The organism is Salinimicrobium tongyeongense (assembly GCF_026109735.1).
In the GTDB taxonomy this organism is placed as follows: domain Bacteria; phylum Bacteroidota; class Bacteroidia; order Flavobacteriales; family Flavobacteriaceae; genus Salinimicrobium; species Salinimicrobium tongyeongense.
Genome location: NZ_CP069620.1, coordinates 229,246 through 344,588, shown reverse-complemented (window position 1 = coordinate 344,588; position 115,343 = coordinate 229,246). Strand labels below are relative to the sequence as shown.

99 protein-coding genes and 1 pseudogene (2 of these 100 only partly in view) are annotated in these 115,343 nt (G+C 40.0%); 77 read left to right on the top strand and 23 right to left on the bottom strand.

Annotation, left to right across the window (positions count from 1 at the left end):
* The 8 genes from argB to ilvA form a co-directional block, all read left to right on the top strand.
* Window positions 1–302, top strand: the final stretch of a protein-coding gene (gene argB, locus JRG66_RS01490) for an acetylglutamate kinase (protein ID WP_265163977.1). 478 nt of this gene lie to the left of the window's left edge; only the last 302 of its 780 coding nucleotides appear in the window; its start codon lies beyond the left edge, outside the window; it ends in the stop codon at window positions 300–302.
* Window positions 299–1,369 carry a M20 family metallo-hydrolase gene (locus JRG66_RS01485; protein WP_265163976.1) on the top strand — a complete coding sequence of 357 codons (1,071 nt, stop codon included), beginning with the start codon at window positions 299–301 and terminating at the stop codon, window positions 1,367–1,369. The genes argB and JRG66_RS01485 overlap by 4 nt, the downstream gene beginning before the upstream one ends.
* A 55-nt stretch (window positions 1,370–1,424) precedes the next feature.
* Window positions 1,425–2,705, top strand: a complete 1,281-nt coding sequence (argH, locus tag JRG66_RS01480; protein WP_265163975.1) for an argininosuccinate lyase — start codon at window positions 1,425–1,427, stop codon at window positions 2,703–2,705.
* A gap of 237 nt (window positions 2,706–2,942) precedes the next feature.
* Window positions 2,943–4,616 carry a dihydroxy-acid dehydratase gene (gene ilvD / locus JRG66_RS01475; protein ID WP_265163974.1) on the top strand — a complete coding sequence of 558 codons (1,674 nt, stop codon included), beginning with the start codon at window positions 2,943–2,945 and terminating at the stop codon, window positions 4,614–4,616.
* Window positions 4,617–4,627: 11 nt separating this feature from the next.
* The gene (gene ilvB / locus JRG66_RS01470; RefSeq protein WP_265163973.1) at window positions 4,628–6,361 is read left to right on the top strand and encodes a biosynthetic-type acetolactate synthase large subunit; all 1,734 of its coding nucleotides are present in this window, start codon (window positions 4,628–4,630) and stop codon (window positions 6,359–6,361) included.
* On the top strand, window positions 6,361–6,900 hold the full coding sequence (gene ilvN, locus JRG66_RS01465) for an acetolactate synthase small subunit (protein WP_265163972.1): 540 nt from the start codon (window positions 6,361–6,363) through the stop codon (window positions 6,898–6,900). The genes ilvB and ilvN overlap by 1 nt, the downstream gene beginning before the upstream one ends.
* Entirely contained in the window at window positions 6,897–8,366 is a 1,470-nt protein-coding gene (ilvC, locus tag JRG66_RS01460) for a ketol-acid reductoisomerase (protein WP_265163971.1), read from the top strand. Before ilvN ends, ilvC begins: the two co-directional genes overlap by 4 nt.
* Window positions 8,366–9,640 (top strand): threonine ammonia-lyase IlvA, encoded by a 1,275-nt coding sequence (ilvA, locus tag JRG66_RS01455; protein WP_265163970.1) that lies wholly within the window; start codon window positions 8,366–8,368, stop codon window positions 9,638–9,640. The genes ilvC and ilvA overlap by 1 nt, the downstream gene beginning before the upstream one ends.
* Window positions 9,641–9,800: 160 nt before the next feature.
* On the opposite strand, the gene leuB is transcribed toward ilvA, so the two are convergent.
* Genes leuB through JRG66_RS01435 form a run of 4 tightly spaced genes read right to left on the bottom strand, consistent with a single transcriptional unit; the run spans window position 9,801 to window position 14,061 of the window.
* Window positions 9,801–10,916, bottom strand: coding sequence for a 3-isopropylmalate dehydrogenase (leuB, locus tag JRG66_RS01450; RefSeq protein ID WP_265163969.1), 1,116 nt, complete (start codon window positions 10,914–10,916; stop codon window positions 9,801–9,803).
* Window positions 10,913–11,509, bottom strand: coding sequence for a 3-isopropylmalate dehydratase small subunit (leuD, locus tag JRG66_RS01445; protein WP_265163968.1), 597 nt, complete (start codon window positions 11,507–11,509; stop codon window positions 10,913–10,915). Before leuD ends, leuB begins: the two co-directional genes overlap by 4 nt.
* A complete protein-coding gene (gene leuC, locus JRG66_RS01440) occupies window positions 11,510–12,892 on the bottom strand; it encodes a 3-isopropylmalate dehydratase large subunit (RefSeq protein ID WP_265163967.1) in 1,383 nt (460 codons plus the stop codon).
* Window positions 12,892–14,061: a 2-isopropylmalate synthase gene (locus JRG66_RS01435; protein ID WP_265163966.1), complete on the bottom strand. Its 1,170-nt coding sequence runs from the start codon at window positions 14,059–14,061 to the stop codon at window positions 12,892–12,894. Before JRG66_RS01435 ends, leuC begins: the two co-directional genes overlap by 1 nt.
* A 151-nt stretch (window positions 14,062–14,212) precedes the next feature.
* On the opposite strand from JRG66_RS01435, the gene JRG66_RS01430 reads away from it, so the two are divergent.
* A complete protein-coding gene (locus JRG66_RS01430; RefSeq protein WP_265163965.1) occupies window positions 14,213–15,757 on the top strand; it encodes a hypothetical protein in 1,545 nt (514 codons plus the stop codon).
* On the opposite strand, the gene JRG66_RS01425 is transcribed toward JRG66_RS01430, so the two are convergent.
* The 3 genes from JRG66_RS01425 to panB are packed head-to-tail and all read right to left on the bottom strand — an operon-like array spanning window position 15,754 to window position 17,750.
* Window positions 15,754–16,455, bottom strand: coding sequence for an RluA family pseudouridine synthase (locus JRG66_RS01425; protein ID WP_265163964.1), 702 nt, complete (start codon window positions 16,453–16,455; stop codon window positions 15,754–15,756). The genes JRG66_RS01430 and JRG66_RS01425 overlap by 4 nt on opposite strands.
* A 12-nt stretch (window positions 16,456–16,467) precedes the next feature.
* The gene (locus JRG66_RS01420; RefSeq protein WP_265163963.1) at window positions 16,468–16,884 is read right to left on the bottom strand and encodes a hypothetical protein; all 417 of its coding nucleotides are present in this window, start codon (window positions 16,882–16,884) and stop codon (window positions 16,468–16,470) included.
* A 47-nt stretch (window positions 16,885–16,931) separates the two neighbouring features.
* Entirely contained in the window at window positions 16,932–17,750 is an 819-nt protein-coding gene (gene panB / locus JRG66_RS01415) for a 3-methyl-2-oxobutanoate hydroxymethyltransferase (protein WP_265163962.1), read from the bottom strand.
* 55 nt (window positions 17,751–17,805) lie between these two features.
* Between panB and JRG66_RS01410 the strand changes: the two genes are divergently transcribed.
* Window positions 17,806–18,177 carry a nuclear transport factor 2 family protein gene (locus JRG66_RS01410; protein ID WP_265163961.1) on the top strand — a complete coding sequence of 124 codons (372 nt, stop codon included), beginning with the start codon at window positions 17,806–17,808 and terminating at the stop codon, window positions 18,175–18,177.
* A 359-nt stretch (window positions 18,178–18,536) separates the two neighbouring features.
* On the opposite strand, the gene JRG66_RS01405 is transcribed toward JRG66_RS01410, so the two are convergent.
* A complete protein-coding gene (locus tag JRG66_RS01405; RefSeq protein ID WP_265163960.1) occupies window positions 18,537–19,970 on the bottom strand; it encodes an L-serine ammonia-lyase in 1,434 nt (477 codons plus the stop codon).
* 107 nt (window positions 19,971–20,077) lie between these two features.
* Between JRG66_RS01405 and JRG66_RS01400 the strand changes: the two genes are divergently transcribed.
* The 3 genes from JRG66_RS01400 (at window position 20,078) to dnaK (ending at window position 23,785) form a co-directional block, all read left to right on the top strand.
* Window positions 20,078–20,446, top strand: a complete 369-nt coding sequence (locus JRG66_RS01400) for a S24 family peptidase (RefSeq protein WP_265163959.1) — start codon at window positions 20,078–20,080, stop codon at window positions 20,444–20,446.
* Complete coding sequence (locus JRG66_RS01395; protein WP_265163958.1) at window positions 20,443–21,720, top strand: Y-family DNA polymerase; 1,278 nt, start codon at window positions 20,443–20,445, stop codon at window positions 21,718–21,720. Before JRG66_RS01400 ends, JRG66_RS01395 begins: the two co-directional genes overlap by 4 nt.
* 127 nt (window positions 21,721–21,847) lie before the next feature.
* A complete protein-coding gene (gene dnaK, locus JRG66_RS01390; RefSeq protein WP_265163957.1) occupies window positions 21,848–23,785 on the top strand; it encodes a molecular chaperone DnaK in 1,938 nt (645 codons plus the stop codon).
* 675 nt (window positions 23,786–24,460) lie between these two features.
* Here the strand turns inward: dnaK and JRG66_RS01385 are convergent.
* Entirely contained in the window at window positions 24,461–25,099 is a 639-nt protein-coding gene (locus tag JRG66_RS01385; RefSeq protein ID WP_265163956.1) for an alpha/beta hydrolase, read from the bottom strand.
* Window positions 25,100–25,147: 48 nt separating this feature from the next.
* On the opposite strand from JRG66_RS01385, the gene JRG66_RS01380 reads away from it, so the two are divergent.
* Genes JRG66_RS01380 through JRG66_RS01365 form a run of 4 tightly spaced genes read left to right on the top strand, consistent with a single transcriptional unit; the run spans window position 25,148 to window position 29,394 of the window.
* A complete protein-coding gene (locus JRG66_RS01380) occupies window positions 25,148–25,576 on the top strand; it encodes a PaaI family thioesterase (RefSeq protein ID WP_265163955.1) in 429 nt (142 codons plus the stop codon).
* Window positions 25,569–26,732 (top strand): chorismate-binding protein, encoded by a 1,164-nt coding sequence (locus JRG66_RS01375; RefSeq protein WP_265163954.1) that lies wholly within the window; start codon window positions 25,569–25,571, stop codon window positions 26,730–26,732. Before JRG66_RS01380 ends, JRG66_RS01375 begins: the two co-directional genes overlap by 8 nt.
* A gap of 55 nt (window positions 26,733–26,787) precedes the next feature.
* Complete coding sequence (gene menD / locus JRG66_RS01370) at window positions 26,788–28,518, top strand: 2-succinyl-5-enolpyruvyl-6-hydroxy-3-cyclohexene-1-carboxylic-acid synthase (RefSeq protein ID WP_265163953.1); 1,731 nt, start codon at window positions 26,788–26,790, stop codon at window positions 28,516–28,518.
* A 36-nt stretch (window positions 28,519–28,554) separates the two neighbouring features.
* Window positions 28,555–29,394, top strand: a complete 840-nt coding sequence (locus JRG66_RS01365; RefSeq protein WP_265163952.1) for a CvfB family protein — start codon at window positions 28,555–28,557, stop codon at window positions 29,392–29,394.
* On the opposite strand, the gene JRG66_RS01360 is transcribed toward JRG66_RS01365, so the two are convergent.
* Window positions 29,373–29,906, bottom strand: a complete 534-nt coding sequence (locus JRG66_RS01360; protein WP_265163951.1) for a hypothetical protein — start codon at window positions 29,904–29,906, stop codon at window positions 29,373–29,375. The two genes, JRG66_RS01365 and JRG66_RS01360, sit on opposite strands and share 22 nt — an antisense overlap.
* A gap of 136 nt (window positions 29,907–30,042) precedes the next feature.
* Here JRG66_RS01360 and JRG66_RS01355 point away from each other — a divergent pair, with 136 nt between their 5' ends.
* From JRG66_RS01355 to JRG66_RS01345, 3 genes are read left to right on the top strand one after another with little or no spacing between them, the layout of a single operon-like run.
* On the top strand, window positions 30,043–30,882 hold the full coding sequence (locus JRG66_RS01355) for a 1,4-dihydroxy-2-naphthoyl-CoA synthase (protein ID WP_265163950.1): 840 nt from the start codon (window positions 30,043–30,045) through the stop codon (window positions 30,880–30,882).
* Window positions 30,870–31,403 (top strand): PH domain-containing protein, encoded by a 534-nt coding sequence (locus JRG66_RS01350; protein WP_265163949.1) that lies wholly within the window; start codon window positions 30,870–30,872, stop codon window positions 31,401–31,403. The genes JRG66_RS01355 and JRG66_RS01350 overlap by 13 nt, the downstream gene beginning before the upstream one ends.
* Window positions 31,396–32,910, top strand: coding sequence for a PH domain-containing protein (locus JRG66_RS01345; RefSeq protein WP_265163948.1), 1,515 nt, complete (start codon window positions 31,396–31,398; stop codon window positions 32,908–32,910). The genes JRG66_RS01350 and JRG66_RS01345 overlap by 8 nt, the downstream gene beginning before the upstream one ends.
* Before the next feature lie 130 nt (window positions 32,911–33,040).
* Here JRG66_RS01345 and JRG66_RS01340 read toward each other — a convergent pair whose 3' ends face one another.
* From JRG66_RS01340 to uvrA, 4 genes are all read right to left on the bottom strand, one after another.
* Window positions 33,041–35,455: an alpha-ketoacid dehydrogenase subunit alpha/beta gene (locus JRG66_RS01340; RefSeq protein WP_265163947.1), complete on the bottom strand. Its 2,415-nt coding sequence runs from the start codon at window positions 35,453–35,455 to the stop codon at window positions 33,041–33,043.
* 162 nt (window positions 35,456–35,617) lie between these two features.
* Window positions 35,618–38,428: a gluzincin family metallopeptidase gene (locus JRG66_RS01335; protein WP_265163946.1), complete on the bottom strand. Its 2,811-nt coding sequence runs from the start codon at window positions 38,426–38,428 to the stop codon at window positions 35,618–35,620.
* A 193-nt stretch (window positions 38,429–38,621) separates the two neighbouring features.
* Window positions 38,622–39,311: an LOG family protein gene (locus tag JRG66_RS01330; RefSeq protein WP_265163945.1), complete on the bottom strand. Its 690-nt coding sequence runs from the start codon at window positions 39,309–39,311 to the stop codon at window positions 38,622–38,624.
* A gap of 17 nt (window positions 39,312–39,328) precedes the next feature.
* Complete coding sequence (uvrA, locus tag JRG66_RS01325; protein ID WP_265163944.1) at window positions 39,329–42,160, bottom strand: excinuclease ABC subunit UvrA; 2,832 nt, start codon at window positions 42,158–42,160, stop codon at window positions 39,329–39,331.
* 732 nt (window positions 42,161–42,892) lie between these two features.
* Here uvrA and JRG66_RS01320 point away from each other — a divergent pair.
* From JRG66_RS01320 to JRG66_RS01295, 6 genes are all read left to right on the top strand, one after another.
* Entirely contained in the window at window positions 42,893–43,891 is a 999-nt protein-coding gene (locus JRG66_RS01320; RefSeq protein ID WP_265163943.1) for a response regulator transcription factor, read from the top strand.
* Window positions 43,892–44,081: 190 nt separating this feature from the next.
* Window positions 44,082–45,647, top strand: a complete 1,566-nt coding sequence (locus JRG66_RS01315; protein WP_265163942.1) for a hypothetical protein — start codon at window positions 44,082–44,084, stop codon at window positions 45,645–45,647.
* 95 nt (window positions 45,648–45,742) lie between these two features.
* Complete coding sequence (locus JRG66_RS01310; protein WP_265163941.1) at window positions 45,743–47,137, top strand: hypothetical protein; 1,395 nt, start codon at window positions 45,743–45,745, stop codon at window positions 47,135–47,137.
* A 150-nt stretch (window positions 47,138–47,287) separates the two neighbouring features.
* Window positions 47,288–48,679 carry a hypothetical protein gene (locus JRG66_RS01305; RefSeq protein ID WP_265163940.1) on the top strand — a complete coding sequence of 464 codons (1,392 nt, stop codon included), beginning with the start codon at window positions 47,288–47,290 and terminating at the stop codon, window positions 48,677–48,679.
* 820 nt (window positions 48,680–49,499) lie between these two features.
* Window positions 49,500–50,564 (top strand): M12 family metallopeptidase, encoded by a 1,065-nt coding sequence (locus JRG66_RS01300; RefSeq protein WP_265163939.1) that lies wholly within the window; start codon window positions 49,500–49,502, stop codon window positions 50,562–50,564.
* A gap of 480 nt (window positions 50,565–51,044) precedes the next feature.
* On the top strand, window positions 51,045–52,568 hold the full coding sequence (locus JRG66_RS01295; protein WP_265163938.1) for a hypothetical protein: 1,524 nt from the start codon (window positions 51,045–51,047) through the stop codon (window positions 52,566–52,568).
* Window positions 52,569–52,764: 196 nt separating this feature from the next.
* Here JRG66_RS01295 and JRG66_RS01290 read toward each other — a convergent pair whose 3' ends face one another.
* Window positions 52,765–53,349 carry an acyl carrier protein phosphodiesterase gene (locus JRG66_RS01290; protein ID WP_265163937.1) on the bottom strand — a complete coding sequence of 195 codons (585 nt, stop codon included), beginning with the start codon at window positions 53,347–53,349 and terminating at the stop codon, window positions 52,765–52,767.
* 152 nt (window positions 53,350–53,501) lie between these two features.
* On the opposite strand from JRG66_RS01290, the gene glmM reads away from it, so the two are divergent.
* Window positions 53,502–54,890 carry a phosphoglucosamine mutase gene (gene glmM, locus JRG66_RS01285; protein WP_265163936.1) on the top strand — a complete coding sequence of 463 codons (1,389 nt, stop codon included), beginning with the start codon at window positions 53,502–53,504 and terminating at the stop codon, window positions 54,888–54,890.
* Here glmM and JRG66_RS01280 read toward each other — a convergent pair.
* Window positions 54,880–55,788 carry a lysophospholipid acyltransferase family protein gene (locus JRG66_RS01280; RefSeq protein WP_265163935.1) on the bottom strand — a complete coding sequence of 303 codons (909 nt, stop codon included), beginning with the start codon at window positions 55,786–55,788 and terminating at the stop codon, window positions 54,880–54,882. The genes glmM and JRG66_RS01280 overlap by 11 nt on opposite strands.
* A gap of 54 nt (window positions 55,789–55,842) precedes the next feature.
* On the opposite strand from JRG66_RS01280, the gene JRG66_RS01275 reads away from it, so the two are divergent.
* Together JRG66_RS01275 and JRG66_RS01270 are read left to right on the top strand one after the other, a co-directional pair.
* Complete coding sequence (locus JRG66_RS01275; protein ID WP_265163934.1) at window positions 55,843–56,493, top strand: rhomboid family intramembrane serine protease; 651 nt, start codon at window positions 55,843–55,845, stop codon at window positions 56,491–56,493.
* Between the two features lie 44 nt (window positions 56,494–56,537).
* Complete coding sequence (locus tag JRG66_RS01270) at window positions 56,538–57,212, top strand: SIMPL domain-containing protein (RefSeq protein WP_265163933.1); 675 nt, start codon at window positions 56,538–56,540, stop codon at window positions 57,210–57,212.
* A 68-nt stretch (window positions 57,213–57,280) separates the two neighbouring features.
* On the opposite strand, the gene JRG66_RS01265 is transcribed toward JRG66_RS01270, so the two are convergent.
* Window positions 57,281–58,414 (bottom strand): TlpA disulfide reductase family protein, encoded by a 1,134-nt coding sequence (locus JRG66_RS01265; protein ID WP_265163932.1) that lies wholly within the window; start codon window positions 58,412–58,414, stop codon window positions 57,281–57,283.
* A gap of 122 nt (window positions 58,415–58,536) precedes the next feature.
* Between JRG66_RS01265 and JRG66_RS01260 the strand changes: the two genes are divergently transcribed.
* Window positions 58,537–60,987: a GAF domain-containing protein gene (locus JRG66_RS01260; protein ID WP_265163931.1), complete on the top strand. Its 2,451-nt coding sequence runs from the start codon at window positions 58,537–58,539 to the stop codon at window positions 60,985–60,987.
* On the opposite strand, the gene JRG66_RS01255 is transcribed toward JRG66_RS01260, so the two are convergent.
* Window positions 60,904–62,094: a Pycsar system effector family protein gene (locus JRG66_RS01255; RefSeq protein WP_265163930.1), complete on the bottom strand. Its 1,191-nt coding sequence runs from the start codon at window positions 62,092–62,094 to the stop codon at window positions 60,904–60,906. The genes JRG66_RS01260 and JRG66_RS01255 overlap by 84 nt on opposite strands.
* Before the next feature lie 55 nt (window positions 62,095–62,149).
* On the opposite strand from JRG66_RS01255, the gene JRG66_RS01250 reads away from it, so the two are divergent.
* Window positions 62,150–65,872, top strand: a complete 3,723-nt coding sequence (locus JRG66_RS01250) for a ShlB/FhaC/HecB family hemolysin secretion/activation protein (protein ID WP_265163929.1) — start codon at window positions 62,150–62,152, stop codon at window positions 65,870–65,872.
* Between the two features lie 532 nt (window positions 65,873–66,404).
* Here JRG66_RS01250 and JRG66_RS01245 read toward each other — a convergent pair.
* The 3 genes from JRG66_RS01245 to JRG66_RS01235 form a co-directional block, all read right to left on the bottom strand.
* Window positions 66,405–67,304 carry a mechanosensitive ion channel family protein gene (locus JRG66_RS01245; protein WP_265163928.1) on the bottom strand — a complete coding sequence of 300 codons (900 nt, stop codon included), beginning with the start codon at window positions 67,302–67,304 and terminating at the stop codon, window positions 66,405–66,407.
* Between the two features lie 6 nt (window positions 67,305–67,310).
* Complete coding sequence (locus JRG66_RS01240; RefSeq protein WP_265163927.1) at window positions 67,311–67,802, bottom strand: Dps family protein; 492 nt, start codon at window positions 67,800–67,802, stop codon at window positions 67,311–67,313.
* A gap of 65 nt (window positions 67,803–67,867) precedes the next feature.
* Window positions 67,868–68,191: a phosphoribosylpyrophosphate synthetase gene (locus tag JRG66_RS01235; RefSeq protein WP_265163926.1), complete on the bottom strand. Its 324-nt coding sequence runs from the start codon at window positions 68,189–68,191 to the stop codon at window positions 67,868–67,870.
* Between the two features lie 344 nt (window positions 68,192–68,535).
* On the opposite strand from JRG66_RS01235, the gene JRG66_RS01230 reads away from it, so the two are divergent.
* The 11 genes from JRG66_RS01230 to JRG66_RS01180 all read left to right on the top strand — a co-directional run bounded on the left by JRG66_RS01230 (window position 68,536) and on the right by JRG66_RS01180 (window position 78,485).
* Complete coding sequence (locus tag JRG66_RS01230) at window positions 68,536–69,570, top strand: LacI family DNA-binding transcriptional regulator (protein WP_265163925.1); 1,035 nt, start codon at window positions 68,536–68,538, stop codon at window positions 69,568–69,570.
* A gap of 65 nt (window positions 69,571–69,635) precedes the next feature.
* A complete protein-coding gene (locus tag JRG66_RS01225) occupies window positions 69,636–70,631 on the top strand; it encodes an SDR family oxidoreductase (RefSeq protein ID WP_265163924.1) in 996 nt (331 codons plus the stop codon).
* 8 nt (window positions 70,632–70,639) lie between these two features.
* Window positions 70,640–71,920, top strand: a complete 1,281-nt coding sequence (locus tag JRG66_RS01220; RefSeq protein WP_301334923.1) for a nucleotide sugar dehydrogenase — start codon at window positions 70,640–70,642, stop codon at window positions 71,918–71,920.
* A 138-nt stretch (window positions 71,921–72,058) separates the two neighbouring features.
* The gene (locus JRG66_RS01215) at window positions 72,059–72,430 is read left to right on the top strand and encodes a four helix bundle protein (protein ID WP_265163923.1); all 372 of its coding nucleotides are present in this window, start codon (window positions 72,059–72,061) and stop codon (window positions 72,428–72,430) included.
* A 62-nt stretch (window positions 72,431–72,492) separates the two neighbouring features.
* A complete protein-coding gene (locus JRG66_RS01210; RefSeq protein ID WP_265163922.1) occupies window positions 72,493–73,887 on the top strand; it encodes a UDP-glucose 6-dehydrogenase in 1,395 nt (464 codons plus the stop codon).
* Window positions 73,888–73,992: 105 nt separating this feature from the next.
* Window positions 73,993–74,793 (top strand): 3'(2'),5'-bisphosphate nucleotidase CysQ, encoded by an 801-nt coding sequence (gene cysQ, locus JRG66_RS01205; protein WP_265163921.1) that lies wholly within the window; start codon window positions 73,993–73,995, stop codon window positions 74,791–74,793.
* On the top strand, window positions 74,783–75,247 hold the full coding sequence (locus JRG66_RS01200) for a DUF2061 domain-containing protein (RefSeq protein WP_265163920.1): 465 nt from the start codon (window positions 74,783–74,785) through the stop codon (window positions 75,245–75,247). Before cysQ ends, JRG66_RS01200 begins: the two co-directional genes overlap by 11 nt.
* 15 nt (window positions 75,248–75,262) lie before the next feature.
* Window positions 75,263–75,856: an adenylyl-sulfate kinase gene (cysC, locus tag JRG66_RS01195; RefSeq protein ID WP_265163919.1), complete on the top strand. Its 594-nt coding sequence runs from the start codon at window positions 75,263–75,265 to the stop codon at window positions 75,854–75,856.
* Window positions 75,856–76,761 (top strand): sulfate adenylyltransferase subunit CysD, encoded by a 906-nt coding sequence (cysD, locus tag JRG66_RS01190; protein ID WP_265163918.1) that lies wholly within the window; start codon window positions 75,856–75,858, stop codon window positions 76,759–76,761. The genes cysC and cysD overlap by 1 nt, the downstream gene beginning before the upstream one ends.
* A 41-nt stretch (window positions 76,762–76,802) precedes the next feature.
* Window positions 76,803–77,195: a GxxExxY protein gene (locus tag JRG66_RS01185; protein ID WP_265163917.1), complete on the top strand. Its 393-nt coding sequence runs from the start codon at window positions 76,803–76,805 to the stop codon at window positions 77,193–77,195.
* A 33-nt stretch (window positions 77,196–77,228) separates the two neighbouring features.
* On the top strand, window positions 77,229–78,485 hold the full coding sequence (locus JRG66_RS01180) for a sulfate adenylyltransferase subunit 1 (RefSeq protein WP_265163916.1): 1,257 nt from the start codon (window positions 77,229–77,231) through the stop codon (window positions 78,483–78,485).
* Window positions 78,486–78,526: 41 nt separating this feature from the next.
* Here the strand turns inward: JRG66_RS01180 and JRG66_RS01175 are convergent, their stop codons facing one another.
* Both JRG66_RS01175 and JRG66_RS01170 read right to left on the bottom strand, forming a co-directional pair.
* Window positions 78,527–79,549: a glycosyltransferase family 10 domain-containing protein gene (locus JRG66_RS01175; RefSeq protein ID WP_265163915.1), complete on the bottom strand. Its 1,023-nt coding sequence runs from the start codon at window positions 79,547–79,549 to the stop codon at window positions 78,527–78,529.
* Window positions 79,543–80,487, bottom strand: a complete 945-nt coding sequence (locus JRG66_RS01170) for an O-fucosyltransferase family protein (protein WP_265163914.1) — start codon at window positions 80,485–80,487, stop codon at window positions 79,543–79,545. Before JRG66_RS01170 ends, JRG66_RS01175 begins: the two co-directional genes overlap by 7 nt.
* Window positions 80,488–80,618: 131 nt before the next feature.
* On the opposite strand from JRG66_RS01170, the gene JRG66_RS01165 reads away from it, so the two are divergent.
* The 35 genes and pseudogenes from JRG66_RS01165 to JRG66_RS00995 form a co-directional block, all read left to right on the top strand.
* On the top strand, window positions 80,619–82,064 hold the full coding sequence (locus tag JRG66_RS01165; protein WP_265163913.1) for a lipopolysaccharide biosynthesis protein: 1,446 nt from the start codon (window positions 80,619–80,621) through the stop codon (window positions 82,062–82,064).
* Window positions 82,065–82,145: 81 nt separating this feature from the next.
* Window positions 82,146–83,228 (top strand): DegT/DnrJ/EryC1/StrS family aminotransferase, encoded by a 1,083-nt coding sequence (locus JRG66_RS01160; RefSeq protein ID WP_265163911.1) that lies wholly within the window; start codon window positions 82,146–82,148, stop codon window positions 83,226–83,228.
* A gap of 413 nt (window positions 83,229–83,641) precedes the next feature.
* Window positions 83,642–84,814, top strand: a complete 1,173-nt coding sequence (locus JRG66_RS01155; RefSeq protein ID WP_265163910.1) for an ATP-binding cassette domain-containing protein — start codon at window positions 83,642–83,644, stop codon at window positions 84,812–84,814.
* The gene (locus tag JRG66_RS01150) at window positions 84,796–85,332 is read left to right on the top strand and encodes an ATP-binding cassette domain-containing protein (protein ID WP_265163909.1); all 537 of its coding nucleotides are present in this window, start codon (window positions 84,796–84,798) and stop codon (window positions 85,330–85,332) included. The genes JRG66_RS01155 and JRG66_RS01150 overlap by 19 nt, the downstream gene beginning before the upstream one ends.
* Window positions 85,333–85,361: 29 nt before the next feature.
* Entirely contained in the window at window positions 85,362–86,549 is a 1,188-nt protein-coding gene (locus tag JRG66_RS01145) for a UDP-N-acetylglucosamine 4,6-dehydratase (RefSeq protein WP_265163907.1), read from the top strand.
* On the top strand, window positions 86,549–87,691 hold the full coding sequence (locus tag JRG66_RS01140) for a LegC family aminotransferase (protein WP_265163906.1): 1,143 nt from the start codon (window positions 86,549–86,551) through the stop codon (window positions 87,689–87,691). The genes JRG66_RS01145 and JRG66_RS01140 overlap by 1 nt, the downstream gene beginning before the upstream one ends.
* Window positions 87,681–88,301 carry an acetyltransferase gene (locus JRG66_RS01135; RefSeq protein ID WP_265163905.1) on the top strand — a complete coding sequence of 207 codons (621 nt, stop codon included), beginning with the start codon at window positions 87,681–87,683 and terminating at the stop codon, window positions 88,299–88,301. The genes JRG66_RS01140 and JRG66_RS01135 overlap by 11 nt, the downstream gene beginning before the upstream one ends.
* Window positions 88,298–88,939 carry a NeuD/PglB/VioB family sugar acetyltransferase gene (locus tag JRG66_RS01130; RefSeq protein WP_265163904.1) on the top strand — a complete coding sequence of 214 codons (642 nt, stop codon included), beginning with the start codon at window positions 88,298–88,300 and terminating at the stop codon, window positions 88,937–88,939. The genes JRG66_RS01135 and JRG66_RS01130 overlap by 4 nt, the downstream gene beginning before the upstream one ends.
* A gap of 1 nt (window position 88,940) precedes the next feature.
* Complete coding sequence (gene neuB / locus JRG66_RS01125; protein ID WP_265163903.1) at window positions 88,941–89,942, top strand: N-acetylneuraminate synthase; 1,002 nt, start codon at window positions 88,941–88,943, stop codon at window positions 89,940–89,942.
* Window positions 89,939–91,099 (top strand): UDP-N-acetylglucosamine 2-epimerase, encoded by a 1,161-nt coding sequence (neuC, locus tag JRG66_RS01120; protein ID WP_265163902.1) that lies wholly within the window; start codon window positions 89,939–89,941, stop codon window positions 91,097–91,099. The genes neuB and neuC overlap by 4 nt, the downstream gene beginning before the upstream one ends.
* Entirely contained in the window at window positions 91,083–91,985 is a 903-nt protein-coding gene (locus JRG66_RS01115) for a formyltransferase family protein (RefSeq protein ID WP_265163901.1), read from the top strand. Before neuC ends, JRG66_RS01115 begins: the two co-directional genes overlap by 17 nt.
* Entirely contained in the window at window positions 91,982–92,653 is a 672-nt protein-coding gene (locus JRG66_RS01110) for a PIG-L deacetylase family protein (RefSeq protein ID WP_265163900.1), read from the top strand. Before JRG66_RS01115 ends, JRG66_RS01110 begins: the two co-directional genes overlap by 4 nt.
* An 11-nt stretch (window positions 92,654–92,664) precedes the next feature.
* Window positions 92,665–93,726 (top strand): nucleotidyltransferase family protein, encoded by a 1,062-nt coding sequence (locus JRG66_RS01105; protein WP_265163899.1) that lies wholly within the window; start codon window positions 92,665–92,667, stop codon window positions 93,724–93,726.
* Window positions 93,727–93,739: 13 nt separating this feature from the next.
* On the top strand, window positions 93,740–94,474 hold the full coding sequence (locus tag JRG66_RS01100; protein WP_265163898.1) for an acylneuraminate cytidylyltransferase family protein: 735 nt from the start codon (window positions 93,740–93,742) through the stop codon (window positions 94,472–94,474).
* Window positions 94,471–95,379, top strand: a complete 909-nt coding sequence (locus JRG66_RS01095; protein ID WP_265163897.1) for a Gfo/Idh/MocA family protein — start codon at window positions 94,471–94,473, stop codon at window positions 95,377–95,379. Before JRG66_RS01100 ends, JRG66_RS01095 begins: the two co-directional genes overlap by 4 nt.
* Window positions 95,376–96,119, top strand: a complete 744-nt coding sequence (locus JRG66_RS01090) for an SDR family oxidoreductase (protein ID WP_265163896.1) — start codon at window positions 95,376–95,378, stop codon at window positions 96,117–96,119. The genes JRG66_RS01095 and JRG66_RS01090 overlap by 4 nt, the downstream gene beginning before the upstream one ends.
* Before the next feature lie 51 nt (window positions 96,120–96,170).
* Window positions 96,171–97,328 carry a hypothetical protein gene (locus tag JRG66_RS01085; protein ID WP_265163895.1) on the top strand — a complete coding sequence of 386 codons (1,158 nt, stop codon included), beginning with the start codon at window positions 96,171–96,173 and terminating at the stop codon, window positions 97,326–97,328.
* Between the two features lie 10 nt (window positions 97,329–97,338).
* The gene (locus JRG66_RS01080; RefSeq protein WP_265163894.1) at window positions 97,339–98,337 is read left to right on the top strand and encodes an alpha-2,8-polysialyltransferase family protein; all 999 of its coding nucleotides are present in this window, start codon (window positions 97,339–97,341) and stop codon (window positions 98,335–98,337) included.
* A 278-nt stretch (window positions 98,338–98,615) separates the two neighbouring features.
* On the top strand, window positions 98,616–99,629 hold the full coding sequence (gene pseB / locus JRG66_RS01075) for a UDP-N-acetylglucosamine 4,6-dehydratase (inverting) (RefSeq protein WP_443096477.1): 1,014 nt from the start codon (window positions 98,616–98,618) through the stop codon (window positions 99,627–99,629).
* A 4-nt stretch (window positions 99,630–99,633) separates the two neighbouring features.
* The gene (gene pseC, locus JRG66_RS01070; RefSeq protein WP_265163892.1) at window positions 99,634–100,818 is read left to right on the top strand and encodes a UDP-4-amino-4,6-dideoxy-N-acetyl-beta-L-altrosamine transaminase; all 1,185 of its coding nucleotides are present in this window, start codon (window positions 99,634–99,636) and stop codon (window positions 100,816–100,818) included.
* A complete protein-coding gene (locus tag JRG66_RS01065; protein ID WP_265163891.1) occupies window positions 100,808–101,647 on the top strand; it encodes an aldo/keto reductase in 840 nt (279 codons plus the stop codon). The genes pseC and JRG66_RS01065 overlap by 11 nt, the downstream gene beginning before the upstream one ends.
* Window positions 101,629–102,528, top strand: coding sequence for a Gfo/Idh/MocA family oxidoreductase (locus tag JRG66_RS01060; protein ID WP_265163890.1), 900 nt, complete (start codon window positions 101,629–101,631; stop codon window positions 102,526–102,528). Before JRG66_RS01065 ends, JRG66_RS01060 begins: the two co-directional genes overlap by 19 nt.
* Window positions 102,525–103,280, top strand: a complete 756-nt coding sequence (locus tag JRG66_RS01055; RefSeq protein WP_265163889.1) for an SDR family oxidoreductase — start codon at window positions 102,525–102,527, stop codon at window positions 103,278–103,280. The genes JRG66_RS01060 and JRG66_RS01055 overlap by 4 nt, the downstream gene beginning before the upstream one ends.
* Window positions 103,265–103,971 (top strand): annotated as a pseudogene (locus JRG66_RS01050) (acylneuraminate cytidylyltransferase family protein). Before JRG66_RS01055 ends, JRG66_RS01050 begins: the two are co-directional and overlap by 16 nt.
* On the top strand, window positions 103,972–104,979 hold the full coding sequence (gene pseG, locus JRG66_RS01045; protein ID WP_265163887.1) for a UDP-2,4-diacetamido-2,4,6-trideoxy-beta-L-altropyranose hydrolase: 1,008 nt from the start codon (window positions 103,972–103,974) through the stop codon (window positions 104,977–104,979).
* Between the two features lie 9 nt (window positions 104,980–104,988).
* The gene (locus tag JRG66_RS01040) at window positions 104,989–105,954 is read left to right on the top strand and encodes a GNAT family N-acetyltransferase (protein ID WP_265163886.1); all 966 of its coding nucleotides are present in this window, start codon (window positions 104,989–104,991) and stop codon (window positions 105,952–105,954) included.
* A gap of 9 nt (window positions 105,955–105,963) precedes the next feature.
* Window positions 105,964–107,010 carry a pseudaminic acid synthase gene (gene pseI / locus JRG66_RS01035; protein ID WP_265163885.1) on the top strand — a complete coding sequence of 349 codons (1,047 nt, stop codon included), beginning with the start codon at window positions 105,964–105,966 and terminating at the stop codon, window positions 107,008–107,010.
* A 138-nt stretch (window positions 107,011–107,148) separates the two neighbouring features.
* On the top strand, window positions 107,149–108,264 hold the full coding sequence (locus tag JRG66_RS01030; RefSeq protein ID WP_265163883.1) for a glycosyltransferase family 4 protein: 1,116 nt from the start codon (window positions 107,149–107,151) through the stop codon (window positions 108,262–108,264).
* Between the two features lie 63 nt (window positions 108,265–108,327).
* A complete protein-coding gene (locus JRG66_RS01025) occupies window positions 108,328–109,407 on the top strand; it encodes a glycosyltransferase (protein ID WP_265163882.1) in 1,080 nt (359 codons plus the stop codon).
* A 52-nt stretch (window positions 109,408–109,459) separates the two neighbouring features.
* Window positions 109,460–110,575, top strand: a complete 1,116-nt coding sequence (locus JRG66_RS01020) for a glycosyltransferase (protein WP_265163881.1) — start codon at window positions 109,460–109,462, stop codon at window positions 110,573–110,575.
* A gap of 71 nt (window positions 110,576–110,646) precedes the next feature.
* Window positions 110,647–111,591 carry a GNAT family N-acetyltransferase gene (locus tag JRG66_RS01015; protein WP_265163879.1) on the top strand — a complete coding sequence of 315 codons (945 nt, stop codon included), beginning with the start codon at window positions 110,647–110,649 and terminating at the stop codon, window positions 111,589–111,591.
* A gap of 103 nt (window positions 111,592–111,694) precedes the next feature.
* Complete coding sequence (locus tag JRG66_RS01010) at window positions 111,695–112,798, top strand: hypothetical protein (RefSeq protein WP_265163878.1); 1,104 nt, start codon at window positions 111,695–111,697, stop codon at window positions 112,796–112,798.
* A gap of 149 nt (window positions 112,799–112,947) precedes the next feature.
* Window positions 112,948–113,949 (top strand): polysaccharide deacetylase family protein, encoded by a 1,002-nt coding sequence (locus tag JRG66_RS01005; RefSeq protein ID WP_265163877.1) that lies wholly within the window; start codon window positions 112,948–112,950, stop codon window positions 113,947–113,949.
* An 8-nt stretch (window positions 113,950–113,957) separates the two neighbouring features.
* Entirely contained in the window at window positions 113,958–114,806 is an 849-nt protein-coding gene (locus JRG66_RS01000; RefSeq protein WP_265163876.1) for a glycosyltransferase family 2 protein, read from the top strand.
* An 11-nt stretch (window positions 114,807–114,817) separates the two neighbouring features.
* Window positions 114,818–115,343, top strand: the start of a protein-coding gene (locus JRG66_RS00995) for a glycosyltransferase family 4 protein (RefSeq protein WP_265163875.1). It continues 611 nt past the right edge of the window; only the first 526 of its 1,137 coding nucleotides appear in the window; its start codon is at window positions 114,818–114,820; its stop codon lies off the right edge, out of view.

Sequence of the window (115,343 nt, the reverse complement as noted above, 5' to 3'; positions counted from 1 at the left end):
CCAACGGAGATTCTGTTGCTGCGGAAATCTCCAAAGCCATGAGCAGTGTTTATAACACGCGGCTGTATTTTTGCTTTGAAAAAGCGGGTGTTCTAGCCAATCCGCAGGATGAAAACTCGGTTATTGCTGAAATTGATAAAGATAAGTATAAGCAGCTCCTGGAAAATAAAGTTATAAGCGAAGGCATGCTGCCAAAGCTGCACAATTGTTTTGAAGCTCTTGAGCACGGCGTTAACGAGATCTTCCTCGGAAATGCCGATATTTTTAAACCCGACAATTCCTGTACAAAAATCACAAGATGAAAGACATAGCTAATTTACAGAAAGAAGCCCTGGAACTTCTCAAAAAGTTGATTTCCACACAATCTTTTTCAGGAGAAGAAGAAGGTACAGCCGCATTGCTTGAGCAGTGGTTCAAAGATCATGAGATTCCTTTTCAGCGCCACCTGAACAACGTGTGGGCAGTGAATAAGAACTTTGAAGATACAAAACCCACTTTATTGCTTAATTCTCATCATGATACAGTTAAACCGAATTTAGCTTATACAAAAGATCCTTTTAATGCTGAGATTACTGAAGGAAAACTGTTCGGCCTTGGAAGTAACGATGCAGGCGGGTGTTTGGTATCCCTGCTGGCCACTTTCACCTACTTTTACAAAGCTGAAGGCTTGTCTCATAACCTTGTTTTTGCCGGTACTGCCGAAGAGGAGATCAACGGGAAGAATGGCATTGCCTGTGTGTTGCCATTGCTGCCAAAGGTGGATGTCGCCATTGTTGGGGAACCTACTCTAATGAACCTGGCTATTGCCGAAAAAGGGCTGGTGGTTTTTGATGCTATTGTAAAAGGTACTCCTTCACACGCTGCACATCCCAACGATGATAATGCTATCTATAAATCGGCAAAAGCCTTACAGTGGTTTGAAGCCTGTAAATTTGAAAAAGTTTCAGAAGCTTTAGGGGAAGTGAAGCTCACTGTCACCCAGATTAAAGCCGGAAGCCAGCACAATGTAGTGCCGGCACAGGTAGAACTTGTGGTAGATGTGCGGGTGAATGACCGTTACACTAATGCCGAAATTGCAGCTGTTTTGGCAGAACAAGCTCCCGTAGACGAGATAAAACCCCGATCTTTACGACTGAATTCTTCTTCCATTCCCAAAGAGCATCCGCTGGTAAAAGCCGGAACTTCTTTAGGTATGAAAACCTATGGCTCACCCACGCTTAGCGACCAGGCCATGCTCACTTGCCCTTCCTTAAAATTAGGTCCGGGAGATTCCACCAGGTCACATTCGGCCGATGAGTTTATCTTTGTGAACGAAGTAGAAGAGGGTATAGAGAAATATATTAAGTTGCTGGAAAAGGCATTGAAATAAACAATAACAGGCCTAACAGGTCTTGGAGACCTGTTAGGCCTATAAAGGTATAGACATGAAACTTTGGGATAAAGGAATATCAATAGACAAAAAGATCGAAAACTTTACTGTGGGAAACGACAGGGAACTGGATATGTTTCTTGCAAAATACGACCTGCAGGCTTCGGCGGCACATGCAAAGATGCTGGGAAAAGTGGGGCTGATCAGTGAAGCTGAGGTAAAGGAGTTGGTTGAAGGGCTGCGGCAGCTTCAGCAGCAGGTAAAAGATGGGATTTTTGTGATTGAAGAAGATTTTGAAGATGTGCACTCCAAAATAGAATTTGAACTCACCAAAAAGCTGGGAGACACCGGAAAGAAAATCCATACTGCCCGCTCCCGGAATGACCAGGTTTTGGTGGCATTGCAGCTTTATTTCAAAGAAAACCTGCAGGAGATCATCAGTCGGGTGAACCAGCTGATAAACGTACTTCTAAAACTCGCTGAAGAGCATAAAAACAGCCTCCTGCCCGGCTACACCCATTTGCAGGTGGCCATGCCTTCTTCTTTTGGCCTCTGGTTTTCGGCTTATGCAGAAATTTTAGTAGATGACCTGTACCAGCTCAAAGGAGCTCTAAAAGTAGTAGACCAAAACCCATTAGGTTCTGCCGCAGGCTATGGCTCCTCATTTCCCATAGATAGGGAATTCACAACCAAAGAGCTCGGTTTTTCCACCTTGAAATACAACGTGGTTGCAGCCCAGATGAGCCGGGGGAAAAGTGAAAGGGTGGTGACTTCGGCAATAGCTTCGGTGGCCAATACGCTTTCCCGTTTTTCTATGGACATCTGCCTTTATATGAGCCAGAATTTTTCCTTTATCAGCTTTCCGGAGGCGCTTACTACCGGCTCCAGCATAATGCCCCACAAAAAGAACCCCGATGTTTTTGAGCTGGTAAGGGGAAAAAGCAATAAACTTCAGGCGATAGCCGGTGAAATGGTTTTGGTGACCAATAACCTGCCAAGCGGGTACCACAGGGATTTCCAGGTCATCAAGGAGAACAGCATTTTTTCCGTAGAAAGTTTAAAAGAGATCCTCGATGTGTTCACCCATTCCATCTCCCAAATCATTGTTAAGGAGGTAAACCTGCAGGATGAAAAATATAAATACCTGTTTACGGTAGACAGCATTAACGACCTGGTGATGGAAGGAAAATCCTTTAGGGAGGCTTACCAGATCATTGGGGAGCAGGTACAAAAAGGTACTTATGAACCTGTGGGCAATAAAGATCACACCCACAGCGGCAGTAAAGACAATCTTGCCCTTGACGGGATAAGAAAGAAGCAGGATGCTGTGAATTAAGAAAATTGACATCCTTACCTCTCAAAAAGCCGTTTTTTAAACGGCTTTTTTTATGCATTTTTTTCTTCTGAAAAGATCTTTTGGGATTTAGCTGTCGTAAATCAATTACATGTAAGTATATGTTAATCAGTTAGTTGTACTTGTTTTATTGCTTCTGAAAATAATTTCACATCCGTTTCTTGGTGTTTGTGCAAATATTATGGCCCTAATTTTAGAAAAAAATGATCAAAGCCCGGAATGAACAATAAGTACAGCAAAATTTTAACACAAAGTGAATCTCAACCGGCCTCTCAGGCCATGTTACATGCCATAGGCCTTACAAAAGAGGATTTTAAAAAGCCGTTTGTAGGTATAGCAAGCACAGGTTACGAAGGAAACCCCTGTAATATGCACCTCAACGACCTCGCCAGCCTGGTAAAGGAATCCTGCAACCAAAATGAACTCGTAGGCCTCATTTTTAACACCATTGGGGTAAGTGATGGCATTTCTATGGGTACTCCCGGTATGCGCTATTCGCTGCCTTCGCGGGATATTATTGCAGATTCTGTTGAGACGGTTATTCATGCCATGTCTTATGATGCACTTATTACCGTGGTGGGTTGCGATAAGAATATGCCCGGTGCCTTAATGGCCATGTTAAGGATCAACAGGCCTGCGATCCTGGTTTATGGCGGTACTATATCTTCTGGCTGCCACAATGGGAAAAAGCTGGATGTGGTTTCGGTGTTTGAGGCCTGGGGCTCTAAGGTATCGGGCGATATTTCTGATGAAGATTACAACAGCGTCATCGAAAAAGCCTGTCCCGGTGCAGGTGCTTGTGGCGGAATGTACACCGCAAATACCATGGCCTCGGCTATTGAAGCTTTGGGAATGGCACTTCCGTATAATTCTTCCAATCCGGCTGTGGGAGCTGAGAAAAGGGCCGATTGTGAAGCCGCCGGAAAGGCAATTCAGCTGCTTGTAGAGAAGGACATCAAACCTAAAGATATAGTTACCAGAAAGGCTCTTGAAAATGCCGTTCGGCTAATCACCGTGCTCGGCGGGTCTACCAATGCGGTACTCCATTTTTTGGCGATAGCAAAAGCTGCGGAAGTAGCATTCAGCCTTGCAGATTTTGAAAAAATTAGTGACAGCACACCTTTCCTGGCCGATCTAAAACCTAGCGGTCGGTTTGCGATGGAAGATGTGCACCGCGTGGGAGGAATTCCGGCGGTATTAAAATATATGCTGAAAAACGGAATGCTTCACGGCGACTGCCTTACGGTTACCGGTAAAACTTTAGCTGAAAACCTGGCCGATGTTACCGATCTCACGGAAGGGCAGCAGGTGATAAGACCTCTTGAAGAACCCATTAAGAGCTCGGGTCACCTGCGAATCCTCTACGGCAATCTGGCTGAAGGCGGATCGGTGGCAAAGATCACGGGAAAAGAGGGCTTGTTGTTCAAAGGCAAAGCCCGGGTATTCAACAGTGAATATGAGGCCAATAATGGTATTTCTGGAGGGAAAGTTCAAAAGGGTGATGTGGTAGTGATAAGGTACGAAGGCCCCAAAGGAGGTCCGGGAATGCCCGAAATGTTGAAACCCACGGCCGCCATCATGGGAGCTAAACTTGGAAAGGACGTGGCTTTGATCACCGACGGAAGATTTTCGGGAGGTACGCACGGCTTTGTAGTAGGGCACATTACTCCTGAAGCACAGGAAGGCGGGTTGATAGCCCTGGTTGAAGATGGAGATGAGATCACCATTGATGCTGAAGAAAATACTATTTCTGTGGATTTGAGCCCGGTGGAAATCCAGGAACGGAGGAATAAATGGAAAGCTCCGAACCTGAAATTCAGCAAAGGAGTGCTTTACAAATACGCAAGAACAGTTTCTTCAGCCTCAGAAGGTTGTGTTACAGATGAATTTTAATATGGACAATTATGGAAGTTAAAACAGCTGGTTTTAAAGAAGTTTCCGTAGAGGAAACATTGAAAGTTTCGGGAGCAGAGGCAGTGATAAAGTGCCTTTTGGCTGAAGGGGTCGAGGTGATGTATGGATATCCCGGCGGTGCTATCATGCCTGTGTACGATGAAATCTATAAATATAAAGATCAAATTGAGCATGTGCTCACCCGCCACGAACAGGGCGCCGCACATGCAGCCCAGGGATATGCAAGGGTTACCGGGAAAGTAGGGGTTGCCATTGCAACTTCGGGCCCCGGTGCAACCAATCTCATTACGGGGATTGCCGATGCGCACATAGATTCCACCCCCATGGTTTGTATAACCGGGCAGGTTGGTTCTCACCTGCTGGGCAGCGATGCTTTCCAGGAAATAGATATGGTGGGGCTTTCAACGCCTATCACCAAATGGAATTACCAGGTCACCAAAGCTTCTGAGATCCCCCAGGTTCTTGCCAAGGCTTTTTACATTGCCCGCAGTGGCCGGCCGGGGCCTGTACTTATAGACATTACCAAAGATGCCCAGTTTGACAGCCTCGATTTCAGCTATAAGAAATGTACCGGCATAAGGAGTTATAAACCTCTTCCTGAAGTGAACTTATTGCAGGTGGAAAGAGCCGCACAGGCCATTAATAATGCCAAAAAACCCATGATCGTGTTTGGGCAGGGCGTGATCCTGGGTGGTGCAGAGCAACTTTTGAAAGAGGTAATCGAAAAATCTGGCGTGCCTGCAGCCTGGACCATCCTCGGCTTATCGGCCCTCGAAACAGATCATCCTTTGAACGTGGGGATGGTGGGAATGCACGGCAACTATGCACCAAACCTCTTAACCAATGAATGTGATGTACTTATTGCCATAGGAATGCGTTTTGACGACCGGGTTACCGGCGATCTCAACACCTATGCAAAACAGGCTACCGTTATACATTTTGAAATTGATCCTGCCGAAGTGAACAAAAATGTGCAGGCTCAAATCCCGGTGCTGGGAGATGTGAAGCAAACGCTAAAGCTACTGCTCGAATTCCTTCAGCCCAACAGCCATGAACAATGGCATAACAGGTTTAAAGAGCTTTACAGCATCGAATATGAAAAGATCATAAAGAATGACCTTTCAGCAAAGCATGGAAAGATAAAAATGGCTGAGGTACTCGATGAGATCAATACAGTTTCGGGAGGTAATGCCATTATAGTTTCAGATGTGGGGCAGCACCAGATGGTGGCCTGCCGATATGCGAAATTCAATGCTACCAGAAGTAATGTGACTTCGGGCGGACTCGGAACCATGGGCTTTGCATTGCCGGCAGCCATTGGTGCGAAAATGGGAAGTACAGCCCGCGAAGTTGTCGCCATTATTGGAGATGGTGGTTTCCAGATGACCCTTCAGGAACTGGCAACTATTTATCAAATGAACGTTCCGGTGAAGATTGTGGTGCTAAACAACAATTTCCTGGGAATGGTAAGGCAGTGGCAGCAAATGTTCTTTGAGAAGCGCTATGCATCCACCGAAATGGTCAACCCCGATTTTACAGGTATTGCAAAGGCTTATCACCTGCAAACGAACAAGATTTCAGAAAGGAGTCAGCTCAAAGGGGCGGTAGAGGAAATGCTGGCTTCAAAAGAGGCTTATTTCCTCGAAGTATCAGTAGAAAAGGAAGAATGTGTGTTCCCAATGATCACCACGGGCGCATCGGTTTCAGATATACGTTTAGAGTAATGGAAAAGCAAAATTATACAGTATCGGTTTATACAGAAAACAACCTGGGCCTTCTTAGCCGGATAGCAGCTATTTTCTTAAAGAGGCACATCAATATTGAAAGCATTACTGCTTCTCAAAGTGAGGTGCATGAAGTGATGAGGTTCATCATTATCGTAGAGGTTACTGAAGAACAGGTCAAGAAGATCGTTGGCCAGATAGAGAAACAAATAGAGGTCATTAAAGCATTTTATCACAAAGATGAGGAGCTTATTTTCCAGGAGACAGCTCTATATAAGGTGAGGTCTTCGGGTTTTGTTGAAGACTTTGACATACAAAGCTTTATAAAAAAGACCAATGCCCGAATTGTTACTGCTTCTCCGCAGTTCTTTGTCATTGAGAAAACAGGGGAGCGGCACGAGACCGAAGACCTTTATGAAAAACTCAAACCTTACGGGCTCATGCAGTTTGTAAGATCGGGGACCATTGCGGTCTCAAAGAATGAAATGCCAATATCAGAACTACTAGAAAAATTCAATACTTCAAATACAATACAATGAGTAACTATTTTAACAGCCTTTCAAGAGGCGAACAATTAGCTCAACTACAAACCTGCAGGTTTATGTCTAACGAAGAGTTCAATGAAGGGACTGCAGCTTTAATCGGTAAAAAAATAGTGATCGTGGGCTGTGGGGCGCAGGGATTGAACCAGGGCCTAAATATGAGAGATAGCGGGCTCGATATATCCTATGCTTTAAGGGAAGGGGCAATTCAGCAAAAGAGGCAGTCTTACATCAATGCAACAGAAAATGGCTTTGAAGTTGGCACTTTTGAGGAGTTGATCCCACAGGCCAACCTGGTGATCAACCTCACGCCCGATAAGCAGCATTCTTCAGTGATTGGAGCTATCCAGCCTTTGATCAAAAAGGATGCGGTGCTTTCTTATTCCCACGGATTCAATATTGTGGAAGAAGGCATGAAGATACGGGAGGATATCACCGTAATTATGGTTGCGCCCAAATGTCCCGGAAGCGAGGTGCGTGAAGAATACAAACGCGGTTTTGGGGTTCCAACCTTGATTGCCGTTCATCCCGAAAATGATCCGCATGGTATTGGTCTGGAATGGGCCAAAGCCTATGCTTATGCCACCGGCGGCCATCGTGCGGGAGTACTGGAATCATCTTTTGTGGCCGAAGTCAAATCTGATCTCATGGGAGAGCAAACCATTCTTTGTGGCGTACTGCAAACGGGGTCTATTTTGAGCTTTAATAAAATGGTTGCTGAAGGAGTGGAGCCGGGATATGCCGCAAAACTGATTCAGTATGGCTGGGAAACTATTACCGAAGCCCTAAAACACGGCGGAATTACCCAAATGATGGACAGGCTTTCAGATCCTGCAAAAGTAAGGGCTTATGAAATTTCCGAAGAATTGAAGGAAACCCTGCGTCCGTTGTTCAGAAAACACATGGATGATATCATCACCGGAGCTTTTAGTTCAAGAATGATGAAAGACTGGGAGAACGATGACAAGGAGCTTCTGGAATGGAGGGCTGCTACAGAAAATACTGCTTTTGAACAAACTGAAGCTACTTCAGAAAAGATCAGTGAACAGGAGTATTTTGACAAGGGCGTGCTGTTGGTGGCATTTGTAAAATCGGGTGTTGAGCTGGCCTTTGAAACTATGGTAGAAGCCGGGATTATCGAAGAATCGGCTTACTATGAATCTTTGCATGAAGCGCCACTTATTGCCAATACCATTGCAAGAAAGAAGTTGTATGAAATGAACAGGATCATTTCAGATACCGCTGAATACGGTTGTTATCTTTTTGACCACTCCTGTAAACCCTTAATCAAAGACTACATCAATGGCCTGGAACCTGAAGTGATTGGAAGGGAGTACCCTGCTAATGTTCAGGATGAAAGGAAAGTAGCACAAATAAATGAGTCTGTTAGAGAGCATTCTGTTGAAAAGGTTGGCGCAAAACTTAGAAAAGCGATGACCGCAATGAAAAAACTCGAGGTATAATGAATGAATTAACTGCTGAAAAAGAACAATACCTCCTGCAACTGGAGGCGGTAAGAGAGGCTAAAAAAAGGATCTCAAAAGTGACACTTTTGACACCCCTGGTCTCATCATTTACGTACAGCAGGAAATTTAATGCCAATATTTTTCTAAAAAGGGAAGACCTGCAGCAGGTAAGGTCTTACAAAATTCGTGGTGCCTATAACAAGATCTCCAGTTTGGGCGAAGAACAGCTCAAAAAGGGCGTTATTTGCGCCAGTGCGGGCAATCATGCCCAGGGAGTGGCCTTTGCCTGTAATAAACTACAGGCAAAAGGTGTAATTTATATGCCTGTGACCACTCCCAAACAAAAAGTTGAACAAACCCAAATGTTTGGCGGGGAATGGGTAGAAGTGGTCTTAAAAGGTGACACTTTTGACGATTCTTACAAACAGGCAGTGGTTCACGGGCAGGAAAAATCGCTGGTCTTTATTCACCCTTTTGAAGACCCTAAAGTAATTGAAGGCCAGGCAACCATTGGGCTTGAGATCCTGGAACAGGCAGAGGCGCCTATAGATTACATTTTTGCGCCTCTGGGCGGCGGCGGATTGTTAGCGGGCTTATCTTCGGTATTTAAACAGCTTTCGCCGCAAACAAAAGTTATTGGTGTAGAGCCCGAAGGCGCTGCTTCTATGACAGCTGCCCTGCGGGAAGGTAAAGTGGTGGAGCTGCAATCTATTGAGCGCTTTGTTGACGGAGCGGCGGTTCAAAAGGTGGGCTCCATCAATTTTGAACTTTGCCGTGAAAACCTGCACCAAATGCTCAGCGTTCCTGAAGGAAAGGTGTGCCAGACCATTCTTGATCTTTACAACCAGGACGCCATTGTGGCCGAACCTGCCGGCGCAATGGCTCTTTCGGCCCTGGACTTTTTTGCTGAAGAAATTGAAGGCAAGAATGTGGTTTGCATTTTAAGCGGTGGAAATAATGACATCACCAGAACAGCTGAAATTAAGGAAAGAGCCTTGTTGTATTCAGGCCTTAAACATTATTTCATCGTGAGGTTTCCGCAGCGCGCCGGGGCTTTAAAAGAATTTGTGGAAGCAGTTCTGGGACCCGATGATGACATTACCCATTTCGAGTATTCAAAAAAACACCAGCGGGAAAATGGCCCTGCGGTGGTGGGAATTGAATTAAAGGATGCAGCTGATTTTGATCCTTTAGTCAGGCGTATGAAAGATTATAATTTCTACGGGCAGTATCTCAATAACAGCCCCGATCTTTTTCAGTTCCTGGTATAAATAAAAAGAAGCTGTCTAATCAAAGCAGTTAGGTGTTCTATTGATCCGGTTATCAGGTTGTGCCAGCCTCGATACCCGGATCAATTTTTTCTGAAATATTTCAGAAAAACACCTTTAGAGCTTTGTAGACAGCTTCTTCAGGCAATAGACAAAAACCATTCTAAATTATTGTCATTTGACCAATAGTGAGGTTGTTATCGTTGATGTGATGATGTTCAGATTCACTAATCCTTCCTTCGAGGAAATCACCCACTTTTTCTGTGGAGTAATGATTGTTCTTGTTTAAATCCTGCGTGCAGACATTGAGCTTGATGCTCTCTTCTACAGCTTTTCTTATCACCCCGGCTTCCCGGGTGAGGTTGAAATGATCGAGCAAAAGAGCGGCCGATAAAATTGAGGCAATGGGGTTGGCTATTCCTTTGCCTGTAGCCTGCGGAAAAGATCCGTGAATGGGTTCAAAAAGGGCATTTTCAAGACCCACTGAAGCTGAGGCCAACAAGCCGATGCTCCCGCCAATCACGCTGGCTTCATCTGAAATGATATCCCCAAACATATTCTCTGTAAGGATTACATCAAATTGTTTTGGGTTGAGCACCATTTGCATGGCGGCATTGTCTATAAAAAGGAAATCGAGACTTACATCGGGATAATCTTTAGCAAGCTTAGTAACTGTTTTTCTCCACAACCTGGAAGTTTCCAGCACGTTTGCTTTATCTATAAGAGTAAGTTTTTTTCTTCTTTTTTGTGCTGCCTTAAAAGCCAGGTGGGCCAGTCTTTCAATTTCGAATGTGCTGTAGGTGCATAGATCACTTGCCGTTTTGCCGTCTTCGCTGGTACTTTTTTCTCCAAAGTAAATTCCGCCGGTGAGTTCCCTGTAAATCACCATATCGGCCCCTGAAATACGTTCGGGGCGTAATGGGGAGTGCTCCAGTAGATTTTCATACGCTCGCACCGGCCGAATATTTGCGTAAAGCCCCAGTTCTTTTCTCAGCTTCAGCAAGCCCTGTTCCGGCCTCACTTTAGCCGAAGGATCATTGTCATATTTTGGATGGCCAATCGCCCCAAACAGCACTGCATCAGAATCCCTGCATAGTTCTAAAGTAGCAGAGGGGAGTGGCTCCCCGGTGCAGTCTATGGCAACGGCACCAACAATTGCTTCTTCAAATTCAAACTCATGGTCAAAACGTTCAGCAATGGCTTTTAATACTTTTACCGATTGTTTCGTTACCTCAGGCCCAATTCCGTCTCCCGGTAATACTGCTATTTTCAACTTCATACTTGTTGTAATTGTTTATCTTCATAATTCTTTATTGCGTCCAGCCTGCTTAGCAGGAAATCTATGTCGTCATATCCGTTTAACATGCAGGTCTTTTTATAAGCATCTATTTCAAATTTTTCGGTCTCTCCTGAATCTTTTATGCTGATGTGTTGGTTTTCCAGATCGACAATGATCTCTCCTGAAGGATTTAAATGGAGGTAATCAAATAGCTTTTCCAGGAATTCGGCCGACACCTGCACCGGAAGCAGCCCGTTGTTTAGGGCATTGCCTTTGAATATGTCTGCAAAGTAACTGGAAACCACCACCTTGAAACCATAGGCTTTAAGAGCCCATGCGGCATGTTCCCTGCTGGAACCACATCCAAAGTTGTCTCCGGCCACTAGAATAGGGCCCGAGTAAGCCGGATTGTTAAGGCTAAAATTTGGGTTAAGTTTCCCATTTGGATTAAACCTCCAGTCCCGGAATAGGTTTTCACCAAATCCGGCCTTGTCTGTAGCTTTTAAAAACCTTGCAGGAATGATCTGGTCTGTATCAATGTTTTCAGTCTCAAGAGGAGCAGCGGTGGCAGTGAGTTTTACAAATTTTTCCATCTAATTAAGGCTTTTGGTAAAATCAACTAGTTTTCCTGCTACAGCTGTAGCGGCCGCTGTTAAAGGGCTGGCGAGTATGGTTCTCGCTCCCTGGCCCTGGCGGCCTTCAAAGTTCCTGTTGCTGGTAGAAACACAATATTCCCCTGCGGGAATTTTATCGTCATTCATGGCGAGGCAGGCAGAGCAGCCGGGTTGTCGCAATGTAAAACCGGCATTTTCAAAGATCTCCTGTAAGCCCTCGGCCTTGATTTGTTCGGCTACCTGCCGGGAACCCGGAACAATTAAAGCGTTGACGTTGGCAGCTTTTTGTTTGCCTTTAATGTAAGAGGCGGCCACCCTAAAATCTTCTATCCGGGAGTTGGTACAACTTCCAATAAAGATCCAGTTTACGGGCTTGTCCAGAAGAGATTCCCCCTGCACAAATCCCATGTATTCCAAAGCTTTATCGGCGCTTTTGCCTGCGCCCGTGGGGATAGAGCCGGTAAGTTTTATTCCCATACCTGGATTGGTGCCATAGGTCACCATAGGTTCAATATCTTCAGCCTCAAAATGGAATTCCTTATCAAAAACAGCATCTTCATCGGTTTTCAGGGTTTTCCAATATGCTTTACGTTGCTCAAACTCAGCCCCTTTTGGAGCAAATTCTTTTCCTTCAACATAATTGAAAGTAGTATCATCCGGTGCGATAAGTCCACCCCGGGCCCCCATTTCAATACTCATATTACAGACGGTCATACGGCCTTCCATTGACATATTTTCAAACACCTCTCCTGCATATTCACAAAAGTATCCGGTTCCTGAATTGGTTCCCAGCTTACTAATGATGTACAGGATGACATCTTTTGGAAGCACCCCCTTTTTCAATTTCCCATTAACGTTCACCCTCATCTTTTTGGGTTTCTCAACTAACAGGCACTGGCTGGCAAAAACCTGTGCTACCTGGCTGGTTCCAATCCCGAAGGCAATGGTTCCAAAGGCTCCGTGGGTAGAGGTGTGGCTGTCACCACAAACAATGGTCATTCCCGGTTGGGTAATACCTAACTCGGGAGTCATCACATGAACAATGCCGTTATAAGGATGGCCCAGCCCGTAAAGGGGGATATTGTTTTCTTCGCAGTTTTGACTTAATTCTGAAAGCTGCTTTCGCGACAGCAGATCCTTAACCGGTAAATGCTGATTGAGGGTAGGCGTATTATGATCGGCAGTGGCTACAATTTTATCGGGCCTGTAAACCGAAATGCCCCGCTCCTTTAGTTCATTAAAGGCCTGGGGGCTGGTAACTTCATGGATAAGGTGTTTATCAATATACAAGACATCTGGCCCATTGGGAATTGATTCCACAACATGCGAGTCCCAAATCTTATCAAATAACGTCTTCTTCATTAGGCAGAGGCTCGGTTTTTAAAACTTAAATCCATGATCTCATGTAAATCGGTATCCGCGACTTCTTTTTTAACATCGGCATAATTCAGGAAGGTGGCATAGACAATATCTAGCTGCAATTTCGTTAATTCATATCCCATGATTTTTGCTTTGTAGGCAAGTGCAGCCCTTCCGCTTCTTGCAGTGAGAATAATGGCCGATTCTGTGACGCCAACATCTGCAGGGTCGATAATCTCATAAGTTTCCCTGTTTTTAATAACCCCGTCCTGATGGATTCCGGAGCTGTGGGCAAAGGCATTGGCCCCAACAATAGCTTTATTTGGTTGTACAACCATTCCCATTTCCCTCGATACGAGGTTGCTTAATTCAAATAATAATTTGGGGTTCAGGTTCGTATTAAAGTTAAGGTCGGGGTGCTGCCTCAAAATCATGACTACTTCTTCAAGTGCTGTATTACCTGCGCGTTCTCCAATACCGTTAATGGTACACTCTATTTGACGCGCACCATTTCTAATTCCGGCAATGGCATTGGCCGTAGCAAGCCCAAGGTCGTTATGGCAATGACAGGAAATAATAACATTTTCAATGTTCTTTACGTTCTCTTTCAGGTATTTTATCTTTTGTCCGTATTCTTCAGGAAGACAATAGCCTGTGGTATCTGGGATGTTTAGAACAGTGGCGCCGGCTTCTACTGCAGTAGTGCAAACCCTGGCAAGGAATTCATTATCGGTTCTTCCGGCATCTTCAGCATAAAATTCCACATCATCTACAAAATTTTTGGCGTAAGAAACTGCTTCTCGCGCCCTAATAATAATCTCTTCGCGGGTGGAATTAAATTTATACTTGATGTGAGAATCTGACGTTCCAATCCCGGTATGAATCCTTGGCCTTTTAGCATGTTTTAAAGCTTCGGCCGCAACTTCAATATCTTTTTTTACGGCCCGGGTGAGTCCGCAAACGCTGCTGTTCTTTACGAGTTTTGAAATTTCAGATACCGATTTGAAATCTCCGGGGCTCGAAACAGGAAAGCCCGCTTCTATAACATCTACTCCCAGAGCCTCAAGCTTTTCGGCAATCTTCAGTTTTTGCCTGGTTTCAAGTTTACAACCCGGTACTTGCTCCCCATCTCTCAGGGTGGTGTCAAAAATTTGTACCCTTTCTTTACTCATATCAAATAAAATTTATTTTACAATAACTTTGACTAATTTAACCAGCTCATTTCCCTTCATGGGAAATAAATAGCTGTTATTACGACAATTAAAATTAAAGTTGAAGTTTAAACGACTTGATATTCAGTAAGTTGCATCTTATCTTGTTACAATGACCAATGAACTAACCGATAACCTGTTTTCTCTCATAAAATCACTTTCCCCGTCTGAAAAACGACAGTTTAGTTTATATGTCGGCCGAATTGGAGTGAATAGTGACAGTAAATTTCTTAACCTTTTCAAGGTTATGTCCAGACAAAAAAAATATGATGAAGAATATATTCTGAAGAATACGGCGATAAGCAAACAGCAGCTCTCTAACATAAAAGCCCACCTCTATAAGCAGTTGCTCATTAGCCTTAAGTTGAATCCGGTTCATCAAAGTGTGCCAATCAATATTAGGGAACAAATGGACTTTGCTTACATCCTGTACCGAAAAGGCCTATACAAACAAAGCCTTAAAATTCTGGAAAAGGTTAAGGCCACGGCACTGCATTACGAAGAAAAAGTGCTGGCTTACGATATCCTTGAGTGGGAAAAGATCATCGAGTCTCAATACATTACGCGCAGTACACATAACAGGGCAGAAACCCTGGTGCTGGAAACTAAAGAATTGACCGAGCTCAACCTCATTTCGGGCAAGCTTTCCAACCTGTCACTTCAGCTTTATAACATTTTTCTGAAGATGGGTCACGCCCGTACTCAGGAGGAATCTGATACCATTCAGGATTACTTTAAGCAAAATCTGCCCGAATTTGATATTACAAAACTTGGTTTTCGGGAAAAATTGTGGTTATACAAGGCTCATTTGTGGTACAGCTTCATTTCCCAGAATTTCCTTTCCTGTTACAGGTATTCTTCCAAATGGATAGATCTTTTTAAAGAGTACCCTCATCTTATAAGCGTTCATCCCGTTTCCTATTTAAAAGGCAACCATTATTTGTTGGAGTCGTTGTTTTATCTCAATCATACCGTGCTTTTTGAAAAAACGCTCAAGCATCTTGAAGAGACACTCAAAGACCCTAAAATTCCTGATGATGACAATATAGCCACGCTGTCTTTCCTCTATGTTTATTCCAATAAGCTCAATTTAAGGTTTATGAAGGGCGATTTTGACAACGGTGATCCTTTAGTGGAGAAAATAGAGAAGAAGATCAAGAAGTACGGCTCCAGGATAGACGGGCACCACATCATGATTTTCTATTATAAAATTGCTTCCCTCTACTTCGGAAACGGGAATTACTCAAGATGTATAGAATTTCTGAAAAAGATCATTGATAACAAGTCTCTCGAAGTGAGGGAAGATCTCATGTGCTTTTCAAGGATCCTTAACCTGGTGGCTCATTACGAAGCCGGAAAAGATTATCATCTTGAAAGCCTGGTAAAATCGACTTATAAATTCCTTATCAAGATGAACGATATGCATAAGGTACAAAAGGAAATGATAAGGTTTCTGCGGAACCTACCCGAGGTTTCCCCTCTTTACATAAAAGATGAATTCCGGAAGCTGCATACTACGCTCAAGGTTTACGAAGACCATCCTTATGAAAGGAGGGCATTTTTATACCTGGATATACTTTCCTGGCTGGAAAGCCGGATAGAAGACAGGCCTGTTGCCGAAATTATTGCTGAAAAGGCAAAACTCGTGTCCCGCTAACTTCTACAGGCATCCCACAGGGGATCTTGCGGCGGCGGGGCAACGATCTCCAGCCTCTCCTTTTTTACCGGATGTTCAAAAACAAGCTTGCGGGCGTGTAAATGGATGCTGCCGTCTTTATTACTGCGGTCAAAACCGTATTTTAAATCTCCTTTTATAGGGCAGCCTATGAAAGATAACTGGCTCCTAATCTGGTGATGTCGGCCTGTGTGCAAATCTATCTCCAGGAGGAAATAATTGTTCAGGTTCTTCAGCAAGCGGTACTCTAAAATGGCCTTTTTGGAGTCTGGTACTTCTTTGATATGCGAATAAGATTTATTCTGTTTTGGGTTGCGCTTCATGTAGTGCACCAGCCTGTCCTGTTGTTTTGGCGGCGCATTTTTTACAATTGCCCAATATGTTTTCTTTGCTTCTTTTTCCTTGAATAGTTTATTGAGCCGGGGAAGCGCTTTTGAAGTTTTGGAGAACAAAACAATCCCGCTGGTGGGGCGGTCAAGGCGGTGCACCACGCCCAGGTAGACATTTCCTGGTTTGTCGTACTTGATCTTTATATATTCCTTCACCACCTCGCTTAGCGGTACGTCGCCGGTCTTATCGCCCTGCACAATATCTCCCGGGCGTTTGTTCACGATGATCAAATGATTGTCTTCGTAAAGTACCTGCAGGTTTTGCGGAGTGGAGGTCGTTTTATCTTCCAAAAATGGCAAATTTTATGTGGTTTTTGTAGCGTAGCCAGCAAAGGGGTTTTCCTGGACTTCTAAAGAGCCTATAATATTCAAAAGTTGTTGCAGGGAATCTTTCTCAATAATTCCTGTGTTGATGCCTATCTTTTCTTCGGAAGTAAAAAGTTTTACGCTGCCTGGATAAGACTGCACCTTAATAATGTTGTGAAGTTCAATAGTTTTCCTGCGGAGGGAATTTTTGGTTAAGAACCCTTTTTCAATGCTCAGGTACTGATTTTTCTTTTCAAAGAAGAAGGTTCCAACCATTAATATTCCGAGGAAGAGCTGAAAATAAGTAAAATAGGTGGCAGTTCCTTCAAAGATCCTTAGGCCTCCTAAAATGGCAAATAGAGCTCCTAATATAAGATTGGAAAAAAGTCGCCTTTTTGAATACCTGATTTTCATACCGAAATACTTTTACTTCGTACTTCTAACTTCTAAAATCTAACATTTTAATACTGTTCTTCATCTGTTGGGAAACTTCTGCTCTTCACGTCATTCCGGTACTGCTCAAAAGCTTTTGTCATTTCAGAATAAAGGTCCAGGTACCTTCTCAAAAACCGCGGATTAAACTCGTGGGTCATTCCAATCATGTCGTGAACTACCAGTACCTGGCCGTCAACGCCATTTCCGGCACCAATCCCTATTACCGGAATGGTAAGGCTTTCGGCTACTTCTTTCGCCAGTTTGGCAGGTACTTTTTCTAAAACCAATGCAAAACATCCGGCTTTTTCGAGCATCAAAGCATCAGTTTTGAGCTTTTCAGCTTCAGCTTCTTCCTTGGCGCGAACCGTATAAGTCCCGAATTTGTAGATGGACTGCGGGGTCAATCCCAGGTGACCCATTACCGGGATTCCTGCGTTTAGAATACGTTTTACTGAATCTTTGATCTCTTTGCCACCTTCGAGCTTTACTGCGTGTCCGCCGCTCTCTTTCATGATCCTTATCGCTGACCGTAAAGCTTCCTTGGGGTCACTCTGGTAACTTCCGAAGGGTAGGTCTACAACCACAAGGGCACGTTCTACGGCACGCACCACGCTGGCTGCGTGATAGATCATTTGATCGAGGGTGATGGGCAGCGTGGTTTCATGTCCCGCCATCACATTACTGGCCGAATCTCCTACCAAAATCACATCTATCCCTGCACCGTCAACTATTTTTGCCATAGAAAAATCGTATGCAGTAAGCATGGAAATTTTTTCCCCCTGGGCTTTCATTTCAACCAGGGACTTGGTAGTGATCCTTTTATATTGCTTCTTGGCGACTGACATACTTGTAAATTTAAAATTCAGGTAAAAGTACTAAATTACATTCAAAACTGAACACATGAAAAGACTTGTAGCCACTGCTGTTTTTGTGATTTTTGGAACCTTTGCCTTTGCGCAGACAACTTCTGAAGAAGAAAAGGTAAAAGAAGTAGTGGATACCTTTTTTGAAGGTTTTCACGCCAGGGATTCTTTGCTGATGAAATCGGTTTTTTATGAAGATCCTGTGATACAAACCATTGCAAAGGGGAAGAACGGAGATACCCAGTTAGTGAATGAAGAACTTGAAAAGCTGCTGAAAGGAATTGTTTCTATTCCCCTGAAGACTTCTTTCAGGGAAATACTTCAGGATTATGTGATTAAAATTGACGGCGATATGGCAAATGCCTGGACGCCTTATTCCTTTTATATGAATGAAACTTTTAGCCATTGAGGAGTTAATAACTTTCAGCTACTGAAGCAAAATGGTGAATGGAAGATCATTTATTTGATCGATACCAGGAGAAGAGAGGGGTGTGAGGATAGGAAACTCAAATAATATTCAAGCACCAAGCACCAAGCACCAAGCACCAAATTCAAAATCTTAAATTCAAAATCTCAAATCCCAAATTCCAAGTTCCATATTCCAATCACTTCGCGTTCTCTCTGCCTTCGGAAGGAAAAAATAGAGAATTTAAAAACCTCAACTGAGTTTTATGATCTAAATACTCATATCTAATATCTCATATCTAAGTGCCCGGAGGGCGGGGTGGTAAAAATCTCACATCTCAAATCTAATATCTCAAATCTATTTTAGCAGTCGCTCAAACTCACCCTTACTGCCAATCCTCCTTCCGAAGTTTCTTTGTATTTAGAGTTCATGTCTTTTGCAGTTTCCCACATGGTCTCGATCACTTTATCTAGAGGAACTTTTGCGTGAATAGAATCGGCATCCAGGGCCATTTCTGCCGCGTTTATGGCCTTGATGGCACCCATGGAGTTTCTTTCAATACAGGGGATTTGTACGAGTCCGGCAATGGGGTCACAGGTGAGGCCGAGGTGGTGTTCCATGGCAATTTCGGAAGCCATCATGACCTGCTCTGGCGTTCCGCCCATGACTTCCGTCAAAGCTCCGGCGGCCATGGAGGAGGAAACTCCAATTTCTGCCTGGCAACCACCCATAGCTGCAGATATGGTAGCTCCTTTTTTGAATAGACTTCCAATTTCTCCTGCTACGAGAAGGAACTGTTTGATCTTTTCGAAACCGGCGTCGTGGTTTTCTATAGTGAGGTAATACATAAGAACTGCGGGAATAACCCCGGCACTCCCGTTTGTTGGTGCAGTAACAACACGGCCTAAGGAAGCATTCACTTCATTAACTCCCAAAGCAAAACAGCTTACCCATTTTAAAATAGAACGGAATTTCACTTCAGTTTTGCGAATGGCTTCTATCCATTCTTCTTTGGTGTTATAGCTGGAGTTGCCTATCAGCTTTTTGTGAGAATCGGGAGCACGTCGGCGTACGTTGAGTCCGCCGGGCAGGGTGCCTTCCGTATGGCAGCCTAGGTACATGGATTCCAGCATCACGTCCCACACAGCTTTTAGTCCGGCATCGATCTCTTCTTCGCTGCGAAGAGATTTTTCGTTCTCGTAAACTATTTCTGAAATCTTCTTATTTTCCTGCTTGCAATAAGCGGCAAGATCGGTTCCTTTAACGATTGGAAATGGAAATTCCTGAAATTTCTTCAGCTGCTTTCTGGCATTTTTGCGTTCTTCCTTAACTACAAATCCGCCGCCGATAGAGTAGAAGGTGGAGGAGGTTGTTTTTCCGGAGGAAAGTTGGGCGGTGAACTTCATCCCGTTGGGGTGGAAGGGCAGGAATTTCTTGTTAAAAACGATATCGTTTTCGAGCTTAAAATCTATACTGCGCTCGCCATTGAGGTTAAGCCGGTTAAAGGTGCGGATATTATTGATCTCAGGATCAATGTTCTCTACCGGAACGGTTACAGGGTCATAACCCAAAAGCCCTAAAACAGAAGCAAGGTCTGTAGCATGGCCTTTTCCGGTAAGGGAAAGGGAACCATAAAGGTGTACGGTAACTTTTTCTACCAGATCAAATTTCTGGGCTTCTTTTAACTCCCCGATCCATCTTTCGGCAGCCCGCCAGGGGCCAAGGGTATGGGAGCTGGAAGGGCCAACTCCTATTTTAAGCATGTCAAAAACGCTGATACTTTCAATTTTCTGCATTCGAGGGATAAAATTTAGGGGTAAAATTAATTTTTTCTTTTTGAACTGGGTATAAAAAACAACAGGGAAATATTCCATCATATTGGAATATTTCCTAATTTTGAACTATGCAAAGACTTATTTCAGAAAAAATCCGAAAGGGTAAAGACAGGCATAGAGCAGAAGTTTCAAAGCAAACCGGATTTCCCAGTGCAGCCACTCATTATTATGAACCTCCAATAGATTTGAACAATGAATTAGTTTACAATCAGGATTCAACATTCTTTGTTAGGGTTGAAGGCAGTAACTGGTCTAAATTTAATATCTGGGATAAAGATGTTCTTATTATAGACCGGTCTATGGAGCTTAAGCCAGATTGTATGGCGCTTATAGTAAAAGATGGTGAATTTGATATTGTGCAATTTTCAGGTGAATCCACGCAGCCCGAATTTCTGTTGTGGGGTGTGGTTACTTATGTAATACATGCTGTGATATGATTGCGATGGTAGATTGTAATAGTTTTTATGCTTCCTGCGAACAGGTTTTTAGACCCGATCTCTGGGGGAAGCCGGTAGTAGTGTTGAGCAACAATGATGGTTGTGTGATTGCAGCAAATAAAGAGGCTAAATCTCTGGCACATATTCCTATGTTTGAACCTGTCTTTAAAATTAAAGATATTCTGGTAAAGAATAATGTGACTTTCTTTTCTTCTAATTACACTTTATATGGAGAAATGTCACAGCGGGTGATGAATATCTTAAAGACTTTTTCTCCTATGGTTGAGGTTTACAGTATTGATGAAGCTTTTGTGGAATTAACCGGCTTAAATAACATAAACCTTTCTGAATATGGCCAAACAATTAAAGAGCAGATATTTAAGTATACCGGTTTGCCGGTGGGGGTAGGTATTGCTCCTACAAAAGTCCTGGCTAAACTGGCAAATAGGATTGCCAAGAAAGAGGAAATCCACCAACATGTATATGTGATTGATTCTGAAGAGAAAAAGCGAGTAGCTTTAAAAAAAGTGAAGATTAATGATGTGTGGGGAATAGGAAGGCAGCATGCCCAACGACTTCAGGAAAGAAGGGTGTTTACTGCATTTGATTTTGCTTACAATGTGCCTCTTGCCTGGGTGCGTAAAGAGATGACTGTAGTGGGCGAACGTTTATGGCGTGAGTTGAGAGGGGAGTCATGTATAGAGTTTACTACTATTCCTAAATCTAAAAAGGGAATAGGTACAGCGAAGTCTTTTGGAAAACGACTGGAAGACCTTGATATGATCGAAGAAGTATGCGCTTATTACATTAGCGAGGTAAGCGAGGTTATGCGGGCCCAGGGTTCATGCGCTTCATATGTGCAAGTGTTTATACATACCAATTATCACAGTAAAATTGATAAGCGATATTCTGAAAGTTGTACCGTGACTTTGCCTATTCCTACTAATAATACATTTGTTCTAATCAGCGAAGCAAGAAAAGCCCTGCATAAAATATATAAACCGGGTTTTCGCTATAAAAAAGTGGGGGTCAATTTAAGCGGAATTATTCCACAGGAATATGTGCAGGCCAATTTATTTGAACAACCTTCTAAGATTTCTAATCCGGTTCTTATGAAAGTCTTGGATGGGATCAATAACAAATATGGGAAAGCTACAGTCGCTTCAGCTATTACCGGCACCCGAAAACACGAGTGGGAGCTTATTAAAAAACATCGAAGCCCCTATTATACCACACAATGGCAGGAACTTCTTAAAATAAGTAGTAAATCTTAATTTTTGAAAGTCAGATGCCTGTCTTTTTATGTGACATCCTGTCATATAATTTCTGCTGGCATAATGATTGACTTTAAGTGGTTGTTCAAATAAAAATCAGAAATAATAAATAACAACCTATAGAATTATGAGTAAAATAATTGGAATCGACTTAGGTACTACCAACTCCTGTGTTGCCGTGATGGAAGGTAACGAGCCAACGGTGATACCTAATGCCGAAGGAAAAAGAACTACTCCTTCTGTAATCGCATTTGTAGAAGGAGGCGAAATAAAAGTAGGGGATCCTGCAAAGCGTCAGGCTGTAACTAACCCGCAAAAAACCATTTCCTCTATCAAGAGGTTTATGGGAAATAAATATTCTGAAGTTTCTAAAGAAGCCGGAAGGGTTCCTTATAAAGTGGTAAAAGGTGATAACGATACTCCGCGTGTGGAAATCGACGGACGTAAATATACTCCGCAGGAACTTTCTGCCATGGTGCTTCAGAAAATGAAGAAAACTGCCGAGGATTATCTTGGGCAGGATGTAAATGAAGCCGTTATTACCGTACCTGCATACTTTAATGACTCTCAGCGTCAGGCTACAAAAGAGGCCGGTGAGATCGCAGGTCTTAAAGTAAGACGTATCATTAACGAGCCTACTGCAGCTGCACTGGCTTACGGACTTGATAAAAAATCCCAAGATCAGAAGATCGCAGTTTATGACCTTGGTGGTGGTACATTTGATATCTCTATCCTTGAATTAGGGGACGGAGTTTTTGAAGTACTTTCTACTAACGGTGATACCCACCTTGGAGGTGATGATTTTGACGAGGTGATCATCGATTATCTCGCAGATACTTTTCAAAAGCAGGAGGATATCGACCTTAGAAAAGACCCAATGGCACTTCAGCGTTTGAAGGAAGCTGCTGAAAAAGCTAAAATTGAGCTTTCCTCTTCTTCTCAAACTGAAATTAACCTGCCATACGTAACTGCAACCGCTAGCGGACCAAAGCACCTTGTAGAAACTCTTACAAGATCTAAGTTCGAGCAACTTGCCGATAACCTCGTGAAGCGTTCTATGGATCCTGTGCAAAAAGCACTTAGCGATGCAGGGCTTTCAAAAAGTGATATTGACGAGGTAATCCTTGTTGGTGGATCAACCCGTATTCCTAAAATTCAGCAGGAAGTAGAAAATTTCTTCGGAAAAAAACCTTCTAAAGGTGTAAACCCGGATGAAGTTGTGGCGATTGGTGCAGCTATCCAGGGAGGTGTACTTACAGGAGATGTAAAAGATGTACTGCTTCTTGACGTAACTCCGTTGTCTCTTGGTATTGAAACTATGGGGGGTGTGATGACTAAATTGATCGAGTCTAACACGACCATTCCTACCAAAAAATCACAGGTATTCTCTACCGCGGCCGACAATCAGCCTTCTGTTGAGATCCACGTGTTGCAGGGAGAGCGTCCAATGGCAGCCGATAACAAGACTATTGGTAGATTCCACCTTGACGGAATTCCACCGGCACCAAGAGGAACACCTCAAATTGAAGTGACCTTTGACATCGATGCCAACGGTATCATCAAAGTAAGCGCTACAGATAAAGCTACCGGTAAATCTCAGGATATTAGAATCGAGGCCTCTTCAGGTCTTACTGAAGAAGAGATCCAAAAGATGAAGCAGGAAGCTGAAGCTAATGCTGAAACTGATAAAAAAGCCAAAGAAAAAGTAGATAAGCTTAACGAAGCTGATGCTATGATCTTCCAGACTGAAAAGCAGTTGAAAGAATTTGGCGATAAACTTTCTGATGACAAGAAGAAGCCAATCGAAGAGGCTTTGGAAGAATTAAAGAAAGCTTACGAGACTAAAGAAGTAGAAACTATTCAGCCTGCATTAGACAAGATCAATGAGGCATGGAAAGTAGCTTCTGAAGAAATGTACAAAGCACAAGCCGAGCAGGGCGGAGCTGCCGGAGGCCCACAGGGTGGACCCGGAGCCGGAGCCCAGGGCGCAACCGGAGGACAGGCCGGAGGTGACTCTAAGCAGGGTGACGATGTAGAAGACGTTGACTTTGAAGAAGTGAAATAAGCAGAGAACAGGTTTTGTGAAGCAAAGCCTTGTGAATCGCTTATCCCGACGAAAGGAGGGATCTAATCCCTCCTAACCTCCCCTTGAAAAGGGGAGGAATTGGATGAATATTAAAGCGCTGCCAATTGGTAGCGCTTTTTTTTTACTTTGAAAAGTCCCCTCCTGCGGAGGGGTGGCCGAAGGTCGGGGTGGGAGTTTGGACTCGGCACGGATTGCAAATCCGCGCCAACATCTTATTGGAGTCTAATTTTTTATTTACAAGGACCTCTCGACTCCGCTCGAGGTGACATAGCCCTATTTATTATAATTACGTCAAGCTGAACTTGTTTCAGCTTCTCAATGGGTTTCAAGAAAAATATTTCTGTTCTTTTTCCATTGATGAAAAAGAACCAACCCCGACGCTTCGGGGCCAGGCTTACGAAAATTGATCTAAATTTTTCGTTCAATGACTAAATTTTCTGAACTCGCGATTAAAGTTAGTATAACGATAAAAAGTCGTTAGGCTCAAACAGCAGAAAATTAAACGTCCTTTCACTTCAAATTTCACGATCAATTTTCGATAGGCCGTTGAAAACCCGTTGACATTATAATTTAAGGCTGGAACCAGATAAGGAGTTTTTTGAAAAAGTCTTGGCTCTTGGCTCTGGCAGCGCAGCGGTCTTGTCTCTCTAAAACTTATTCTCCCGCCAGTTTAATAATCACCTGTTGATTCACCTCATGCCCGCCATTAAAAGGAACAAACTTCAAATTTTTCGGAAATAATTCCCTGATCCTTTTTTCTTCAGATTCAAGAAATTCTTTGTTGATGAAAGGATCTTCAGTTCCATATACAAAATTCACCTGCCCCTCAAAAAAGGCAAAATCTGAAGGCTTTAATTCCGAAGGAATTCTGCCGGAATTGAGGATGAGATGTGACGGCCGAAGCTTTCTTTTTACCATCCATCGAGTGGCAATGGACACTCCCTGGGAGTAGCCGAAAAGGATTAAATTTTTGGCATTTTTGACACCCTCGGTATTGTAGACTTTATCCAGGTAAGCCAGCACATTTCCCATCTCCTGCTGTGTTTCTTCGCGCGTGGCCCATGAAGCGCCAACATGCTCATATTTACCGTTAAGGTAGTACTTTGAAGGGGCCTGTGGTGCAATAATGTAGTTTTTTTCCTTGTTTAGCTGCCTGAAATACTTCAGGAAATAGCGGCTCAAATAGCCAATTCCGTGAAAAACCACCCAAACGTTTTCAGTTTTTTCGGTAAACTGGTTCAAAGTGCTGTAGGTATTGGTGGTTTGGTAAGAAACCTTTTTTTCGCGGCTCATAAATCTGCAGGTGTTTTGTACTTTTACAAAGAAACCAATCTATTTGCTATGACCAAAGAGGAAATTCTGGAGCTTTCGAAAAAAGTGTCGAAAAATACGCTCATGGAAACCCTTGATATAGAATTTACCGAAGTAGGTGACGATTACCTTATTGCCAGAATGCCAGTCACTTCCAAAGTGCACCAGCCAGACGGGGTGCTTCACGGCGGCGCTACGGTTGCCCTGGCCGAAAGTGTGGGAAGCCTTGCCAGTTATGTCTTTTTGGATACCGATGAATTTGTTGTGCGCGGAATCGAGATCGCTGCCAATCATCTAAAAAGCATTTCTGAAGGTTATGTTTTCGCAAAAGCCCAATACCTTCATAAAGGCCGAACTACCCAACTTTGGGATATTAAAATTACTGACGAGGCTGAAAACCTTATTTCTGTAGTGAAATTGACTACGATCACCCTCCCGAAAAAGAAAAGCAATGCCTGAAGCTGATTTTTTCAATAAGCTGAAACAACACTTTGAGATGCAGCTGCCTTTTGTGGCCTACCGTAAGCCAATTCTCATAGGAAATTTAGGTACGGTTACCGCTTTTTTGCAGCAGGATGACTACTTGAATTATACCGAAGCTTTTTCTGAAAGCGGCTTCGTTTTTGCCCCTTTTGACACTTCAGGGAAAGCAATTCTCTTTCCTGAAAATGCTTCGGAAAAGCACATTTTTGAGCAGGTAGTTTCTGATGAAGCTGCTGTTACGGGAAAGTCTCAAAAAGGGCAAATTTCAGAAGAAAAAAAGTCGGCTCACATTGAGCTGGTAAGAAAAGCAGTTACAGCCCTGCAGGCCGGGGAAATGGACAAGGTAGTACTTTCCCGCAGGGAAGAAGTTGGTTTACAGCAGCAGGGTCCTTTAAAGCTCTTTAATGAACTTCTGAAAACGTACTCCACAGCCTTTGTGTATTGCTGGTTTCATCCAAAAGTGGGTTGCTGGCTGGGTGCCACGCCCGAAACTTTGATGAAGCTGGAGCATAACCAATTTAAGACCATGGCTCTGGCCGGAACCCAAAAATTCCAGGGAAGCATGGAGGTGGAGTGGGGAGAGAAAGAAAAGCAGGAGCAGCAATTTGTCACCGATTCTATTCTGGAAAACCTGAAAGCTTCGGGGATAGAAGCTCTCGAAATATCTGAACCTTATACCGCAAAAGCAGGGAATTTATTGCATTTGCGAACAGATATATATGGAACGCTGGCCAGTACAGCCGTTCCGCGGAACGGCTCAGCCAGATTGGCGAATATAATCTCTGCCCTGCATCCGACCCCCGCCGTAGGCGGCCTGCCGAAGGAAAAAGCCAGGAAATTCATCCTTTCAGAAGAACATTACGACCGGGAATTCTACACCGGATTTTTAGGAGAATTAAACCTTCAGAAAAATATGCAACGCTCCCTAACCAGGAGGAATGTGGAAAATTTGGCTTACCGGACTGTGAAAAAAGAAACCGACCTTTATGTAAACCTGCGCTGCATGAAAATAGAAGCGGGGAAGGCAGTTTTGTTCATTGGCGGCGGTATTACCAAAGATTCTGTTCCCGAAGATGAATGGGAAGAGACAGTGAACAAGGCGGAAACGATGAAGAAAGTATTATTGAAATAGAATTTTTAGACCTACAAGGTTTTGGAAACCTTGCAGGTCTGACAAAAAAAATAAAATGAAATACCCAAAAATACCTGTTGCAAGATCTATAGTAGCACTTTGTGAAGCCAAGGGAATTCACCACGTGGTGATCTCTCCCGGCTCCCGCAATGCGCCGCTTACCACCGGTTTTGCTTATCATCCAAACATCAAGACCTACAGCGTCGTTGACGAACGCTGCGCTGCATTTGTGGCTGTTGGCATGGCCCAGCAACTACAGAAACCTGTGGCTGTGGTTTGTACATCAGGCTCGGCGCTGCTCAATTATTATCCGGCGGTGGCAGAGGCATTTTACAGCGACATTCCGCTGGTGGTGATCTCTGCCGACAGGCCTATTGAGCGCATCGATATTGGCGACGGACAAACCATCAGGCAAAAGAACGTTTTTGAGAACCACATCCTGTATTCGGCTAATTTGCATTCAGAATTGGTGCTTGAAAATGAGGCGAAAGACAAAAAACTTCAGCAGAAGCAATTTGAATCTCAAAAGCACAACGAGCGGGAGATCAACCTGGCATTAAACAAAGCCATTGAAGAGAAAGGGCCTGTACATATCAACGTGCCTTTCTATGAACCGCTTTATGAGACGGTTGAAGATGTGGAGGTGAATCCCATCCAGATCTTACCGGAGATCATTGAAAGAACGTACTCTCAAAATCAGCTGCAGGCTTATGCCGATCTTTGGAACAGGGCAGCGAGAAAAATGGTGATTATAGGCGTGTCTTCACCAAATTTGGTAGAGCAGCAATTTCTAGACAGGCTGGCTAATGATCCTTCGGTCATCGTGTTTACGGAAACCACCTCAAACGTGCAGCAGGAGAAATTTTTCACCCGGATTGATACCATTATTGGTCCCATTGAAAAAGATGAATATAGAGAACAGCTTTTTGACAATTTGCAACCCGAAATCCTGCTCACTTTCGGCGGAATGATCGTGTCAAAAAAGATCAAAGCTTTTCTGCGGAATTATCAGCCGAAACATCACTGGCACGTAGATCCAAAAAAGGCATACAACACCTTCTTTTGCCTGAACAAGCATTTCGAGACTTCAGTAAATTCCTTCTTTAATCAGTTTTTTCCACTCACAGAAATTTCTGAAAGTAATTATGCCGAATACTGGCAGGAGGTGAGAAGCAGGAGAAAAATAAAACACGAAGATTATATGGGCAGGATCCCGTATTCTGACCTGAAGGCCATGCAGCTCATTTGCCCTGAAGTGTCCGAAAATAGCATTGTACAACTGGCTAACAGCTCCACCATTAGGTACGCGCAGCTCTTCAGGTGGAAAGAGAGCCTTAAAATCTACTGTAACCGAGGTACCAGCGGGATTGACGGTAGTATTTCGACTGCGGTGGGCGCTGCGATAGTTTCAGACGAGCCGGTTTTAATGATCACGGGAGATCTCAGCTTTTTCTATGACAGCAATGCTTTATGGAACAAACATATTCCGAAGAATTTCAGAATAATTATCTTAAATAACCGGGGAGGCGGGATTTTCAGGATACTTCCAGGGGACAAAAATTCTGAAACCTTTGACGAATATTTTGAAACGGTGCACGATCTCCATGCCAAACCTATTTGTGATTTGTATGGCTTTGAATACTCCCGGGCCCAAACTTCCGAAGAAATAAAGCAGGGCTTAATTGCCTTTTTTGACACCTCAGACAAGCCGAAGGTCCTGGAAATTTTTACACCCAGAAAAGTGAATGATGAAGTTTTACTGGAGTATTTCAGTTTCGTGCGGTAGCCGTTAAATTTAAGTACCTTTACCAAAATTTTGACTATGCTTGCGATTGGAGAATACCATATCCTGAAAATTGACCGAGACACCGAACCCGGCCTTTTCCTGAAAGACGATGACGGGAACGAGGTGCTGTTGCCGAATAAATACAAACCTGAAACTTTCGAAATTGAAGACAGCCTGGAGGTTTTTGTCTACCTGGATCACGAAGAAAGGCCTGTGGCTACTACCCTTAAGCCTTTTGTGAAGCTGGATGAATTCGGGTTTTTAAAGTGTGTGGAGGTAAGTGAGATTGGAGCTTTTATGGATTGGGGGCTCGAAAAACACCTTTTTGTGCCTTTCAAAGAGCAGGCGGTAAAAATGAGAGAAGGCGAACGTTACCTTATTTTTTGTTATCTGGATGAATTAACAGACAGGCTTGTAGGTTCCAGTAAAGTAGATGCTTTTTTGGATAATTCCGAACTTACGGTAACGGCTTTTGAAGAGGTAGACCTCATTGTCGCGAATCCTACGGAATTGGGCTGGAATGTGATTGTAAACGAGATCCACAAAGGATTGCTTTACAAAGATGAAGTTTTTCAGAAATTGCACGTGGGAGACAGGTTAAAGGGATTTGTGAAGAAGACGAGGCCAGACGGAAAGATTGATATTAGCCTTCAACGCCCCGGATATCGCAGTATTGAACCTAATGCGCAGGAATTGTTAAACCTACTTGAAATTAAAGGTGGCTTTTTAGCTCTAACAGATAAATCTTCTCCAAAAGAGATTGAAAAGGAGGTGCAAATGAGCAAAAAGAGCTTTAAGCGTGCCCTTGGAAACCTTTATAAGCAGCGCAAGGTGGAAATTAAAGACAACGGGATTTACCTCAAGAAAGGAGAATAGGGGTAAGGGGAAATATAGCCTCTTATACCTGAACGGGAGCGGTAAGGACTTTGTATTATGGGCGCCCGCATTTCTTCATAAGCCGGAATTTTCTTTTGCCCGGTATAAATATCATAGTTGGAACTTCTGTCATGAGCCCTTATTTCATTGGTGATCTCAATAAGCGCTTTTTCTCCCTTACTAATTGTAGGCAGGGGAGAGTCCAGTTCGACCAGGCCTTTTTCCTTTTCATAGCGTTCCTTTTCCATCATTGAAACCAAATTCACCTGTCTCTTTTGTTCTTTTTTGTCAAAACTAATCTCCTTTAGCGAAAATTGATTTTCCGGAAAAAGTTGTATAGGTACTGAAAGAGATGGCTGGATTCTAATATACTTTGTAAAAACTTCTTCAGGAGCAGTGAAATTTTCCTGATTTAATTCAGGAAGAGTATTGGGGCCAGGAGAATTTAATTCCTGAGAATAGCCATTTAATCCTAGTAGGAGTACCGCCAGAAGAGTTAGAAGTTTATTCATGTTAACCATTTGATGCCGTAGGATCAAAAATCGTACAAATTTTTTATTCTTCCGAAAGATAAAGCTTTTCTTGCGCCGGGCTTTTATGCTTCAGGGAAAATATAAAAGCCTTATTTTTGAGTAAAATTAGTGTACCATGACCAAACCAGATTATAAGACAGCAAAAGAATACGAAGATATCACCTATCAAAAATGCAATGGCGTAGCCCGAATTGCGTTTAACCGCCCTGAGGTGCGCAATGCCTTCAGGCCAAAAACCACGAGTGAATTATACGATGCTTTTTACGATGCGAATGAAGATACTTCTATAGGAGTTGTATTACTTTCTGCGGAAGGGCCTTCGCCTAAAGACGGCGTTTACAGTTTTTGCAGTGGTGGAGATCAAAAGGCGCGCGGGCATCAGGGTTATGTGGGAGAAGATGGAATGCACCGGCTGAATATACTGGAAGTCCAGAGATTAATAAGATTTATGCCGAAGGCTGTAATTGCAGTGGTACCGGGTTGGGCCGTAGGAGGCGGGCACAGCCTGCATGTGGTGTGTGACCTCACCCTTGCCAGTAAGGAACATGCAATTTTCAAACAAACCGATGCCGATGTTACCAGCTTTGACGGCGGATATGGATCTGCTTACCTGGCGAAGATGGTGGGCCAGAAAAAGGCACGCGAAATCTTCTTTTTAGGAAGAAATTATTCAGCCCAGGAAGCTTATGAAATGGGAATGGTGAATGCGGTGATTCCGCATGAAGAGCTTGAGGATACGGCTTATGAGTGGGCGCAGGAGATCCTGGCCAAATCCCCAACTTCAATAAAGATGCTGAAGTTTGCCATGAACCTTACCGACGACGGAATGGTAGGGCAGCAGGTGTTTGCCGGAGAAGCAACCCGCCTGGCTTATATGACCGATGAGGCCAAAGAAGGCAGAAATGCTTTCCTGGAAAAGAGAAAACCTAATTTTGAGAAAAAATGGATCCCGTAACCTCTTCGGAATTTTCCAATTTTGAGCTGGAAGTAGCTTCCCTTCCGAAGTTTGAGGAGGTGAAGCTGCACCCTGTTTCAAAAAAATACCTGGTAAAACTGCAGGTAGGTACGGCTATTTCCGTTTTGTTCTTTGCGGTGGGGCTGTTCCTGGGCTACACTTTTTTATCACCTCAGCTTCATGTGTACCTTAACTGGGCTGTTATCCTGCTTGTGATTCTCTTTAGCTGGTCAATTTTTAACAATAGTATGTATGTGAAGCGCAGCGGTTATGCCCTTAGGGAACAGGATATTATTTTTCAACGCGGATTTTTATTTGAAAAGACCACTGTAGTCCCCTTTAACAGGATTCAGCATGTTACTGTAGAGCGGTCTTTTCTGGATAAGATGCTGAATATCGCTTCCTTAAAGGTATTTACTGCCGGAGGATCGGGCAGCGATGTGAGCGTTCCGGGAATAAGACCTGAAACAGCTACCTCTCTAAAAGGGGAAATTTCGGGAAGAATCTATAAACATGCCTGATCACAATTTCTCAGAGCCGCAAAGGCAGTCGGGTGTGGGGTTGGTATTGATCTTTGCCACCTCCCTGTATCATATTGCCCGCAACCTGTGGGTGATCATCATTTATTTTGCGTTTAAAGACCTGGATCAGCGAACTGTGTTCATGGCCGGTGGTGCTATTTTGCTGGTATTGCTACTCAGCCTTGGTTACAGTATCCTTTATTTTTTAAATTTCAAATTCCATATTGATGAGAAAAATGAGGAGTTTGTGCTTCAAAAAGGGGTTTTTTCGACCGATGTTATAAACATCCCTTTTGAGAAGATCCAGCAGGTCAACTTCCGAAGGAATATTTTGCAGCGCATTATTGGCGTTTACAGTGTGGTGGTGGAGACCGCCGGGAGCCAGGAGAAGGAAGTGGAGATCAAAGCACTTTCGGGAGAGAAGGCCAATGCTTTAGCTGAAAAGCTGATGGCGCGCGCAGAAGAGGAACGGGCAGAAAAGGTTGAGGACAATCAGGTGGAAGCTGCTGCAGCTATTCCCCCTGCAACAGGCAAACCGCTGCCTCAATGGGAGCACAAAGTGAGCATGTTTACCCTGGTAAAGCTGGGGCTTACCTCAAATTACCTTCGCGGGGTAGGGATCATCATGGCGTTCTATTTTACGCTGCGGGAGCAGTTCATGTTCAATGAAGAGCTTTCTGCGCAGCTACAGGAGCCCGAGGCCTACTTAACACAGGGAGGTTATGCATTCATCATCTTTTTGCTACTGGTGGGAATGCTGTTAACAGTGGGGGAGACGCTTATCAAGTATTTTGGGCTGAATTTGCAAAAGTATAAAGATACCCTGCAGGTTGAAATGGGGCTCAGGAACAACACCAGGGTCAATTTGAGGGCCAGCCGCATCCAGTTGTTACAGGTGCTTACAAATCCTATTCAGAAGAAAATGGATCTGTACCAGGTAAACATTTCCTTGGCCAGCAGTGAAGACGATCTCGATAAGAACCAGGTGAAGATCGTTGGCCTGCCGCCCGGGGTGGTGAAGCAGGTGAAAGATTATTTTTATGAATCGGGTATTGAAGAGAATTTCAGGATCAGCCCGAGCAAATTTTTACTTTTCAGAAAGATTTCCCGCGGATTGATCCCTTTGGCTGTCATTTCGGTTTTTCTGATATTTTATCCGCAGGTCATGTTTCTTTCATGGATCCTGGGAGTAGCTTCAGTTTATGTAGTATTAATGGTGGTTTACAATTATTTTCATTACAAGAAGCTTCAGTTAGGCATTTCCAAAGAATTTTTAATAAGACATTCGGGAGTTTGGGTTCAAAAAGAGGAATATTTAGAGATCTTCAGGTTACAGGCTGTCTCAGTTTCCCAGCCTTTATGGTATAAAAGGAGGGGGCTTTGCAAGCTCACATTTCACTCGGCAGGTGGCGATGTGAACTTTCCCATGGTGAGCAAGGCAAAGGTGCAGCCTGTGCTCAACTACTTGCTCTACAAGATTGAAGTTACTGAAAGAGCCTGGATGTAACTGAAGCCGGTTCATTAAAACACTGCTTTCATCAATATTTTCAGGGGGAAATTTCAGAATAGACCTGATATAAAAGGAAAAGCCACGAGTGCAAACAGTCGTGGCTTTTTTAATTACTGCAGGCTTTCCTCTATTTCAACTGCGGGAAATTATTAGGATCGGCTTCGTTCATGATGTTGTATACCTTCTCAAAAATGTCTTCTACGGAAGGCTTTGAGAAATAATCTCCATCGGTTCCATAAGCCGGGCGATGATCTTTAGCCGTAAGCGTTTGCGGCTTACTGTCAAGATGCCTCCAGGCATCCTGTTCTTCCATGACCTTTTGAAGGATAAAGGCGGAGGCCCCTCCCGGAACATCCTCGTCTATCACCAGCAGGCGGTTGGTTTTGGCAACGCTCTTTACAATATCGTGGTTTAGGTCAAAAGGCAGTAAAGTCTGCACATCAATAACTTCGGCCTCTATCCCAACTTCCTGTAGTTCTTTAGCTGCCTGTTCTACCAGCCTTAAAGTTGAGCCGTAAGAAACGAGGCTAATATCGCTTCCTTCCCTTAAAGTTTCGACTACTCCCAGCGGTGTCTTGAATTCCCCCAGGTTGTTCGGCATTTTTTCCTTTAAGCGGTAGCCGTTAAGAGACTCTATAATAAGTGCAGGTTCATCGCTTTCGAGCAAAGTGTTGTAAAAGCCGGCTGCTTTAGTCATATTGCGGGGCACCAGGACGTGAATCCCACGAATGAGGTTCAGGATCCCGCCCATGGGCGAACCACTGTGCCATATACCTTCCAGGCGATGGCCCCTGGTCCTGATAATTAGCGGAGCTTTCTGTTTTCCACGCGTTCTGTATTGCAGGGTAGCGAGGTCGTCACTCATTATCTGGAGTGCGTAAAGCAGGTAATCAAGGTATTGAATTTCGGCAATTGGTCTTAAGCCACGCATGGCCATTCCTATTCCCTGGCCAAGAATGGTAGCTTCCCTAATTCCGGTGTCGGCGACGCGCAGTTCTCCGTATTTCTCCTGAAGCCCTTCCAGCCCCTGGTTTACATCTCCAATTTCTCCTGTGTCTTCACCAAAAATGAGAGCTTCGGGATATTTATTGAAAATGCGGTCAAAATTCTCTCTTAGAACAAGGCGGGCGTCTACTTCTTTAGAATCTTCATCATAAGTAGGGGGAACAGGTGCTACATTAAGCGCATTATACTCTGAAGCACTCTGCAAATGGCTACTGTATTGCGGCCGCACCTCTTCGGTATATTTATCTATAAACTGGATCAATTCCTGTTTTGCGGGTGAATTTTCTCCCCTCAGGTACCTTAAGGCCTTGCGGGTGGCGACAAGAATATCCCTTTTTAATGTTTCTTTATTCTCCTGAAGTTCTTTCTTTAACTGAAGGATGAAGGTTTTGTTCTGGCTGCTATCAGCTGCTCTTTGCAACACCGGCAGTACATCTTTGACCTTGTCTTTCACGGGTGCCATGTGGGCCTCCCAGGCGGCTTTCTTCCCATCGCGCACCTGCTTCTTAATATCTTTTTCGATATCCTGCAGTTCCTGTTCTGTAGCAATGTTGGTGGCAATCATCCATTCCCGCATTTTTACATTACAGTCGTGCTCACGTTCCCACTTAAGCCTTTCTTCGCTCTTGTAACGCTCGTGAGACCCGGAAGTAGAGTGTCCCTGCGGCTGGGTTAGCTGCTGAACGTGAATTAGCACCGGAGTATGTTCTTCACGGGCAAGGCGGCTTGCATTCTCATAAGTTTCAATAAGGGCCGGATAGTCCCATCCGTTTACCGTAAAGATCTCATAGCCGTTATTATCTCCTTTATCTCTCTGGAAGCCTTTCAAGACTTCAGAAATACTTTGTTTGGTAGTTTGATGCCTCGCATGTACCGAAATTCCGTACTCGTCATCCCACACGTTCATGACCATGGGTACCTGAAGCACGCCTGCAGCATTGATGGTTTCCCAAAAAAGACCTTCGCTGGTACTTGCATTTCCAATAGTTCCCCAGGCAATCTCGTTACCATTTCTGGAAAAATTATCGGTCTCTATTCCTTCAACATTTCTGTAGATCTTTGAAGCCTGTGCAAGCCCTAAAAGCCTTGGCATCTGGCCTGCGGTGGGAGAGATATCTGCACTGGAATTTTTTTGCTGGGTGAGATTTTTCCAGGTGCCATCTTCATTGAGGCTGTGGGTAGCAAAATGCCCTCCCATTTGCCTTCCTGCCGAGTTGGGTTCCTGTTCAATATTTGTGGTGGCGTAAAGCCCTGCAAAAAACTGCTGAATATTGAGGGCTCCAATAGCCATCATAAAGGTTTGATCACGATAGTAGCCCGACCTGAAATCTCCATTTTCAAAAACCTTGGCCCAGGCCAGCTGGGGCACTTCCTTACCATCACCAAAGATTCCAAATTTAGCCTTGCCGGTTAGCACTTCGCGTCTTCCCAGGAGACTGCACTCCCGACTGGTTACAGCTAATTTGTAATCGCTTATCACCTGCGCCCTAAAATCTTCAAAAGAAATTTCACTTTTTGAGGAAGTTTCACTCTGCATAACACGTTTTTAAAATTAGCACAAATGTAACGAAAACAATGATTAATTACAATTCAAAAAAAATCAGCAAAAATTGTTTTTTAACAAAATATACACCTTCTGATTGCGATATTTTTAGGCAAACGTTAAAATATCGAGCTTCAGTAAGAAAATCCTAATCTCTTACAGCCATTTACGTGTAAAAAGTCTTGAGAGGGTCTGGATATCAAGAGTAGCAATAAAACGTATTTTCTGGTCGTAATTTCCATCATTAAATTCCCACCCCTCACTGGAATGTACCGGGAAGAAAAACTCGAAGTAATTTTGCACGAGGCTCAGCCTAATTCCCGAATCGTACAGGAGCTGGGCCGATTTATACTTATTCTTTACCAGCCCCACATCACTATAGGCGTAGATCCATTTCCAGATGGTAGTGCTTCCGTTTAGAGTGGTGATCCATTGATTGGCAAACTGCGGTTCCAGGTTTGATTTAAAGCCTCCTTCGGCCATGATGATTTGCTGGCTGAAAATTCCTGAGGTTTCACTTCTTCCGTAGTAACTATAGTCGAAGAGATAATCTGTAGGCCTGTCTAATGCAAAACTAAAGTAATCACTGTTTGGCATATCATTGTAAAGGAAAGCTCCCCCGAAGAAACGAAGGTTTACCTGCCGGTCATTTTCCAGAAGTTTTCGATATTCTAAGGTGATTGAAGATTTGCTGAACTGCTGGGCCACCTGAAAATCTACAGATCCCGAAAAATGCCTTACCAGCCCCGGATTGCTATAGAGGTAGTTAATATTAAACACACTGTAATCGGGCACCTCAAGATCGGTCAGTTCATTTTCGTCCCTGTACACATTCACGTTGCGAAGAAGAATTCTCTCCTTGGGACTTTGCCTCATGTAAGAATCCCGAAAATGTAAGGACAGGTAAGGATTGAGCCTTTGATACATAAGGTCATAACCATACGAAAACCTGCTTCCTGAAATCCCGTAATTGATCATGTACAGGTTTTCATCAAAGTAGATCTTGTGTGAAAGACCTGCGCTACCTACCAGGGTCTTACTCTTGGAGGCATAAAGCGGGGAGAAATTATATTCAAAATTGCGGTCTAGAATGGTTTTGTTGTAGAGTTTTAATCCAAGTGCTAGCCCGTCATATAAGTTATATTGAAATTGAGGCATGAAAAATATCTGCTGATACCTGGGGTCTTCCACATCTTTGAAGAGTCGGAATTGCAGGGGGCGGTTCATGATGCCGCCCACCGTTCTGTAGTTATTCCTGCGGTTAATCTCTGGGGCTATGCCTTCATGGTTAACTGCTACCTGTTTTACTCTTGCTGCGGGAATACGCACACTGCGTACTCCGGGGGAATGTTCTACCCAGGTCTTATACACCACTTCATTGTCGTTGAGCCCATAAACCTGAACAGGAACATCGGTTTCTGTTCTGTTCTTTAAAGTGATTCGCAAGGAATCCCCTTCTTTATGAAGGCTGCGTATCTTAAAGTCTATTTTATCCCTGGTCCCCACATAGTCAGTAAAGAACCATTTCACGTCTTTGCCGGCATTCTCGGTAAGGATTCGCCTAAAATCCTGATCATCAACCGGGCGTAGTTTATAGGTCTCGAAAAATTCTTTAATGGAATAAGACACGGTATTGTCTTCGAGAAATTTGTTGAGATAGTTGAAACCAACCCCAGCTTTAAAAGGATTGGCTATATTTTTATTGAACTTTATCAACGAATCCTGAGGCGAGCTTAAAGGCTGGTCCATGTGCTTTCGGGCGGCGAAGAGGTACATAAGCGGATACTGGTCGTTAAAGTCAAGCGTAGCGGCATGAAACCAGCGAATCCCTATCACCTCGCTTAAACTTCCAAGTAATTTAAGATCTGGATAATATTGATCAATATATTCCATCATGAGGTATATGTGAATACCGTCAAAGATCCACTTGTCTTCCCGCGGGTTGAGCAGCAGGGAATTTTCGAGATAGTTCTCGGTCAGGTTTTTTAACTGTTTTAGTTCATATCCAAATCCGTCGGGAAAGGGCCGAAGAAATTTTGGCAACTGGTTAAGACCGTAAACCGGATTTGAAGCGTAATCCTGTTGGGTGGCCAGAATAATAGGATGAGGGTAAGAGCCCAAATTGGTTTGAAGGAAACTGACAATGCGGTTCACATAGAATGACTTCATCCCGGGGTTGGCCCCACTAGCTGTAATGTTGGTAAGCACGTGAAGGCTGTCAACCTGTATATCGTCAAAAACAACTTCGGAAGTGAGGTGCAGTTCAGTATCAAATCTTTCCTGCCCCGAAAGGTAAACTGTTTTTTTGTCTTCCTGAGGCACAATTTTTTCCCTCTTTAATGCTGAAACAGCCGAGAGTTTTGACGGGATGGTGAGTTGTATATCTAAATCGAGCTTTGGAAGATAAAGGTCGTTCATGTTCTTATGGCTGTACACCTTCCAGCCTTTATTGTGTACTGCAGGTGCAATAAACCAGTATCTTAGCTGGTAGTTCCCTTTGCTTCCGAAGCCATACCGCGTAAATTCATTATGAGGAATCTTTACGACATAGTTCAGGTTAACAACATATTTTTCGTGGGGAGCCACAGGTTTTTCAGGAACAATTCTAATGATATCGGGATGGTTTTCGGGGCGATCCCAGGCGAGGGCATTAGAGGTGTTTCCGGTAATGGTATTGATGGTAGTCCCGCCCCGCCTGTCGTCGCGGGCAAAATGGAAATTTCGGTCGTAATCTTCAAAGAACCGGCGGGCAAGAGGCGTACGGGTATCCGAGAACGCATTCATCCAGTCGCTCATGTAGATTTCCCGAAGCGTATCATTGCTGGTGTTTCTATACTCCAGTGTTTGCTGAATGTATAAAGACTTTATAGAATCATTGAGCTCGGCTTCAATGATGACATTATGTTGCCCGAAAAGCGTAAATGCAAGAAGGGCAAAAAAGGTAAAAACTGGATATTTCTTATTCAAATTTTTCTTGTGGAAGATAGGGGTTTAACACTAAAAACGACATGGGGTGCAAGATATTATTTCAAACAACAAAATCAATATTTACTTACCTATCATTGAGTTAAAAATAAGACAAAGTTCTGTAATGAGATAACTGGAGAATACAAAAACAGCCTTGTCAAAAAGGCTGTTTTGGGATGAAATTTTAGATGTCTTAGAAATTCGGACTCAAATTGTATTCTTCATAGAACTTATCGAGTATTTCAATGACTTCATCGGCAGTGTCTACTACCTGAATGATGTCAATATCCCCACTGCTAATATTTTGGAAGTTATCCAAGAGCGTAGTCCGCACCCAGTCTATTAAACCTCCCCAAAAGTCTCTTCCCACCAAAATAATGGGGAATTTATCGATCTTGTTGGTCTGTATAAGGGTGATGGCTTCAAATAACTCGTCTAAAGTGCCAAATCCGCCGGGCATTACTACAAAGCCCTGCGAATATTTTACAAACATCACTTTTCTTACAAAGAAGTAATCAAAATTGATGTTTTTGTCATTATCTATATATGGATTGTCGTGTTGTTCAAATGGCAGGTGAATGTTGAGGCCTACAGAAGTTCCGCCGGCCAGATGGGCGCCTTTATTACCTGCTTCCATTACTCCGGGGCCACCCCCGGTGATAATCCCATAGCCATGTTCTACGATTTTTTTGGCTACTTCCTCGGTTAACTTGTAAAATTTGTGATCGGGTTTTGTACGTGCCGATCCAAAAATAGAAACACAGGGGCCAATCTGGCTTAGTTTCTCATATCCGTTTACAAATTCTCCCATGATCTTAAAAATGGCCCAGGAGTCATTTGTTTTTATTTCATTCCAGCTTTTATTTCTTGTCTCTGTTCTCATAAAAAATTCAATTGCGGCTAATTTAGTTCTTTTTGAAGAAAGCGTGCCGTGTAGCTTTTCTTGTTTTTGGCAACTTCTTCGGGCGTACCCTTAGCTACCACTTTTCCTCCGTTTCTTCCTCCTTCGTACCCTATGTCAATGATATGATCGGCCATTTTGATAACATCGAGGTTGTGCTCAATGATAAGTACTGTGTTCCCTTTATTTACCAGCCTGTTGAGCACCTCCATCAATACCCGGATATCTTCAAAATGCAAGCCTGTGGTAGGTTCGTCTAATATATAAAAGGTGTTACCGGTATCCCTTTTGGAGAGCTCGGTAGCCAGCTTGATGCGTTGGGCTTCCCCTCCCGAGAGGGTTGTGCTTTGTTGGCCCAGGGTCACATAGCCAAGCCCCACATCTCTTATTGTCTTTAACTTGCGGTAGATCTTTGGGATATTCTCAAAAAAGACAACGGCTTCATTAATGGTCATTTCGAGCACATCGGCAATAGATTTTCCTTTGTACCTAATCTCCAGGGTTTCCCGGTTAAAACGCTTGCCCTGGCAGGTCTCACATTCCACATAAACATCGGGCAAGAAGTTCATTTCAATAACCCGCAGGCCACCACCTTTGCAGGTTTCACATCGGCCACCCTTTACATTAAAGCTGAAACGGCCTGGTTTATAACCCCTGATAAGTGCTTCAGGCGTTTTCGCAAAAATATTCCTGATTTCAGAAAAAACACCAGTATAAGTTGCAGGGTTAGATCTTGGAGTTCGCCCAATTGGGGTCTGGTTGATGTCTATTACCTTATCACAATGCTCAAGCCCTTTAATACTTTTGTATGGTTTAGGTTTTTTTACCCCGTTAAAATAATGGGCATTCATAATGGGGTAGAGGGTTTCATTGATAAGCGTAGATTTCCCGCTTCCCGAAACACCTGTTACCGCGATCATTTTCCCCAATGGGAAGCTTACCGAAACGTTTTGAAGGTTGTTTCCGGTGGCACCTTTAAGGTCGATTTTTTTACCATTCCCTTTTCTTCTCTCTGTAGGAACTTCAATTTTCATGCTTCCATTGAGATAGTTTGCAGTAATGGTGTTGTGTTTGCGGATTTCTTCGGGAGTACCTTCGCTTATAATTTCGCCGCCATGCCTTCCTGCCTGTGGGCCTATATCAATCACATAATCGGCACGCTCAATCATATCTTTATCGTGTTCAACCACAACAACAGAATTTCCCAGGTCACGCAGCGAGATTAGGGAATTGATCAGTTTTTCATTGTCACGTTGATGCAGCCCTATGCTTGGCTCGTCGAGAATGTAGAGGACGCCAACAAGCTGAGAACCTATTTGAGTGGCCAGCCTTATCCTTTGGGCCTCACCTCCCGAAAGGCTTTTAGAACCGCGGTTAAGGGAAAGGTAGTTTAGCCCCACATCTACCAAAAACTGGAGACGTACACTAATCTCCTTGATAACTTCAGCAGCAATCTTTTGTTGTTTTTCTGAAAGATGGACGTTTATGTCCTTAAACCAGTCGGCAAGATCAATAATGTCTTTTTGAGCAAGTTCGGCGATATTTTGCCCATTGACCCTGAAGTACAAAGATTCCTTTTTGAGGCGCGTTCCTTCACATTCGGGGCAGGTTATTTTATCCATATATTCCTTTGCCCAACGCCGCAGGGAAGAGGATTCATTCTTCTCGTAGGTCTCTTCAATAAATGTTGCCACCCCTTCAAAATCGATCTTGTATTCGCGGGTAATACCAAGGGTTTTAGATTCTTTAGTGAACTTCTCCCTGCCGCCGAACAAGATCATGTTCATGGCATCTTTGGGAATTTTCTCTACGGGGTCTGAAAGGCTGAAGTCAAAACGCTCGGCTATTAACTGGAGCTGACTAAAGATCCAGTTCTTTTTTTGAGGCCCGTGCGGGGCGAGAGCCCCGTTTTTTATACTTTTTGAGGCATCGGGAATGATCTTCTTCTCATTAACCTTATGAAGCGTGCCAATGCCATTACAAAGTGGGCAGGCTCCTTTGGGAGAATTGAAGGAGAAATTGTTGGGTTCAGGATTTGGATAAGAAATTCCGGAAGAGGGGCACATCAGGTTCCGGCTAAAGTACTTGATGTCGCCATTATCCTGGTTCATCACCATCAAAACATCCTCCCCGTGGTACATTGCAGTTTTGATACTGTCAAATAACCTCTTTTTGAGATCTTCTTTCGAGCTAATCTTCAACCGGTCTACAACAATCTCAATATCATGTATCTTGTACCGGTCAAGTTTCATGCCCTTCACAATATCCCGTACTTCGCCATCAACCCTCACCTTTACAAACCCCTGCTTGGCTATTTGTTCAAAGAGCTCCCTGTAATGCCCTTTTCGGGACCTTATTACCGGGGCCAGTACGTTCACTCTTTTTCCTTCAAAATTCTTCAGAATTAAATCGGCAATCTGCTCATCATTGTAGCTCACCATTTTTTCGCCGGTTTGATAGCTATAGGCATCACTGGCCCTGGCGAAAAGCAATCTCAAAAAATCGTAGATTTCAGTAATGGTGCCCACAGTACTTCTGGGGCTTTTGCTGGTGGTCTTCTGCTCAATGGCTATGACGGGAGAAAGACCTTCAATCTTATCTACATCGGGTCTTTCAAGGCCACCAAGGAACTGGCGGGCATAGGCCGAAAAAGTTTCAATGTATCTGCGTTGCCCTTCAGCATAAATAGTGTCAAAAGCCAAAGAAGACTTCCCGGAACCCGAAAGTCCTGTAATAACCACCAGTTTTTCCCTGGGAATTTTGACATCCACATTTTTCAGGTTGTGCACCCTAGCACCAAGTATATCTATATATTCTTCTGTAACTGCCATGTAAGTTTTTTGCAAGGCAGCAAAGGTACTGAAACTGTAGTTATTGAGAAAAGGAGGAAGATGCCCTGATATATTAAGTACAGCCGGTAATGTTAAATATTTTCCTACAAAAATATCTACTCACCTGAGTCTCAAAAATGCCATTTTCTTAATGAAATCTTAATTACGTCTGAAAATTGATCAGAATTTAAAGCTTAAGTGGTTTATAAATAAAAGAAATTCGAATTATGTTAATGCTTAACAGCTACTTTTTTAGGAATAGATAGGATTTTTATGCTAAACCATCATACGGATATCATACCTGAAGCCGGTATAACCTCTGGATGTTCCTTCGGAAGGTTAGAAAATAATTTTAGTGCAGCAACAGTAATAAAGCCGTCTGGCTGAAAATATTTTATAAAAAAGAAGATCTGGAATTGCCTGAACACACTTCATCTATACTACGGTGAACCAGCCTTGAAAGAATATACCGGAACAAAAATTTTCTACTGACATCCTCACCGAAGCATAAATTTATTCCGAATAAATATTTCTTAAAAAGGGTTTTTTGACGTCTAATTTTATGTTAATAAAACCATTTTTTCGATGAAATGCTTAGGTGTAAGTGGCTGTTTGTCAGTTATGTACTACATAAGTTTAGGATTTATTTTGAAGTAGCTTGTATATCTTTACTTGTGAAGATGATCGCATAATTTGCTGCGAAAAGTTGTCATAAAGTTAAAAGTTGGGGGAATGGAAAAGAAAATACTACTACTTATTACAAAAAACGGGGATTTAGCTAAGAATATAGAAAAGGAAGTCAATTTTCATTTTGATACTGTTGAAGTTAATAGTATTCATGCCGGTTATTCTTTGGCGCTTAATACTTTACCCGATGTTATTCTCATAGATTATTCTTCGCTGGGGCTGGAAAGCCTGAAAAATCTTACCAGTTTTAAGTCCACACATTTTCTGAACAAGAGCCTGCTTTTTCTTTTAGGGGACCTTGAAAACAGAAAGGTGCTCGATAAAAATTTTAAAGATGCTGTAGACGGGATTATCTACGATAGAGGATGTTATCGTTCTATAGCAGAGGAAATTGAAGAGCTTATTGGAACCCAGGCTTGCCTTACGCACTATTGGAAAGATTCGTTTATGGGCCTGTTCAACTTATTGGAACACCCTGTTATCCTTCTTCAGGATGAGAAAATTGTGGCGATGAACGACGCCTTCAGGAATGACTTTTTTATTACTGGGAGGCAACAAATAAAACTTACAGACCTGGTTGTGGGACGAAGTAAACTAAAAGTTAGCGAAATCCTCAAAAAGTTTGTGAGGGGAAAGCACATGAAAGCTGTGACTAAAACCTCTCTTATTATGAATGAGAAGATAAGGGAGGCCCGAATAACTTTTTCCAAGCTTGACAAAAATTTGTCGGGGCAGATGATCATGATGATCAATTTCACCGGCAATGACTTTCCGCTTAAAGAGGAAGTAGGAACTAACTCGGTAGAAATAGAAAAGTATTTTGCCGAAAACTGTACTCAGGAAGAACAGCATTTTACCAAAAGGGAAAAGGAAATTATTTCACTGCTGTGTAAAGGATATAAAACGAAAGAAATTTCTGAGGCCTTGTGTATTTCAGCTAAAACAATAGAAAAACACAGGGCTAATATTGTGCGTCGCACTCGCTCAGGGACTATCCTGGAGAGTATAGTGTATGCCCTAAACCATAATATGATCAAAGTTTGAAAAAAAGGAGGGTTTTCCCCCATTGTTAGAGGTTAAGAGAAATCCTACATTTAACAAAAGAATTTCCTAAAGTTCCCCCGCCCGTTTACTCCCCCATTTGCTATTCGCCGGTTGCGAATTTAAAGAAGAATCACAGACCCTATAATAATAATTAACCATTCTAAATTTTATTAATCTAAAACCTTTGATTATGAAACACTTTAAATTGCCAATGGCCTGCTTTGCGCTACTTGCGCTGGTTTTTACTTCCTGTAGTAAAGAAGAAACTGGTGCTACCGAAGGCGGAAAAGACACCGTACAGTTAACTTTTGGAGCCATGCTTGGAGCTTTTAACAGCCAAAACAAACAAGCAACACCGGGAGAATGTAGGGAAAATGCAGTACCTGCTTATGTTATGGTAGGAATTTCCACAGATGAGGAGGGAACCGAGTTCATTGATGGAAGTAATGCAGAAAACCTGATTGAAGTAGGTTTAACCAATAACAACGGGTCCTGGGAGACTACTTATTCTGCAGACCTTGAACTTCCTGAAGATACTTATTACCTACAGCATTTTATTGTCTATGACTCAAATGATCAGGTACTATGGGTGGCTCCAAGAGAAGGAGGAACTTTTGCCGGGGAGGTTAGTGATGCCTTACCACAGGCTATAGAACTAATAGGAGGTACGAAACCTTATATCGCGGTTGAGGTATTGTGTTTTATTCCAAGGCAAGAAGAAGCTTATGGGTACCCATTCTTTGACTTTGACGTGATTGAGGTAGAAAACAGCTACTGTATTTTCGTTAACTACTGTGATGATGAAACCGGTCGTGAGTATCCTGCATATTTCTCTGTAGAAGTATGGTCTGACGAATTTGATGGAACAGAGGTAGTCTTGAGCAATAATATGAATACGGTTTCTATGCAGGGAGGTAACCCGGCTGCTTCTGTATTGTGTCTTGCTTTACCAGATTTAGGAGATGATACTTATTATGCCCGTGTAACAGTATTGAATCACGAACTTCTTTCTTATGTGTCTGACCCGGAATCTGATTATTTCGAATTCACCTTTACTCAGGATGATATTGATGCACAGGAGCTTGCAGTTCCAGCCTATGAGCATGTAAGATTTAACTGTCCTCCACCTTACGGAGAGCCAACCTGTGAACCGGGAACTGTATTGGGAGATACCAACGGTGACTGTATTGTAGACTGTAGAGATACAGGTTCCTGTCAACCTGGTGAATGTGTTGTGCCCGGAGATATAAATGGTGACTGTATTGTAGATTGTAGAGATACAGATTCCTGTGAATCTGATGGATGCGGAGACACTGCTTACATGTTTGGAGATTACATTTTAGCCGATCATTATAAAAGTAATAATTGGGGATGGGGTCTTCTCATTGACGGAACTGGTGTAGATGCAGATGAAGAATTTTACGACGAAGAAAATGAGCGTTGGGTACTACCATTCTGGGCAGGTGCCGGTCAAAATGATACCAGTAAGGCATGGAGAGCAGGAGACGTTATTATTGAACTTGATGATGACGGAGAGCAGATACATATAACTATTGATCTTTATGACGGAGTGACTGTAGGTGATACACACTTCTGGTTTAATGATGATAACACCTGGCCTGATAAACGAGCTCCGGGACAATTTGACCTTCATAAAGGTTCAGATCTTCTAAGTTATAGCTTCCCTGTTGATGGTGTAGGTCCTTATACCATGATCGTACATGCCGGACAGGTATGTCATGAAGATTTCCAGTAAAAGAAATAATTCTCTCCGGGTCATAAAACCCGGGGAGGATTTCTTAATAATTTTTATTAACCATTCTAATTTTTATTAATCAAACACAATTTATTATGAAAAATTTTAAAATTTCAATTGCCTGGCTGGCAATGTTGGCGTTGGTGTTTACTTCCTGTAGTAAGGAAGAAGCAGGTGTTGTTTCCGATGATCCTGAAACGGTACAATTGACCTTTGGAGCCTTGTTAAATTCCTTCAATCAACAAAACAGGCAATCTGAAGCTGAATGTAGAGATGGAGTTGATCCTGCTTATGTTATTTTGGGAGGTACAACATCTGAAGATGCCGAACCGGGGACCTACGAACTCTTTGAGGTGGGGCTTGTGAACAACAATGGCTCATGGGAAACTACCTATTCTGAAGATTTAGAGCTTCCTGCCGGAACTTATTACCTGCAACATTTCGCAGTTTATGATTCCAACGATCAGGTATTATGGGTAGCTCCACGTGAAGGAGGAGCATTTGCCGATGAAGTAGGGGATGCCCTGCCATTACAAGTTAATCTTGTAGCGGGAACCAAACCTTATATTGATGTAGATGTTCTTTGCTACTATGCAAGGGAAGAAGCTGCTTATGGTTATCCTTTCTTTGATTTTGATGTTATTGAAGTTGAGAACAGCTATTGTGTTTTCGTAAATTACTGTGACGACGAAACTGGTCGTGATTATCCTGCATATTTCACAATTGATGTGTATTCAGATGCAACAATGACTCAGGAAGTTTCTATCAGCAATGATACCAACACCATTACAATGGCAGGAGAATGGCCTTCGGCTTCTGTACTGTGTTTTGCATTGCCCGATCTTGGAGATGATACTTATTACGCCAGGGTGACTGTACTAAATCATGATGATCTTGATTACACTGCAGATGATAGCGATTATTACGATTTTGTAATCACTCAGGAGAGTATAGAGGCACTTGAAACTCAAGTTCCCGCTTATCATCACATTAGGTTTGAGTGTGATGATGATCCAAATGGTGGAGGAGAAGACGAGGTGTGTGATATAGATGCAGCCTGTGAATTGGAGACTACAGGTACCCTTGATGAGTTCTGCTACTTCACAATCCTTGAAAACGCTGACGATGACAACTGGGTGAGAATAAATAATGCTCAGGATCTGGAAGACCTGAACCTTTTGGTTGATTTTCCACTAGACGGTCTAATTGAAGTTGTAGATGTAAATGTGGTAATGGACGATGGTGAGTTATCCATAACTCTGGATACACCATATTCAGTACAAGATCGGATTACAGGATATGCCATAGAGGTAAGACCTTCTGTTGAAGGAGGAGCTATGAACCAAACCTGTTGGGAATCTGAATGTGCCAACGTGGTTGGTGAAGATCAGACGGAAGCCATTACAGAATCTTTTGATGGTTTCGATTACTCTTATCCTTTCTACATGAGAGTAGACGCTATCTTCTGTTCCGTTCCACTTGAAAATTAATTTCTTGTAAGATTAACCACCTGTGTTGCACAGGTGGTTAATTTTAAAAATTTACTGTGATGAGACCCATTGTATGCACAGGTGGATCATCATCTACAAACATTTTTTAAACCATCATTTTTATCATCCTGCTTATAAAAAAAAACTACTATGAAAACTACATTATATAAATTTAGTCTGTTACTTCTTTTTCTGGTTACAGCTGCTTCCTGTACTACTGAAGATCCACAACCAGTAAATGAAGATGAACAGAAGGTACAGTTGACATTTAAAACTGTTCTTGCAGAAATAGACCTGCAACAAAAGGATCCGGTTGTATGTAGTGACAACACACCCGGCTACGTGATGATTGGAATTACAGACGCTCTTGGTAATTATATTGGAGAAAATGGGGGAAGCCCTGAAATGAATCTAATTAGGGTAGAATTAAAATATAACACCAGCCTTAGTACATGGGAAACATTATATTCCGATGAACTTGCATTACCTGCTGGAGATTACGACCTGCAACATTTCATTGTTTATGATACCAGTGATAATGTTTTGTGGGTAGCACCAAGATTAGAAGGAACTTTTTCCGAATATGTAGACCAGCCTCTGCCACATGAAATTGAAGTTGTTTCGGGAACCAAACCCTACATTAGTATAGATGTCTTGTGTTTCTATTCCCGCAATGAAGAAGCTTATGGTTATCCGTTCTTTGATTTTGATGTTGTTGAGGTAGAGAATAGCTATTGTGTGTTTGTAAATTATTGTGATGATACCACAGGAAGAGAATATCCTGCTTACTTCTCTATGGAAGTATGGACCGATTCTTATGACGGAACTCCATATCCCTTAAGCAATAATACTAATACCATAACCATGGAAGGGGGTTGGCCATCTGCTTCGGTGTTGTGTATTGCTCTTCCCGATCTTCAAGACAGGACTTTCTACGCCCGTGTAACCGTTTTGAATCATGACGATTTAGATTACACTGCAGACGCTACCGATACATTTGAGTTTGAAATTACGCAGGCCAGTATTGAAGCCCAGGAAATATTTATACCTGCATATCATCATGTAAGAATAAACTGTGATAACAATAACAACCCTGGAGATCCAACTTGTGATACAGATGTGCGTTGTAGGTTAAACCTGAGAAATGAACTCTCCTCTAACTGCGAGTTTACCCTACTTGAAGGGGCTGATACCGAAGGTTGGGTTCAAATTAATAGCGATGCCGATTTGCAATTGTTGGCCGATTTAGGTTTTGAAGATCTTACAGCTTTGGGAACCGCTGATGTTTCCTTGTCAGGTGGTGAAGTGCAAATAATTCTTGATACACCTTTTGATGACAGTGACCGTATTGCTGCTTATGCAATTGAGGTGCGGCCGTCTAGTGGAGGGGCAATGAGTCCCACTTGTTGGGAGAATTATTGTGCCAATATTCAGGGAGAAAATGGTGCTATTGCTAACACTTTCAATGGTTTTACCTATACTTATCCATTCTACGTAAGAATAGAAACCATTAACTGCTTTAGTATAAACCTGCTGGATTGACCTAATATCCACAACAATAAAGGCTGTTTTAAAAGTTGAGCACTACTGGATTATTTCAGAATTCGATATAGCTATCAGTTTGTCGAAGCGGCAAAAGAATTTATAATGGCCTTTTCTCAACATTAGATGGTAGTTTAAGAGGTATTACACTACCTATATGACCAGTTCTGCGAAAGCTGCCCTACATTTTATAAAAAAGCGATAGTCAAAAATATCATTTTTGACTATCGCTTTTTTACTTAAGCTGAAAGTTCTGGAATTTTTACAGCATATATTTTAAAAGAAATAACATTAATATTAACAGGCTGTTTTAGCTACTTATAAATTTTTGATAGTATCAAGCGATACAAGATTTGCTTTAAATCCTTCCAGGCTTTAAGTTCTTTTCAATTTTCTTCATAATCCTTACAAATGTTTTTTTAGCTTTTAGCATTTTCTTCAATTCGGCCTACTGTATTTAGTGTTCCAAGCTATTGAACAGCAGCATGTTAAAATCACTTAAAACCTTCTTAAGGAAATATTAATTTCTAATTTTGTGATAATTTATTTATCTCCATAGGTTTAACTAAAAAAAAGAAATTCACGAAACAGATATGCTTATTCCCTCCCTTCGTCCCGACGTAAGCCATAGTTAAAAAATATCTAAAAAAATTTTTGGCATAGTTATTACAAGTTAAACCGCAATTAAGAATGTTAAGATTCTTTTTTGTTTTTAAAAGCTTTTAATTAACTAAAAATGAACGTCATCAAAAAGTCAGTTAAAACAATTTGTTCTGTAAAACCCAAACATGCAGGACTTAAAAATTATGAATACCTACTTATGAAAAATTTAAAATTCGCTGTGTTACTACCAGCTTTAGCCTCCCTAGTTTCCTGTAGTAAAGATAATCCTGAAGAATTAGAGAACATTGAAAGTTCGAATATTAATGAGACTCAGGAGATCATGACAGAATTTGCCAATCCCAATCCCGGTGCTTCTACAGATGTGTATTATGCAGGTCAAAAATTTGCCGTTGAGCAGTTTAATGGGGATTACATTTATGAAGGAGATATACTTTTGCCCCCTTCATTAGTAAGCCATCAGGAAGTTAAAGTGGTTTTTGAGGAAGGTGAAGTTGTTCCCGAAACCAAAAGTGTTGGGCGTACTTCAGGCAGATGGCCCAACAATACTGTTTACTATGCTATAGACAGTAATTTAGACAATAAATACCGCGTCTACGACGCAATAAAGCACTGGGAATCTCAAACTAATATTGATTTTGTAGAGAGAACATCCCAGTCTAACTATATTTATTTTGTAACCGGTTCTGGTTGTTCCTCTTACGTGGGGATGATAGGTGGAAGACAAAATATAACCTTGTCTACTGCTTGCTCTACCGGGAATACCATCCACGAGATTGGCCATGCTGTTGGCCTTTGGCACGAGCAGAGCCGTGTAGACAGGAATAGTTATATCACCGTGCATTATGATAACATTCAAAGCGGAAGGGAATATAATTTCCAGACTTATGCTGAGCAGGGAATGGATGGTGATGAGTTTACCAGTGCTCTTGATTTTGGATCTATCATGATGTATGGTCCATACTCATTTTCCAGTAATGGAAAGCCTACCATAACTACCAAAAGTGGTTCTACTTATAATGTGCAAAGATCTGCTCTGTCTTCAGGCGATAAGACCGGAATAAACAATATGTATCCTTATAGTTCTACTTCAGGTAAAGAGACTACAACCGGCACTACAGAAGAAACTTATATTAATGGGGAATACTATACGGTTTACGGCGTATATCTTCTTAGAAAGAATGACACCTGGTTTTACTATTCAAGAATTTACGGGTGGAAAGAAGTATTTTCCAGAGGAGGATACTGGTACTATAAAGCATAAATTATAATGCATATATTTATAAACCCGGCTGTAAGGCCGGGTTTTTTTATGGCAGTACCCCGAACTTAGATTACCATTTTAAAAATAAGCCTTTAAGAGCACTGTAGAATTTGTCTACAATGTATTTTAAAAGATGTGGAAAATTTCCACTTCCTTAAAAGTTTTTAACCTTAACTGCAGCCGTGAAAAAATTAAACTGAAAATATACCATAAAGTAGGGTTAACCCCCATTTCAGTGATAATCAAATAATTATATATTTACACCATTAGTTGCCATTCCCCCAGGTAATTTTTCCTCCCATTAATTTAAAAAATTGAATTTTGAGATCCAGATGATCTGGATTTTTAAAGTGAAACCTGGAAAAAAATATTCTCTCCTTCCCCTTAGTCCAAGAGTATACTTTTTCCAGCGCAAAGTTGCTCCCTCAAAAAGTCATAAGTAGTAAGCAATTATTTATTAACCATAAACCAATATTTATTATGAAAAATCTTAAACTTTCAATTGCCTGGGTAGCAATTTTTGCATTGATTTTTACATCCTGTAGTAAAGATGAAGCTGGAGTTGTATCAGATGAGCCTGAAACAGTACAATTAACTTTTGGAGCATTACTGAATTCTTTTAATCAGCAAAACAGGCAGTCTGAAGCTGAGTGTAGAGATGGAGTTGATCCTGCTTATGTTATTTTGGGAGGTACAACATCTGAAGATGCCGAACCGGGGACCTACGAACTCTTTGAAGTGGATCTTGTGAACAACAATGGCTCATGGGAAACTACCTATTCTGAAGATTTAGAGCTTCCTGCCGGAACTTATTACCTGCAACATTTCGCAGTATATGATTCCAACGATCAGGTATTATGGGTAGCTCCACGTGAGGGAGGAGCATTTGCCGATGAAGTAGGGGATGCCCTGCCATTACAAGTTAATCTTGTAGCGGGGACCAAACCTTATATTGATGTAGATGTTCTTTGCTACTATGCAAGGGAAGAAGCTGCGTATGGCTATCCTTTCTTTGATTTTGATGTAGTTGAGGTGGAAAACAGCTATTGTGTGTTCATTAATTATTGTGATGATGAAACCGGAAGGGAATATCCGGCTTACTTCAATATTGATGTGTATACTGATGAAGCGATGACTCAGGAAATTGAGTTAAACAATGACACTAATACCATTACTATGGAAGGGGAATGGCCTTCAGCTTCTGTGCTGTGTTTTGCATTGCCCGATCTTGGAGATGAGACTTACTACGCCAGAGTTACTGTTTTAGATCATGAAGACCTTGATTATACTGCAGGTGCAGAAGATTATTATGATTTTGAAATTACACAGGCGAGTATCACCGCATTGGCAGCACAAGAGCCAGCTTACCACCACATAAGAATAGGATGTGATTCAACTCCTGTTATTAATGCCGATACGAATATCTACATCTATTTCGATTCTTCCGGATCAATGGACAATACTTTGTATCCGCTGCAGGAAATGAGAAATACCCTTCTTAGAGCTGCTCTAATTGGGTTGTACAACAATGATGATGCACTTTTCGATGAAAAAGTACAGGTAATAGCTGATCCTAGTGAGCGAACCATGCATTTTCTCAACCTGAGGGGGGAATCTCCCAGCGGAAATTCAATTGCTTTAATTTTCCAGGATGAAGCAGTTTACAGCTATACAGATTATGTAAGCTCATGGGATCAAAATACAACACGTACAGCGACTTACGATGCAGATATTACCGCATTAAGAGGCAGATTGGCAACCTGGCCCTCCAATTCCTATAACGGTATTATATTTCAGGTAGCAACACCAAATTCACCTGATGCAGAGAATTTTGCGAAATTCGTTTCCTATGTTGAAAATGGAGACGGAAATTACGCAGGAGCCTACGGCCTTTCTGATAAATCCGAAATTGGCTATGTTTATGATGTAAACCCCGGAGATTCTCCGGCATACTATGAAGGTCTAATTGTTTCAGCACTTCAAAGCCTGGGTTACAGTCTTTAGAGTTACTGATTTTTAAACCAGATTAAGCAGAGGCTGCCTGTAAAGGCGGCCTCTTCTTTTTTTGGTCCAGACTTAATCGCTTCTATAATATCCTGAGAGGATCTAAAAACGACCTTTTTGTAACTCTATCTTTCTAAAAGAATTCAGCCAGTCACGCGTTTATTAAAGCCTGCTCAAAAATGCCATTTTTGAGGTGCTACAGAGAAGAAACCTGCTGATGGGAGTATTCCTGAAGTTGTGGGAAAAATGCTGTAAACTCTTCCGAAAATTCTTCGTAATATTCCTTCAATTCATTCACGGCGCGATCCATTCGCACAATGTTTTTTGTCCTTAGGTTCATTTGATAGAGAATTCGGGCAATTCCTTCAATGCTCGCATAGCTTAAAAGCCAGTTTTCAGAAACCATGTAAGGCAGGAAGTTTTGAATGGGGGCGGGTAATACCTCAAATCTCTGCTTGAGGAGCTTATAGAAATCTGCCACAAAATTTTCAAGCGGAACTTCACTGTAATCTTCCCAGCGGGAAGCGAGGAAGTGATCGTAAAAAATATCTACAATAACCCCGCTGTAGTGACTGTAATTTTTATGCAATTTAGCGGTGCTTTTCCTCACTATGGGGTGAGAATCGGTGTAGGAGTCAATCGCCCGGTGAAGAAGGACCCCTTTTTGAACTTCGGAAGGAAACTCCAGGTACTTTTTTCCTTTTATGGAATCGGCGATAAAATTTCCCAGGCAAATATCGTCATTATCTCCCGAGAGGTATATATGGGCAAGAAAGTTCATTTGTGCTAAGGTACTTAATCTGGATGTTTAAATTTTGTTAAGGTTTGGGAAGGCTTCAGAAGGAGAGTATCTTTGTACAGCTTTTTTAGAATTTCCGCAGAAAAAGAGGTTCCAAAAATGCCATTTTTGACAACACTTTTGAAAATTAACGTATGACATTAATAAAATCTATTTCAGGAATTAGGGGTACCATTGGGGGGAAACCTTCAGAAAACCTTACCCCAATTGATGCTGTGAAATTTGCCGCTGCATATGGCAGCTGGCTTAAACAGCGCCATGAAGATAAAAAGATCAATGTGGTAGTGGGCCGCGATGCAAGGATTTCGGGGCATATGATCCAGCAACTTGTAATGAACACACTTACCGGGCTGGGAATTAATGTGATTGATCTTGATCTTTCTACCACCCCCACGGTAGAAGTTGCAGTTCCTATGGAGAAAGCCGAAGGCGGAATTATCCTTACCGCCAGTCACAACCCAAAACAATGGAATGCTTTAAAACTGCTAAATGAAAAAGGCGAATTTTTAAGTGGAGATGACGGTGCAGAGATCCTTGAAATTGCTGAAAAAGCCGATTTTTCTTTTGCAGCTGTCGATGACCTTGGAAAAGTGACAAAAGTAGATCATTACATAGATACTCATATTGAAGAAGTGGTGATGCTGCCATTGGTTGATGCCAGGAAAATTGCTGAAGCAGGCTTTACAGTTGCCGTTGACGGGGTGAATTCTACGGGGGGCATTGCCATTCCCAAACTTTTGAAGAGGTTGGGTGTAGAAGTGGTGGAGCTCTACTGCGAACCCACAGGTGATTTTCCGCACAACCCTGAACCTTTGAAAGAACACCTTTCTGAAATCTGCGAACTTGTTAAAAGCAGAAAGGCAGACCTGGGAATTGTGGTAGATCCTGATGTTGACAGGCTTGCATTTATCACCGAAGAAGGCGAAATGTTTGGAGAAGAATACACTCTGGTGGCCTGTGCAGATTATGTGCTGGGTAAAACCCCCGGAAATACTGTGAGTAACCTTTCTTCTTCGCGTGCCCTGCGCGATGTGACCCAAAAACATGGGGCTACTTATGCAGCAAGTGCCGTGGGGGAAGTAAACGTGGTTGAGCTGATGAAGCAGAACAATGCCGTGATTGGCGGTGAGGGTAATGGCGGAATCATTTATCCCGAATTGCACTACGGAAGGGATAGCCTGGTAGGAGTGGGGCTTTTTCTAAGCTTTTTGGCCGAAAAGAAAATGAAGGTTTCTGAACTCCGGAAGACCTATCCTGCTTATTTTATGAGTAAAAATAAAATCGAACTCACCCCTCAGCTTGATGTAGATAATATTTTGAAGCTGGTGGCGAAAAAATATTCGGGAGAACAGGTGAGCACTGTAGATGGTGTTAAAATAGATTTTGCTGAACATTGGGTGCACCTGAGAAAATCGAATACAGAGCCCATCATCAGGATTTATACTGAAGCTAAAAGTCAGCAGCAGGCAGATGAAGTGGCCGAAGCAATGATTGCTGAAATAAAGAAGATCGCTAATCTTTAATCACCACGGCATCATGGGGGATGGGGGCATTGCGGTGTTTCCACCTTTTATGGGTCCAGAGGTAATAACGGGGTTCCCGTCTTATTTGTTCTTCCAGGTGGTTGAAGTAGGTACGGGTAATAAAATACTCGGGTTCCTGGACCGGGGTGTATGAAATGGTTTTAAAGGAGGCTACGTAGTAGCCTCTTTTAATTTTTTCCACATGAAGGTAGACCACGGCCATATCCAGGGAGCGCGATAATTTTTCAAGTCCCATAAAAGCCGGGGCGTTAATCCCCATGAAATTGACCCATGCCCTGGCACGCCCCAGTTTGGGAGATTGATCGGCAATCATGCCATATATTCCGCGTATTCCATTTTGTTCATTGTCGGTAATGGTCTTGGTCGCCTTACTCGAAGGAATTAGCACAGTGCTGTAGCGACCCCTAATGTCTTTGATAAGCTGGTCAAAATAGCGATTCTTTATTTTTTTGTACACTCCGAAACTCTTATGCTCAAGGCCGTAGAGTTCAAGAGCCGTCATCCACTCATAGCTGGCGTAATGTCCGCAGGCCAGGAGTATGCTTTTATCCATTTTATTTATTTTCTCAATCTCTTCAGGATTAGTAAAAGAAAACCGCTTTTTCAGCTCTTCGTCTGTAATAGATAGGCTTTTTATCATTTCCAAAAACATGTCAACCATGTGGTGGAAAAACTGTTTCCTGATCTTTTTAATTTCAGCTTCAGATTTTTCGGGAAATACCAGCCGTAGATTTTCACTTACAGTTTTTCTTCTGTATCTGGCGATGTAGTACACAATAAAAAATACAACATCAGAAAAGAGGTAGAAGAGCCTGAAAGGGAGGATGGAAATAAGCCATAAAAACGGGTAGGCCAGCCAGAAAACTAAACACTGCATGCAAAAGTCATTTAGGCAAATATATGGTATATTTGGAACTAAATTTTTGCATTAATGGGAGATTTCGACCTGGTTACACTCGTAGTCATAGCAGTAAACATAATTTTTTCTTATAAAGGTTTTAACGACCAGTCTTTTTTTGAAAAGTACAAGTTCAACTCGGCAGCCGTAAAACGGGGGGAGAAGATAAGGGTGCTTACTTCGGGCTTTCTGCATGTAGATACTGCCCATCTTTTTTTGAATATGCTCACCCTTTTCTTTTTTGCCGATGTTGTGATTGGCTCTCTGGGAAGTGTCAGCTTCTTATTGATCTATCTTGCAAGTCTTTTACTTGGCAACCTGTTGTCTTACTATTTTCATAAAGACGAATATCAATACAACGCGGTAGGGGCCAGTGGGGCTGTTTCGGGGATCATTTATGCTGCCATTCTCCTGTACCCGGATATGAGCCTTTACATGTTTTTTATCCCAATTCCCATTCCGGCCTATGTTTTTGGGATTGGATACATGCTTTACTCAATCTACGGAATGAAAAACCGGATTGGAAACATTGGGCATGACGCACACTTTGGTGGAGCTGTGGGAGGTTATATTTTAACCTTATTACTGGTGCCGCAACTGTTCGTGACCAGCCTGTTTATGGTGATCTTGCTTGCAATTCCCATTGTTCTGTTATTTTTCCTACAAAAATCGGGGAAATTCTGACATTGGCACTGAATTTGAAAACCCGTTCTAAAACCGTGAAAATTATGAAAAAGTTTCTCCTTTTAATTGCCATTTTTGGCTACTCTGTAGGCTTCGCACAAGACCAGCCTTTTCCATCCATTTCCGTATTAGGTACCGGAACCGTAAATGTTGTACCCGATAAGGTCCTTATCAAATCGAGGATTGAACATACCGGGAAAACGGCTGCTGAAGTGAAGCGTAAAAATGATAAAGTTGTAGATCAGGTCATTAAATATCTGAAATCCCAGGGGGTGGTGTCAAAACATATTCAAACTGAATACATCAGGCTCAACAAGGAGGTCAACTACAACACGCAAGATACCATGTACTCTGCAAACCAGGCAATTTCTATTGAATTGACCAACCTGAAGGCTTATGAAAAGATCATGTCGGGTTTATTAGATTCAGGACTTAACAGGATTGACGGCATTGAATTCATGACCTCCAAAAAAGACCAGTTACAGTCTGAAGCCCGAAAAAAGGCAGTTTTGGATGCCAAAATGAAAGCTGAAGAATACGCATCTGCTTTAGGGCAAAAGGCCGGAAAAGCAATTCATATCAATGAAATGCAAACAGACAACTATCAGCCGGTCTACAGGATGATGGAAATGAAAGCAGATACTTCTGGGCAGCAAAGCATTGCCCCGGGTGAAATGGAAGTGACCGTTAAGGTAAACGTTGATTTTCAGCTAAATTAATTTAAAAAAATCAATAAAAAAAGGGAACCATTTTTTGGTTCCCTCTTTTTATAATTATTTGTCAGGTACTAATTTGCTGAAGAACCATTCAGAACTTCTTCCACCTTTGCTCCCAGGGCTTCACCTCTTAGATTTTTGGCAATGATGTTTCCCTTTTCATCGAGTAAAAATGCTGCAGGAATAGCACGGATACCATAATCAACCGCAACAGGATCCTGCCAGAACATCAGGTTTGAAACGTGATTCCATTCCCCCAGGTTATCATCTTCAATAGCCTGTATCCATTTGTCTTTTTGGCCGGGGCGGTCAAGGGAAACCTGGATTATGTTAAATCCCTGGTCGTGATATTTCTTGTAGACCTCCACAATGTTGGGGTTCTCAACTCTACAGGGCTTACACCATGAAGCCCAAAAATCTACAAGGGTCACTTTTCCAAGCGCTTCACTAAGAGCGAGCTCATTTCCTTCGGGGGTGGGCGCACTAAACTCGGGTGCTTTGCTGCCTACCGCAGTCTTGCTCATCTTGTCAAGCCTTGTTTTTACTATTTTGGCCAGCGGAAGTTCCTTTACTTCGGGGCTTAACTGCTCATAAAATGCTTTTAATTCGGCTGAGGAATACGCAGAAGTATTCAGCATATCCTGAAGTATCATTACAGAAACAATAGAATTGGGATTCGATTCAACCAGACTTGATTTTGTCTTTTTGTCCTCTTCAAATAATTGTTCCTGGAATGCCTGAAGGTTTTGCAGTGAAGCTGAATCCTTTTTCATCATGGCCTCGCGAAGGTCATTTCGGTTTTTTCCCATTTTCTGGCTTACATCTTTCACACTTGCAAGATATTCAGAGAGCACTTCATTATCTTTTCCCCCGGTTATTTCTGAAGAATAAATACTATCTGGGTAAACCGTGAATTCAACAGGGCTATTGTTTGCTATGTAGACCACATTGCCACGAGTACCTTCGAGGCTAAGGAAGCTAATGGTAGGCTGGTCTTTTTCGGGTAAATCAAGTTCAAACTTTTCCTCTTTAATTTCTACGGTGTCTATATGCACTACCTGGGTGTTGCTGTCGTTCAATTCAGAAACAATAAGCTTTTGCCCGTCTTGAGCATTTTGAACTGTTCCGCTAATTCGGTATCCTTCGTTATCACCTGCACAAGCAGCCATGAAGATTACAAAACCGCCTAATAAAAATTTACGCATAATTTGTTACATTTTGGACAAAAATAAGGAAGAAAGGGGAGAGAAACGGGACAAATAGATAAATTAATGTTAATATGAGCCCGTGCCTCAAGGCAGGATGCAAAATCGGTTAATTTTAAAACATGAAGAATCAGAAGGAGTTTCCACTGGAAATAAAGATCAGTTTCCATAAGATCATAGAAGAATACCGCCACCAGCTAAAAAATGAGTCGAGTAGCATTTCCAAAAATTACCTGGAGAATATGCTCGAATATATATCGACTTTTCCGGCACTGGAAGAAGGTATTGTAAATTCTGAAGATCTCAATCGCTACAAAGATCCTATCCGCATTTTATTAAAAGACCTTTTTCCTGAAATCCTGTCTGAAACCCAGATCAAGGCCATTTCGGTACCTTTTCATAACCTGGTTTTCAATTCTACGCAGAAGTTTCGGAAAATACTGGCAGGGGCAGGAGAAGACTTCAGGCTTAATATGAGGAACCTCAATGAAGACCTTGACTACATCTATGCCTGTATCCTGATTTTAAACTGGTATTATGGGTACGATATTGATTTTTCCAGGCCATTTTATTACGATATACCCGACAAAAATGGCATTTTAAGGCACTATAGAATTGAGCTGGATTCGCATTTTATGGAGCTGGAGCCGGGAAAAAATGCAAAGGAAATCAACAAAGAAGATGTTGATGAATTGATCCAGAATATTGAAAATGTAAAGCTCTGGAAAGAAAAATTCCCACTCAACAGCTGGATTTTTAAAGGATTTACAATCATTACCCTTACCGATGTTACCGTAGACGATGCAATTTCAGATCTCAAAACCACCTTATTGCAGCGGAATACTTCGGGCAAGGAAGAGATGGAAAAGTTTGAAGAGATCTTTAAATCTATTTACAAAATCCCTAACCTTAGGGTAGGATTTACCATGTACAATGAGCAGGACTCCACTTTTGAGCGAATGATAGGAAATCGTTCCCCCAGTTTTTTGCTTCAGAAGAAAAAAATACTCAACTGCAAGAAGGTGCTTGGGGAGGAGGCGTACAGGAGCCTGGTGGAAGAGCAGCATTACTACAGCATTCCCAATATTAGCAGGTATGCCGATAAGGCTTCAGAAAATGTGCTTATAAAATCTTTTGTCGATGCAGGTGTCAAAAGTGCCATAATTGCACCTATTGCCAAGAACAACATTTTGCTTGGGCTCATGGAGCTGGTTTCTTTTGAAAAGAATGAGCTCAACAGCATCAATGCCACAAAACTGGAAGATATCCTGCCGTATATAGTAACAGCAGTAGAGCGCAGCAAATCTGAATTCGAGAACCGGGTAAAGGCCGTTATACAAAGTGAATGTACCTCTATTCACCCCAGTGTGTTATGGGTTTTTGAGAAGGAGGCGCGCAAATTCATAAAAGACCTGGACGAGGATGGCCTTGCTTCCTTTAAAGATATCACTTTTGAGGATGTATATCCTTTATACGGGGAGATAGATATAGTGGCTTCTTCGGAAGCTCGAAATGAAGCTATTCAGAAAGATCTGCTAGATCAACTTGAACTCATAGAGAACATTGTATGTGAAGCTGAAGAAATTGAAAAGCTTGATATCTATGAACAGGTAAAGTTCCGCATAAAAGAATTTAAAGACGATTTGGCCGGAAGCCTTAGTACCTCCAGTGAACAAAAGGTATTCAATTTACTTCAGAGGGAAATCAACCCCGTGATGGCCCATATTGAAAAGCAGGGGGCTCATTTAGAAGAGCAGGTAAAAATATACCGCAAGAACATCAATTCTGAAACAGGTATAATTTATAATCACCGAAAGAATTATGATGAAGCGGTTCAGCAAATCAACCGTACCATGTCGCGATATATTGACCGGCGACAGGTAGATGCCCAGGAGATCTACCCGCATTACTTCGAGAGGTACAAGACAGATGGTGTTGAACACAACATTTATATAGGGGCATCACTCTCCAATAAAAAAAATAAACCTTTTGACCAGGTCTATCTTTTTAATCTGCGTTTGTGGCAGTTAACGACCATGTGTGAAATGGAAAACCGTTTTTACCAGATCCAGGAACGAATGCCGCTAAAGCTGGAAGCTGCCTCGCTCATCCTTGTTTACAACACCACCCTGTCTATAAGGTACAGGATGGATGAAAAACAATTTGATGTAGACGGCACCTATAACGCAAGATATGAAATCATCAAAAAACGTATTGACAAGGCAAACGTAAAAGGAACTGAGGAGAGGGTGACCCAAAAGGGCAAAATTGCTATCGTTTATTCCAACAGGAAGGATGAAAGGGAGTATATGCGTTACATTAAATATCTACAATCAAAAAAATACCTTGGTGACAAGGTAGAGAAACTGGAACTTGAAGATGTTCAGGGGGTGATTGGGCTTAAAGCCATAAGAGTCGAGGTGCTGTACCATTTGGAAAATGAACAACACGAAGAACAGATTTTTACTTATGACGACCTTGAAAAAGTGCTAGGCAAAGTAGTAAGTGGCGATAAAACTGAGGACCGAAAGAATGATGCCTACCATAAAAATGGTGTAGGTAATTCTCAATAAATAATACTTCCGGTTTAGTACCACTCCCAGCATGTAAAGGTCTTTCATGAGAGATTCGTACACATCACTTTGATTTTCGAGAATCTCATGCATGGCCCATTCAAACTGCTCGTAAGGCATGCGGTGAAAATTTCCGAAGAACAGCACGTTTACTTCACCGTTTTTGATTTGCTCCCGAGTAAATTCACCAGAGGTAACGTTTGGGCGTGTAGACATAATGGCCCCAATGATGGATGCCACGCTAAAGATCATCAATATAAAAATTGGTATCATAACCGCGGGGCTGGCAGTTGTTGGGGTTCCAAGATCTGGGATGAAGTTGGCAATGGCCAGTGAAATGATTATGGCATTAACCGAAAGCAGGATGTTTGCCTTAGCATCGGCTATATCACTTAACTTTAGGTGATTGCGCATGGTAACCCTAAAGAGGGTTTGAATCCCCCTGTCGGGACTTTTATCCTTATATTTTACTTTCAGGCGCGCCTTGGCTTCTTCTTTGGCTAATTTCTTTTTTGCTTTTCTTTCTTTATTGAGCAGGTTATACAGGTTTTTATCCTTTTGCTCCTTCCAGTTTTCCCGGGCGTAGGGTGTATAATATTCGTGCCGCTCTGTAAAAAGTTCAATGTTCTTTTCAATCCATTCCTGGTGTGTAAAGTTCTTTATCTTTTGAAGTTTAAGTTCCTGGCGAAGAAATTCGCTGGTCTCTTCAAAATAATCTTTGGCTAAATGAGAGGTGTCGGCATCCTTGATGATCTTTTCAGAAAGGTCTTTAGGTTCGGCATGCATGCGTGTAGCAAGAATGAGCCTGGAGACAGCATCGATAAGCTGCTGGCCGGCATGCTGCTCCTGCAGCCAGGTCTCGGCTATTTTTACACTTTCTTCTTCGTGGCCGGCATATTTACGGGTATAACCCGTGTCATGTAACCACGCAGCCAGAAGTAAGGGCTCCTCCTGTTTAACATCAATTTGAGATTTTTCAATTAATTCTTTAGTACTTTTAACTACCCTCTGAGTGTGTTTAAAGTTATGATAAATGAATGTATTAGGTAGTTTTTTACTGAATAGATCCTGTACGAAATTTTCAGCTTTACCGGTAAGAGTTGTCATTCAATTGTGGTTAGGTTTTCACCAAATTACAAAAAAATCCCCCCAATAATTTTGTATGAGAAAAAATAACATATTTCTAACACTGGCACTGTTTATTGTAATCACAGGCTGTGCACCACACCTTAATCAGCTTTATTTTGCCAAGGATGAACCTTCAGAAGATTTTGGTTATCCCACAGAAAAAGAAATTGAAAAATCATTTTATCTACTGGGAGACGGAGGATATTCTCCTCCGGGAGGCTCTTCCGAAGCCCTTCTTGCGTTCAAGACTTATATAGACTCAGTAAAACAGGTGGGTAATTACACTATTTTCCTTGGTGATAATGTATACCCTGCAGGTCTTGTTTCTGAAGACCACCCCGAGAGGGAACTTATGGAATACCGCCTGGATGCCCAGATAGATGCAGTAGAGAATTACGACGGAAACCTGTTCTTCGTCCCGGGAAACCACGACTGGTATGCCCAGGGATTAACAGGGTTGGAACGCCAGGCAGATTACCTTCGGGAAAAACTCGAAAGAGACGACGTCTTTCTTCCTGAAGCCGGTTGCGGATTGACTTCTATTGAGGTCACAGATAGTATTCAGCTTTTGGTGGCCGACTCTCAGTGGTTTCTCGAAGACTGGGATGAGCACCCCAAAATTAACGACGACTGTGATGAAATAAAGACCAGAGAAGCCTTTTTCCAGGAAATTGACAGCGAGTTAAAAAAGAACCAGACCAAGACTGTGGTCTTTGCAATTCACCATCCATTATATACCAACGGATTGCACGGCGGAAACTTCAGCCTTACAGACCACCTTTATCCTACCCAGCGCAAACTACCGCTGCCTATTCTTGGTACTTTGGCCAACTTCATTAGAACAACAGGAGGTGTAACCAGTACCGATCTTCAGAATGAACGCTATAAGGGAATGAGAAAACGCATAGAAACTATTGCTTCCCGCTGGGGGAATGTCGTATTTGTTTCGGGGCACGATCATTCGGTACAGTACATTGAACACGATGAGATTAAGCAGATAGTCTCCGGGTCGGCATCCAAGGCTTCTTATGTGGGGCTGGGGAGCGACGGCTTATTTGCTTATTCGGGCCAGGGGTTTGCCACGCTTGACATTTTTAAAGATGGCTCTTCCTGGGTAAGTATGTACGGCAGTGAAAATAAAAAACCAAAATTGCTGTATCAAAAAGAAGTCATTGCTGCGCCACAGCCATTTAATACCGATACCCTTTCAACGTCTTTCCCGCAAAGGGTACGCGCCTCAGTCTATGAGCCTGCCGATACCTTGGTGTCTACCACCTACGAAAGCATTTGGGGAGACAGGTACAGAGATCTGTATGGAACACCGGTAGAAGTTCCCGTGGCCATTCTCGATACTTTGTACGGTGGGCTCACCGTAGAGCGGGCCGGGGGAGGGCACCAAACTCGCTCTCTCCGGTTAAAAGATTCGCAGGGGAGGGATTATAACCTTAGGGCGCTCGAGAAGAGTGCCGTGCAGTTCATTCAAACCGTGGCCTACAAAGACACGCCTGTAGAAACCAAATTTGAGAATACCCTTGCCGAAGATGTTATTAGGGATTTTTATACTTCGGCACATCCTTATGCCTTTCTGGCAATTCCGAAACTGTCTGAAGCTGCCGGGATTTTCCATACAAATCCGCAGGTATTTTATGTTCCGAAGCAAAAAGCTTTGGGAGATTTCAACAGTGAATATGGAGATGAACTTTACATGATCGTGGAGCGGCCCGAAGAAGGCTGGGTTGGATATGAATCTTTTGGCAGTCCAAACCATGATATTGAAAGTACATCAGGTGTATTTGAGCGACTTCGCCGTGATGAAAAATACAGTCTTGACGAGGCAGCTTATATAAGGGCAAGGATTTTTGACATGCTGGTGGGCGATTGGGACAGGCATGAAGACCAATGGAGATGGGCCGAAATTGAGGATGAAGCAGGAAACCACCTTTTTAAGCCCATTCCCCGAGACAGAGATCAGGTATTTTCCAATTTTGATGGCGCTTTCTTTAACACCTTAAGAGGCTTAACCGGATTTGCCAATCAATTTGCGGTTTATGATGAGGATATCAGCAACATCGAGTGGTTTAACTCGGCTGCCGTGGGGCTGGACAGGAGCCTCATTCAAAATTCTTCAAAAGAAGAATGGTTGCGGCAGGCCAGGTACCTGCAGGAGCAAATCACAGATGAAGTTATTGAAGAGGCCTTTGCAGAACTTCCGGAAGAAACCCGGGGAGAAGCAACTCAGCGAATTATAAGAAATCTGAAGGCTCGAAGAAATAATATAGTTGACATTGCTGAAAGGTACTATAACTACTTTGCCAAATTTGCCATGATCACTGCTACCGATAAAGATGATCATATTGAAATTGAACGTCTTCCCGAAGGCAAGACCCGAGTGAGCGTTTACAGAATAAAGGATGGTGAAAAGGCCGATGTGGTGAGCAATAGGGAGTACGATCCTGCTGTGACCGGCGAATTATGGGTGTACGGCCTCGATGATGACGATATTTTTGAAGTCTTTGGGGAAGCTCCCGCTAAAATTCTGGTGAGGATCATTGGGGGGCAGAACAATGACATCTACAGGATCAAAAATGGCAAAAAAGTGAAGGTTTATGATCATGAATCCCTGCCCAACACCGTTGAGGTCAACGACGGTGCAGATATTACTTTCACAGATAACTACGAGGTGAATGTTTTTGATAAAGATCGCAAGATCTATACCTCAAGTTCCATACTTCCGGCAGTGGGTTATAATCCCGATGACGGCTTCCAGGTGGGCGTGAGCACCTCCTTTACCAAATATGGTTTCCGAAGAAACCCTTTTACCGCTCAGCACAGGTTTAGGGCCGGGTATTATTTTGCTACTGAAAGTTTTGATTTGAGGTACCGCGGCGAATTCGCCAATATTTTTGGAGACTATAACTTTCTTCTGAAAGCCCATTTTACAAATCCCAGTTACACCCGAAATTTCTTCGGAATGGGTAATGAGACCAAAAATTATGAAGAAGAACTGGGTAAAGATTTTAACCGGGTGCGCATTAGCAGGATAGGCGGGGATGCCGGAATTGTCAAAAACACCCCTTTTGGTCGTTTCTACCAGTTAACCGCATCTTTTGAAGGCGTACAAATTGAGGAGACCAGTGGGCGTTTTCTTTCAGGGGAATACATGAAGGAAACCAACTTTTTTGACCGCCAGTATTTTGCCGGCTTAGAAGGGCTTTTTAGGTATGAAAGCTATGATGATGTGCTCAACCCAACCAACGGGATGAAATTTGAATTTGTTGGCGGCGGAAAGATTAATACCGGCGAAACCGATAACCTCTACGGTTTTGTTCGTCCATATCTCGAGTTCTACAAGGCGGTAACGCGAAATGACAAGTGGGTGATCAATTCCCGGGTGAATGCCGAAGTGCTTTGGGAAGACGATTTCGAGTTCTACCAGGCTGCGACTCTTGGGGGTGCCGAAAGCCTTAGAGGTTTCAGGGAAGAACGTTTCTCTGGAGAAAGTGCTTTTGTTTGGGGCAATGATCTACGGTACAGTTTTGATGAGTTCAAAACTTCGTTCGTGCCGTTCCAGATTGGTGTATTTGCCGGTTATGACGTGGGTAGGGTCTGGCTTGACGGCGAAGACAGTAACCTGTGGCATGACAGCTATGGCGGCGGATTATGGATAACCGGGGCCGAGGCTGTTTCGGCGAAACTCAACCTTTTTTCAGGCGGTGAGAAACTCCGCTTCAGTTTTAGTTTGGGAGTGAGTTTTTAACCTAATTTCTTCGGAAAATATTTCAAAGCTGTCTTAAAAGTTGTTCAGAATTCCCTCTGAAGTCGTGCGATAACTTCTGTTAAACCGGAAGTGAATAATTAAATCGCGCTTCTTCAAAAGGATTCAAAAACGGCTTTTAAGGCAGTTTTTTTGATGTTCTAAAAATGCCGTTTTCAAATGCCCTTTCAGAAGAATGAAAAGACCCTGATTTAACCTTTTCTGAAAGGAAATAAGATGATTGCCCTCTCAAAAACTGCTTTTCAGCTTTAAAAATATCTTCAAATGAGAATTTTCCGGCAGGAAATGATAAAATTCCTGCCTGCTGAGTTCAAAACCTGGATAAAACGGTTTAAAGAGAGGGATTTCAGTGTCTTTTAGAGCAAGTTTCAGTAAAAATGATGGCTTTTTTAAAGAAGGTGAAAAATGCTCCGGTTTTTTGCCATTTTTGAGAAGTCAGCAGGAAACGATCTTCAGCAGAAATAAAATTATTCAGTACTGGTAGAGGGATATGGATAAGGGCTTTTAAGTGGGGTTATAGTTCCCCTTCTGCAGACGGCTTTTGTATATTGAGTTTGTTGTTGAATTCAAGCGTGCGAATTGGGAAAGGAATATTGACGTCATGCTCGTCGTAAGTCTTTTTAATGGCCATGATGGCAGTGCTTCGGGCAAAAAGTATGTCCCTGTTGTTGGTGGCATCGCTCCAGAACCTCACCACAAAGTTGATGGAACTATCTCCAAACTCGTTATACATGAATTCTACTTCTTCGCCCTTTTTTTGACGAAAAAGTTCTGAAATGGTGTTAACGGTGATGGTTTTTACGAGTTCAAGATCAGAATTGTAGGCTACTCCGCAGCTTACTGTGATCCTTGAGCGCGATGTGCGGGAAAAGTTTTTGAAAGGGGCATCAATTACCTGGGAGTTTGGAATTACCACGTAATTATTATCGGCTTCCCTGATGACGATACTTCTCAGGTTGATTTCCACGACCCTTCCGGCATAGCCGTTGTTTTCGATCCAGTCCCCAATTTGTAATTCGGGAAGGAAACTCAGCAGGATCCCCGAAAAGGTGTTGTTTAGGGTGCCCTGCAGGGCGAGACCCACAGCAAGCCCCACCACCCCGGCACCGGCCAGTACAGATGTGAGTACGGTGTTGAGGTTGAGCAGGCCAAGAGCCACAAAGAACCCTATGGCAATGACTACTACCTTGAGGATCTTGATGGTGATTTCACGAATGGAGGCCTGCCTTACTTTAAACCTGAGGAGCTTATCGAGCAGTTTTCCCAGGTATTTGGCAGCTAAAACAAAAAGGATGAAGACCAGAACGGCCAAAATGAAATTAGGCAAACCCAGGATTATGGAATCCAGCCATTCGCCTAATTTCGTCCAAATTCCTTCTACGGAATTTTGTATGTCAAATTCTTCTTGCGACATTAAGTGTTATACCGGCTTATGTTGTTCGGCTGTTTTCATTTTCCAGGCATCCAACATCCAGCTGGTTTTTTCCAGTTCCCTGATGTAAGCACCTATAAGGTCAATGGTGCCTTCATCTCCTCCTTTTTCGGCCACTTCAACTACCTTGCGCATTTGCTTCAGGATAGTACCGTGGTCTTTAAGAAGATTTTCGATCATCTGTAAATCTGAAAGATCTGATTTTGATTCTTCGAGGTTAGAAATTTTAAGGTATTCGCTTAAATTGCTTGTAGGCTGGTACCTCAAGGTGAGGATACGCTCGGCAATCTCATCAATTTTAATTTTAGCATCGTCATACAGCTCTTCAAATTTCTCGTGAAGATCAAAGAAATTCTTTCCTATTACATTCCAGTGATAGTTGCGAAGTTTTTGATAGTATAGATGATAATCGGCTAAAAGAACATTAAGTTCCTGAACTGTATTTGACGTTTCTTTGGCGTCTAAACCTAAGTAGCTCATAGTTTTTATTTATGGTTTTGTTATTTAGTATACAAATATACAATAATTATGCGGTAAATCGAAGCCTATTCTGAAGTTGGCCGGTTGCTCTTGAGGTCCAGTTTTTTAAGTAGTTCCTCAGAGATTTGGCCTGAAGAATAATTGTACCCGTCAAGCAGAACACCTTTTCTTCCCGAAGAAGTGGTAATAGCATAAAGAGTAGCTTCATCACCGGGATTGGAAGGGCCTTCAAACCGGTAGACTTCATCTACAACAAAGTCTTGGGAAAGAAATTTTTCTCTTTCTTCAGTAGATTTGAGTTCTTCATCTAGAAGGTTGAAATCTTCTTCATAGCCTTCTTCTGTGCGAAGCATGTTTAAGGTTTGAGAAAGTGTTCCTTTTTGTTTCATTACTGGTTTTATTTTGGTTCAGGATTAAATTACGCTGCAAATTTGGGGTATGCAAGTAAGCACGCGGGATTAGTATTAATTTAACGCAGCTACTTCCTGGGGTCTTTCCCGCCGAAATTAAATAACCCGAAAGGCAGTACCAGCAAGAAAAAGAAATACCATCCCGTAATAAGGCCAAAAATGGTGATGAAGGCTGCTATGATATAGAACCAATAACTTTTAAAAAACTGCATATTAAAATGACTTTGTAATAAATTATAAAAAAGTTCAGAAGTTTCAAACAAAAAATATTGAATTTACTCGGGCTTTATTAAATTTGTAGCTAACCCCTATATATTTTTTTGATGAAAACAAGAATTACCCTCAAGGAGTTGGCCAAGTTGCTGAACGTTTCAGTCTCGACAGTTTCAAAGGCTTTAAATGACAGCCCAGAAATTAGTCCGAAAACTATTGAGAGGGTAAAGGAGCTTGCGGCTTTGCATAAATACCGGCCCAACCCTACGGCTGTAAATTTAAAGAGCAGTAAAAGCGGAACTATTGGAGTCCTGATACCAAATATAGCAAATTCTTTTTTCGCAAAGGTGTTGTCGGGTATGGAAGCTAGGGCACAACGTGAGGGATTGCAGGTAATTACTTATATTTCGAATGAATCTCATGAGCGGGAAAAGCAGATTTCCGAAATGCTCACTGCAGGTTTTGTTGATGGGGTTTTAATCGCCATAGCCGAAGAAACCCAGCGGAAGAAAGATTTTGAACACATTAGAAGCATTATTCAGTATGATATTCCTGTTGTGCTTTACGATCGTATAGATTTTGATATGCCGGTTGATAAGGTGGGGATAGATGACAGGAAAGTGTTTTATGATGCCACACGAGACCTTCAGAATAAAGGATTGAAAAGAATTGGGATTGCCACTTCCATTCATCATATGGGGGTAGGAAAAGCCCGGATAGAAGGCTATAAGGAAGCGCTGAGGGAAGATGATACCTTTTACCTGGCAAATTCGGCTAAACTGGAAAGCCTGAGGGAAAAAACCCTGAAGATGCTTTTAGAGGATAAGGTTGAAGCCGTTTTGTGCAGCGATTTTGACAGCACCATGCTTACTTACAGGTTAGCCTATGAAAATGGTCTCAGAATCCCTGAAGATGTTAAGATTATTGGCTTTATCAGGGGAGGACTTGCAAAATATCTTACGCCCTCGGTTAGTTTTGTGGACCAATCTCCAGACAAAATCGGTGAAAAAGCTATGGATGTTCTTATTAGCAGGATAAATAGAAAAAATACCGGGCCAAAAGAAAAGATCATTATAGATACAGAAGTTGTTCATTATGAATCTACACAATTTGTAAAAAAAGGAGCTTCTTTAAGAGGAAATTAGTAATTAGCTTCTTCGAAAATTTTACCTTTGGCGGGTAAAATTTAAACCAATCCAAATTTCAATTAATGAACAGCAAACAATTTGAATTGCTCAGTTCTTCAAAAGTATTAGTTACAGGTGGGGCAGGATTCATTGGCTCCAATTTATGTGAAGCCCTTTTAGACCTTAAGGCTGAGGTGGTTTGTCTTGATAATTTCGCCACAGGAAAAAAGGAAAACCTTGCAGCGTTTCAAAATCATGAAAACTTCACTTTGATCGAAGGGGATATTAGAAACCTGGAAGACTGTAAAAAAGCTGTCGCAGGGGTAGATTTTGTTTTGCATGAAGCGGCATTAGGATCTGTTCCAAGATCTATAAATGATCCAATTACTAGTAATGAGGTAAATATATCAGGTTTTTTAAACATGCTTGTGGCTTCTCGGGATGCCGGGGTGAAACGTTTTGTTTATGCGGCCAGTTCTTCTACTTATGGTGATTCGGAAGCCCTTCCGAAGATAGAAGATAAAATAGGGAAACCCTTGTCACCTTATGCCATTACCAAATATGTAAATGAACTTTACGCCGATATTTTCCATTCTACCTATGGTATTGATACCATAGGGTTAAGGTATTTTAATGTCTTTGGGAGGAAACAGGACCCACATGGTGCTTATGCGGCGGTGATCCCGAAGTTTGTAATTCAATTTATGAACCATGAGAGTCCGGTCATCAATGGCGATGGCACATATTCAAGGGATTTCACGTACATAGATAACGTTATCCAGATGAACCTGCTTGCTTTGACTACAAGTAACAAGGAGGCGCTAAATCAGGTTTATAACACTGCAGTAGGCGACAGGACCAACCTGAAGGAATTAGCCCAGTTGCTTAAACAATATCTTGCGGAATATGATCCGGAGATCTCTGAGGTGGAAGTAAAGCATGGCCCAAACCGGGCGGGGGATATTCCGCACTCTTTAGCTTCTACAGATAAAGCCAAAACTTTGTTGGGTTACGATCCAAAATATAAAATAGAAGCAGGATTAAAAGAAGCGGTGGAGTGGTATTATAAAAATTTGTAATTAAAAAAATGGATAAGAACAGAATAGCAGTTGTAGGTCTTGGTTACGTTGGTTTGCCTTTAGCAAGATTGTTCGCATCAAAATATCCTGTAGTAGGATTTGATATTAATAAACGCCGTGTTGAGGAGCTGAGACAGGGTAAAGACACTACTTTAGAAGTTGAGAATGAGATTTTGCAGGAGGTACTTGTGGAGTCGCCTTCCAGTGAAAAAGGTCTTTATTGTACTGCCGAACTGGAAGATATCAGGAACAGTAGCTATTACATTATTACTGTTCCTACTCCGGTAGATAAAAATAACCGCCCAGATCTTACACCTTTGTACAAGAGCAGCGAATCTGTTGGGAAAGTATTAAAAAAAGGTGATGTTGTAATTTATGAATCCACCGTATTTCCTGGAGCTACTGAAGATGAATGTGTGCCGGTACTTGAGCGCGTTAGTGGATTAAAATATAATGAAGATTTTTTTGTAGGATATTCCCCTGAAAGGATAAATCCGGGAGATAAAGAACACACAGTTGAAAAAATTCTTAAAGTCACTGCAGGTTCAACTCCTGAAATAGGAAAAAAAGTGGATGAGTTATATGCCTCTGTCATCACAGCCGGAACTCATCTTGCACCTACCATTAAAGTAGCCGAAGCCGCCAAGGTCATTGAGAATTCTCAGCGTGATATAAACATTGCTTTCGTAAATGAACTGGCAAAGATCTTCAACATGATGAATATTGATACCCAGGCGGTTCTGGAAGCCGCAGGAACAAAATGGAATTTCCTGCCTTTTAGACCAGGGCTTGTCGGCGGACATTGTATTGGTGTCGATCCGTATTACCTGGCTCAAAAAGCGCAGGAGATAGGTTATCATCCAGAGATCATCCTTGCCGGTAGGCGTATGAACGATTCCATGGGGCAATATGTGGCTTCTGAGGTGGTCAAGCTAATGCTTCAGAATGATCAGAAAGTTAAGGGTGCAAATATTCTGGTGATGGGTATAACCTTCAAAGAAAATTGCCCTGACGTTCGGAATACAAAAGTTGTTGATGTTATTAAAAACTTAAAGGAATACGGAACGAATGTGACTATCTATGATCCATTAGCCGACTCTGAGGAAGTACAACATGAATACGGCCTTACAACTAAAAGGGAACTACCTAATCAGAAATTTGAAGCCGTTGTGCTTACGGTTGCTCACAAAGAATTCCTTGACCTCAACCTCGATCAGTTCAAAAATGGTCAGACGGTGATCTATGATGTAAAAGGTGTATTGGGAGATAGGTGTGATAAGAAGCTTTAGCTGTGTTATTCGGGAAACTGGAAATAAGAATCGAGAATCGGGAAACGGGAATCGGAGATGAAAAACGGGAAACATCTTCTAAATGGATCAAATTTTACGAAATGATGATTTAACGATTTTTGAATTAACGAAGAGTAAATGACAACTAATTTTGAGGATCTGGAGTGTTGGCAGAGGTGCAATGAATTAAAACTTTTTGTCAAAGAAAATATTCTCCGGAAATTGCCGGCATCTGAAAAGTTTCAGCTTTACAGTCAGATCCTCAGAGCTTCCCGTTCTACGACAGCTAACATAGCTGAAGGTTGGGGAAGAAATTATTATAAAGAGAATATAAAGTTTTTACTAAATACCCGTGGTTCCGTTGCTGAAATATTGGATCATTCCCTTGAAGCAAGATCATGGGGTTACATCAATGAGGAGACTCTGGGTGAAATCCGAATTAAAACAACCAGGTGTATTCAAATTATAAATGGGTACATCAGATATTTAAGAAAAGAAAACGAAAAGTAAAATTGGAAAGCTAAAATCTGTTTAACGATTCCCGATTTAACGATTTAACGAATTACCAAATTATGACAATAAAAAACATTTGCTGCATTGGTGCCGGTTACGTTGGTGGCCCCACGATGGCAGTAATAGCACAGAAATGTCCGGGTGTTAAAGTAACCGTTGTTGATATCAATGAAAAGAGAATAAAACAATGGAATGATCCCGATGTAGAGAAGATTCCTATTTATGAGCCGGGGCTTTCTGCAATAGTAAAAGAAACCAGAGACAGAAACCTTTTCTTCTCTACGAATGTAGATAAAGCTATCGATGAAGCCGATATGATCTTTATTTCGGTCAACACTCCTACCAAAACCTACGGAATTGGAAAAGGTATGGCTGCGGATTTGAAGTACATAGAACTCTGTGCCAGACAAATTGCTGCAGTAGCCAAAAATGATAAAATTGTCATCGAAAAATCAACTTTGCCGGTAAGAACAGCTGCTGCTTTAAAGAATATTTTGGATAACACTGGGAATGGGGTTAAGTATCAAATTCTTTCCAATCCCGAGTTTTTAGCTGAAGGCACAGCAGTGGAAGACTTGAAAAATCCCGATCGTGTTTTGATTGGTGGCGATATTGAAAGTGAAGAAGGCAGGGAGGCTATGGAAGCCCTGGTGAATATTTACGCTTCATGGGTGCCTAAAGAAAAGATTCTTACTACCAATGTCTGGTCATCAGAGTTGTCTAAACTTACTGCAAATGCCTTTCTTGCACAGCGGGTTTCTTCTATTAATGCAATTTCAGAACTGTGTGAAAAGACCGGTGCTGATGTCAATGAAGTTGCCAAAGCGGTGGGAATGGACAGTAGGGTAGGGCCTAAATTTCTTAAAGCTTCTGTAGGTTTTGGAGGTTCATGTTTTCAGAAAGATATTCTAAACCTGGTGTATATTGCCCGAACCTATAATCTTAAGGAGGTTGCAGATTATTGGGAGCAGGTGATCATTATGAATGACTATCAAAAAAGGCGTTTTGCGGCTAATATGGTCCAAACCATGTATAATACCGTGTCGGGGAAGAAGATCGCTATATTAGGCTGGGCATTCAAAAAGGATACAAATGATACCCGGGAATCTGCAGCCATTTATGTAGCAGATTATCTCCTGAATGAACAGGCTGAAATTGTGGTATATGATCCAAAAGTGACAGAAGAACAGATCTACTCAGATCTTGATTACCTCGGAAGTCGTAGTGGAGATGCCAACCGGCAGGCAGTCACCGTGGTTAATTCGCCTATGGAAGCCTGTAAAGATGCTCATGCTATTGCAGTACTTACCGAATGGGATGAATTCAAGCAACTTGATTGGAAAAAGATCTATGACCAGATGCTAAAACCTGCATTTTTGTTTGATGGAAGAAGGCTGTTGGAACCCAATACCAAAAAGGAGATCGGGTTTGAATTCTATGCCATTGGAAATTGAATTGCCACTGAAACAGGATTAAAAAGCCCATTAAAGAGATAGAGATATCTTTTTTAGTGATTGTCTTTCTCTGTTTCTACAGGTTTGGGTATATTTGGCTCCTCTATGAAAGATTATTTAAAAACAGCTATAGAGGCTTCTATTGCGGCCGGCAGGGAGATCATGAAAATTTATGAGGAAAAGGATCTTCAGGTTGAACTCAAAGAAGACGATTCCCCTTTGACCATTGCCGACCGGAAAGCGAACGATATTATTAATGAGTTCCTGATCCCTACAGGGGTGCCTGTAATAAGTGAAGAGAATACCCAGCTTTCTTTTGAAGAAAGAAAAAATTGGAAAAGATGCTGGATAGTAGATCCTTTAGACGGGACCAAGGAGTTTGTAAAAAGGAACGGGGAATTTACTGTTAATATAGCCCTTGTGTTGGAAGGGAACCCTGTTTTGGGTGTCATTTATGCTCCTGCTTTAAAGTCGCTTTATTTTGCTGATGTGTCTGAATCTAAAGCTTTTCAGGTGGTAGTAGAAAGTGAAGATGTTCACGTAGATGAGATTTTCCAAAATGCGAGGCAAATTTTTCCCGAACAGGCAGGATCCCAGATCAAGGTAGTTGGTAGCCGGTCACATATGAATCAGGCAACCCTAGATTTTATAGAGAAACTTAAAACAGGTGGGAAAGAAGTGGATGTAATATCCAGGGGAAGCTCTTTAAAGTTTTGTTTACTTGCCGAGGGTGCAGCCCATGTTTATCCGAGGTTTGGCCCCACCATGGAGTGGGATACCGCTGCCGGGCAGGCTATTTGTGAGGCTGTTGGTTTTGCCTGTAAATGGGCAGATTCAGGTGAGCGTATTACTTACAACAGGGAAAATCTTAAAAACGACCATTTTTCTGTTGTTTATGAAAGATAAGTCTTATAAAAGGCATTTAGCCAAGACCATTACCTGGAGAATTGTTGGTACACTTGATACTTTTTTCCTGGCCTGGATCATTTCAGGCGATCCTTTTGCAGGGTTAAAAATTGGTTTGGCTGAAGTAGTAACCAAAATGATTCTTTACTATTTTCATGAAAGATTGTGGTTTAAAGGAGAATTTTTGGCGTCTTCGGGAAGGTGGAGTAGTAGAAAAAGGCATGTAGCGAAAACAATTTCCTGGCGAATTGTAGGTACGGTAGATACTATGCTTCTTGCCTGGATCATTACCGGGAATCCGCTTACCGGATTAAAAATTGGACTTGCTGAAGTGGTTACCAAGATGCTGCTGTACTATTTTCATGAAAGAGCCTGGTATAGAATTGACTTTGGGATTGCCGATAAACGAAAATCTAAAGATCCTGATGTAAATATTTTGGCTTCAAATGACTAGGGAGCTCTATAAGGTATGACAAAGAATATTATACAACATAATTACAGCATTTCTAAAGAAGACAGGAATAAAAAGAACCAACATCAATCGTTGGTTGTTTGGTTTACTGGGCTTTCAGGTTCAGGTAAATCAACTATGGCAAACAGGCTTGAAAAACGCCTTTTTAGAGAGGGTATATCCACTTATTCTCTCGACGGGGATAACATCCGAAGCGGACTTAATAAGGGTCTCGGTTTCAGTAGGGAAGATCGCCATGAAAATAACAGGAGGATTGCAGAAGTGGCCAAACTTTTTGTGGATGCGGGAATTGTGACTGTAGCAGCTTTTATTTCACCTTTAGAAGAGGATAGGGAGCAGGCTAAAGATATAATAGGAAAAGAAAATTTTGTGGAGGTGTTTGTGAATACGCCGCTGGAAGTTTGCGAAGAAAGAGATGTAAAAGGTTTTTATGAAAAGGCCCGGAAGGGAGAAATAAAGAATTTTACCGGGATTAGTTCCCCTTATGAACCCCCTGAAAATCCGGATTTCGAAATTAAAACTGTGGAGGAATCTGCAGAAGAAGCTATTGAAAGGCTTTACCAGTTTCTGCAACAAAAATTAAAATTGTAATGAGCAAATACTACTTAAATTATCTCGATGAGCTGGAATCTGAAGCTATTTATATCCTGCGGGAGGTTTGGGCACAGTTCGAAAACCCGGTAATACTATTTTCCGGCGGAAAGGATTCCATTCTGGTGACACACCTTGCCAAAAAAGCCTTTTTTCCGGCCAAAATTCCTTTCGCGCTGCTTCATGTGGATACCGGCCATAATTTTCCTGAAACCATTCAGTTTAGAGATGATCTCGTAAAGAAACTAGGGGTGAAATTATTGGTGGGCTCGGTTCAGGATTCTATAGATAAAGGACGGGTAGCAGAGGAAAAAGGAAAAAATGCAACCAGGAATGCCCTTCAGATTACTACATTGCTCGACGCTATTGAAGAGCACAAAATAGACTGTGCTATAGGTGGTGGGAGAAGGGATGAAGAAAAAGCGAGGGCAAAAGAGCGATTTTTTTCCCACCGTAATGATTTTGGAGAATGGGATCCAAAGAACCAGCGCCCGGAACTGTGGAACCTTTTAAATGGAAAACATTTTGAAGGGGAGCATTTTAGAGCTTTTCCCATCAGTAACTGGACCGAAATGGATGTGTGGAATTATATAAAAAGAGAAAATATTGAAATCCCGTCGCTTTACATTGCACATGAGCGGGAAGTAGTATGGAGAAATAATTCATGGATACCTGTTTCTGAATTTTTAAAATTGGGTCCAGATGAAAAATCGGAAGTTAAAAAAATCCGCTTTAGAACTCTGGGCGATATTACTATCACAGGAGGAATAGAATCTGAAGCCGATACGTTGGAAAAGATCGTTCAGGAAGTTTCAGCAATGCGTAAAACCGAAAGAGGAGATCGTTCTGATGATAAACGGAGTGAGACGGCGATGGAAGACAGGAAGAAGCAAGGCTATTTCTAATGCGAATTTGGCACGAATTAATACAAATTATCGCGAATTAGATGGAGGAGAAAATCTTATATAAAGAAGAAAGCTATAAGATAATCGGAGCTTGTATGAAAGTTCATAGAACCCTGGGAAATGGATTCTTGGAAGCTGTATATGAAGAAGCCTTAGCTAAAGAATTTGAGAAAGAAAATATTCCATTCAATCGACAGGTGAAGTTGAATATATTCTACGAAGAACAACAACTAAAAAAGTTTTATAAAGCTGATTTCATCTGCTACGATAAAATAGTTTTAGAAATAAAAACAGTCAAATTCGTTCCAGTTGCCTTTCAGGCGCAGCTTAAAAATTACTTAACTGCAACAAAAAAAGAACTGGGGATTCTCATCAATTTTGGTGAATCTTCACTGACATATAAAAGAATAGTAAACACAAAACCTTCGCATTAATTCGTTTAGAAATTTGCGAAAATTCGCATCATAATGGAAATAAATAATAACCAATTACTGAGATTCACCACCGCCGGCTCTGTAGACGACGGCAAATCAACTTTAATAGGCCGCCTTTTATACGACTCAAAATCAATCTTTGAAGATCAACTTGAATCGGTGAGCGCTACCAGTGCAAAGAAAGGGCACAAGGGGGTAGATCTCGCGCTGTTTACCGATGGGTTAAGAGACGAAAGGGAGCAGGGAATTACTATAGATGTTGCTTACAGGTATTTTACGACTCCCAAGAGGAAATTTATAATTGCAGACACCCCGGGACATATTCAGTATACCAGGAATATGGTTACAGGGGCGTCTACAGCCAACGCAGCAGTGGTATTAATTGATGCTCGCCATGGGGTGATTGAACAGACCAAGAGACATTCTTTTATTGCTTCTTTACTGAATATTCCACATCTTATTGTGTGTATTAATAAAATGGATCTTGTTGATTTTAGCGAGCAAAGGTTCAATGAAATTATCTCGCAATTCGAAGAGTTTTCTTCAAAGCTGCTCATGAAGGATGTTCGGTTCATTCCTATTAGTGCTTTGGAAGGAGATAATGTGGTTAATCAGTCAGAAAAAATGTTGTGGTATCAGGGAGGAACCCTGCTTAACATTCTGGAAACGCTTCACATTAGTAGTGACGTTAATAAAATTGATGCTCGTTTTGCTGTGCAGACCGTTTTGAGGCCTCAAAATGAAGAGTATAGGGATTATAGAGGTTATGCAGGAAGAGTGGCGAGTGGAATTTACCGTGTTGGAGATGAAGTGGCAGTTTTGCCATCTGGTTTTACTTCCAAAATAAAATCTATCAATACGGGTGAGGTTGAGGTACAGGAGGCTTTTGCCCCTATGTCGGTTGCAATGACCTTAGAAGATGATATAGATGTAGGTAGAGGTGATATGATTGTGAGGGTGAATAATCAACCAGAGTTGACTCAGGAATTTGATATCATGCTATGCTGGCTTCATGATGAAGCAGCCAGGCCAAGGGCAAAATACAGCCTTATGCATACAAGTAATGAGCAAAGGGCAATGATTAAGGAGGTTATTTACAAGGTAGACATCAATACTTACGATAGAATAGCTGATGATAAAAATCTTTCCCGAAATGATATAGCCAGGGTCAAATTGAGATGTACCAGGCCAATTATGTCAGATTCCTATAGAGAGAACAGAAATACCGGAAGTATTATTCTTATTGATGAATCAACCAATGAAACTGTGGCGGCGGGGATGATTGTCTAAACGAAATCCTTGTAATCAGACAAAACCCGTGTAATCTTTTATTAAAGTTTCAGTAACCTTTTTAGGGAAGATAGTCTTCCCGGTTTCTCCGAATGAAATTTTTTAATCAATTCATTTTCATAGTTTCGGGTGGTTCCAAAGCGGGGTCTCAAAAATGCCATTTTTGGATCTTGATCGAAAATAGAGCGTAAGAATTTTTCAAGAGTATCCTCCCTTAGATGGATAGGGATAATATTTTCCTGAAACGGAGGTTCGTTTAATATTTCGGCGGCAAGCTGGTTGTTTTCATCTATTTCCTTCACCTTTTCCATTACTTTTTCAAGGTTGCCGTATTCATGGCAGTTAATAAGAGATTTAGGATTAAAATCTTTGATTACTTCAGGATTTCCCCAGTAAATTGGGATTGTATTAGTGATATAAGCGTGCATCAGTTTTTCTGTAGTATAACCGGGAGAAGAGGAGTTCTCAAAAGCTATGGAAAATTTACATTTAGATTGAAATTCCAGTTTTGAATACATCCAGTCCTCGGTAAATCTTCCCCCAATATCCATGGAAGCATTATTGAGATGCCTGCCCGGAGAGAGAACTTTCCGGTAGCTGTTTAATAGATGAAAAAAATCATCTCTCACAGGGTCTGCCTGTGAATTGGAATAAATAAAGTTGCAGAAATATTCTTTTTTTTCAACGTCTTCTGTTGTAAAGGACCTGGGCTTCAGGAGCTCTTTAAACTGGTCGGGAATTAGAGCAAAATTCGGATACCTTAAATAACGTTCTCCAAATTCCAGGTGGCTAAATCCAATTGCGTAGTCACAAAGGTTAAAATCCGGGATTAAATTCTCTCCCGTGTAGAAGATTTTAACAGAATCTTCAAATTTTAAAAACTCCCGTCCATAGCAGGAATAAATGAGGTAGTCTGGTTTTTCTGGATCAAGAATAATTTTGTATTGGCGGCTTAAAAGATCGTGCAAATAATTATTAGATGGATCAAAACCTTGATAGAAATCAGTAAACCAAACTTTTTTTGACATTGAGTTTACCTCTACCTTTTTATTATTTACTACCATAGTAACCAGCTTTTGTAATCAATACCTGTACATTTCTCCTCTCCCATTCGCATACCCAGGTAATTACCGGGACCAGAACTAAACGTGCCAATAAAATGTTCAGAAGCAGCGCATAGGTCAATACTGGCTAAAAGCTTCAACAGTTTTAGATATTTTTCCTTTTTGCTGAGTTTAAGAAATTCGTTGTGTACATATCCTTCTTCTGAAGGATGACATAAAGTAAAGAAATTCCAGGCAGGATATTTTATTTTAAGTTCCCGGAGGAGGCGGTAATCATCGGTTAAAACGAAAATATTTTCAGAAATTCCTAATTTTTCTGCCTCTCCCATGTAAGATTCAGTATTAAAGATTTTACTTTCCTTTGTTTTATCTCCGGCCCTAATATGAATACTTAAATACCTTTCAGGTAAAGAAACTGAAGCTTTGAATTTATTAATATAGGTTTTAGCAGGTTCATTATAATTCCAAATCATTTGAATTATGGTCTGAGCTGCACGTGGAAGAGTTTCGTTAATTATTTCCAGTTCTGGGATATTAAAGGTTTCCAATTCGAATTTCCTACTGCGAAACTTGTCCCAGATATCCTGGGTTAAATAGCGGTTGCCTGAAATAATTCTTAAAAGAGCAGGAGGAAAAGCTTTGGCTCTTTCCATCTGGTAGGCTCTTCTGTTATACCTGCTGTGCAGATAGAATTCAGTTTCCTCACAAAAAGGTGAGAAGAAATCCTGCCAACCTTTGTTATAAGCTAAATTTCCCCTCTTCGAATATAACCTGAAATCAATCTTGTTCTGTAAACAGTAAAGAATGGCAAAAACCATATTATTAAATTCAGAAAAGAATCCGGCATTGGCTCCAAAATGGAATGTGAGTTTCTCTTCAAATGAATTGTTCAACTCCTTATACCTGCGTAATTTTTCAGTGTGATTTAATTTTTCCAATTGCTGATGGTAGGTTGTACCCCAAAATTAGGATTAATATGGTATATTTTCCTTTTAAAATCCACTTTTGTCTTTTTTCAGGGAATAAGTTTTACTTTCGCTTTATCTTTTAAAGACAACCAACTAATTCAATGGCATTAAAAAAGGTCGTTACTTCGGGACTGGTATGGACTTTTACGCAGCAATTCGGAAACCAGATCATTGGGTTTGTTGTCTCACTAATCCTGGCCCGACTCTTACTTCCTGAAGAATTTGGTTTAATTGCCATGATCGCTGTTTTTGTTGCTGTAGGAAATGGTCTTATGGATAGTGGGTTGAGTCTCTCCATCATTCGTGATACCGAAGCGGGGGACAAAGATTTTTCTACTGTTTTCATTTTCAATGTGGTTGCAGGCGCTATAATTTACCTTGGAATATTTATCGCAGCTCCGTTTATCGCACAATTTTATGATCAGGAAATACTTACCAATATTATCCGGGTGTATTGTTTAACTTTTATTTTCTCTGCCGCTACTTCCGTTCATATAGCCTTATTCACTAGAAACATGAATTTTAAGGTTCAAACCCTTACTGCTATTCCTGCGGCAGTAATAAGTGGTGCTCTAGGTATTGTCCTGGCTATTCAAGGCTACGGAGTTTGGAGCCTTGTCTATAGCAGTCTGTTGAATTCCATAGTTAATTTTGTGCTTATCTGGAAATATTCAGACTGGTACCCTTCCCTAAGTTTTGATAAAATTCTTTTTTTAAAACACTGGAAATATGGTTATAAGCTTGGATTGGCCAATTTACTCAATAGAATTTTTAATAATTTATATTTAGTAGTAATAGGAAAATATTTTTCACCGGCGTTGTTGGGTTTTTATAGTCGTGCAGAAAGTACTAAACAACTACCCCTAAGTAATATTGAGAGAGCTCTCAATAAAGTTAGTTTTCCAATGTTTGTGGGAATCAAAGATGATCCGGACCGATTAAAAAATGTCTTTAGAAGGCTTTTAAAAATGGTGCTTTTCGTGGTTTGTCCAGTGCTTATGATCAGTGCTGCAATAGCAGAGCCATTATTTGTTTTCCTCTTTACCGAAAAGTGGTTGCCGGCAGTACCTTATTTTCAAATATTATGTTTGGGTGGTTTACTGTTGCCATTGCACAGCTATAACTTAACCCTGCTGAATATTTATGGAAGAAGTGATCTATTCCTGAAGCTGGAGATCATAAAAAAAGTTTTAATTGTCGGGTCAATTCTATTGATTATTCCTTTTGGGATCTATGGTCTTTTATGGGGGCAGGTGGTTTTCTCCATTGTGGCATATTTTGTCAATGCTTATTACACTCAAAAATTCATCTCCTACCCTCTTAAAGAGCAATTATCTGATGTCTTTCCTATTTATCTTATTACCATGTTGAGTGCCTTGATAGTAGGGTTGGGAGATAGTCTTTTATTCTTTTCGTATTCAGATTTTATTCGACTTATTGCAGGAGGAGTTATAGGCCTGGGAACTTATTTTCTCGTCTCTGTTCTTGGGAGCTTTGAACAATTGTCCCAATTGAAGGAATTGATTAAAGAGAGACTAAGTAAATAATTGATTAAAAATTTTTGTTACATCTTTGATGAAAATAGTCGTGTTCCTCACTTCGACGGAGAGGATATAAAGGAAAATGGAATGATCAACGTTACTAAAACTTTTCTCCCCCCACTGGAGGAGTATCAAAAATACCTGGAGCAGATCTGGGATTCCAAACAAATTGCAAACGGAGGAAAACTGTGGTATGAGTTACAGTCAAAGCTGAAAGAGTATCTCGATTCTCCTGATCTTATTTTGACTGCCAATGGAACATTACCCTTGCAAATTGCCTTAAAAGTTCTTGCGGGAAACGGTGAAGTTATTACAACCCCTTTCAGTTATGTCGCAACTACCGCCGCCATAGTATGGGAAAACTGCAAGCCCGTTTTTGTAGATATTCATCCTGATTTTCTTACTATTGACGAAACTAAGATCGAAGCTGCAATCACCGAAAGAACCACTGCCATTCTCGCCACCCATGTCTTCGGAAATCCCTGTAACGTGGAGGAGATTGATAGAATTGCAAAGAAGCACGGGCTTAAGGTCATCTATGATGCTGCTCATTGTTTTGGGGTCAAATATAAAGACCAGTCTATTTTCAATTTTGGAGATGTAAGCACCTGTAGCTTTCATGCTACCAAGATCTTCCATACGGGAGAAGGAGGTGCTATGTTTTGTAAAGATCCGCAACTATTTAAGAAATTATTTTACAGCCACAATTTTGGACACAAAAGCCCAACTGAATTTTATGGACTGGGAATAAATGCTAAAATGAATGAGTTGCAGGCGGCGATGGGTTTGGCGGTTTTACCTTTTTTTGCAAAACTTTTGGGAAAAAGAAGAAATGTAGTGGAGTTATATGAAAAGAGACTTAATTTTTCTAGAATGAGAAAAATTTCTATACGTGACAAGACCTTCTGGAACTTCTCATATTATCCCATAATTTTAAACAGTGAAAAAGATCTTCAAAAGATACAAAGAGCATTAAACGATCAGAACATCTTTCCTCGTAGATATTTTTGTCCTTCTCTCAATACCCTCAGTTATGCACATACCAGCAATATGCCATTTTCAGAAAGTGTTGCAAAATCAGTTTTATGTTTACCATTAGCTCATGATATGGATAATAAGAATATAGGTGTTATAGTAGAAAATATTAATAATATCCTATTGTCAAACTAATACAAGGTTCTTAGAATGGGAAAATTGAAGGAGGTATAGAAAAATGTTACTCGTATAATTCATAAAAGGTTTCTTATTATGTCGTCTTATGTCTCTTTTAAATGGCCGATGAGGAATTTTGGTTTTTTTTAATATTTATCAAACAGGAGGCTCGAAGTGAAACCCTATATTTGCAGCATCAAGGGTATTTCTTGAGATTTGTATTAATAGTATCGAGTCCTAATTTACTTCTTTCAAAGATGTGAAGTGACTTGAGCTTGTGATGGTAAGGTAATTTGCTGTTCGACAGTAACAATATAATTTTTTTAGATAATTTGGTAAAAAGAATCATAAAGCAAAACTTCGAAAGTTTTGCCTACTTCTACTCCTATTTACGATATAGAATATTTATTCTAGTTGTACTGAGTATTTTTGTGGGAATTTTGGATGGCTTTGGTCTAATGATGTTCTTGCCATTGTTGCAGTTGGTTGATGGTTCTTCCTCTGTAGATTCAGAATCCCTTGGCAATTTGCAATTTCTGGTAACCTTCATGGAAAATAATGGGATATCTTTGACATTGCTTACGGTGCTATCAACGATGGCATTTTTCTTTTTAGCCAAGGGTGTAATACAATATTTATCCGGAATATATAAAGTTAATGTTCAGGAGTGGTTTATTCGTAATCTGCGGATTCGCAATATTGTGGGCCTGAACAATATTGGTTATAAATATTTTGTTGTGTCGGACGTGGGGCGCATTCAGAACACCTTAACTGGGGAGATTGACCGTGTGGCCGGAGCTTACTTCAACTATACCCGTGCATTTGAATCCTTTATCCTTGTTGTTGTTTATATGGCTTTTGCTTTCTATGGTGATGCGCAATTTGCTATGATTGTGAGCATTGGAGGTATTTTAACCAATTATCTCTACAAGAGTCTTTATAAAAGGACAAAGGAGTATTCGCGGGGGCTTACTCGGGAGAATAATCAGTTCCAAAGTTTGATAATTCAAAATGTAGGTAATTATAAATACTTGAAAGCTACGGGTTCTCTGGAGAAATATGCTGAGAAGTTGAAGCTGGCAGTTCTAAAAATTCGCAATAGCCAGAGAAAAATTGGCCAACTGGACGCTATGCTTACAGCTGGAAGAGAGCCACTCTTGGTTATTATTGTAGTAATTGCTATATATATTCAGACTTACTTTTTGGGTGCGGAGTTGGCTCCTATTCTGATGAGCCTCTTTTTTTTCTACCGTGCATTAAATTCTCTTATCCAGATGCAATTAAGGTGGAACAAATTTCTTGGAGTCTCAGGGTCTTTGGAAAATATGCTTCGGTTTGAGACAGAAATGCGTGAGAACAAAGAAATTTCGGGGAAAGAGCCTGTAAAAGAAGTCGTTGATAAAATTAGATTGGAGGGGGTTTGGTTTTACTACGGAGATACACCTGTGTTGAAGAATGTAACTTTACAAATTAATAAACATGAAACTATAGCTTTTGTAGGAGAAAGTGGAAGCGGAAAAACCACCTTGGTAAATATAGTTGCAGGTTTGCTGCCGGCTAGCAGGGGGGGTATACTGTTAATTGCGTGGGAAGTGATAGGCTAGATATGATGAGTCTCCAGGAGAGAATTGGTTATATTACCCAGGATCCAGTTATTTTTGGGGATACGTTGTTTAACAATGTTACATTTTGGGCAGAGGATAATGAAAAGAACAGACAGAAGTTCTGGAAAGCCATAGAACAGGCAGCTATTCTGGACTTTGTGCATGAACTTCCTGCCAAAGAGGAGACTATTCTCGGGAACAATGGTGTGAATTTAAGTGGAGGGCAAAGACAGAGAATTTCAATAGCCAGGGAACTTTTTAAGCAGGTTGAAATTCTTATTTTGGATGAGGCAACTTCCGCATTAGATTCAGAAACTGAGAGAGCTATTCAGACCAATATAGAGAAGTTGAAAGGTAGTTATACAATGTTAATTGTAGCTCATCGTATTGCTACAATAAAAAATGCAGATAAAATAGTAGTAATGAAAAACGGAGAAATAGCAGACATAGGAGAATTTAAAGATTTGGTCGCGCACTCCAGTTATTTCGGAAAATTAGTGGCGCTGCAGGAAATTTAATAGTAATAATTTAATTAGGTAGTCCAAAAATGAACGTTCTAGATTTAATCGGTAGGAGAGAAAATTTGTTTAACGAGGACATTCTTGTGCATGAAAAGAAGTTATCTCAGGAAGTCTCCTGTTCTTCCTTCCTGGTTTTAGGTGGTGCTGGATCGATAGGACAGGCAGTTACAAAAGAGATTTTTAAAAGGAAACCTGCTAAACTTCACGTAGTAGATTTAAGTGAAAATAATTTGGTGGAGCTGGTAAGGGACATTAGAAGTTCTTTAGGATATATTGATGGAGAATTTAAAACTTTCGCATTGGATATCGGTTCTCTGGAATATGATGCTCTTATAAGAGCAGATGGGAAGTATGACTATGTTCTTAATTTGTCAGCATTAAAACACGTACGAAGTGAAAAAGATCCATTTACCTTAATGCGAATGATCGATGTAAACATCTTCAACACAGATAAAACTGTTAAACAGGCTATAAAGAACGGTACAAAAAAATATTTCTGTGTCTCAACTGATAAAGCGGCTAATCCCGTCAATATGATGGGAGGCTCCAAGAGAATAATGGAAATGTTTTTAATGAGAAGAAGCCGGGAAATTTGTTTTTCAACTGCCCGTTTTGCTAACGTAGCTTTTTCAGATGGCTCTTTATTACATGGGTTTAACCAAAGAATTCAAAAGAAACAGCCTATTGTAGCTCCCAATGATGTGAAAAGGTATTTTGTAACTCCACAAGAAAGCGGTGAGTTATGTCTTATGTCATGCATATTTGGAGAAAACCGAGATATTTTTTTTCCAAAATTAAGTGAAAAACTTCATTTAATATCTTTCGCTGATGTAGCTATAAAATATCTTGAGCAATTAGGTTATGAGGCTTATGTATGCCAAACAGAAGACGAGGCCCGGGAATTGGTGAAGACAATGCCCCAACAAGGAAAATGGCCTTGTTTGTTTACCACTAGTGATACTACTGGAGAAAAGGATTTTGAAGAATTTTATACAGAAAAGGAAGAGCTGGACATGGAGCGTTTCCAAAATCTCGGTGTGATTAGAAGTAAATTATCTATTCGTGAAAATAAATTGCAGCATTTCGAAACAGAGATTAAAAAAATAAAAAATTCCGTAGCCTGGGAAAAGAAAACAATTGTAGATCTTTTCATTGAATTGATTCCCAACTTTGGGCATAAAGAAACGGGGAGATACTTAGATTCTAAGATGTAATGAATTATATTAGAGAAACTATATCATTTATTAGGAATACCTTTGATTCCAGGGACTTTATTCCTCTTCACGAACCTTGTTTTGCCGGAAACGAAAAAAAGTATTTATTGAATACGATAGATTCCACTTTTGTCTCTTCGGTTGGGGCCTACGTTGATGAGTTTGAAGAAAAGATGCAGTACATTACCCAAACAAAAAAAGCTGTGGCCGTGGTAAATGGTACTGCAGGCTTACAAGTGGCCTTGCAGTTGGTTGGTGTAGAAAGAGGAGATGAGGTGCTCACGCAGGCACTTACTTTTGTCGCAACGATTAATGCCATTGCATACAATGGCGCAATCCCACTGTTTCTGGATGTAGATTCTGACACTATGGGGTTATCACCTAAGGCAATTAAAAATTTTTTGAACGAATTTGGCGAAATAAGAGAGAGTGGTTGTTTTAATAAAAAAACTGGAAATAGAATATCTGCATGTTTGCCAATGCACACATTTGGTTTTCCTGTACGTATAGAAGAAATATTAGAAATTTGTAAATATTGGCACATTCCTGTGGTCGAAGACGCAGCTGAATCTCTCGGCAGTGAGTACCGGACGAGACCAACAGGAGGTTTTGGAACAGTGGGAGTCTTTTCTTTCAATGGTAATAAAATTGCCACCAGCGGCGGTGGAGGTGCAATAGTTACAAACGATCAAAACCTGGGTGAAAAGGCAAAGCATTTAACTACTACTGCTAAGAAGCCACATGTTTATGAGTATATACATGAAGAGATAGCTTATAATTTTAGGATGCCAAACATAAATGCCGCTCTGGCTTGTGGTCAGTTAGAGAAGCTAGATTTTTTTCTTGAGAGAAAAAGAAGTCTAGCCAAATTATACGCTGAATTTTTTAGTGGTAAAGGAGTTCATTTTCGTCAGGAACTAAATGATACTAGGGCTAATTATTGGTTAATGTGTGTGGAGCTTGAAGATGAAAAAGAAAAAAACTTTTTCTTGAAGGAGACCAACGAATCTGGTATTATGACTCGTCCAATTTGGCGACTTATGTATAAACTTCCAATGTATAAAGAGTGCTTTAGAGACAGTCAGACAAATGCTGAATATTTGGAAAGTCGAATAGTAAACATACCTAGTAGTGTTAGATAAAGAAGTGGTTTTAGTGGGATATTCCGGGCACGGCTATGTAGTAGCTGAGGCGGCTTTGCTTAACCGATTTCCAGTAAAATTTTATACAGACTTAGAACCAGTCAAGCTAGATCCTTTTCATCTTAAATACGCTGGCTATGAGGGTAACCCTTCTGATGAGTGGTCTAATAAAGATTATTTTATACTTGGTATAGGGGACAATCAAATAAGACAACGTACAGCAGAGATCTTGAATTCAAATGGTAAAAATATCCTCAATGTTTTACATCCGTCTGTTTCTTTATCTCAGAAAATAATAATGGGTTCGGGCAATTTTTTTGCCCGAAATGTGTCAATTCCACTGTTGGTCTCGATTGGTAGCTATTGTATTTTTAATACAGGTTGTATCATCGAGCATGAATGTAAAATTGGAGATACGGTACACGTGGGACCCGGAGCAGTACTAGCTGGAAATGTACATGTGGGCGAGGGGTCTTTTATTGGTGCTAATGCAGTAGTAAAGCAGGGAGTTAAAATTGGTAAAAATGTCATCGTAGGAGCTGGAAGTGTCGTATTAAAGGACATTGCAAACAATACAACTGTAGTAGGAAATCCTGGTAGAAAAATATGAATAAAAAAAAGGAAATTATTATTGTTGGAACTGGAGGACATGCCAAGGTGATTGTTGATATGATCCACGAAAACCAGGAGTACAAAATAATAGGATTCACAACCATAAATTCTGATAGCCAAGAGTTTTGTGGTTATCCTGTTTTAGGTGATGATTCTGTTTTGAGCGAATATTATGATAAAGGACTACGATATGCAGCAATAGGGGTTGGAGCATTTAAAGATAATACTTTAAGAAGAACTGTCTTTGAAAAAGTGACTAAAATGGGTTTTAAGGTACCACCACTAATTGATGCTTCTTGTATAATATCAAAATCGGCAGTAGTAAAGGAAGGAGCTTTCCTGGCACGAGGAGTTATTTTAAACAATGATGTAAAGATTGGGAAGAATACAGTAGTATATACTGCATCTAGTATAGATCATGAAACGTTAATTGGTGACCACGTTTTGATCTCTGCAGGAGTGACAATAGGGGCTTATACCAATATTGAGGAGGGTGTATTATGTGCACTTGGATCAAAAGTTGTTTCTGGGGTGCGAATAGGAAAAGATATTTTAGTGGGAGCAGGAGCAGTTGTCGTCAATAATATTGAAAAAAAAGGAACCTATTTAGGGTGTCCGGCAAAAAAAGTTAGATGAGATGCAAAAAGTTTTAATAATAGCAGAAGCGGGTGTTAACCATAACGGCAATATAGAGGAGGCAAAAAAATTGATAGATGCTGCAGCTTTGGCAGGCGCCGATTTTGTTAAATTCCAAACTTTTAAGACAGAAAACGTCGTCTCCAGATCAGCAAAAAGGGCAAAGTATCAGGATTTAAATACTGGTAATGATGATACCCAATTCCAGATGATCAAAAAGCTTGAATTATCTGAAGAAGATCATAAGGTGCTTAAAAGTTATTGCAAAGATAGGAAGATAGGGTTTCTTTCTACCGGATTTGATCTTGAGAGCCTCGAATTCTTGAATAGTATAAATATTCCTTTATTTAAAATACCATCAGGGGAAATTACTAACCTGCCTTATCTACGAAAAATAAGCAGTTTCAAAAAACCTGTTGTCATGTCTACCGGAATGGCAGATATGCAGGAGATAAAGAATGCCCTGGAGGTACTAATTCATGGGGGGATGGAAAGAAGTAAAATTACGGTGGTTCATTGCAATACAGAATATCCTACTCCAATGAAAGATGTAAATTTAATGGCTATGTTGCACATTAGAGATGAATTTGGAGTGCAAATTGGTTATTCTGATCACACCCTGGGTATTGAAGTGCCAATAGCAGCAGTTGCCTTGGGTGCAACTGTTATTGAGAAGCACTTCACATTAGATAGAAATCTTCCCGGCCCTGATCACCGTGCGTCACTTGAGCCGGATGAGCTGAAGGTGATGGTACAGTCAATTAGAAATATAGAAGTAGCGATTTCAGGGTCAGGTAGGAAGGAGCCCTCTGCGTCAGAAAAGGAAAATAAAGCAGTTGTAAGAAAAAGCTTAATTGCTACAGCCAGTATCAAAAAAGGAGAAAAGTTTACTAAAGAAAATCTGGGGGTGAAGAGGCCTGGGATTGGTATTAGTCCAATGAAATGGGACAAAATTGTTGGTTCAAGAGCTGAAAAGGATTACAAAGAAGACGAATTAATATGAGGAAGGTTTGTGTAGTTACCGGAACACGGGCTGAATATGGGATTATGCAAACTCTGATAAAGATAATATCGGAAGATAAGGATCTAGATTTGCAGTTAGTGGTGACAGGAATGCACCTTTCACCTGAATTCGGACTGACTTATAAAGAAATCGAAAAAGATGGATTTAAGATAAGTAAGAAAGTTGAGATGTTACTGTCTTCAGATTCAGAAGTTGGGATTTTAAAGTCTATGGGATTGGCCCAGATTGGCTTTGCCGAAGCTTTTGTAGAACTTCGTCCTGATATTGTTTTGGTTTTAGGTGACCGTTATGAAATTTTTTCGGCAGTTTCGGCGGCAATGGTTTCTAAAATACCCGTAGCCCATTTACATGGAGGTGAAGCAACAGAGGGACTTATCGATGAGCCGATAAGACATTCTGTCACAAAAATGTCTCACTTACATTTCACAGCAACAGAAACGTACAGAAAAAGAGTGATACAAATGGGAGAGAATCCAGAAAGGGTTTTTAATGTTGGTACACCTCTTATCGATAATATCCTGAAACTTGACCTTTTGAACCGCAAAAATTTCGAAGAAGCTATAAATTTTAAATTGAATGAAAAAAATCTAATGATAACGTTTCATCCTGTTACTCTGGAAGATAATACGGCAGAGAAGCAGTTTAGAGAATTGCTTGAGGCAATTACCGGTATGGGTGATACAAATTTTATCTTTACCAAACCCAACTCTGATACTAATGGAAGAATTATCATTCAGCAGATTGATGATTTCGTTTCTAAAAATCCTCACCGGGCATGTGCTTTTACATCCCTTGGTCAGAAAAGATATCTTTCAGCTTTAAGCCACGTAGATGTGGTGCTGGGAAATTCCTCCAGCGGACTTACGGAAGCACCGAGCTTTAAAGCAGCAACAGTGGATATAGGAGATCGGCAGAAGGGAAGAATAAAAGCGACAAGCGTTATTTCCTGTGAGCCCACTAAAGAATCTATAGGAGAAGCTCTTAAAAAGGCTTTTTCCAAAGATTTTCAAAGCATCTTGAAAGATGTGAAAAATCCCTACGGAGAAGGAGGGGCTTCTAAAAGAATTGTAGACGTGCTGAAAAACTTTGATTATACCAATATTCTGAAAAAGAAGTTTTATGATATCAAATTCTAGAAAATTGAAAATTTTCTTTATCGGAACCGTTTCCTTTTCGCAAAAAGCTCTAGAGAAGTTAATTTTTCTCAGAGCTGAAATTGTAGGTGTTGCAACCAAATCAAGATCAGCATTTAATGCAGATCATAAGGATTTGGCACCGCTGTGTGAGATAAACAATATTCCCTGGAAATATGTGAAGGATATTAATGCCACTCACATTTTGAGCTGGATAAAAAGTCTTGAACCAGATGTAATCTTTTGCTTCGGTTGGTCCAGTTTAATCAAAAAGGAACTTCTTGAATTAACGCCACTTGGGGTCGTGGGTTTCCATCCTGCAGCACTTCCATTTAATAGAGGTAGGCATCCACTTATCTGGAGTCTTGTCCTTGGTCTGGAGAAAGGAGCTTCAACTTTCTTTTTTATGGAAGAAGGTGCAGACGACGGAGATATATTATCTCAAAAATTATTTAAGATAAAATATAACGATGATGCTGCCAGTCTTTATAGCAAAATAGAAAAAAATGCGATGGATCAAATACCTTTATTTCTTAAGCAGTTGGAAGATGGCAGTTATTCAAGAATTCCTCAAGATCATACGAAAGGTAATGTTTGGAGAAAGAGAGGTTTAAAGGACGGTGAAATAGATTTTCGAATGACCACAAATGCCATATATAATCTTGTAAGAGGACTTACAAGGCCCTATGTTGGAGCACATGTGATTTATAAAGGAAAAGAGATTAAAATATGGGCAGTCAAAGAGGAACAGTTCCCTCTGAGTAATATTGAACCAGGAAAAGTATTAGAAGTTAAAGATTTTAAAATTCTTGTAAAAGCATGGGATGGAGCCGTACAAATTTTAGATCATAATTTTGTTGAGCTTCCCAAAGAAGGAGAATATCTATGAAAAGAATTATTATTATTTCAGCTCATCCTGATGATGAAGTGCTGGGGGCTGGAGGTTCTATTTTAAAGCATATAGAAAACGGGGATGAGGTTTATTGGTTAATAACTACAAATGTATCCGAAGCCCAGGGATTTTCGAAAGAACGTGTAGATTCCAGGCAGGAAGAAATAAAAAAGGTAGAGAAGATGTTGGGGATAAAAACTACTTATATGCTTAACTATCCTACTATGACTCTCTCCTCAAGTAGTTTAATAGAAATGGTGCCTAAAATTTCAGATGTTTTTACTCAGGTACAGCCCGAGGTAATTTATTGTTTAAACCGTTCCGATGCACATTCCGATCATCGCATTACCTTTGATGCAGTGATGGCGTGTACTAAATCATTTAGATATCCATTTGTAAAGCAGGTCTTATTGTATGAATGTATTTCTGAGACAGAATTTGCTGCAGCATTGCACGAAAAAGCATTTATACCAAATTATTTTGTGGATATTTCTGATTATTTTAAACGAAAAATTGAAGTGATGCGAATTTATGAGTCAGAGCTCGGTCAGCATCCTTTTCCCAGATCAGAAAGAAACATGGAAGCTTTGGCAGTGTATAGAGGTGCAAGCTGTGGTGTAACATACGCTGAAGCTTTTCAATTAATAAAATATATTGATAAATAACAAAGGTGGTTATGTGTTTTGAAGAAATAACTATTCACAGAGATCAGACGATTCTTGACGCTTTAAGGAAGTTGAATAACGTTCGATCTAAAATTAACGTAAGTCGTCTTATTCTTTTTGTGGCTGATGATAACGAAGTAATTTTGGGCTCACTCACAGATGGTGATGTGAGGAGGTCTTTAATTCAGCACGGGAATTTATCAAAGCGACTAGAAGAGATTTGTAATAGGAATTTCATATTCAAGTTTGAACATTCAGGATTTTTGGATCTTAGAGAATACAGGAAAAAAGATTTGAAGATTCTACCCATTCTTGATCGAAATATGAGACTTAAACGGATTATAGATCTTGAGAAAACCCAGTCTGTTCTGCCTTTAGAGTGTATGATAATGGCAGGAGGGAGAGGAAAAAGATTAAGTCCACTTACTGACGATATTCCAAAACCTATGCTGCCTCTGGGTGAAAAACCTATCATTGAACATAACATAGACAGGCTAATTTCTTATGGAATTAGGAAAATCTACATATCTGTGAAATATCTTGGAGAACAGATCCAAGATTATTTTGGAGATGGAAGCAGTAAGGGAATAAGCATTGAATATGTTTGGGAAGATAAACCTTTAGGGACAGCTGGGGCTTTAGCACTTGTAGAAAATTTTGAAACTGATCATATTTTGTTAATGAATAGTGATCTATTTACAAATGTTGATTTTGAGGACCTGTATGTTGATCTCATTAATCAGGAAGCCGATATGGCAGTAGCATCAACGGAATATAAAGTGGATGTGCCTTATGCAGTTTTTGAAACGGAAGGAAAAGAAGTGATGGAATTTAAAGAAAAGCCTTCCTACGTTTATTATTCTAATGCTGGAATTTATATTCTTAAAAAGGAACTGATTTCAAAAATCCCTCAAAATAAATATTATGATATTACGGAACTTATGGAAGAGTTAATCAAAGAAGGGGGGAAATTAATACATAACCCAATTTTAGGTTTTTGGATTGATATTGGTAAACCGGTGGACTATAAACAGGCTCAGGAATTAGTTAAACATTCAAGTTTGAATAAGTAACAGTATAATTGTCATGAATACTCTTATTACGGTCTGTGCCAGAGGTGGCTCTAAGGGAATACCTGGTAAAAACATCAAGATTCTAAACAAAAAACCTCTAATCTATTATAGTTTAAAGTTGGCAGATATATACGCTTCAGAGAACCCAGGGGTTCAGATCTATCTTTCAACGGATTCTGATGAAATAAAACAGACCGTTAGAGCATGTAATTTGAAAACTGTTAGTACTGAATATGACAGGCCCGCGGAACTTGCTACAGATAATTCTGGAAAGATAGGAGTGCTAAATGATGTAAGATTGTATGCAGAAAGAGAAAATAAAATTATCTATGATTATATTCTGGATCTTGATGTAACCTCACCCTTAAGAACAATCCAGGATATTCAAACTGCTTTTGGTCTTTTAAGAAGTAACAAGGAGGCTATCAACATTTTTTCAGTAAATGAAGCAAATAGAAATCCATATTTTAACATGGTAGAAAAAAGGCCTAACAGTGAATTCATACAGCTTGTAAAGGAGGGGGAATTTGTAACCCGCCAATCGGCACCAAAAGTTTATGATATGAATGCTTCCTTTTATATCTATAGGAGAAGTTTTTTTGAAAATCATATGACATCCCCTATTACTCCGAAAACTTTAATATATCAAATGCCTCACATATGTTTTGATTTGGATCATCCGCTAGACTACGATTTCATGTCTTTTTTAATGGAGAAAGATAAACTTGATTTTAATTTTCTACAATGAAAGTTTTAATTATAGGTTTGGGTTCTATTGCACAAAAACACATCTTTTCCTTGAAAGAATTAGGGCTAGTTGACATTTATGCTTTAAGGTCTTCCAAAGATCCAACTAGCCATCCAGGTGTTAAAAATGTCTTTTCTATAAAAGAATTGTACAATATTGAATTTGATTTTATTATAATTTCCAACCCTACTTCAAAGCATTCAGAAACAATTCAAGAAGTACTAAAATTTCGTAAACCTCTGTTTATTGAAAAGCCGTTATTCAGCGAAATAAGTGAGGCTAATAAAAAACTTCTTGACAACATAATAGAAGTTAAAGTGCCTACTTATATCGCATGCAATTTAAGGTTTAGAGATTGTTTGAAGGAAATGAAAAAAATAGTAAGGACCAGGAGGGTTAATGAGGTTAACTCCTATAGTGGTTCCTACTTACCAGATTGGAGACCTAATACTAATTACAGAAAAATATATAGTGCTAATAGAAATTTAGGAGGAGGAGTTCATCTAGATTTAATACATGAACTTGATTACTTATGTTGGATCTTTGGAGTTCCCGAAAAAAGTAGTGTAATTTTCAAAAGTAATTCCTCACTTCAAATTGATGCAGTAGATTATGCCAGTTATAATCTGGAATATGAGAATTTTTGCGCCAATGTGACGCTAAATTACTATAGGCGTGATACGAAAAGAACTTTTGAAGTTTTAACTTCAGAAGAAACGTTTTTGGCAGATATCATTTCTAACAAAATTTATCGTAATGATCAAGAAATTTTTTCTTCCGAACAGCCATTAATTAACACTTACGTTGAACAGATGGAATATTTCTTAAACAACATTCTTACGGGGACTAACCCTAACTTTAATTCTGCAGAGCAAGCATTTAAAATATTAAAATTGAGTTTATGAAGGTTAAAAACAAAGTAGTTCTTGTTACTGGATCCAATGGATTAATAGGAAAGCAGGTCGTGACCTATTTAAAAGAAGCAGGTGCAAGAGTTATTGGTTTGGATATTACAAAAAAAGGAAATTCAGATTCTACATTTATCTCCTGTGATGTTAGTAAAAAAGAAGAAATAGACGATGCGATAGATGATGTGGAACGTCAATATGGTAGAATAGACGGTCTTGTCAATCTTGCTTATCCCAGAACTTCAGATTGGGGAACAAAATTTGAAGATGTGTCACTAAAATCCTGGCAGGAAAATGTAGATTACCAGATGAACAGTGTCTTTTATATCTGTCAGAGAGTGCTCAAAATAATGAAGAAACAAAAATCAGGTTCTATTGTAAATATAGGTTCTATTTACGGTGTGGTAGGGAATGATTTTTCCCTGTATGAAGGATATAACGGAAGCTCTCCCGCTGCTTATACAGCTATAAAGGGAGGAATCATTAATCTTACTCGGTTTTTAGCCTCCTACTATGGAAGATATAATGTTAGAATTAACTGTGTTTCTCCGGGAGGGGTTTTAGATAAGGATAATCAGCACCCCTCGTTCATAGAAAGGTATTCTGAAAAATCACCACTTAAAAGATTAGCGAATCCGGAAGAAATTGCACCACCAATTGTTTTTCTTTTGTCAGATGAAGCTTCTTTTATTACTGGACATAATATGATGGTAGATGGAGGCTGGACAGCTATTTAAACAAACTAAGTTGATTTTATTCTGTACAACACCCCGATAACCTGAGACTTCATGACTATTATTTTTTGCTTCACTAGAATTTTCAGAAATTCTCATCGCAAAATTTTTCAATTTGATAAATTAATTGAGGAGGGGCATGATGTAAAGCTTTTAGATCTCACTCATATTTATGGTGGTAATCCTACTTGTAATGATGACTACATGCTCAACTTAAGAACAAGATGCCTTCATAATGATGACTTAATTTCTTTCAAAGAAAATTTGGACTCTGAGCCGGCGATCTATGTTTGCAATGACACTTACCTCATGTTTGCTCGAGGTTCTTTCGAGATTCTAGTGCGGAAACAGGATAAGCTTCTGGCATTCCAGATTAAACCATCTCCATTTCAATTTACACCAGATAATCTAGTAAAAAAGATTTTGAGAAAGCTTTTTAAAACTTTTAAGAAGTTGCCCTTCTATTTTAAATCAATTTATTTGAGTAATCGTTCTTATTATGCGCCCGATTACTACATGTGCACTACAGAGTATGATTTACCTTTAAAGGCTTTTTTCACCGTAAAACATGAAAATATTTTCATTGTTCATTCAGATGATGCTAATTATATAGTACAAGATAAGACAGATGTAAGTAAAAATGAACGTATTGGGGTTTTCCTGGATCAGATCTTACCAATCGCTTTTAAAGATATGGCTCCTAAAAATTTTGATCATTATTATGATAGACTCACACTAACTCTAGAAGAGTTAAAAACTTATTTTGAACTTGATAAAATTATTATTGCCGAACATCCAGAAAGTGTAACGGCAGAGGAGGAGCTACGGGATAAATTTGAAGGATGGGAACGTACAGGAGGAAAAACTCAACAACTGGTGAAAAATGCCACTTATGTTTTTGCTCATTACAGTACATCAATAGGGATGGCAGCATATTATAAAAAACCTATAATTTTACTTTTAGATAAAGATCTGGAAGATGTGGAGTGGATCTATGTAGCGGTAAATACGTATAAGGATTTACTGAATTTACCCGTAATAGACATGGTCGATAGAAACTTATCTCAATTAGACAAGTACGAAGTCAATGAAACTCTTTATAATAATTATGTAAAGAAATTTGTAAAGGACAATGACGAGGTTAAGGAAAATTCCTATCACTATGCCATCAAGCGTATTATAAAAGATATGCAAAAAAGAAAAAAGATCTAAAATTTAACGTTTGCCACAATCACTATTTCTCTTATCTACAGTCCCTCAAGCTTTTTTTCTTGGTTATTCGCCTCACCTTGTAAAAAATGCAACCCTAATAATAACAGTGAGGACGCAAACCGAAGCTGAAAAAATTAGGGATGAAGTAGGACATTTGCCATGGGCCGACATTAATACATGGTATTTACCACACAATAACGGTCTATCAGCTTATTTAAAGATTGTTTCTATCAGGTGGAAAATTATAAAGTTAAAGACAAAAAAGTCTCATTATGATAAAATCTATATTGGTAGTTATGTCAATCTAATCCACTTAAGTGTACTGGGGGAGTATGAGGATAGAAGTAAACTTTTTTTATTGTACGATGGATTACAAATGGTTGTTAATAATTTTGACAGGAAGCAAAAGGAAGTCGAATCCGTAATGCAATTTCCCCATTTTTTCGGATTATTAAGATTTAAGCGTCCTAGGATTCTGTCATTAACCTTTGTTACGCCACTTCCATTGAATGTTGGCCCCATGGATTCTATTCAATATATTAGTAGTTCTATATCTTTAGATTCAAAGATAGCAAAAAAGAATGTCATACATTTTTTGGGGCAACCTCTTCCCGCTTTTGATATTGTCTCTACAAATTTTTACTTGGAGAGTCTTGAAAAAATCAAAAAGTTATACCGGGGGAGCAAGATTATTTATTTTCCCCATCCCAGAGAAGAAGAGTCTATCCTTCAGGATATTGCCATCATTTTTGAAGTAAGAAAACAAAACAGAGTATATGAAGACTATTATATGAATCTAGAAGAGGTGCCAGGTAAAATTATATCTTTCTACAGTTCAGTATTGGTTAATCTCTTTTATTTTAATAGTAAATCTGAGTTAATTTCTATTTACATTCCACAAAAGGAAATTTATAATCATAAAAATAAAGAACATCTTGCCAAAATTTACAACTACTTTGAAAACATATCAAAGGAAGATTTCACCTTACTGAAATTAAGTGGTTCATAAATCATTTTGACTAGAATGGAAATCCTAGGTCTTTTATTAAATTTAGTTCTGAAAAATTTTTTTTCAGTATTGGAGAATTTCTATTTGTGGAAATAGAAAACTTTGTACAGGGGGGTACTTCAAACGGAACATCTACGCACTACTTTGGAAATAAAAAAAGTTGATATGGAGGTAACTTCCTGTTAAATTACGTTTAAAATTTACCATCCTAAAGGTTTCCCTGAGTAATTACTTATCTTTGGGTTTCGAAAATTTATCAACTTAAAATCATCTTAATATTGGAATTATCTGGTAAATCTGTCTTAATTACTGGAGGAACAGGCTCTCTTGGAAAAGCACTAACTTCTCACATCATTCAAAATTTTCCTAATGTAAAACGTCTAATCATCTTTTCAAGAGATGAACAAAAACAGTTTGAGATGGCACAGGAATATCCTGCTTCCCAGTTTCCTCAACTCCGTTTTTTTATTGGAGATGTAAGGGATTACGAACGGGTGAAAAGGGCCTTGCGGGGTGTGGATTATGTAATTCATGCAGCTGCAATGAAACATGTTCCTATAGCGGAATATAATCCCATGGAATGTGTTAAGACAAATATTTTAGGAGCTGAAAACATAATTAATGCTTGTACAGAAACAAATGTTGATAGGGTGGTAGCATTATCAACTGATAAGGCAGCAGCACCTGTAAACCTTTATGGAGCAACAAAATTAGCTTCAGACAAACTTTTTGTGGCAGCAAATAATATTGTTGGATCAAATCCTATACGTTTTTCTGTGGTTCGCTATGGGAATGTTATGGGATCGAATGGTTCAGTTATTCCTTTTTTCCTAAAGAAAAAGAATGAAGGTATATTACCAATTACAGATCCTACCATGACAAGGTTTAATATTTCATTACAAGGTGGTGTGGATATGGTGATGCATGCACTTGAGTATGCCTGGGGTGGTGAAATTTTTGTTCCTAAGATCCCTTCCTACCGTGTGGTGGACGTGGCAGAAGCTATTGGGCCTGAATGTGAAAAACCTGTCATTGGTATTCGTCCAGGTGAGAAAATTCATGAAGAGATGATTACTTCTTCTGATTCTTTTTATACATATGATGTGGGAAGATATTACGTTATTGTCCCCACTACTCATAGATGGAAAGTCGAAGATTTTATCAAAACATTTAAGGCGGAAAAAGTACCAATGGGATTTAGATATAATTCCGGTGAGAACTCCGAATGGGAATCTGTTGAAGATTTGAGAAGGTTAATAAAAGAACACGTTGATTCAACTTTTGAAGTATAGATCCATGGATAAACCAATCCCTTACGGAAGACAAAACATTACACGAGAGGATATTGATAGTGTAGTACAGGCTTTACAATCTGATTATCTTACACAAGGACCAAAAATTCAGGAGTTTGAGGAGAAATTTGCTGCGTATATAGGCAGTAAATATGCAGTTGCAGTGGCAAATGGTACGGCTGCTCTGCATCTTTCTACTCTATCTCTTGATGTGCAGACGGGAGATAAAGTTATTACAACGCCTATAACTTTTGCAGCCTCTGCAAATTGTGTCAGGTATTGTGGTGGTGAAGTTGTCTTTGCTGATATTGATCCTGACACTTACTTACTCGATATTCGAAAGGTGCAAAAGCTTTTGGAACAATCACCGAAAGGAACCTTTAAAGGAATAATACCTGTAGATTTTGCGGGTAGATCTGTAGATCTGGAAAAGTTTAAAAAATTAGCAGATGAGTATGGTCTATGGATTGTGGAGGACGCATGTCATGCTCCCGGCGGTTTTTTTATTGATTCCAATGGGCAAGAAGTTTTTTGTGGTAATGGAAGATTTTCAGATCTCTCTATTTTTTCCTTTCATCCAGTAAAGCACATAGCTTGCGGAGAAGGCGGGATGATTACTACTAATAATGAAGTGTTATATAAAAGGTTACTTCAACTTAGAACTCATGGAATAACTAAAGAGGAGTTTAATTATGAAAATTCTATTGAATTAGCTGGCGGAAAACAACATTATCCCAACTGGTATATGGAAATGCAGGAGTTGGGGTATAACTATAGAATTACAGATTTCCAATCTGCGCTTGGACTAAGTCAGCTTCAAAGAGCGGATGACGGTTTAAAAAGAAGAAGGGAAATAGCAGAAAATTATTTTAACAGCTTCAAAGGAAAAAAGTATATTCTCGGGCAATCAGGAATAGTTAAGGGACATGCCTATCACCTATACATTCTGGAAGTAGAGGACAGATTAGAATTATACAATTACCTTAGAGAACATCGAATCTTAGCTCAAATTCATTATATTCCCTGTCATCTTATGCCTTACTATCAAAAAAAAGGTTGGAAAGTAGGTGATTTACCATATGCTGAGAATTATTATAAACACTGTCTTAGTTTACCTATGTTTCCTTCTTTTACACAAGATGAGCAGGATTTCGTGATTGCAAAAATTATTGCTTTCTATGAAAGATAGAAATCGAATCGGTTTAGGTACCGTCCAATTCGGAACATGTTATGGAATCTCGAATAAGAATGGCCAAACAAAACCTCAAGAAGTCACCGAGATTCTAAAACTTGCAAGTACAGAGGGTATTGATCTTTTAGATTCCGCTTCTGGCTACGGCAATTCAGAAGAGGTTCTGGGAGAAAATGATTTATCAAAATTTAAGGTAGTTTCGAAATTTCTTCCTCCTGCCGATGGGGAAGGGATAGTAGATCAATTTCAGTCTTCTCTGGCACAACTTAGAATTAACTACTTGTACGGTTATTTGGCGCACAGACCTATTATGTTAATTGAAGAACCAGGGCAATGGGAAAAATTGCAAATCCTTAAGGAACAGGGTCTGGTTAAAAAAATAGGCTTCTCATTGAACGAACCAAGAGAATTACATCAATTGTTAGAAAAGGGTTTTCTCCCAGATTTGGTTCAGGTTCCATTCAATTACTTTGATAGAAGGTTCCAAATAGAGATGAAGGAGTTGAGAAGTATAGGGTGTGAAATTCATACCAGATCAACTTTTTTACAGGGTTTATTCTTCATGGATCCTTCAAATCTAGATTCTTTCTATGATGAGATAAAACCATTACTGGTAATTTTACAGAAAGAAAAAGAAAGGCTGTCCAGCCAATTGTTAAAATTTGTTTTAGACTGTCCATTTGTAGATAAAGTTATATTAGGAGTGGAAAATACTGAGCAATTATCAGAAAACCTGAAAAAATGGGAACCAACAAAGTTGCCAGAAATAGATTTAAACATTTCTACTAATATTTTAACACCTTCAAGTTGGCCAAAGAAAAAATAAGATTAGGAGTGATAGGAATGAGTCCGGGTAATGGCCACCCCTATTCATGGAGTGCAATTTTCAATGGATACGAGCGAGGAACTATGAATAGCTGTCCTTTTCCTGCCATACCTGATTATCTGAACAAACGGAGTTTTCCGGAAGACAGCTTAGGAGAGATTGGGGAGGTTACTCACATTTGGACCCAAGATTATAATTTGTCATCACACATAGCACAAGCATCCAAAATTCCGAATGTAGTGAGGAATCTTGAACAAATGTTAGAAGAGGTGGATGCTGTTCTTTTGGCGAGAGATGACGCAGCGCTTCATTATGATCTTGCTATTCCTTTTTTAAAAGCTTCTATCCCAATTTTTATAGATAAACCTTTAGCTCTTTCCGTAAAGGGAGCACAGAAGTTACTAGCTGCTCAGGAGTACTCAAATCAAATTTTTTCCTGCACTTCTCTCAGATTTGCAAAAGAATTGCAATTAACATATAATGATTTAGATCATATCGGGACCGTTCGACATATAGAAGCTTCTGTTCCAAAAAAGTGGGATACTTACGCAGTGCATATTATCGAACCTATTATAGCTCAATTACCGAATCGTGGTGCTCTAAAAGATGTAATACCATTTAACAAAAATGGAATGAAGATGTGTCTTGTGGAGTGGGAGAGGATTTCAGCTTACCTTAAAGTTACAGGATCCACTCCTTGTCCTTTACAATTAGAATTTTTTGGAGAGAAAGGTAGTGTTCAGAAGAGATTTATTAATGCCTATGATAGTTTTAAAGCATCTTTGCAACATTTTGTATTATTAGTGAAGGGAGAAGCGAGCAACGTAAAGAGAGAGGAAACACTTGAAGTAATAGAAATAATAGAAAAAGGTAGGAAATGAGATCAATACTAATAACTGGTGGGAGCGGTAAAGTAGGATTCCAGCTTGTGAATCATTTTTTAGACAACGACTTTCTCGTTATTACCACTTCAAGAAATCGAAAAAAGTTTCTTACTGATAAAGTGCATCTCATTAATGAAGACCGTTTAAAGTTCTTACATGTTCTAGAAGTTGATTTTACGAAAAAAGATGCCATCCCGACCCTTTTAAACGCTCTAAAACAGGTTAAAATTTCCATTGAACACATTATCCATAATGCACGGTCTTTAGATTACATCAAGATTGAAGATGACTATTCAATTTCTGAAGAGAATTTTGCTGGTGAATTTCATATGGATGTAATATTCCCCTATAAACTTACCCTCGAAATACTGAAAGTTGACAGAGCTCTAAAAAACATAATTTTTATCTCATCCATATATGGGGTTGTGGCACCGTCCCCTTCCCTATATGAAGATTTCCAAAGTTCTTCACCAATTCATTATGGTGTATCAAAAGCGGCTCAAATTCATCTTGTAAAAGAACTAGCAGTCAGGTTAGGACCCGAGATTAGAGTGAATTGTATAAGTTTTGGGGGAATAAAGGGACGAACAAATAAGGATTTTGAAGAAAGATACAAAGCTCTTAATCCAATGAATAATATGCTTAAAGAGGAGGATGTAAAAGGTCCGGTAGAATTTTTAATTTCTGATAAAGCCAAGGATATGACAGGACAGAATCTAATTGTAGATGGAGGATGGACAATATGGTAAAACCAAATATTATAGCAATTATTCCCGCGAGGGGTGGATCACAGAGAATTCCTAGAAAGAATATTGTGGAGTTGGGGGGAGACCTCTAATCTCATGGACTATAGGTGCAGCATTGAATTCTAAATTTATTTCAAAAGTCATTGTAAGTACTGACGATGAAGAAATAGCAAAGATATCTAAAGAATACGGAGCGGAAGTGCCTTTTTTGAGAGACAAAAACGCCGATCATCATTCCCCTATTAGCCTCGCTACAATTCGAACCTTACAACAATTGCAAGAAATCAATTATGTACTGCCAGACATCGTAGTTCAGCTAATGGCTAATTGCCCTCTGAGAACAGCTGAGGATATCGATCATGCAATTAATAATTTTATTGAAGAGAAAATAAATTTTCAAATAAGTTCTTTTAAATATGGTTGGATGAATCCCTGGTGGGCGCATGAAATAGATAGAAATGGTATTGCCAGACCAATTTTCAAAGAGGAGGAGAGAATGAAGAGATCTCAGGACTTACCGGATTTGTACTGTCCCACAGGCGCCATTTGGATAGCAAGGACAAAGAAGTTGTTTAAAAGTAAAACATTTTATGGTCCTCGTTATTCCTTTTTTCCTTTACACTGGATACACGCCATAGATATAGACGAGTATGATGATTTAGAAATGGCAAGTTTTTTTTTAAGTAGGAGATGAATGAGGTGTAAAGTTTTTTTTAGAGCTGATGGCAGTTCAAGAATAGGTCTTGGGCATATAGTCAGATGCATGGCTTTAGCTCACATGCTGAAGTCTGAATTTCAAATTCATTTTGTGTGTAAAGAAGTAACTTCTGAATTAAAAAATGAACTTATCAAGGAAGGTTTTCATTTAAATAAAATTGCTTCTGAAGAAGAATTCTTTGCTGTACTTACTGGAGCGGAGATTGTAGTATTGGATCATTATGGACTCGATACCAGTTATCAGAAACAGGTGAAAAAGAAAGGCTCGAAGCTCGTTTGTATAGATGACCTTCATGATAAAGAATTTGTAGCCGATTTAATTATTAATCATTCTCCCGGGGTTGGAATAGATGATTATAAAACCCAGGCTCATACCATTTTTGCTTTAGGACCCGCACACGCTTTATTGCGCCCGGTTTTTTTTAAAGAAACTTCAGAAAAAAGAGTAATTAAGGGAGTCGAAAATCTGCTAGTTTGTTTTGGGGGTTCTGATTATGAAAATTTAACCGGCCGAGTACTAGACGTAGTGATGGATTTAAAAAACATAAAAAAAATAAGAGTAGTTCTAGGATCAGCTAATCAACATTATTTTACCTTAACCAAGTCATATATTAATAATAAAAGGATAGAATTACTTTCATCTTTAAATGATGTAGAAATGTGTGAAATCATGAAGATTTCAGACGTGGCAATAGTGCCTTCCAGTGGAGTGTTTTTTGAAGTAGTCGCTACAGGTTGTATTCCTTTAGTGTGCTACTATGCAGATAACCAAAAAAAATTATTTACTTTTTTGAGGGAAAATACAAGAATTCCCACCTTTGATGCTTTTGCACCTATTGGTGAAGAGTTACCAAGTTTAATGGTTAAATTGTGTAAAAAACCAGAAGCTTACAGCAATTTTTCTATGAAGGAGGAAGTAAGACAATCTCCTCATTTGCACTTAAAAAATTTTATCTCTTTAAGAAATCAATTAATTAGCTCATAAAATCAATCTATGATAGAATTTAGTAAGGACTTCCCAGAGGATCTAGCTTTTGATGCTATTTTCAATTTCTTGTCCCGGGTGCCATTTGGACGATATATGAATGATCCTTTTACTAAAAAGGAGGAGGCCGTTAGAGGGAAAATTGAAAAATTAAAATTGTATGGTCAAACAGGAGTATTATATTTTGCCTTCAAAGATGAAGATATAATCGGACTAATTGGATTTAAAAAATCGGAATGGGACACTGATCATTTTGGGTATGCCGTAGCTAAAATTGATTATTTTTTAGTTTCTGAAGAGCAGGAGGATAGAAAAAATGTTTCTCTGGGACTAATCAATCTATTTGAAAGTTGGGCTCGAGATGAAAAGATTAGCTTAGTTATGACCAAAATTGATACATCCTATTTTACACCTGTCCTTACACTACAAGAGAAAAATTTCTTTTTTTATGAATGTATAACTCAGAGAATAGTTCATTCTGAAAATTTCACTGATAAAGATCTTTCCAGTAATTACAGATATATGGTTGCAGATGATGTTCCCGTTCTAAAATCAATAGCATTACAAAGCACTTTTGATAAGTCTCACTTTTACTTAGATAATAGAATTAAAAAAAATAAAGTGGATTCTTTATACCAGAAGTGGATAGAGAGTGCTGTAAATACTGAGTCAAGAATTATAGTGGTTGAAGAGGAAAACAAAATTGCTGGAATGTTTATTTTTAAAATAAATGGATATGATAAAGTTATAGCGAAAAAGCGCGCAACGTGGGAATTTGCAGCGGTATCACCAGAATTTCGTGGCAAAGGAATAGGTAGAGAAATTTTTAAGTGTGCCCTTCATGCTTGTATTGATAATGGAGCTGAGGTGATAGATACCACTCTAATAGAAAAGAATATCATTAGTCAAAAAATACATGAAGAACTAGGTTTCAAATTATTGAATACCTATTATACCTTTCACAAATGGTTTTAAATTAATACTATGAAAATAGACAATTTTGTTATTGATAAAAATTCTCCTTGTTTTATTATTGCTGAATTATCAGCAAACCACAATGGAAGTTTAGACGTCGCATGTGAGACAATACGAGCGGCAAAACGTGCTGGTGCTGATGCAATAAAGTTGCAAACTTATAGACCTGAAACTATGACTCTTTACTCAGACACTTCAGATTTCAAGTTGAATCAGGGTACTATTTGGGATGGGCAATATTTATACAATTTATATGAGGAAGCTCAAACACCATGGGAATGGCATGATAGGTTGTTCAAAGTTGCCAAAGAAGAAGATCTTGTTTGTTTCTCGTCACCTTTTGACTTCACTGCTGTTGATTTCTTAGAAAAATTGAATTGTCCGGCCTACAAAATAGCCTCCTTTGAAATTACTGACATTCCGTTGATTGAATCAGTTGCATCTAAAGGAAAACCTGTTATTATTTCTACGGGTATAGCTGAACAAGAAGATATTGAATTAGCTCTCGAGGCCTGCAAAAGAATGGGCAACCATGATATTGCCCTATTAAAATGTACTTCATCATATCCAGCGCCGATTGAAGAAGCTAATATGGTTATGATCAAAGATTTGGCTCAACGTTACAACGTGATTTCTGGACTGTCAGATCATACGCTGGGTAATACTGTGCCGATAGTAGCAACCGCCATGGGTGCAAAAATCATTGAGAAGCACTTTATTTTAAACAAAGAAGTTGGAGGACCTGATGCCTCTTTTTCAATGGATGAAAAGGAGTTTAAAGAGATGGTAATAGCTGTTAGAGAGGCAGAAAAAGCAATAGGCGAGGTGGATTATACTTTGACTGAAAAACAAAAGAACGGTCGGAATTTCTCCCGTTCTCTTTATGTTGTGAAGGACATTGATAAAGGAGAGTCTTTCACAGAGGAGAATGTGCGTTCTATAAGACCGGGATTTGGTCTTCATCCAAAATACCTAAAGGAAGTTTTGGGTAAAACATCAAAAATTAAATTACCTAAAGGTACCCGAATGGAACTCGATTTTGTTACAAGAGATTAGCTTATTAGGCGAAAAATTATTTTAAATAATAAATTAGATAACAGGAAGTTTTGGATGTTATATCAAGATTTGTCCATCTTCTTTAAATATAGACCTTTAGTATAGTATTTCTGAAGTGGTGCACAATAGGGTAAAGATATGAGAATACTAATAGTAATAGACAGTTTGGGAGCCGGCGGGGCAGAAAGATCGACTGCTGTCTTTTGCGAATACCTGGAATCAAAAAAGATCTATTTCGATATTCTTTGTTTAGACAAAAAAGAGGTGGGTTTTCAGCAGGAATTATTGTCTAAAGGATATTCTATTAGCTTTTTAAAGAACATCGGTCTTGCTTCACAAGTTAAGGAAATTGCTGAAGTTATCAAGAATGGGAATTACGATCTTGTTCACAGTATTCTTTTTAGATCGAATATCAGAACACGTTTATCTAAATTATTTGTTAATTTTAATCATCTTGAAAGTCTTGTAAATACTACTTATTCTATAGAACGATTTTCAGATGAAAGGGTTAACAAGTATGGGCTTAGATTATATAAGCTTATTGACCAAGTGACAGCAAAAAAAGGTGTTGATCATTTCCACAGCATAACGAAAGCTGTGAAAGAGCACTATGTAAAAGAACTGGGGCTTAATCCGCAACAAATTACTGTTGTTCCACGTGGTAGAAAACCTCTCCTCTTGAATTATCAAGAAAAAGCGCCTACTTTTTCTTCTACGATAAAGATTATAAATGTGGGAAGACATGAATTTCAAAAGGGTCAAATTTATCTTCTGAGAGCGGTGAAAATATTAATTTCGGAAAACTATAATCTCCATTTGAAGATTTTAGGCAGAAATGGTACGGCTACAAATCAGCTCACAAACTACATTAAAGAAAACAACTTGGAGGAACATGTAAGCCTAATAGGTTTTACTAATGATGTGCCTACTTATCTTAAGGAGGCAGATTTGTTTGTATTTCCATCTCTTTATGAAGGGTTAGGAGGAGCCTTAATAGAAGCGCAATCAGCAGGTCTTCCTGTTGCATGCAATGATATTTCAGTTCTTCATGAGGTAGTGGAAAAGAACAAAAATGCCAAATTTTTCAATGTTCATGATATAAATTCCGTCGTTACTGCTTTGCGATTCTTTTTAGATAGCAAAGATAATTGCGAAGAATATGGAAGAGCAAGTCTTAAAAATTTCTATGAAAAATTCTTGGAGTCTAACAATAATAAAAGACTTTTAGACTTATACACTACACTCATACAATAAAATATACTCATTTTTTTCATATTCTGAAGTGTTTAAGACATTAGATAATAATAAAATTTAGTATTGAGAATACTCCAATTAATTAACAGACCACAGAACAGAGGAGCAGAAATTTTCACCTGTCAATTATCGGAACATCTTAAAGTCCTGGGGAAAGAGGTTCAGGTTGTTGCTGTATATAAAGGAAAAGCCACTCTGCCCTACGAAGGAGAAATTATTTCTCTAAATGCCTCCTCGACATATAGATTTCTGGATCTAAAAGGGTGGAAAAAATTAGCAAAAATAATTAAATCCTTCCAACCCGATGTTGTTCAGGCAAATGCAGGAGATACTTTGAAGTATGCTGTCTTTTCAAAATTTTTTTTTGGCTGGGAAGCGCCTATTTTATTTCGCAATGCAAGTGAAGTAGGACGTTATCTTTCCTCAACATTTCAAAAAAGGTATAATAAATTTTTATACAGCAATGTAGATCATGTAGCTTCGGTTTCAGGAGCATCAGAAAAAGATTTAATTGGCCATTTCCCTTTTTTAACAGGAAAAACAGAGGTAATACCAATTGGGATAGAGAAAAAGGAAAATTTACCTGTAAAATTAAGGCCTACTTCAGCAAAACATATCGTTCACGTGGGAGGTTTTAGTTTTGAAAAAAATCATAAAGGCCTTTTACGAATCTTTGCACTATTAAAGAAGAAGGAGCATCATGTCCATCTTCATCTTGTTGGCGATGGACCATTGAAAGAACAAATAGAAGTGGAAGTAAAAAAAATGGGTCTAGAATCCTATGTATCATTTTATGGTTTTGTGAATAATCCTCTTTCTTTTATTAAAGCTGCCGACGTATTGGTGTTACCCAGCATCATTGAAGGTCTTCCAGGAGTTATCTTAGAGGCCATGTTCTGCAAAACACCTGTTGTTGCTTATAACGTGGGAGGAATAAGTGAGGTTGTAAATGATAAAACAGGTATCCTTATAGAAAAAAATAAAGAAGAGGAATTTTCTGAAGCTGTTGTGAAATCTTTATCTCAGGCAAATAACTCTCAAATAAATGAAGCGTATAACATGGTGGTAAGCCAATTTATGAACAAAGAAATTGCGTTAAAGTTCGTTAATTCTTATAGAAAAATTGTGCCGGAAAAGGAATAGCGTAATTTTGCCAGTAACCTGAAAAATTGGTAAAAGAAAGTTTTAAAATACTATGTCTAAAATAAAGATCCTCCATATTATAAAGTCCTTGGGCAGGGGAGGGGCCGAAGTTTTGTTACCCGAAACTTTGAAACTACACAACCTTTCAAAATTTGAATTTCATTACATCTATTTTCTGCCCTGGAAAGATCAAATGGTTCAGCCTATAAAGGAAGCCGGAGGAACAGTTACCTGTGTACAGGCTTCTAATAATCTTAGCCTGCTCGGCAAATCAAATGAGGTTATAAAATATTGTAAAAAAAATAAAATAGACCTGATTCACTCCCATTTACCCTGGTCTGGTTTTCTTGGTAGAATTGTATACCAAAGGACAAAATTACCAGTAATATATACAGAACATAATATTCAGGAACGTTATCATTTAGCCACCAAAATTTTAAACAAACTAAGTTTTAATTTTCAGGACCTCGCTATAGGAGTATCTGAAGATTCTTCCCAATCCATCTATAAAAATATTAATCCTAAGGTAAAGGTAAGAACCGTGTTAAACGGGGTAAACACAGAGTATTTTCAAAAAGATATTGATAAAGGAAATAGAATTAGAAAAGAATTTTCTATTCCCGATGATGCCTGTGTTATTGGTAACATTGCTGTATTCCGGGAACAAAAAGCCATTCCCGATTGGCTGAGGGCATTTAAGATTATTCATCAAAATCATCCGGAGGTATATGGCCTTTTGGTAGGTGCAGGTCCCAAGGAAGATGAAGTGAAGGCTCTGATTAAAGAATATAATTTAGAAAAAAGAGTGATTCTCCCGGGTCTACAAACCGATACTGTGGCTTACTTTTCTGCTTTTGATATTTTTATGATGAGTTCTGCTTTTGAAGGTCTTCCTATTGCTCTTTTAGAAGCTATGAGCATGCAATGTGCTGTTGTCTCTACAAAAGCCGGAGGCGTTGTAGAGGTGGTGGAAAACAATAAAAGCGGGATTTTATGTGATGTAGGGAGTTATTCCTGTCTGGCTAATAAGGCTTCAGAATTAATACTTGACCTTAACAAAAGAGAAAAATTTCAATTGGCCGCGAGGGAACGGGTAATCGATAATTTTAGTTTAAAGAGGATGGTTGATGAATTAGAAAATATTTATATAGATATTACAAGAAAGTAATCAATTTTCAATTAACCTGGGGGAGACTCTGTATCTGAAAAAACAATAAATAAATTATACGTCCTTAAAATATGAGAATTAGAGAAGCTACAGAAAAAGATATTCCAGAAATAGTTATGGTGTTAAAAGCCAGCCTGGGAGAAAAAGATTTAGCTTTATCTGAGGAAATCTGGCAGTATAAACACATCAAAAATCCCTTTGGTAAATCTTTAGTCTTCATTGCTGAGGAAGATGAAAGTATTGTAGGAGTACGTGCCTTTATGAGATGGCAGTGGAACTTTAAACAAAAAAAGTTTTCCTGTTTCAGGGCAGTTGATACTGCTACCCTTCCAGAACACCAGGGAAAAGGGATATTTAAGAAACTTACTCTTACAGCCCTGGACCTTGCAAAAGAAGAAAAAGCTTCCTTTGTGTTTAATACCCCAAATGAAAAAAGTCGCCCCGGTTATTTGAAAATGGGATGGGAGGAGGTAGGAAAGATAGAGGTAACGCTTTACCCAGCTTTTAATTCATTTTGGAAGCTTTTCAGGAATGAACGGGAATATAGTGTTGAATACCGAGCTTCTTTTTCCCAAATTGAAAAGTTATGTAGAGAATGGAATAAGAAATTGAGCGAAAAGAATTTGCATACTCTAAAATCTGCAGATTATTTAAAGTGGAGATATGAAAACAACCCCTTAAGAAATTATGAAGTTTTGGGAACGGAGAATTTTTATCTGGCTGGTTACATTCAATTTCATCGGGGTGTTAAAGAACTTCGAATTGTAGAAAGCATTTTCATTAACCCACAAGGGCAAATAGAATTAAGGAATTGCATTAAACGCTGGAGTTTTAAATTCGGAGCCCAGTTAATTTCTTTCTCCCCAAAGTTATTAGGGATTCCAGGACCTACTGTCAAGGGAAATTTTGGTCCTGTTTTGACGGTAAGAGAAATTCTTCTTACTCCAACAGAAATGGATATTAGTTTATCCAAGGATAAATGGGATTATAGTCTGGGCGACTTGGAATTATTCTAATGGTATGTTAGGAGTTCTTTTTTTGATCATAATTTTTGGAATTTTAAATCAACTAATATTTGGTTTTTATCAAAAAAAACATTCGTTTTTTAATAAGCGGTTGATGAACCTCTTATATATTTATCATTTACTTTTTTACGGAGTTTATTTGTGGTATGCATCAAATAATTTATCCGATTCCCATTCCTATTTCAGCTTTTATAATGACTATTCTCACCTAAGTTGGTTAGAGACCTTTGGAACAGATACAAAATTCATTAACTTTTTAGGTTATCCATTTTATTCCTTAGGTTTTTCTTATGAAATGTTAATGCTTGCCTTTTCCTGGATGGGATTTGTAGGTTTTATTTATTCCTATTTGTTTTTTAGAGAAAAAATCCCATTAAAAGTAAAATTATTTAAAAAAATCGATTTTTTAACTCTTCTCCTGTTTTTACCTAATATGCATTTTTGGACTGCATCCCTTGGTAAGGGAGCACCCATTTTTATGGGTGCCATGATGTTTGCCTATTCAATTTTTCAACCAAAGGCCAGATTATTCACTTTAATACTGGCATCTATAATAGTGTTTTACATTAGACCACATGTTTTTCTCTTTCTTGCTGTAGGAGCCGTTGCGGGATTTATTACAGGAAAAGAGAAAATTTCTGTAACTAATAAAATATTGGTGGTTGTTGGTATGTTAGGAGGTGTATTTCTTGTGCAGGACCAAATTTTAGCCGTAGTTAATTTGCAGGGCTCTGAAAATCTTATTGAAGACTTTCAAAATTTTACGGGAGATAGGGCAGAAAATCTTAGTGAAAAGGCCGGGTCGGGAGTGGATATGGCTTCGTACCCTTTACCTTTGAAATTATTTACTTTTTGGTTTCGACCTCTCTTTATTGATGCCCCGAATGTCCTTGGCCTGATTGTATCTTTTGAAAACCTTTTATACCTGGTTATCTTTTTAAAAATTTTAAATAAAGATTTTTTAAGTTTTATAAAACGCTCTCCATCTTTTGTAAAAATGAGTCTTGTGATTTTTCTCTTGACTTCTTTTGCCATGACTTTTATTATGTCCAATCTAGGGATTATAATGAGACAAAAACAAATGGTAATGTATTTTTTGTTCTTTGTGATCTATTATTATTTGGCAGAAAAGAAATACAATAGAATCATTAAATTAAAACAACTTAGGGAGATTGCATCTAGGAGGATGGTAGGGTAATTTACGTGTATGACGATGAGAAAGCTAATAAAATCTTCTATTAACAAGAACTAATGATGATCGATAAACTGAAAAATTCTTTGATTAATAATTTCTATTAAAAGTTGGTTAATAGCAGGCCCCAGTGCCAATAATGATTTATAGGAACAATGAAAAATGGAGCTTTTGTGATTTCCCTGGATTTTGAGCTTCTATGGGGAGTCTTTGATGTAGTTGATTATAAAAAAAAAGTGGAGTATTTTGAGAATACAAGAAAATTTGTGCCTCTTGTTCTAAAATCTTTTGAACAGTACGGTATACATGCTACCTGGGCTGTGGTTGGAATGTTGTTTAATGATAGTTGGGAGGAATGGAAAAGTAATTATCCGGCGGAGACTCCCTCTTATAATAACCCGTCCCTTTCTGCCTATAGATTTGGTGAATCAATAATTAGTTCTAAAACTAAAGATTTGGTTTTTGCACCCCAACTTATTCAGCAGATAAAAGAAACCCCAGGGCAGGAAGTGGGAACTCATACATATTCCCATTATTATTGTAGGGAGCAGGGACAAAGAAAAGAGGAATTTGCCCTGGATCTTCATAAAGCTCTTGAAGTAGCTAAGAAGTTAAATATTAAACTGAGTTCTTTAGTCTTCCCAAGAAATCAATTTAAGGTAGAATACTTAAAAATTTGTATGGATATGGGTATTAAAAATGTGAGATCTAATCCTGTTTCATGGTATTGGCAGGATACACAATCAATATCATTTTCCACAAGACTTTTTCGCTCTGGAGATGCTTATTTACCGTTTGGGAAAAAAACTTATTCGATTTCAGAAATCCCTTTAAAGAGTGGATTACCTGTGGAACAAATGGCCAGCAGATTTTTCCGTCCGGTGGAAGGTAATTGGTTTTTGAGAAAGCTGAAACTTGAGCGAATTAAAAATGAAATGACCATGGCTGCTAAAAATCAGGAAATTTACCATTTATGGTGGCATCCTCATAACTTTGGAGATTGTCCTGCAGAAAGTTTAATAGATTTAAATTTAATTTTGGACCATTTCTATGATTTACAAAAAAAATATGATTTTCAAACTGCAAATATGGAGGAAATAGGTGAGTATATTACAATTGAGAAGAGTCATAGACATGCTAGAATACTTGGAAATTAAAGGAAAGTGTGAAATCTAGAATAATTTCTATTATAATACCTACCTATAATCGGGGCGATTTATTGGTCCGGGCTGTGCAGAGCGTAATTGACTTGGAAACTGAAGTGTGGGAGCTTATAATTGTGGATGATGGATCGTTTGATGATACAAAGATTAAATTATTACCTTTTTTAACGGACAGGAGAATCAGATATTTTTACCAGAAAAATAAAGGCGTTTCTGCTGCAAGAAATAAGGGAGTAGAAATAGCAAACGGAGAATACCTAATATTTTTAGATTCTGACGACACCCTACATAAAGATTTGTTGAGTTTTTTAATTAAAGCCGAATTTTATAGATATGATATTATTTGTTGGCAGGTAATAAAATTTATTGATGGAAAAAAATCTATCTGGAGACCTGTGAAACTAGGGAAAATTTATAATGGAATAATAGCTAGTTTTTTAGCGGGGAGCATTTGTTACAAAAAGCAGGTTTTTCTAAACGTCGGCGGTTATGATGAAAGCATGAAGTTCGGAGAAAATTATGAATTGGGCATGAGGGTAAGTAATAAGAAAGATTTAAAAGTTAAAATCATCAATAAAAGTCTGCTGTTTAATTATGTAAACACAACCCATAGAACCAGTAATTCACTAGAAAATAGAATACACTCGTATTTTCATATGTATGAAAAGCACAGGAAGAGATATCTAAAGGATAGAAAATCAAATTTTGAAATAAATTACCTTATAGCTTATGTATTGGAAAAATCAGGAAAGCCTGTCGCTGCTCTAAAGTTTTATAAAAAATCTTGGTTAATAGCTCCCTGGAAGACTAAGCCTTTATTAAAATTTTTTTATTTTAGTCTATTCTCATGAAAATTCTTTATGTGATTGACACCCTGGAGGGATATGGCGCCGAAAGAAGTCTGGTGGAAATAGCTTGTAATCTACAGGAGATAACTCCAGTATTTGTACATCTCTATAAAGGTAATGCTTTGCGAACTGTTTTGGAAAGAAATGGTATAAAGGTGTATTCACTGAATATTTCTTCGAAGTATGCATATAGGGAAGCAGTAAAGTTGTTGAACCCTATAATCCAAAAAGAAAAACCAGACATAATACATTCTACTTTATTTCGGGCAGATATGATTGCCAGGAAACTAAAAAGAATTCATCCTGAAATTTTACTTGTTGGAAGTTTTGTAAGTAATTCTTATGGAAGGAATCGATACAGCCAATTGCCCACTGTGGCAGGGTTAAAATTATTTTTTACCCAAATACAGGATAGGCTAACTTCAGGAAATGTAGATTATTTTATTTCAAATTCCCATACAATAAAACAAACTAATAGCCGTGCGTTAGGTATTCCCCCTGATAAAATTAAAGTTATTTACAGAGGAAGAGATATAGCAA

What these genes read in the sequence shown, in the direction of transcription:
- JRG66_RS01485 (WP_265163976.1), top strand. Translation starts at nt 299, where the DNA reads ATGAAAGACATAGCTAATTTACAGAAAGAAGCCCTGGAACTTCTCAAA.
- argH (WP_265163975.1), top strand. Translation starts at nt 1,425, where the DNA reads ATGAAACTTTGGGATAAAGGAATATCAATAGACAAAAAGATCGAAAAC.
- ilvD (WP_265163974.1), top strand. Translation starts at nt 2,943, where the DNA reads ATGAACAATAAGTACAGCAAAATTTTAACACAAAGTGAATCTCAACCG.
- ilvB (WP_265163973.1), top strand. Translation starts at nt 4,628, where the DNA reads ATGGAAGTTAAAACAGCTGGTTTTAAAGAAGTTTCCGTAGAGGAAACA.
- ilvN (WP_265163972.1), top strand. Translation starts at nt 6,361, where the DNA reads ATGGAAAAGCAAAATTATACAGTATCGGTTTATACAGAAAACAACCTG.
- ilvC (WP_265163971.1), top strand. Translation starts at nt 6,897, where the DNA reads ATGAGTAACTATTTTAACAGCCTTTCAAGAGGCGAACAATTAGCTCAA.
- ilvA (WP_265163970.1), top strand. Translation starts at nt 8,366, where the DNA reads ATGAATGAATTAACTGCTGAAAAAGAACAATACCTCCTGCAACTGGAG.
- leuB (WP_265163969.1), bottom strand. Translation starts at nt 10,916, where the DNA reads ATGAAGTTGAAAATAGCAGTATTACCGGGAGACGGAATTGGGCCTGAG.
- leuD (WP_265163968.1), bottom strand. Translation starts at nt 11,509, where the DNA reads ATGGAAAAATTTGTAAAACTCACTGCCACCGCTGCTCCTCTTGAGACT.
- leuC (WP_265163967.1), bottom strand. Translation starts at nt 12,892, where the DNA reads ATGAAGAAGACGTTATTTGATAAGATTTGGGACTCGCATGTTGTGGAA.
- JRG66_RS01435 (WP_265163966.1), bottom strand. Translation starts at nt 14,061, where the DNA reads ATGAGTAAAGAAAGGGTACAAATTTTTGACACCACCCTGAGAGATGGG.
- JRG66_RS01430 (WP_265163965.1), top strand. Translation starts at nt 14,213, where the DNA reads ATGACCAATGAACTAACCGATAACCTGTTTTCTCTCATAAAATCACTT.
- JRG66_RS01420 (WP_265163963.1), bottom strand. Translation starts at nt 16,884, where the DNA reads ATGAAAATCAGGTATTCAAAAAGGCGACTTTTTTCCAATCTTATATTA.
- panB (WP_265163962.1), bottom strand. Translation starts at nt 17,750, where the DNA reads ATGTCAGTCGCCAAGAAGCAATATAAAAGGATCACTACCAAGTCCCTG.
- JRG66_RS01410 (WP_265163961.1), top strand. Translation starts at nt 17,806, where the DNA reads ATGAAAAGACTTGTAGCCACTGCTGTTTTTGTGATTTTTGGAACCTTT.
- JRG66_RS01405 (WP_265163960.1), bottom strand. Translation starts at nt 19,970, where the DNA reads ATGCAGAAAATTGAAAGTATCAGCGTTTTTGACATGCTTAAAATAGGA.
- JRG66_RS01400 (WP_265163959.1), top strand. Translation starts at nt 20,078, where the DNA reads ATGCAAAGACTTATTTCAGAAAAAATCCGAAAGGGTAAAGACAGGCAT.
- JRG66_RS01395 (WP_265163958.1), top strand. Translation starts at nt 20,443, where the DNA reads ATGATTGCGATGGTAGATTGTAATAGTTTTTATGCTTCCTGCGAACAG.
- dnaK (WP_265163957.1), top strand. Translation starts at nt 21,848, where the DNA reads ATGAGTAAAATAATTGGAATCGACTTAGGTACTACCAACTCCTGTGTT.
- JRG66_RS01385 (WP_265163956.1), bottom strand. Translation starts at nt 25,099, where the DNA reads ATGAGCCGCGAAAAAAAGGTTTCTTACCAAACCACCAATACCTACAGC.
- JRG66_RS01380 (WP_265163955.1), top strand. Translation starts at nt 25,148, where the DNA reads ATGACCAAAGAGGAAATTCTGGAGCTTTCGAAAAAAGTGTCGAAAAAT.
- JRG66_RS01375 (WP_265163954.1), top strand. Translation starts at nt 25,569, where the DNA reads ATGCCTGAAGCTGATTTTTTCAATAAGCTGAAACAACACTTTGAGATG.
- menD (WP_265163953.1), top strand. Translation starts at nt 26,788, where the DNA reads ATGAAATACCCAAAAATACCTGTTGCAAGATCTATAGTAGCACTTTGT.
- JRG66_RS01365 (WP_265163952.1), top strand. Translation starts at nt 28,555, where the DNA reads ATGCTTGCGATTGGAGAATACCATATCCTGAAAATTGACCGAGACACC.
- JRG66_RS01360 (WP_265163951.1), bottom strand. Translation starts at nt 29,906, where the DNA reads ATGAATAAACTTCTAACTCTTCTGGCGGTACTCCTACTAGGATTAAAT.
- JRG66_RS01355 (WP_265163950.1), top strand. Translation starts at nt 30,043, where the DNA reads ATGACCAAACCAGATTATAAGACAGCAAAAGAATACGAAGATATCACC.
- JRG66_RS01350 (WP_265163949.1), top strand. Translation starts at nt 30,870, where the DNA reads ATGGATCCCGTAACCTCTTCGGAATTTTCCAATTTTGAGCTGGAAGTA.
- JRG66_RS01345 (WP_265163948.1), top strand. Translation starts at nt 31,396, where the DNA reads ATGCCTGATCACAATTTCTCAGAGCCGCAAAGGCAGTCGGGTGTGGGG.
- JRG66_RS01340 (WP_265163947.1), bottom strand. Translation starts at nt 35,455, where the DNA reads ATGCAGAGTGAAACTTCCTCAAAAAGTGAAATTTCTTTTGAAGATTTT.
- JRG66_RS01330 (WP_265163945.1), bottom strand. Translation starts at nt 39,311, where the DNA reads ATGAGAACAGAGACAAGAAATAAAAGCTGGAATGAAATAAAAACAAAT.
- uvrA (WP_265163944.1), bottom strand. Translation starts at nt 42,160, where the DNA reads ATGGCAGTTACAGAAGAATATATAGATATACTTGGTGCTAGGGTGCAC.
- JRG66_RS01320 (WP_265163943.1), top strand. Translation starts at nt 42,893, where the DNA reads ATGGAAAAGAAAATACTACTACTTATTACAAAAAACGGGGATTTAGCT.
- JRG66_RS01315 (WP_265163942.1), top strand. Translation starts at nt 44,082, where the DNA reads ATGAAACACTTTAAATTGCCAATGGCCTGCTTTGCGCTACTTGCGCTG.
- JRG66_RS01310 (WP_265163941.1), top strand. Translation starts at nt 45,743, where the DNA reads ATGAAAAATTTTAAAATTTCAATTGCCTGGCTGGCAATGTTGGCGTTG.
- JRG66_RS01305 (WP_265163940.1), top strand. Translation starts at nt 47,288, where the DNA reads ATGAAAACTACATTATATAAATTTAGTCTGTTACTTCTTTTTCTGGTT.
- JRG66_RS01300 (WP_265163939.1), top strand. Translation starts at nt 49,500, where the DNA reads ATGAAAAATTTAAAATTCGCTGTGTTACTACCAGCTTTAGCCTCCCTA.
- JRG66_RS01295 (WP_265163938.1), top strand. Translation starts at nt 51,045, where the DNA reads ATGAAAAATCTTAAACTTTCAATTGCCTGGGTAGCAATTTTTGCATTG.
- JRG66_RS01290 (WP_265163937.1), bottom strand. Translation starts at nt 53,349, where the DNA reads ATGAACTTTCTTGCCCATATATACCTCTCGGGAGATAATGACGATATT.
- glmM (WP_265163936.1), top strand. Translation starts at nt 53,502, where the DNA reads ATGACATTAATAAAATCTATTTCAGGAATTAGGGGTACCATTGGGGGG.
- JRG66_RS01280 (WP_265163935.1), bottom strand. Translation starts at nt 55,788, where the DNA reads ATGCAGTGTTTAGTTTTCTGGCTGGCCTACCCGTTTTTATGGCTTATT.
- JRG66_RS01275 (WP_265163934.1), top strand. Translation starts at nt 55,843, where the DNA reads ATGGGAGATTTCGACCTGGTTACACTCGTAGTCATAGCAGTAAACATA.
- JRG66_RS01270 (WP_265163933.1), top strand. Translation starts at nt 56,538, where the DNA reads ATGAAAAAGTTTCTCCTTTTAATTGCCATTTTTGGCTACTCTGTAGGC.
- JRG66_RS01265 (WP_265163932.1), bottom strand. Translation starts at nt 58,414, where the DNA reads ATGCGTAAATTTTTATTAGGCGGTTTTGTAATCTTCATGGCTGCTTGT.
- JRG66_RS01260 (WP_265163931.1), top strand. Translation starts at nt 58,537, where the DNA reads ATGAAGAATCAGAAGGAGTTTCCACTGGAAATAAAGATCAGTTTCCAT.
- JRG66_RS01255 (WP_265163930.1), bottom strand. Translation starts at nt 62,094, where the DNA reads ATGACAACTCTTACCGGTAAAGCTGAAAATTTCGTACAGGATCTATTC.
- JRG66_RS01250 (WP_265163929.1), top strand. Translation starts at nt 62,150, where the DNA reads ATGAGAAAAAATAACATATTTCTAACACTGGCACTGTTTATTGTAATC.
- JRG66_RS01245 (WP_265163928.1), bottom strand. Translation starts at nt 67,304, where the DNA reads ATGTCGCAAGAAGAATTTGACATACAAAATTCCGTAGAAGGAATTTGG.
- JRG66_RS01240 (WP_265163927.1), bottom strand. Translation starts at nt 67,802, where the DNA reads ATGAGCTACTTAGGTTTAGACGCCAAAGAAACGTCAAATACAGTTCAG.
- JRG66_RS01235 (WP_265163926.1), bottom strand. Translation starts at nt 68,191, where the DNA reads ATGAAACAAAAAGGAACACTTTCTCAAACCTTAAACATGCTTCGCACA.
- JRG66_RS01230 (WP_265163925.1), top strand. Translation starts at nt 68,536, where the DNA reads ATGAAAACAAGAATTACCCTCAAGGAGTTGGCCAAGTTGCTGAACGTT.
- JRG66_RS01225 (WP_265163924.1), top strand. Translation starts at nt 69,636, where the DNA reads ATGAACAGCAAACAATTTGAATTGCTCAGTTCTTCAAAAGTATTAGTT.
- JRG66_RS01220 (WP_301334923.1), top strand. Translation starts at nt 70,640, where the DNA reads ATGGATAAGAACAGAATAGCAGTTGTAGGTCTTGGTTACGTTGGTTTG.
- JRG66_RS01215 (WP_265163923.1), top strand. Translation starts at nt 72,059, where the DNA reads ATGACAACTAATTTTGAGGATCTGGAGTGTTGGCAGAGGTGCAATGAA.
- JRG66_RS01210 (WP_265163922.1), top strand. Translation starts at nt 72,493, where the DNA reads ATGACAATAAAAAACATTTGCTGCATTGGTGCCGGTTACGTTGGTGGC.
- cysQ (WP_265163921.1), top strand. Translation starts at nt 73,993, where the DNA reads ATGAAAGATTATTTAAAAACAGCTATAGAGGCTTCTATTGCGGCCGGC.
- JRG66_RS01200 (WP_265163920.1), top strand. Translation starts at nt 74,783, where the DNA reads ATGAAAGATAAGTCTTATAAAAGGCATTTAGCCAAGACCATTACCTGG.
- cysC (WP_265163919.1), top strand. Translation starts at nt 75,263, where the DNA reads ATGACAAAGAATATTATACAACATAATTACAGCATTTCTAAAGAAGAC.
- cysD (WP_265163918.1), top strand. Translation starts at nt 75,856, where the DNA reads ATGAGCAAATACTACTTAAATTATCTCGATGAGCTGGAATCTGAAGCT.
- JRG66_RS01185 (WP_265163917.1), top strand. Translation starts at nt 76,803, where the DNA reads ATGGAGGAGAAAATCTTATATAAAGAAGAAAGCTATAAGATAATCGGA.
- JRG66_RS01180 (WP_265163916.1), top strand. Translation starts at nt 77,229, where the DNA reads ATGGAAATAAATAATAACCAATTACTGAGATTCACCACCGCCGGCTCT.
- JRG66_RS01175 (WP_265163915.1), bottom strand. Translation starts at nt 79,549, where the DNA reads ATGGTAGTAAATAATAAAAAGGTAGAGGTAAACTCAATGTCAAAAAAA.
- JRG66_RS01165 (WP_265163913.1), top strand. Translation starts at nt 80,619, where the DNA reads ATGGCATTAAAAAAGGTCGTTACTTCGGGACTGGTATGGACTTTTACG.
- JRG66_RS01160 (WP_265163911.1), top strand. Translation starts at nt 82,146, where the DNA reads ATGATCAACGTTACTAAAACTTTTCTCCCCCCACTGGAGGAGTATCAA.
- JRG66_RS01145 (WP_265163907.1), top strand. Translation starts at nt 85,362, where the DNA reads ATGAACGTTCTAGATTTAATCGGTAGGAGAGAAAATTTGTTTAACGAG.
- JRG66_RS01140 (WP_265163906.1), top strand. Translation starts at nt 86,549, where the DNA reads ATGAATTATATTAGAGAAACTATATCATTTATTAGGAATACCTTTGAT.
- JRG66_RS01130 (WP_265163904.1), top strand. Translation starts at nt 88,298, where the DNA reads ATGAATAAAAAAAAGGAAATTATTATTGTTGGAACTGGAGGACATGCC.
- neuB (WP_265163903.1), top strand. Translation starts at nt 88,941, where the DNA reads ATGCAAAAAGTTTTAATAATAGCAGAAGCGGGTGTTAACCATAACGGC.
- neuC (WP_265163902.1), top strand. Translation starts at nt 89,939, where the DNA reads ATGAGGAAGGTTTGTGTAGTTACCGGAACACGGGCTGAATATGGGATT.
- JRG66_RS01115 (WP_265163901.1), top strand. Translation starts at nt 91,083, where the DNA reads ATGATATCAAATTCTAGAAAATTGAAAATTTTCTTTATCGGAACCGTT.
- JRG66_RS01110 (WP_265163900.1), top strand. Translation starts at nt 91,982, where the DNA reads ATGAAAAGAATTATTATTATTTCAGCTCATCCTGATGATGAAGTGCTG.
- JRG66_RS01105 (WP_265163899.1), top strand. Translation starts at nt 92,665, where the DNA reads ATGTGTTTTGAAGAAATAACTATTCACAGAGATCAGACGATTCTTGAC.
- JRG66_RS01100 (WP_265163898.1), top strand. Translation starts at nt 93,740, where the DNA reads ATGAATACTCTTATTACGGTCTGTGCCAGAGGTGGCTCTAAGGGAATA.
- JRG66_RS01095 (WP_265163897.1), top strand. Translation starts at nt 94,471, where the DNA reads ATGAAAGTTTTAATTATAGGTTTGGGTTCTATTGCACAAAAACACATC.
- JRG66_RS01090 (WP_265163896.1), top strand. Translation starts at nt 95,376, where the DNA reads ATGAAGGTTAAAAACAAAGTAGTTCTTGTTACTGGATCCAATGGATTA.
- JRG66_RS01085 (WP_265163895.1), top strand. Translation starts at nt 96,171, where the DNA reads ATGACTATTATTTTTTGCTTCACTAGAATTTTCAGAAATTCTCATCGC.
- pseC (WP_265163892.1), top strand. Translation starts at nt 99,634, where the DNA reads ATGGATAAACCAATCCCTTACGGAAGACAAAACATTACACGAGAGGAT.
- JRG66_RS01065 (WP_265163891.1), top strand. Translation starts at nt 100,808, where the DNA reads ATGAAAGATAGAAATCGAATCGGTTTAGGTACCGTCCAATTCGGAACA.
- JRG66_RS01055 (WP_265163889.1), top strand. Translation starts at nt 102,525, where the DNA reads ATGAGATCAATACTAATAACTGGTGGGAGCGGTAAAGTAGGATTCCAG.
- pseG (WP_265163887.1), top strand. Translation starts at nt 103,972, where the DNA reads ATGAGGTGTAAAGTTTTTTTTAGAGCTGATGGCAGTTCAAGAATAGGT.
- JRG66_RS01040 (WP_265163886.1), top strand. Translation starts at nt 104,989, where the DNA reads ATGATAGAATTTAGTAAGGACTTCCCAGAGGATCTAGCTTTTGATGCT.
- pseI (WP_265163885.1), top strand. Translation starts at nt 105,964, where the DNA reads ATGAAAATAGACAATTTTGTTATTGATAAAAATTCTCCTTGTTTTATT.
- JRG66_RS01030 (WP_265163883.1), top strand. Translation starts at nt 107,149, where the DNA reads ATGAGAATACTAATAGTAATAGACAGTTTGGGAGCCGGCGGGGCAGAA.
- JRG66_RS01020 (WP_265163881.1), top strand. Translation starts at nt 109,460, where the DNA reads ATGTCTAAAATAAAGATCCTCCATATTATAAAGTCCTTGGGCAGGGGA.
- JRG66_RS01015 (WP_265163879.1), top strand. Translation starts at nt 110,647, where the DNA reads ATGAGAATTAGAGAAGCTACAGAAAAAGATATTCCAGAAATAGTTATG.
- JRG66_RS01010 (WP_265163878.1), top strand. Translation starts at nt 111,695, where the DNA reads ATGAACCTCTTATATATTTATCATTTACTTTTTTACGGAGTTTATTTG.
- JRG66_RS01005 (WP_265163877.1), top strand. Translation starts at nt 112,948, where the DNA reads ATGAAAAATGGAGCTTTTGTGATTTCCCTGGATTTTGAGCTTCTATGG.